Origin of the sequence: Escherichia sp. WS1451, assembly GCF_046487365.1 — a bacterium.
In the GTDB taxonomy this organism is placed as follows: Bacteria; Pseudomonadota; Gammaproteobacteria; order Enterobacterales; family Enterobacteriaceae; genus Escherichia; species Escherichia coli.
In genome coordinates, this window is record NZ_JBJQJP010000005.1 from 1 (window position 1) to 115,343 (window position 115,343).

Annotated in this window: 108 protein-coding genes, 4 tRNA genes and 1 pseudogene (1 of these 113 running past the window's edge); 46 read left to right on the forward strand and 67 right to left on the reverse strand. The window is 51.9% G+C overall.

From position 1 onward, the window contains the following. Window positions 1-25: 25 nt before the first annotated feature. From ACJHX7_RS08425 to mltB, 10 genes are all read right to left on the reverse strand, one after another. A tRNA-Arg gene (locus ACJHX7_RS08425) sits at window positions 26-102 on the reverse strand. A 62-nt stretch (window positions 103-164) separates the two neighbouring features. Then, window positions 165-241: transfer RNA gene (locus ACJHX7_RS08430), tRNA-Arg, on the reverse strand. Window positions 242-305: 64 nt separating this feature from the next. After that, window positions 306-382 (reverse strand) — tRNA-Arg (locus ACJHX7_RS08435). A gap of 3 nt (window positions 383-385) precedes the next feature. Further along, window positions 386-478 (reverse strand) — tRNA-Ser (locus ACJHX7_RS08440). A gap of 315 nt (window positions 479-793) precedes the next feature. After that, on the reverse strand, window positions 794-979 hold the full coding sequence (gene csrA, locus ACJHX7_RS08445) for a carbon storage regulator CsrA (RefSeq protein WP_000906486.1): 186 nt from the start codon (window positions 977-979) through the stop codon (window positions 794-796). A gap of 234 nt (window positions 980-1,213) precedes the next feature. After that, window positions 1,214-3,844 carry an alanine--tRNA ligase gene (alaS, locus tag ACJHX7_RS08450; protein ID WP_000047171.1) on the reverse strand — a complete coding sequence of 877 codons (2,631 nt, stop codon included), beginning with the start codon at window positions 3,842-3,844 and terminating at the stop codon, window positions 1,214-1,216. Between the two features lie 128 nt (window positions 3,845-3,972). Then, the gene (gene recX, locus ACJHX7_RS08455) at window positions 3,973-4,473 is read right to left on the reverse strand and encodes a recombination regulator RecX (protein WP_000140506.1); all 501 of its coding nucleotides are present in this window, start codon (window positions 4,471-4,473) and stop codon (window positions 3,973-3,975) included. A 68-nt stretch (window positions 4,474-4,541) separates the two neighbouring features. Next, complete coding sequence (gene recA, locus ACJHX7_RS08460; protein ID WP_000963143.1) at window positions 4,542-5,603, reverse strand: recombinase RecA; 1,062 nt, start codon at window positions 5,601-5,603, stop codon at window positions 4,542-4,544. 79 nt (window positions 5,604-5,682) lie between these two features. Then, window positions 5,683-6,180 (reverse strand): nicotinamide-nucleotide amidase, encoded by a 498-nt coding sequence (gene pncC, locus ACJHX7_RS08465; RefSeq protein ID WP_000132231.1) that lies wholly within the window; start codon window positions 6,178-6,180, stop codon window positions 5,683-5,685. 144 nt (window positions 6,181-6,324) lie between these two features. Continuing rightward, window positions 6,325-7,410, reverse strand: coding sequence for a lytic murein transglycosylase B (gene mltB / locus ACJHX7_RS08470; RefSeq protein WP_024181831.1), 1,086 nt, complete (start codon window positions 7,408-7,410; stop codon window positions 6,325-6,327). 255 nt (window positions 7,411-7,665) lie between these two features. Here mltB and srlA point away from each other — a divergent pair, with 255 nt between their 5' ends. The 7 genes from srlA to gutQ all read left to right on the forward strand — a co-directional run bounded on the left by srlA (window position 7,666) and on the right by gutQ (window position 12,612). Then, on the forward strand, window positions 7,666-8,229 hold the full coding sequence (gene srlA, locus ACJHX7_RS08475; protein ID WP_089583008.1) for a PTS glucitol/sorbitol transporter subunit IIC: 564 nt from the start codon (window positions 7,666-7,668) through the stop codon (window positions 8,227-8,229). Continuing rightward, the gene (srlE, locus tag ACJHX7_RS08480) at window positions 8,226-9,185 is read left to right on the forward strand and encodes a PTS glucitol/sorbitol transporter subunit IIB (RefSeq protein WP_000196926.1); all 960 of its coding nucleotides are present in this window, start codon (window positions 8,226-8,228) and stop codon (window positions 9,183-9,185) included. The genes srlA and srlE overlap by 4 nt, the downstream gene beginning before the upstream one ends. A gap of 10 nt (window positions 9,186-9,195) precedes the next feature. Then, the gene (srlB, locus tag ACJHX7_RS08485) at window positions 9,196-9,567 is read left to right on the forward strand and encodes a PTS glucitol/sorbitol transporter subunit IIA (protein WP_000216198.1); all 372 of its coding nucleotides are present in this window, start codon (window positions 9,196-9,198) and stop codon (window positions 9,565-9,567) included. Between the two features lie 3 nt (window positions 9,568-9,570). Next, entirely contained in the window at window positions 9,571-10,350 is a 780-nt protein-coding gene (gene srlD / locus ACJHX7_RS08490; protein WP_001077342.1) for a sorbitol-6-phosphate dehydrogenase, read from the forward strand. A 104-nt stretch (window positions 10,351-10,454) separates the two neighbouring features. After that, on the forward strand, window positions 10,455-10,814 hold the full coding sequence (gene gutM / locus ACJHX7_RS08495; RefSeq protein WP_000252908.1) for a transcriptional regulator GutM: 360 nt from the start codon (window positions 10,455-10,457) through the stop codon (window positions 10,812-10,814). Window positions 10,815-10,880: 66 nt separating this feature from the next. After that, window positions 10,881-11,654, forward strand: a complete 774-nt coding sequence (gene srlR, locus ACJHX7_RS08500) for a glucitol operon DNA-binding transcriptional repressor SrlR (RefSeq protein WP_000804550.1) — start codon at window positions 10,881-10,883, stop codon at window positions 11,652-11,654. Next, the gene (gene gutQ / locus ACJHX7_RS08505) at window positions 11,647-12,612 is read left to right on the forward strand and encodes an arabinose-5-phosphate isomerase GutQ (RefSeq protein ID WP_001287401.1); all 966 of its coding nucleotides are present in this window, start codon (window positions 11,647-11,649) and stop codon (window positions 12,610-12,612) included. Before srlR ends, gutQ begins: the two co-directional genes overlap by 8 nt. On the opposite strand, the gene norR is transcribed toward gutQ, so the two are convergent. Continuing rightward, window positions 12,609-14,123: a nitric oxide reductase transcriptional regulator NorR gene (gene norR / locus ACJHX7_RS08510; RefSeq protein ID WP_000010726.1), complete on the reverse strand. Its 1,515-nt coding sequence runs from the start codon at window positions 14,121-14,123 to the stop codon at window positions 12,609-12,611. The two genes, gutQ and norR, sit on opposite strands and share 4 nt — an antisense overlap. Window positions 14,124-14,309: 186 nt before the next feature. Between norR and norV the strand changes: the two genes are divergently transcribed. Beyond that, a complete protein-coding gene (norV, locus tag ACJHX7_RS08515) occupies window positions 14,310-15,749 on the forward strand; it encodes an anaerobic nitric oxide reductase flavorubredoxin (protein WP_000029622.1) in 1,440 nt (479 codons plus the stop codon). Next, entirely contained in the window at window positions 15,746-16,879 is a 1,134-nt protein-coding gene (gene norW, locus ACJHX7_RS08520) for an NADH:flavorubredoxin reductase NorW (RefSeq protein ID WP_024235812.1), read from the forward strand. Before norV ends, norW begins: the two co-directional genes overlap by 4 nt. A gap of 78 nt (window positions 16,880-16,957) precedes the next feature. On the opposite strand, the gene hypF is transcribed toward norW, so the two are convergent. The 3 genes from hypF to ascG all read right to left on the reverse strand — a co-directional run bounded on the left by hypF (window position 16,958) and on the right by ascG (window position 21,037). After that, complete coding sequence (gene hypF, locus ACJHX7_RS08525) at window positions 16,958-19,198, reverse strand: carbamoyltransferase HypF (protein ID WP_094030054.1); 2,241 nt, start codon at window positions 19,196-19,198, stop codon at window positions 16,958-16,960. A 152-nt stretch (window positions 19,199-19,350) separates the two neighbouring features. Further along, window positions 19,351-19,878 carry an electron transport protein HydN gene (gene hydN / locus ACJHX7_RS08530; RefSeq protein ID WP_063091466.1) on the reverse strand — a complete coding sequence of 176 codons (528 nt, stop codon included), beginning with the start codon at window positions 19,876-19,878 and terminating at the stop codon, window positions 19,351-19,353. 148 nt (window positions 19,879-20,026) lie between these two features. Next, on the reverse strand, window positions 20,027-21,037 hold the full coding sequence (gene ascG / locus ACJHX7_RS08535; protein ID WP_094030071.1) for a DNA-binding transcriptional regulator AscG: 1,011 nt from the start codon (window positions 21,035-21,037) through the stop codon (window positions 20,027-20,029). 258 nt (window positions 21,038-21,295) lie between these two features. On the opposite strand from ascG, the gene ascF reads away from it, so the two are divergent. Together ascF and ascB are read left to right on the forward strand one after the other, a co-directional pair. Beyond that, a complete protein-coding gene (gene ascF, locus ACJHX7_RS08540) occupies window positions 21,296-22,753 on the forward strand; it encodes a PTS cellobiose/arbutin/salicin transporter subunit IIBC (protein ID WP_001107868.1) in 1,458 nt (485 codons plus the stop codon). An 8-nt stretch (window positions 22,754-22,761) separates the two neighbouring features. Next, complete coding sequence (gene ascB / locus ACJHX7_RS08545) at window positions 22,762-24,186, forward strand: 6-phospho-beta-glucosidase AscB (RefSeq protein ID WP_094030072.1); 1,425 nt, start codon at window positions 22,762-22,764, stop codon at window positions 24,184-24,186. Between the two features lie 68 nt (window positions 24,187-24,254). Here ascB and ACJHX7_RS08550 read toward each other — a convergent pair whose 3' ends face one another. From ACJHX7_RS08550 to hycA, 10 genes are all read right to left on the reverse strand, one after another. Then, window positions 24,255-25,010, reverse strand: coding sequence for a hypothetical protein (locus ACJHX7_RS08550; protein WP_001330736.1), 756 nt, complete (start codon window positions 25,008-25,010; stop codon window positions 24,255-24,257). A 42-nt stretch (window positions 25,011-25,052) separates the two neighbouring features. Continuing rightward, complete coding sequence (gene hycI / locus ACJHX7_RS08555; RefSeq protein ID WP_000132960.1) at window positions 25,053-25,520, reverse strand: hydrogenase maturation peptidase HycI; 468 nt, start codon at window positions 25,518-25,520, stop codon at window positions 25,053-25,055. Continuing rightward, complete coding sequence (gene hycH / locus ACJHX7_RS08560) at window positions 25,513-25,923, reverse strand: formate hydrogenlyase assembly protein HycH (RefSeq protein WP_001291914.1); 411 nt, start codon at window positions 25,921-25,923, stop codon at window positions 25,513-25,515. The genes hycI and hycH overlap by 8 nt, the downstream gene beginning before the upstream one ends. Then, complete coding sequence (hycG, locus tag ACJHX7_RS08565; protein WP_000067399.1) at window positions 25,920-26,687, reverse strand: formate hydrogenlyase subunit HycG; 768 nt, start codon at window positions 26,685-26,687, stop codon at window positions 25,920-25,922. Before hycG ends, hycH begins: the two co-directional genes overlap by 4 nt. Continuing rightward, on the reverse strand, window positions 26,687-27,229 hold the full coding sequence (gene hycF, locus ACJHX7_RS08570) for a formate hydrogenlyase subunit HycF (RefSeq protein ID WP_000493785.1): 543 nt from the start codon (window positions 27,227-27,229) through the stop codon (window positions 26,687-26,689). Before hycF ends, hycG begins: the two co-directional genes overlap by 1 nt. 9 nt (window positions 27,230-27,238) lie before the next feature. Then, window positions 27,239-28,948, reverse strand: coding sequence for a formate hydrogenlyase subunit HycE (gene hycE, locus ACJHX7_RS08575; protein WP_001288122.1), 1,710 nt, complete (start codon window positions 28,946-28,948; stop codon window positions 27,239-27,241). A 17-nt stretch (window positions 28,949-28,965) separates the two neighbouring features. Next, window positions 28,966-29,889, reverse strand: a complete 924-nt coding sequence (gene hycD, locus ACJHX7_RS08580) for a formate hydrogenlyase subunit HycD (RefSeq protein ID WP_000115226.1) — start codon at window positions 29,887-29,889, stop codon at window positions 28,966-28,968. 2 nt (window positions 29,890-29,891) lie between these two features. After that, window positions 29,892-31,718: a formate hydrogenlyase subunit 3 gene (gene hycC / locus ACJHX7_RS08585; protein ID WP_001274388.1), complete on the reverse strand. Its 1,827-nt coding sequence runs from the start codon at window positions 31,716-31,718 to the stop codon at window positions 29,892-29,894. Further along, window positions 31,715-32,326: a formate hydrogenlyase subunit HycB gene (gene hycB / locus ACJHX7_RS08590; protein WP_001079186.1), complete on the reverse strand. Its 612-nt coding sequence runs from the start codon at window positions 32,324-32,326 to the stop codon at window positions 31,715-31,717. The genes hycC and hycB overlap by 4 nt, the downstream gene beginning before the upstream one ends. Before the next feature lie 124 nt (window positions 32,327-32,450). Next, window positions 32,451-32,912 carry a formate hydrogenlyase regulator HycA gene (gene hycA, locus ACJHX7_RS08595; RefSeq protein WP_000158056.1) on the reverse strand — a complete coding sequence of 154 codons (462 nt, stop codon included), beginning with the start codon at window positions 32,910-32,912 and terminating at the stop codon, window positions 32,451-32,453. 211 nt (window positions 32,913-33,123) lie between these two features. Here hycA and hypA point away from each other — a divergent pair, with 211 nt between their 5' ends. From hypA to ACJHX7_RS08630, 7 genes are all read left to right on the forward strand, one after another. Continuing rightward, on the forward strand, window positions 33,124-33,474 hold the full coding sequence (gene hypA, locus ACJHX7_RS08600) for a hydrogenase maturation nickel metallochaperone HypA (protein WP_001299100.1): 351 nt from the start codon (window positions 33,124-33,126) through the stop codon (window positions 33,472-33,474). Between the two features lie 3 nt (window positions 33,475-33,477). Beyond that, on the forward strand, window positions 33,478-34,350 hold the full coding sequence (gene hypB, locus ACJHX7_RS08605; protein WP_000337665.1) for a hydrogenase nickel incorporation protein HypB: 873 nt from the start codon (window positions 33,478-33,480) through the stop codon (window positions 34,348-34,350). Further along, window positions 34,341-34,613 (forward strand): hydrogenase 3 maturation protein HypC, encoded by a 273-nt coding sequence (gene hypC, locus ACJHX7_RS08610; protein ID WP_000334881.1) that lies wholly within the window; start codon window positions 34,341-34,343, stop codon window positions 34,611-34,613. The genes hypB and hypC overlap by 10 nt, the downstream gene beginning before the upstream one ends. Beyond that, window positions 34,613-35,734, forward strand: coding sequence for a hydrogenase formation protein HypD (hypD, locus tag ACJHX7_RS08615; protein ID WP_094030055.1), 1,122 nt, complete (start codon window positions 34,613-34,615; stop codon window positions 35,732-35,734). The genes hypC and hypD overlap by 1 nt, the downstream gene beginning before the upstream one ends. Then, window positions 35,731-36,741 carry a hydrogenase maturation carbamoyl dehydratase HypE gene (gene hypE / locus ACJHX7_RS08620; protein WP_001059912.1) on the forward strand — a complete coding sequence of 337 codons (1,011 nt, stop codon included), beginning with the start codon at window positions 35,731-35,733 and terminating at the stop codon, window positions 36,739-36,741. Before hypD ends, hypE begins: the two co-directional genes overlap by 4 nt. A gap of 73 nt (window positions 36,742-36,814) precedes the next feature. Continuing rightward, a complete protein-coding gene (flhA, locus tag ACJHX7_RS08625) occupies window positions 36,815-38,893 on the forward strand; it encodes a formate hydrogenlyase transcriptional activator FlhA (protein ID WP_001361307.1) in 2,079 nt (692 codons plus the stop codon). Window positions 38,894-38,937: 44 nt separating this feature from the next. Next, window positions 38,938-39,366: a molybdopterin-binding protein gene (locus ACJHX7_RS08630; protein WP_000301062.1), complete on the forward strand. Its 429-nt coding sequence runs from the start codon at window positions 38,938-38,940 to the stop codon at window positions 39,364-39,366. A 38-nt stretch (window positions 39,367-39,404) separates the two neighbouring features. Here ACJHX7_RS08630 and ACJHX7_RS08635 read toward each other — a convergent pair whose 3' ends face one another. Continuing rightward, entirely contained in the window at window positions 39,405-39,749 is a 345-nt protein-coding gene (locus tag ACJHX7_RS08635; protein WP_094030056.1) for a nitrous oxide-stimulated promoter family protein, read from the reverse strand. Window positions 39,750-39,825: 76 nt separating this feature from the next. Then, entirely contained in the window at window positions 39,826-39,960 is a 135-nt protein-coding gene (locus ACJHX7_RS08640; RefSeq protein ID WP_000611937.1) for a hypothetical protein, read from the reverse strand. Between the two features lie 75 nt (window positions 39,961-40,035). Here ACJHX7_RS08640 and mutS point away from each other — a divergent pair, with 75 nt between their 5' ends. Both mutS and pphB read left to right on the forward strand, forming a co-directional pair. Continuing rightward, window positions 40,036-42,597, forward strand: a complete 2,562-nt coding sequence (gene mutS, locus ACJHX7_RS08645; RefSeq protein WP_094030057.1) for a DNA mismatch repair protein MutS — start codon at window positions 40,036-40,038, stop codon at window positions 42,595-42,597. Between the two features lie 105 nt (window positions 42,598-42,702). Next, complete coding sequence (gene pphB / locus ACJHX7_RS08650; RefSeq protein WP_094030058.1) at window positions 42,703-43,359, forward strand: protein-serine/threonine phosphatase; 657 nt, start codon at window positions 42,703-42,705, stop codon at window positions 43,357-43,359. A gap of 41 nt (window positions 43,360-43,400) precedes the next feature. Here pphB and ACJHX7_RS08655 read toward each other — a convergent pair whose 3' ends face one another. Genes ACJHX7_RS08655 through ACJHX7_RS08665 form a run of 3 tightly spaced genes read right to left on the reverse strand, consistent with a single transcriptional unit; the run spans window position 43,401 to window position 45,668 of the window. Further along, the gene (locus ACJHX7_RS08655) at window positions 43,401-43,637 is read right to left on the reverse strand and encodes a non-oxidative hydroxyarylic acid decarboxylases subunit D (RefSeq protein WP_000562981.1); all 237 of its coding nucleotides are present in this window, start codon (window positions 43,635-43,637) and stop codon (window positions 43,401-43,403) included. A 10-nt stretch (window positions 43,638-43,647) separates the two neighbouring features. Next, a complete protein-coding gene (locus ACJHX7_RS08660; RefSeq protein ID WP_094030059.1) occupies window positions 43,648-45,075 on the reverse strand; it encodes a non-oxidative hydroxyarylic acid decarboxylases subunit C in 1,428 nt (475 codons plus the stop codon). Next, complete coding sequence (locus ACJHX7_RS08665; protein WP_000767731.1) at window positions 45,075-45,668, reverse strand: non-oxidative hydroxyarylic acid decarboxylases subunit B; 594 nt, start codon at window positions 45,666-45,668, stop codon at window positions 45,075-45,077. The genes ACJHX7_RS08660 and ACJHX7_RS08665 overlap by 1 nt, the downstream gene beginning before the upstream one ends. 146 nt (window positions 45,669-45,814) lie before the next feature. Here ACJHX7_RS08665 and ACJHX7_RS08670 point away from each other — a divergent pair, with 146 nt between their 5' ends. Then, window positions 45,815-46,222, forward strand: coding sequence for a MarR family winged helix-turn-helix transcriptional regulator (locus ACJHX7_RS08670; RefSeq protein ID WP_001208067.1), 408 nt, complete (start codon window positions 45,815-45,817; stop codon window positions 46,220-46,222). A gap of 120 nt (window positions 46,223-46,342) precedes the next feature. Here ACJHX7_RS08670 and rpoS read toward each other — a convergent pair whose 3' ends face one another. From rpoS to cysD, 12 genes are all read right to left on the reverse strand, one after another. Further along, window positions 46,343-47,335 carry an RNA polymerase sigma factor RpoS gene (gene rpoS / locus ACJHX7_RS08675; RefSeq protein WP_000081550.1) on the reverse strand — a complete coding sequence of 331 codons (993 nt, stop codon included), beginning with the start codon at window positions 47,333-47,335 and terminating at the stop codon, window positions 46,343-46,345. Between the two features lie 62 nt (window positions 47,336-47,397). Beyond that, the gene (gene nlpD / locus ACJHX7_RS08680) at window positions 47,398-48,492 is read right to left on the reverse strand and encodes a murein hydrolase activator NlpD (protein ID WP_306174120.1); all 1,095 of its coding nucleotides are present in this window, start codon (window positions 48,490-48,492) and stop codon (window positions 47,398-47,400) included. Window positions 48,493-48,676: 184 nt separating this feature from the next. Next, the gene (pcm, locus tag ACJHX7_RS08685; RefSeq protein ID WP_000254708.1) at window positions 48,677-49,303 is read right to left on the reverse strand and encodes a protein-L-isoaspartate O-methyltransferase; all 627 of its coding nucleotides are present in this window, start codon (window positions 49,301-49,303) and stop codon (window positions 48,677-48,679) included. Next, a complete protein-coding gene (surE, locus tag ACJHX7_RS08690; RefSeq protein ID WP_001295182.1) occupies window positions 49,297-50,058 on the reverse strand; it encodes a 5'/3'-nucleotidase SurE in 762 nt (253 codons plus the stop codon). The genes pcm and surE overlap by 7 nt, the downstream gene beginning before the upstream one ends. After that, window positions 50,039-51,088, reverse strand: a complete 1,050-nt coding sequence (truD, locus tag ACJHX7_RS08695; protein WP_000568924.1) for a tRNA pseudouridine(13) synthase TruD — start codon at window positions 51,086-51,088, stop codon at window positions 50,039-50,041. Before truD ends, surE begins: the two co-directional genes overlap by 20 nt. Beyond that, the gene (ispF, locus tag ACJHX7_RS08700; protein WP_001219237.1) at window positions 51,085-51,564 is read right to left on the reverse strand and encodes a 2-C-methyl-D-erythritol 2,4-cyclodiphosphate synthase; all 480 of its coding nucleotides are present in this window, start codon (window positions 51,562-51,564) and stop codon (window positions 51,085-51,087) included. The genes truD and ispF overlap by 4 nt, the downstream gene beginning before the upstream one ends. Beyond that, the gene (ispD, locus tag ACJHX7_RS08705) at window positions 51,564-52,274 is read right to left on the reverse strand and encodes a 2-C-methyl-D-erythritol 4-phosphate cytidylyltransferase (RefSeq protein ID WP_000246153.1); all 711 of its coding nucleotides are present in this window, start codon (window positions 52,272-52,274) and stop codon (window positions 51,564-51,566) included. The genes ispF and ispD overlap by 1 nt, the downstream gene beginning before the upstream one ends. 18 nt (window positions 52,275-52,292) lie before the next feature. Then, entirely contained in the window at window positions 52,293-52,604 is a 312-nt protein-coding gene (gene ftsB / locus ACJHX7_RS08710; RefSeq protein WP_000517476.1) for a cell division protein FtsB, read from the reverse strand. A gap of 193 nt (window positions 52,605-52,797) precedes the next feature. Further along, a complete protein-coding gene (locus ACJHX7_RS08715) occupies window positions 52,798-53,121 on the reverse strand; it encodes a DUF3561 family protein (protein ID WP_001246104.1) in 324 nt (107 codons plus the stop codon). A 49-nt stretch (window positions 53,122-53,170) separates the two neighbouring features. Beyond that, window positions 53,171-53,776 (reverse strand): adenylyl-sulfate kinase, encoded by a 606-nt coding sequence (gene cysC, locus ACJHX7_RS08720; RefSeq protein ID WP_001173653.1) that lies wholly within the window; start codon window positions 53,774-53,776, stop codon window positions 53,171-53,173. Continuing rightward, the gene (cysN, locus tag ACJHX7_RS08725) at window positions 53,776-55,203 is read right to left on the reverse strand and encodes a sulfate adenylyltransferase subunit CysN (protein WP_022646032.1); all 1,428 of its coding nucleotides are present in this window, start codon (window positions 55,201-55,203) and stop codon (window positions 53,776-53,778) included. Before cysN ends, cysC begins: the two co-directional genes overlap by 1 nt. Window position 55,204: 1 nt before the next feature. Beyond that, window positions 55,205-56,113 (reverse strand): sulfate adenylyltransferase subunit CysD, encoded by a 909-nt coding sequence (gene cysD, locus ACJHX7_RS08730; protein ID WP_000372108.1) that lies wholly within the window; start codon window positions 56,111-56,113, stop codon window positions 55,205-55,207. Window positions 56,114-56,364: 251 nt separating this feature from the next. Here cysD and iap point away from each other — a divergent pair, with 251 nt between their 5' ends. Then, window positions 56,365-57,402 carry an alkaline phosphatase isozyme conversion aminopeptidase gene (gene iap, locus ACJHX7_RS08735; protein WP_094030061.1) on the forward strand — a complete coding sequence of 346 codons (1,038 nt, stop codon included), beginning with the start codon at window positions 56,365-56,367 and terminating at the stop codon, window positions 57,400-57,402. 125 nt (window positions 57,403-57,527) lie between these two features. On the opposite strand, the gene ACJHX7_RS08740 is transcribed toward iap, so the two are convergent. The 4 genes from ACJHX7_RS08740 to cysJ form a co-directional block, all read right to left on the reverse strand. After that, the gene (locus ACJHX7_RS08740) at window positions 57,528-57,680 is read right to left on the reverse strand and encodes a Hok/Gef family protein (protein WP_000956458.1); all 153 of its coding nucleotides are present in this window, start codon (window positions 57,678-57,680) and stop codon (window positions 57,528-57,530) included. A gap of 264 nt (window positions 57,681-57,944) precedes the next feature. Further along, window positions 57,945-58,679 (reverse strand): phosphoadenosine phosphosulfate reductase, encoded by a 735-nt coding sequence (cysH, locus tag ACJHX7_RS08745; protein WP_022646040.1) that lies wholly within the window; start codon window positions 58,677-58,679, stop codon window positions 57,945-57,947. A 73-nt stretch (window positions 58,680-58,752) separates the two neighbouring features. Continuing rightward, window positions 58,753-60,465: an assimilatory sulfite reductase (NADPH) hemoprotein subunit gene (cysI, locus tag ACJHX7_RS08750; RefSeq protein WP_001290706.1), complete on the reverse strand. Its 1,713-nt coding sequence runs from the start codon at window positions 60,463-60,465 to the stop codon at window positions 58,753-58,755. Next, window positions 60,465-62,264, reverse strand: a complete 1,800-nt coding sequence (gene cysJ, locus ACJHX7_RS08755) for an NADPH-dependent assimilatory sulfite reductase flavoprotein subunit (protein ID WP_094030062.1) — start codon at window positions 62,262-62,264, stop codon at window positions 60,465-60,467. Before cysJ ends, cysI begins: the two co-directional genes overlap by 1 nt. Before the next feature lie 318 nt (window positions 62,265-62,582). On the opposite strand from cysJ, the gene queD reads away from it, so the two are divergent. From queD to ACJHX7_RS08775, 4 genes are all read left to right on the forward strand, one after another. Then, window positions 62,583-62,945 (forward strand): 6-carboxytetrahydropterin synthase QueD, encoded by a 363-nt coding sequence (queD, locus tag ACJHX7_RS08760; protein WP_000108294.1) that lies wholly within the window; start codon window positions 62,583-62,585, stop codon window positions 62,943-62,945. Window positions 62,946-63,022: 77 nt separating this feature from the next. Continuing rightward, a complete protein-coding gene (locus ACJHX7_RS08765) occupies window positions 63,023-64,294 on the forward strand; it encodes an FAD-dependent oxidoreductase (RefSeq protein ID WP_001361312.1) in 1,272 nt (423 codons plus the stop codon). After that, complete coding sequence (locus ACJHX7_RS08770; RefSeq protein ID WP_000109536.1) at window positions 64,285-64,545, forward strand: ferredoxin family protein; 261 nt, start codon at window positions 64,285-64,287, stop codon at window positions 64,543-64,545. Before ACJHX7_RS08765 ends, ACJHX7_RS08770 begins: the two co-directional genes overlap by 10 nt. 16 nt (window positions 64,546-64,561) lie before the next feature. Then, complete coding sequence (locus tag ACJHX7_RS08775; RefSeq protein WP_094030063.1) at window positions 64,562-65,137, forward strand: glycerol-3-phosphate responsive antiterminator; 576 nt, start codon at window positions 64,562-64,564, stop codon at window positions 65,135-65,137. Between the two features lie 125 nt (window positions 65,138-65,262). On the opposite strand, the gene ACJHX7_RS08780 is transcribed toward ACJHX7_RS08775, so the two are convergent. From ACJHX7_RS08780 to ACJHX7_RS08800, 5 genes are all read right to left on the reverse strand, one after another. Continuing rightward, window positions 65,263-66,123, reverse strand: a complete 861-nt coding sequence (locus ACJHX7_RS08780) for an electron transfer flavoprotein subunit alpha/FixB family protein (protein ID WP_094030064.1) — start codon at window positions 66,121-66,123, stop codon at window positions 65,263-65,265. Then, complete coding sequence (locus ACJHX7_RS08785) at window positions 66,120-66,899, reverse strand: electron transfer flavoprotein subunit beta/FixA family protein (RefSeq protein ID WP_094030065.1); 780 nt, start codon at window positions 66,897-66,899, stop codon at window positions 66,120-66,122. The genes ACJHX7_RS08780 and ACJHX7_RS08785 overlap by 4 nt, the downstream gene beginning before the upstream one ends. Beyond that, window positions 66,877-68,286 (reverse strand): MFS transporter, encoded by a 1,410-nt coding sequence (locus ACJHX7_RS08790; protein WP_172837108.1) that lies wholly within the window; start codon window positions 68,284-68,286, stop codon window positions 66,877-66,879. Before ACJHX7_RS08790 ends, ACJHX7_RS08785 begins: the two co-directional genes overlap by 23 nt. Before the next feature lie 21 nt (window positions 68,287-68,307). Then, window positions 68,308-69,762, reverse strand: a complete 1,455-nt coding sequence (locus ACJHX7_RS08795) for an FAD-binding oxidoreductase (protein ID WP_000059295.1) — start codon at window positions 69,760-69,762, stop codon at window positions 68,308-68,310. A gap of 69 nt (window positions 69,763-69,831) precedes the next feature. Next, a complete protein-coding gene (locus tag ACJHX7_RS08800) occupies window positions 69,832-70,617 on the reverse strand; it encodes an SDR family oxidoreductase (protein ID WP_000021342.1) in 786 nt (261 codons plus the stop codon). A 318-nt stretch (window positions 70,618-70,935) separates the two neighbouring features. On the opposite strand from ACJHX7_RS08800, the gene ACJHX7_RS08805 reads away from it, so the two are divergent. The 7 genes from ACJHX7_RS08805 to ACJHX7_RS08835 all read left to right on the forward strand — a co-directional run bounded on the left by ACJHX7_RS08805 (window position 70,936) and on the right by ACJHX7_RS08835 (window position 80,361). Continuing rightward, the gene (locus ACJHX7_RS08805; protein ID WP_094030068.1) at window positions 70,936-72,213 is read left to right on the forward strand and encodes an MFS transporter; all 1,278 of its coding nucleotides are present in this window, start codon (window positions 70,936-70,938) and stop codon (window positions 72,211-72,213) included. A 26-nt stretch (window positions 72,214-72,239) separates the two neighbouring features. After that, complete coding sequence (locus ACJHX7_RS08810; protein WP_022646046.1) at window positions 72,240-73,718, forward strand: FGGY-family carbohydrate kinase; 1,479 nt, start codon at window positions 72,240-72,242, stop codon at window positions 73,716-73,718. A gap of 164 nt (window positions 73,719-73,882) precedes the next feature. After that, on the forward strand, window positions 73,883-74,803 hold the full coding sequence (locus ACJHX7_RS08815; RefSeq protein WP_094030069.1) for an aminoimidazole riboside kinase: 921 nt from the start codon (window positions 73,883-73,885) through the stop codon (window positions 74,801-74,803). 167 nt (window positions 74,804-74,970) lie between these two features. After that, complete coding sequence (locus ACJHX7_RS08820) at window positions 74,971-76,488, forward strand: carbohydrate porin (RefSeq protein ID WP_000277208.1); 1,518 nt, start codon at window positions 74,971-74,973, stop codon at window positions 76,486-76,488. A gap of 60 nt (window positions 76,489-76,548) precedes the next feature. Then, window positions 76,549-77,919: a sucrose-specific PTS transporter subunit IIBC gene (locus tag ACJHX7_RS08825; RefSeq protein WP_000344915.1), complete on the forward strand. Its 1,371-nt coding sequence runs from the start codon at window positions 76,549-76,551 to the stop codon at window positions 77,917-77,919. Then, window positions 77,919-79,328, forward strand: coding sequence for a sucrose-6-phosphate hydrolase (locus ACJHX7_RS08830; RefSeq protein WP_032245922.1), 1,410 nt, complete (start codon window positions 77,919-77,921; stop codon window positions 79,326-79,328). The genes ACJHX7_RS08825 and ACJHX7_RS08830 overlap by 1 nt, the downstream gene beginning before the upstream one ends. A 25-nt stretch (window positions 79,329-79,353) precedes the next feature. Continuing rightward, window positions 79,354-80,361: a LacI family DNA-binding transcriptional regulator gene (locus ACJHX7_RS08835; RefSeq protein ID WP_001232705.1), complete on the forward strand. Its 1,008-nt coding sequence runs from the start codon at window positions 79,354-79,356 to the stop codon at window positions 80,359-80,361. A gap of 84 nt (window positions 80,362-80,445) precedes the next feature. On the opposite strand, the gene queE is transcribed toward ACJHX7_RS08835, so the two are convergent. Then, complete coding sequence (gene queE, locus ACJHX7_RS08840; protein ID WP_001199974.1) at window positions 80,446-81,117, reverse strand: 7-carboxy-7-deazaguanine synthase QueE; 672 nt, start codon at window positions 81,115-81,117, stop codon at window positions 80,446-80,448. Between the two features lie 138 nt (window positions 81,118-81,255). Here queE and ACJHX7_RS08845 point away from each other — a divergent pair. Next, window positions 81,256-81,397 (forward strand): annotated as a pseudogene (locus tag ACJHX7_RS08845) (hypothetical protein). Between the two features lie 13 nt (window positions 81,398-81,410). Beyond that, window positions 81,411-82,283, forward strand: a complete 873-nt coding sequence (locus tag ACJHX7_RS08850; protein WP_022646048.1) for a TPM domain-containing protein — start codon at window positions 81,411-81,413, stop codon at window positions 82,281-82,283. 59 nt (window positions 82,284-82,342) lie between these two features. Here the strand turns inward: ACJHX7_RS08850 and eno are convergent, their stop codons facing one another. The 7 genes from eno to rlmD form a co-directional block, all read right to left on the reverse strand. Continuing rightward, window positions 82,343-83,641 (reverse strand): phosphopyruvate hydratase, encoded by a 1,299-nt coding sequence (eno, locus tag ACJHX7_RS08855; protein ID WP_000036723.1) that lies wholly within the window; start codon window positions 83,639-83,641, stop codon window positions 82,343-82,345. Window positions 83,642-83,727: 86 nt separating this feature from the next. Continuing rightward, window positions 83,728-85,365: a glutamine hydrolyzing CTP synthase gene (gene pyrG, locus ACJHX7_RS08860; RefSeq protein ID WP_000210878.1), complete on the reverse strand. Its 1,638-nt coding sequence runs from the start codon at window positions 85,363-85,365 to the stop codon at window positions 83,728-83,730. A 227-nt stretch (window positions 85,366-85,592) separates the two neighbouring features. Continuing rightward, entirely contained in the window at window positions 85,593-86,384 is a 792-nt protein-coding gene (mazG, locus tag ACJHX7_RS08865) for a nucleoside triphosphate pyrophosphohydrolase (RefSeq protein ID WP_001071648.1), read from the reverse strand. A 71-nt stretch (window positions 86,385-86,455) separates the two neighbouring features. After that, on the reverse strand, window positions 86,456-86,791 hold the full coding sequence (mazF, locus tag ACJHX7_RS08870; RefSeq protein ID WP_000254750.1) for an endoribonuclease MazF: 336 nt from the start codon (window positions 86,789-86,791) through the stop codon (window positions 86,456-86,458). Then, entirely contained in the window at window positions 86,791-87,039 is a 249-nt protein-coding gene (mazE, locus tag ACJHX7_RS08875; protein ID WP_000581937.1) for a type II toxin-antitoxin system antitoxin MazE, read from the reverse strand. The genes mazF and mazE overlap by 1 nt, the downstream gene beginning before the upstream one ends. 77 nt (window positions 87,040-87,116) lie before the next feature. Further along, window positions 87,117-89,351: a GTP diphosphokinase gene (gene relA, locus ACJHX7_RS08880; protein ID WP_000226815.1), complete on the reverse strand. Its 2,235-nt coding sequence runs from the start codon at window positions 89,349-89,351 to the stop codon at window positions 87,117-87,119. A 47-nt stretch (window positions 89,352-89,398) separates the two neighbouring features. Continuing rightward, window positions 89,399-90,700 carry a 23S rRNA (uracil(1939)-C(5))-methyltransferase RlmD gene (rlmD, locus tag ACJHX7_RS08885; RefSeq protein WP_410231554.1) on the reverse strand — a complete coding sequence of 434 codons (1,302 nt, stop codon included), beginning with the start codon at window positions 90,698-90,700 and terminating at the stop codon, window positions 89,399-89,401. 56 nt (window positions 90,701-90,756) lie between these two features. Here rlmD and barA point away from each other — a divergent pair, with 56 nt between their 5' ends. Then, complete coding sequence (gene barA, locus ACJHX7_RS08890; RefSeq protein WP_000186450.1) at window positions 90,757-93,513, forward strand: two-component sensor histidine kinase BarA; 2,757 nt, start codon at window positions 90,757-90,759, stop codon at window positions 93,511-93,513. A 230-nt stretch (window positions 93,514-93,743) separates the two neighbouring features. Here barA and gudD read toward each other — a convergent pair whose 3' ends face one another. The 7 genes from gudD to syd all read right to left on the reverse strand — a co-directional run bounded on the left by gudD (window position 93,744) and on the right by syd (window position 100,979). Continuing rightward, entirely contained in the window at window positions 93,744-95,084 is a 1,341-nt protein-coding gene (gene gudD / locus ACJHX7_RS08895) for a glucarate dehydratase (RefSeq protein ID WP_089583025.1), read from the reverse strand. Between the two features lie 20 nt (window positions 95,085-95,104). Then, window positions 95,105-96,445, reverse strand: a complete 1,341-nt coding sequence (locus ACJHX7_RS08900) for an enolase C-terminal domain-like protein (protein WP_094030477.1) — start codon at window positions 96,443-96,445, stop codon at window positions 95,105-95,107. A 1-nt stretch (window position 96,446) separates the two neighbouring features. Then, entirely contained in the window at window positions 96,447-97,799 is a 1,353-nt protein-coding gene (gene gudP / locus ACJHX7_RS08905) for a galactarate/glucarate/glycerate transporter GudP (RefSeq protein WP_000097082.1), read from the reverse strand. Window positions 97,800-98,233: 434 nt separating this feature from the next. Beyond that, a complete protein-coding gene (locus ACJHX7_RS08910; protein ID WP_000807747.1) occupies window positions 98,234-98,683 on the reverse strand; it encodes a flavodoxin in 450 nt (149 codons plus the stop codon). A gap of 17 nt (window positions 98,684-98,700) precedes the next feature. Continuing rightward, the gene (truC, locus tag ACJHX7_RS08915) at window positions 98,701-99,483 is read right to left on the reverse strand and encodes a tRNA pseudouridine(65) synthase TruC (protein ID WP_000889991.1); all 783 of its coding nucleotides are present in this window, start codon (window positions 99,481-99,483) and stop codon (window positions 98,701-98,703) included. Further along, window positions 99,483-99,812, reverse strand: coding sequence for a YqcC family protein (locus ACJHX7_RS08920; protein WP_000206975.1), 330 nt, complete (start codon window positions 99,810-99,812; stop codon window positions 99,483-99,485). The genes truC and ACJHX7_RS08920 overlap by 1 nt, the downstream gene beginning before the upstream one ends. Before the next feature lie 621 nt (window positions 99,813-100,433). Further along, entirely contained in the window at window positions 100,434-100,979 is a 546-nt protein-coding gene (gene syd / locus ACJHX7_RS08925; RefSeq protein WP_000342431.1) for a SecY-interacting protein, read from the reverse strand. 67 nt (window positions 100,980-101,046) lie between these two features. Between syd and queF the strand changes: the two genes are divergently transcribed. The 5 genes from queF to xni all read left to right on the forward strand — a co-directional run bounded on the left by queF (window position 101,047) and on the right by xni (window position 107,507). Continuing rightward, window positions 101,047-101,895 carry an NADPH-dependent 7-cyano-7-deazaguanine reductase QueF gene (gene queF, locus ACJHX7_RS08930; protein WP_000100429.1) on the forward strand — a complete coding sequence of 283 codons (849 nt, stop codon included), beginning with the start codon at window positions 101,047-101,049 and terminating at the stop codon, window positions 101,893-101,895. Between the two features lie 111 nt (window positions 101,896-102,006). Continuing rightward, a complete protein-coding gene (gene ppnN / locus ACJHX7_RS08935) occupies window positions 102,007-103,371 on the forward strand; it encodes a nucleotide 5'-monophosphate nucleosidase PpnN (RefSeq protein WP_000627995.1) in 1,365 nt (454 codons plus the stop codon). A gap of 555 nt (window positions 103,372-103,926) precedes the next feature. After that, window positions 103,927-105,216, forward strand: a complete 1,290-nt coding sequence (gene sdaC, locus ACJHX7_RS08940; protein ID WP_000450473.1) for an HAAAP family serine/threonine permease SdaC — start codon at window positions 103,927-103,929, stop codon at window positions 105,214-105,216. A 57-nt stretch (window positions 105,217-105,273) separates the two neighbouring features. Further along, window positions 105,274-106,641, forward strand: coding sequence for an L-serine ammonia-lyase II (gene sdaB / locus ACJHX7_RS08945; protein WP_000626369.1), 1,368 nt, complete (start codon window positions 105,274-105,276; stop codon window positions 106,639-106,641). 110 nt (window positions 106,642-106,751) lie between these two features. After that, window positions 106,752-107,507, forward strand: coding sequence for a flap endonuclease Xni (xni, locus tag ACJHX7_RS08950; protein ID WP_012311754.1), 756 nt, complete (start codon window positions 106,752-106,754; stop codon window positions 107,505-107,507). Between the two features lie 104 nt (window positions 107,508-107,611). Here the strand turns inward: xni and fucO are convergent, their stop codons facing one another. Next, complete coding sequence (gene fucO / locus ACJHX7_RS08955) at window positions 107,612-108,760, reverse strand: lactaldehyde reductase (protein WP_000013588.1); 1,149 nt, start codon at window positions 108,758-108,760, stop codon at window positions 107,612-107,614. Window positions 108,761-108,787: 27 nt separating this feature from the next. Then, complete coding sequence (gene fucA, locus ACJHX7_RS08960; RefSeq protein WP_000440772.1) at window positions 108,788-109,435, reverse strand: L-fuculose-phosphate aldolase; 648 nt, start codon at window positions 109,433-109,435, stop codon at window positions 108,788-108,790. A gap of 546 nt (window positions 109,436-109,981) precedes the next feature. On the opposite strand from fucA, the gene fucP reads away from it, so the two are divergent. The 5 genes from fucP to fucR all read left to right on the forward strand — a co-directional run. After that, on the forward strand, window positions 109,982-111,298 hold the full coding sequence (gene fucP, locus ACJHX7_RS08965) for an L-fucose:H+ symporter permease (protein ID WP_000528587.1): 1,317 nt from the start codon (window positions 109,982-109,984) through the stop codon (window positions 111,296-111,298). 32 nt (window positions 111,299-111,330) lie between these two features. Continuing rightward, on the forward strand, window positions 111,331-113,106 hold the full coding sequence (fucI, locus tag ACJHX7_RS08970) for an L-fucose isomerase (RefSeq protein WP_000724153.1): 1,776 nt from the start codon (window positions 111,331-111,333) through the stop codon (window positions 113,104-113,106). A gap of 108 nt (window positions 113,107-113,214) precedes the next feature. Further along, entirely contained in the window at window positions 113,215-114,633 is a 1,419-nt protein-coding gene (fucK, locus tag ACJHX7_RS08975; protein ID WP_088170276.1) for an L-fuculokinase, read from the forward strand. Window position 114,634: 1 nt separating this feature from the next. Continuing rightward, on the forward strand, window positions 114,635-115,057 hold the full coding sequence (gene fucU, locus ACJHX7_RS08980) for an L-fucose mutarotase (protein ID WP_000920840.1): 423 nt from the start codon (window positions 114,635-114,637) through the stop codon (window positions 115,055-115,057). Between the two features lie 57 nt (window positions 115,058-115,114). Continuing rightward, window positions 115,115-115,343 carry the 5' portion of an L-fucose operon activator gene (fucR, locus tag ACJHX7_RS08985; RefSeq protein WP_001308912.1) on the forward strand. 503 nt of this gene lie beyond the right edge of the window, so only the first 229 of its 732 coding nucleotides appear in the window; the start codon lies at window positions 115,115-115,117; its stop codon lies off the right edge, out of view.

Consider the following 115,343-nt stretch of genomic DNA (forward strand, 5'->3'; position numbering starts at 1 on the left):
TACTAAAGCCATATCAAGTAAGAGATGGTGCATCCGGGAGGATTCGAACCTCCGACCGCTCGGTTCGTAGCCGAGTACTCTATCCAGCTGAGCTACGGATGCATCGGGAAATTTATTTTACTGCTGATATTGATACCGCTACTAAAGCCATATCAAGTAAGAGATGGTGCATCCGGGAGGATTCGAACCTCCGACCGCTCGGTTCGTAGCCGAGTACTCTATCCAGCTGAGCTACGGATGCATCGGGAAACTTACTTTACTGCAGATTTTTTGATACCGCCACTAAAGCCGTATCAAGTAAGAGATGGTGCATCCGGGAGGATTCGAACCTCCGACCGCTCGGTTCGTAGCCGAGTACTCTATCCAGCTGAGCTACGGATGCAAATGGCGGTGAGGCGGGGATTCGAACCCCGGATGCAGCTTTTGACCGCATACTCCCTTAGCAGGGGAGCGCCTTCAGCCTCTCGGCCACCTCACCACACGCCTCTTACGAGTGCTTCGAAGAACTTGTTTATCGCTCATCGTCGCTGCGTGGCGCACATATTACTTTCTGAGACTTATAAGTCAAACAATTTTTCCCACACTTTTATCGTTTGCACACTTCACGCTCAATTAGTCTGTAAAAACGTCAAAAAGAGTGTTTTATCAACAGAAAAACGGAGGTCTGACAGATAGCAGTAATGCAAAAAAATGGAGACTTAAGTTGAATGAACGGGAATAAAGCGAAAAGACAATGGAGTGAAAGAGAAATTTTGAGGGTGCGTCTCACCGATAAAGATGAGACGCGGAAAGATTAGTAACTGGACTGCTGGGATTTTTCAGCCTGGATACGCTGGTAGATCTCTTCACGGTGAACAGAAACTTCCTTCGGGGCATTTACGCCAATACGTACCTGGTTGCCCTTTACCCCTAAAACTGTCACGGTGACCTCATCCCCAATCATGAGGGTCTCACCAACTCGACGAGTCAGAATCAGCATTCTTTGCTCCTTGAAAGATTAAAAGAGTCGGGTCTCTCTGTATCCCGGCATTATCCATCATATAACGCCAAAAAGTAAGCAATGACAAACACATTACATCTAAGCAGTCATGGCATTACATTCTGTTAAACCTAAGTTTAGCCGATATACACAACTTCAACCTGACTTTATCGTTGTCGATAGCGTTAATGCGAATGCCGTGAAGCGAGTCCACGGCATTGCCTGACGCTTATATTATTGCAATTTCGCGCTGACCCAGCCTTTCACACTGGCTAACGCTGCAGGTAAGGCCGCAGCATCCGTACCACCGGCTTGCGCCATGTCAGGACGTCCACCACCCTTGCCGCCCACCTGCTGAGCGACCATACCAATCAGTTCCCCTGCTTTCACACGATCTGTGACGTCCTTAGATACGCCTGCAATCAGAGAAACCTTACCTTCGACTACCGTTGCCAGCACGATAATTGTCGACCCCAGCTGATTTTTTAAATCGTCAACCATGGTACGCAACATTTTCGGCTCAACACCGCTAAGCTCGCTAACCAACAGCTTAACACCATTAACATCAATTGCCTTACTGGAAAGATTTGCGCTCTCCTGTGCGGCAGCTTGTTCTTTAAGCTGTTGTAACTCTTTTTCCAGCTGACGCGTACGTTCCAGTACTGAACGCACTTTATCAGCCAGATTATTGCTATCGCCTTTCAGCAGATGCGCGACTTCGCTTAAGCGATCACTGTCTGCATGAACGGTGGCGATAGCGCCCTCTCCGGTTACCGCTTCGATACGACGAACGCCTGCAGCAGTACCCGATTCAGAGATGATGCGGAACAGACCAATATCACCAGTGCGGCTGGCGTGAGTACCGCCACACAGCTCGGTGGAGAAATCGCCCATGCTCAGCACGCGTACGCGCTCATCATACTTCTCGCCGAACAGCGCCATCGCACCTTTCGCTTTCGCCGCTTCGAGATCCATGATGTTGGTTTCAATCGGCAAGTTACGGCGAATCTGTGCGTTCACCAGGTCTTCGACCGCACGAATCTCTTCTGGTTTCATCGCTTCGTTGTGTGAGAAGTCGAAGCGCAGCACTTTGTCGTTAACCAGTGAACCTTTCTGCGATACATGAGTACCCAGAACCTGGCGCAGCGCCGCGTGCATCAGGTGCGTTGCGGAGTGATTCAGACGAATACGGGCGCGACGAGCTTCATCAACATCAGCCTGCACCGCGTCGCCCACTTTCAGAGAACCCGCAGCAAGTTTACCGATGTGACCAATCGCCTGGCCGTATTTCTGCGTATCTTCCACCGCAAAGGAGAAGTTAGCGCCTTTCAGTTCGCCTTTATCACCAACCTGACCGCCGGATTCCGCATAGAATGGCGTTTGATCCAGCACGACCACAGCTTCCTGGCCTGCATTGATGGCATCAACCGCTTTACCATCAACAAACAGCGCGGTCACTTTGCCGTTCAGTTCCAGATGGTCATAGCCTTTAAATTCAGATGCACTGTCAACACGGATCATTGCGTTGTAATCGGCACCAAAGCCGCTGGCTTCGCGCGCACGACGACGCTGCTCTTCCATTGCTGCTTCAAATCCAGCTTCGTCAACTTTGATGTTGCGCTCACGACAAACATCAGCCGTCAGGTCAACCGGGAAGCCATAGGTGTCGTACAGACGGAAAGCCGTTTCACCATCCAGCGTATCACCAGAAAGTTTTGCCAGCTCTTCGTCCAGCAGCGCCAGACCGCGCTCCAGAGTACGGGCAAACTGCTCTTCTTCAGTCTTCAGCACCTGCTCAACCTGCGCCTGCTGGCGTTTCAGGTCTTCACCCGCAGAGCCCATAACGTCGATCAGCGGACCAACCAGTTTGTAGAAGAAGGTTTCTTTCGCGCCGAGCATATTACCGTGACGCACTGCGCGACGAATGATACGACGCAGTACATAACCACGGTTTTCATTGGACGGCATTACGCCATCCGCGATCAGGAACGCACAAGAACGAATGTGGTCTGCGATTACGCGCAGCGATTTATTGCTCAGATCGGTCGCGCCAGTGACTTTCGCTACCGCCTGGATCAACGTGCGGAACAGGTCGATGTCATAGTTAGAGTTAACGTGTTGCAGCACCGCAGCAATACGCTCCAGACCCATACCGGTATCTACAGACGGCTTCGGCAGCGGTTCCATCGTGCCATCGGCCTGGCGGTTGAACTGCATGAAGACGATGTTCCAGATCTCAATGTAGCGGTCGCCGTCTTCTTCCGGACTTCCCGGAGGGCCACCCCAAATGTGGTCGCCGTGATCGTAGAAGATTTCGGTGCACGGGCCGCACGGACCAGTGTCACCCATCTGCCAGAAGTTGTCAGATGCGTATGGCGCACCTTTGTTATCGCCGATGCGAATAATACGTTCGCGCGGGATCCCTACTTCTTTTTCCCAGATTTCGTAGGCTTCGTCGTCGCTTTCATAGACGGTAACCCACAGACGCTCTTTCGGCAGGGCAAACCATTTTTCACTGGTCAGCAGTTCCCATGCAAACTGAATGGCATCGTGTTTGAAATAGTCGCCGAAGCTGAAGTTGCCCAGCATTTCGAAGAAGGTATGGTGACGCGCGGTGTAACCGACGTTTTCCAGGTCGTTGTGTTTACCACCCGCACGCACGCAGCGTTGGGAAGTGGTAGCGCGGGAATAATTACGCTTGTCGAGCCCAAGGAACACATCCTTGAACTGGTTCATCCCGGCGTTGGTAAACAACAAAGTTGGGTCGTTATGGGGTACCAGGGAGCTGCTGGCAACTACCTGATGTCCCTTACTATGGAAAAAGTCGAGAAACGCCTGACGGATCTCAGCGGTGCTCTTGCTCATAATTATCCTGAAATCAAGCTAACGAAATATCGCTACCAGCCGTTGCGTGTCGTTAACCGCCCGGCTGGTAACTGAAAAGTGGGAATAAGATAAGTTTTCTTGACTGGGAAGTAAAATCCCGTATGCGTTCAGTCGGCAAAATTTCGCCAAATATCCTGGATATCTTCCATCAGATAGCCACGATAAAGCAGAAAACGCTGGATCTTAACTTTTTCTGAAAAGACAGTTGGCAAAGGTTCGCCATATTTTCGCGTCGCCTGATCGCGCGCCAGTGCGCACCAGTCGATGTCACATTCACGCATCGCTTTTTCTGTCGCTTCGCGGGAAATACCTTTCTGATTCAGTTCCTGACGAATACGCGCAGGTCCATAACCTTTGCGGCTACGGCTGGCGATAAAGCGCGCAACAAATCGGCTGTCATCAAGATAGCCATGTTCATGGCACCAGGCAATAACGCGCTCGTAATCTTCTGCCGTGGCATCAATCTCTTCCGGGCCATTTTTGCCCATAATCGGTGCCGCGAGTTTACGTCGCAGTTCTTGCTCACTGTGATCGCGCACCGCCAGAATGCGTACCGCACGATCCAACAGGCGAGCATATGCCGGGCGACGGGATGTTGATTCTGTCATGGCATATCCTTACAACTTAAAAAAGCAAAAGGGCCGCAGATGCGACCCTTGTGTATCAAACAAGACGATTAAAAATCTTCGTTAGTTTCTGCTACGCCTTCGCTGTCATCTACAGAGAAATCCGGCGTTGAGTTCGGGTTGCTCAGCAGCAACTCACGTACTTTCTTCTCGATCTCTTTCGCGGTTTCCGGGTTATCTTTCAGCCAGGCAGTCGCATTCGCTTTACCCTGACCGATCTTCTCACCTTTGTAGCTGTACCACGCGCCTGCTTTCTCGATCAGCTTCTCTTTCACGCCCAGGTCAACCAGCTCGCCGTAGAAGTTGATACCTTCGCCGTAGAGGATCTGGAATTCAGCCTGTTTAAACGGCGCAGCGATTTTGTTCTTCACCACTTTCACGCGGGTTTCGCTACCCACCACGTTTTCGCCCTCTTTCACCGCGCCGATACGACGGATGTCGAGACGAACAGAGGCGTAGAATTTCAGCGCGTTACCACCGGTAGTGGTTTCCGGGTTACCGAACATCACACCAATTTTCATACGGATCTGGTTGATGAAGATCAGCAGCGTGTTGGACTGCTTCAGGTTACCCGCCAGCTTACGCATCGCCTGGCTCATCATACGTGCCGCAAGGCCCATGTGAGAGTCGCCGATTTCGCCTTCGATTTCCGCTTTCGGCGTCAGTGCCGCCACGGAGTCAACGACGATAACGTCTACTGCGCCAGAACGCGCCAGGGCGTCACAGATTTCCAGTGCCTGCTCGCCGGTGTCCGGCTGGGAGCACAGCAGGTTGTCGATATCGACGCCCAGTTTACGTGCGTAGATTGGGTCCAGCGCGTGTTCAGCATCGATAAACGCACAAGTTTTACCTTCGCGCTGGGCTGCGGCGATCACCTGCAACGTCAGCGTGGTTTTACCGGAAGATTCCGGTCCGTAGATTTCGACGATACGGCCCATCGGCAGACCACCTGCCCCAAGCGCGATATCCAGTGAAAGCGAACCGGTAGAGATGGTTTCCACATCCATGGAACGGTCTTCACCCAGGCGCATGATGGAGCCTTTACCAAATTGTTTCTCAATCTGGCCCAGTGCTGCCGCCAACGCTTTCTGTTTGTTTTCGTCGATAGCCATTTTTACTCCTGTCATGCCGGGTAATACCGGATAGTCAATATGTTCTGTTGAAGCAATTATACTGTATGCTCATACAGTATCAAGTGTTTTGTAGAAATTGTTGCCACAAGGTCTGCAATGCATACGCAGTAGCCTGACGACGCACCGCATCACGGTCACCGCTGAAGCATTCCCGGCGGGTAATACCTTCGCCGCGGGCGGTGGCAAAAGCAAACCAGACGGTGCCGACAGGCTTCTCTTCACTGCCGCCATCCGGCCCGGCGATACCACTAATAGACACGGCATAATCAGCACGAGCCGCTTTCAGTGCGCCTATCGCCATTTCCACCACGACAGGCTCGCTCACCGCGCCATGCTGCGCCAGCGTCTCTTCACGTACGCCGATCATTTGCGCTTTGGCTTCGTTACTGTAGGTGACAAATCCGCGTTCAAACCAGGCGGAGCTACCGGCAATATCGGTAATCACTTTCGCTACCCAACCACCGGTACAAGACTCAGCAGTTGTTACGGTTGCGCCACGGGCTTTCAGCGCCTGCCCAACCTGTTCGCTTAACTGCATCAGTTCACTGTCAGTCATCACAACCTCTGTCAGTCAAAAATTTATGCCGGACAAGATAGCACTTTCGTCAGGAAGATGGTGTTGGCGTTGCAATTTTACGAGGAGGATTCAGAAAAAAGCTGATTAGCCAGAGGGAAGCTCACGCCCCCCTCTTGCAAATAGTTACTGCACGCGCGCCAGCGCCACGGCTTGTCCTAACTGCCAGACCGCCATTGCGTAATGGGTGCTGTGGTTATAACGGGTAATGGTGTAGAAGTTCGGCAGACCGTACCAGTACTGGTAACCTGTTCCAACATCCAGACGCAGCAGGCTGGCTTGTTGATGGTTGCCCAGCGGCTGCTGTGGCGTTAAACCTGCCGCGGCAAGTTGTGAAATGCTGTACCTGGTTTTGAAGCCATTTGGCAAGCCTGGAGCCTGACCGTTTGCCATCACCGCAACCTGATCACCTTTCACCCAGCCGTGCGCTTTGAAATAGTTCGCCACACTACCAATGGCATCAACCGGATCCCACAGGTTGATATGCCCGTCGCCGCTGAAATCTACCGCATATTGTTTGTAAGACGACGGCATAAACTGTCCGTAGCCCATCGCCCCGGCAAAGGAACCTTTCAGATTGAGCGGATCGTCCTGCTCGTCGCGCGCCATCAGCAGGAAGGTTTCCAGCTCGCCAGAGAAATACTCCGCGCGGCGTGGGTAGTTAAATGACAGCGTTGCCAGCGCATCGAGGATGCGAGTTTTCCCCATCACGCGTCCCCAGCGGGTTTCAACGCCGATAATCCCGACGATAATTTCTGGCGGTACGCCATACACTTGCCATGCGCGATTCAGCGCATCTTCATACTGATTCCAGAAAACCACGCCGTTTTGCACGTTGTCCGGCGTAATAAATTTTTTGCGATAACGCAGCCATGCGCCGTTCGGACCTGATGGCGGCTTCACCGATGTGGTTGGTGCCTGGTTATCCATCAGCCGCAGTACCGAATCCAGACGTTTCGCCTGGGAGAGAATTTCCTGCAACTGCTGACGATTGAAACCGTGTTTGTTCACCATTTTGTCGATGAACTGCTGGGCATTCGGGTTATTGGCGAAGTCACCGCCCATCTGCATCACATTGTGCTGCGGCTCAAGCAGGAAGCCGCCAGACGGCGTTCCGGTGGTCGTTTCAGTCTCAGTAGGTTTTGGCTTGCTGCTACAGGCGGCAAGCAACACAAAAAGGGGAAGCAATGTTACATAACGACGCTTGAACATGAGGGGTCCATTTAACAGATTCAACCAGGGGCAAGTATGGTAAAGCATCCCGCCCCGCACAAGGAAGCGGTAGTCACTGCCCGATACGGACTTTACATAACTCAACTCATTCTCCTCGCTATCCTTTTATTTAAACTTTCAAATTAAAATATTTATCTTTCATTTTGCGATCAAAATAACACTTTTAAATCTTTCAATCTGATTAGATTAGGTTGCCGTTTGGTAATAAAACAATAAATCCAGAAGGAGAGAACAATGATAGAAACCATTACTCATGGTGCAGAGTGGTTTATCGGGCTGTTCCAAAAGGGCGGAGAGGTGTTTACCGGGATGGTGACCGGCATTCTTCCGCTGTTGATTAGTCTGCTGGTTATCATGAACGCACTGATTAATTTTATCGGTCAGAATCGTATTGAACGTTTTGCTCAACGTTGCGCCGGTAACCCTGTTTCCCGTTATCTGCTGTTACCGTGCATTGGCACGTTTGTCTTTTGCAATCCGATGACCTTAAGCCTGGGTCGCTTTATGCCGGAAAAGTACAAACCCAGCTATTACGCGGCCGCCTCTTATAGCTGCCACTCAATGAATGGCCTCTTCCCCCATATCAACCCAGGCGAACTGTTTGTTTATCTTGGCATTGCCAGCGGTCTGACAACGCTGAACCTGCCACTTGGCCCACTGGCGGTGAGTTATCTGCTGGTTGGTCTGGTCACCAACTTCTTCCGCGGCTGGGTGACCGATCTGACCACCGCTATTTTTGAGAAAAAGATGGGCATTCAACTTGAACAAAAAGTTCATCTGGCAGGAGCAACATCATGACGCGTATTCGGATCGAAAAAGGAACGGGTGGCTGGGGCGGCCCGCTTGAGCTGGAAGCCAAACCGGGAAAAAAAATCGTCTATATCACCGCCGGTACCCGGCCTGCGATTGTTGACAAACTGGCACAGCTTACTGGCTGGCAGGCTATTGACGGATTTAAAGAAGGTGAACCCGCGGAGGCGGAAATTGGTGTCGCGGTAATCGACTGTGGCGGCACATTACGCTGCGGCATCTATCCGAAACGACGTATTCCCACCATTAATATCCACTCGACGGGCAAGTCCGGTCCACTGGCGCAGTACATTGTGGAAGATATTTATGTCTCTGGCGTAAAAGAAGAAAACATCACTGTAGTGGGTGATGCGACACCACAACCCTCTTCCGTGGGCCGTGACTATGACACCAGCAAGAAAATCACCGAACAAAGCGATGGTTTACTGGCGAAGGTGGGAATGGGTATGGGTTCTGCCGTTGCCGTGCTGTTCCAGTCTGGCCGTGACACCATCGACACTGTATTAAAAACCATTCTGCCGTTTATGGCGTTCGTCTCGGCGCTTATCGGCATCATTATGGCTTCCGGTCTTGGCGACTGGATTGCCCACGGTCTTGCTCCGCTGGCGAGCCATCCACTGGGGCTGGTCATGCTGGCGCTCATCTGCTCCTTCCCGCTGCTTTCACCTTTCCTCGGCCCAGGCGCAGTTATCGCGCAGGTTATCGGCGTATTGATTGGTGTGCAGATTGGCCTTGGCAATATTCCGCCACATCTGGCTTTACCAGCGTTGTTTGCCATCAACGCGCAGGCGGCCTGCGACTTCATCCCGGTCGGTTTGTCGCTGGCGGAAGCTCGTCAGGACACGGTTCGCGTCGGTGTCCCTTCTGTTCTGGTGAGCCGCTTTTTAACCGGCGCGCCAACTGTACTGATCGCCTGGTTTGTCTCCGGTTTTATCTATCAATAGAGGCTGAAACATGACCGTTATTTATCAGACCACCATCACCCGTATTGGCGCGAGCGCCACTGACGCCCTCAGCGACCAGATGCTCATCACCTTTCGTGAAGGCGCGCCTGCGGATCTCGAAGAGTATTGCTTCATTCATTGCCACGGCGAGTTGAAAGGTGCACTCCATCCCGGTTTGCAATTTTCTCTCGGGCAGCATCACTATCCGGTGACCGCCGTTGGCAGCGTGGCGGAAGACAACCTTCGCGAACTGGGTCATGTCACCCTGCGCTTCGATGGTTTAAGCGAAGCGGAATTTCCGGGCACTGTCCATGTGGCAGGCCCTGTACCCGACGATATCGCGCCGGGATCGGTTTTGAAGTTTGAATCTGTTAAGGAGTAAAAAATGAATCAGGTTGCCGTTGTCATCGGTGGTGGGCAAACATTAGGCGCGTTCCTGTGCCACGGTCTGGCTGCCGAGGGGTATCGCGTCGCGGTTGTCGATATTCAGAGCGACAAAGCCGCAAATGTGGCACAAGAAATTAACGCCGAATATGGTGAAGGTATGGCGTACGGTTTTGGTGCTGACGCCACTAGCGAGCAAAGCGTTCTGGCGCTCTCTCGTGGGGTAGATGAAATCTTTGGTCGCGTGGATTTGCTGGTCTACAGCGCCGGAATAGCAAAAGCAGCCTTTATCAGCGACTTCCAGCTCGGCGATTTTGACCGTTCGCTACAGGTGAATCTGGTGGGTTATTTCCTGTGTGCGCGTGAATTTTCGCGTTTGATGATCCGCGACGGGATTCAGGGGCGCATTATTCAGATCAACTCAAAATCCGGCAAAGTGGGCAGCAAACACAACTCTGGTTATAGCGCCGCGAAATTTGGCGGCGTAGGGCTGACTCAATCACTGGCGCTGGATCTGGCGGAATACGGCATTACGGTGCATTCGCTGATGCTCGGTAACCTGCTGAAATCGCCTATGTTCCAGTCGCTATTGCCACAATACGCGACCAAGCTGGGTATCAAACCGGACCAAGTCGAGCAGTATTACATCGATAAAGTACCGCTCAAACGCGGCTGCGATTATCAGGATGTGCTGAATATGCTGCTGTTCTACGCCAGTCCTAAGGCGTCGTACTGCACCGGACAGTCGATCAATGTCACCGGTGGTCAGGTGATGTTCTGATCAACAGCGGAGATCCGTTAAGGATCTCCGTGAGACTATAGAATGCCTGATGCGCTACGCTCATCAGGCATACAGGACTTCCGCCACTACATTAAGGAAAAGTTATGGTATCCGCACTCATCACTGTCGCCGTTATCGCCTGGTGTGCGCAACTGGCCTTAGGCGGCTGGCAAATTTCTCGTTTTAACCGTGCCTTCGACACACTATGCCAGCAAGGGCGGGTTGGCGTGGGCCGTTCCAGCGGGCGCTTTAAACCGCGGGTCGTGGTCGCCATCGCGCTGGACGATCAGCAGCGCATCGTCGACACCTTGTTTATGAAAGGACTGACCGTCTTCGCCCGACCGCAAAAAATTCCCGCAATTACCGGTATGCATGCGGGTGATTTACAGCCCGATGTGATCTTTCCCCATGATCCACTATCACAGAATGCTCTATCATTGGCGCTTAAACTGAAACGTGGATAATTTCGTTGTGAATGTTACTTGCTTGCGAAGTTATCATTTTGAAACCTAAATCAGGTAATCACGCCCATGAAACCTCGTCAGCGTCAGGCCGCCATTCTGGAGTATCTGCAAAAGCAGGGTAAATGCTCGGTTGAAGAATTGGCGCAATACTTTGACACCACAGGAACAACCATTCGCAAAGATCTGGTCATTCTGGAACATGCCGGAACCGTCATTCGTACTTATGGCGGAGTGGTGTTGAATAAAGAGGAATCCGATCCGCCTATCGATCATAAAACACTCATCAACACCCACAAGAAAGAGCTGATTGCAGAAGCTGCCGTTAGTTTTATCCATGATGGCGATTCGATCATTCTTGATGCTGGCAGTACCGTTTTGCAGATGGTTCCCCTGCTCTCGCGCTTTAATAACATCACAGTGATGACCAACAGCCTGCATATCGTCAATGCGCTATCCGAACTGGATAACGAACAAACTATCCTGATGCCAGGCGGAACATTTCGTAAAAAATCGGCCTCATTTCACGGGCAACTGGCAGAGAATGCCTTCGAGCATTTCACCTTCGATAAATTGTTTATGGGCACCGACGGCATCGATCTCAATGCGGGCGTAACCACCTTCAACGAGGTCTATACCGTCAGTAAGGCGATGTGTAATGCCGCGCGCGAAGTGATTTTGATGGCTGACTCATCGAAGTTTGGTCGTAAAAGCCCCAACGTGGTTTGTAGTCTTGAAAGCGTCGATAAGCTGATTACCGACGCAGGTATCGATCCAGCGTTTCGTCAGGCGCTGGAAGAAAAAGGGATCGACGTGATCATAACCGGAGAGAGCAATGAGTGAAGCACTACTGAACGCGGGACGTCAGACGTTAATGCTGGAGTTGCAGGAAGCAAGCCATTTACCGGAACGTCTGGGCGATGATTTTGTTCGCGCCGCCAATATCATCCTGCACTGCGAAGGCAAAGTGGTGGTTTCGGGAATTGGCAAATCGGGCCACATTGGTAAGAAAATCGCCGCAACGCTTGCCAGCACTGGCACACCGGCTTTTTTTGTCCATCCGGCAGAAGCACTGCACGGCGATCTGGGGATGATTGAAAGCCGCGATGTGATGCTGTTTATCTCTTACTCCGGTGGCGCGAAGGAACTGGATCTCATTATTCCGCGTCTGGAAGACAAATCTATCGCGCTGCTGGCAATGACCGGAAAACCGACGTCACCGCTGGGCCTGGCGGCGAAAGCGGTGCTGGATATCTCCGTAGAACGCGAAGCCTGCCCGATGCATCTTGCGCCGACCTCCAGCACCGTGAATACCCTGATGATGGGCGACGCGTTGGCGATGGCAGTCATGCAGGCGCGTGGTTTTAATGAAGAAGATTTTGCCCGCTCCCACCCAGCCGGGGCACTGGGCGCTCGCTTGCTGAATAAAGTGCATCATCTGATGCGCCGTGATGACGCTATTCCGCAGGTAGCGTTAACCGCCAGCGTGATGGATGCGATGCTGGAACTCAGCCGCACTGGTCTGGGGCTGGTGGCGGTATGTGACGCTCAACAACAGGTACAAGGCGTCTTTACCGACGGCGATTTACGTCGCTGGCTGGTTGGCGGCGGCGCACTCACCACGCCAGTCAATGAAGCGATGACGGTCGGCGGCACCACGTTGCAATCGCAAAGCCGTGCCATCGACGCCAAAGAAATCCTGATGAAACGCAAAATCACCGCCGCACCGGTAGTGGATGAAAACGGCAAACTCACCGGCGCAATTAACCTGCAGGATTTCTATCAGGCCGGGATTATTTAATCCTTCAGCCCCAGACGTTTCGCCAGCCGATGCAGGTTGGCGACGTCGGTTTCCAGCATCCGCGCACAGGCGGCCCAGTTGTGATGATTTTGCGCCAGTGCCTGACGAATGGTTTCACGCTGGAACGCTTCTGTCGCTTCACGCAGGTTTTGCTTAACAACGGGCACCGCCGCCACTTCTGGCGGCGGCAACGTCACCTCAGGAAAAGCAAAATGTTGCGCCTCAAGAATCACTTCATCGCCGCTGCGGGTTGCTCTCGCCAGCACTACCGCCCGATGAATAGCATGTTCCAGTTCACGAACGTTCCCCGGAAAATTGTAGTGTTGCAGTAAATTTCGCGCTCCGGCACTTAATACCACTCGGGAGAGCCCCAGCCGCAAACGACACTGCTCGCAGAAATACCCCGCCAGCAGAATGACATCATCGCCCCGCTCACGCAGCGGCGGCACTGAAAGTGGAAACACGCTCAGGCGGTGGAATAAGTCAGCGCGAAATCGCCCTGCCAGTACCTCTTCGCGTAAGTCACGGTTAGTCGCCGCCAGCACGCGCACATCGACCCGCAAACTGCGGTCATCGCCAACGCGTTGAATATCGCCATACTGCAACACCCTCAGCAGCTTGGCCTGCAATGCCAACGACAACTCGCCGATCTCATCGAGAAACAGCGTGCCGTTATCCGCCATTTCAAACTTCCCGCTGCGGTTACTGATAGCACCAGTAAACGCCCCTTTCACATGCCCGAACAACTCACTTTCCGCCACACTTTCCGGCAGTGCGGCACAGTTGAGATAGACCAGCGGATTCACCGCCCGTGGCGAGGCTTCATGAATCGCTTTCGCCACCAGCTCCTTACCGGTTCCCGTCTCACCGCTAATTAAAACGTTGAGATCGGATGCCGCCACAATCTCAATCTCTTTTTTCAATTGCGTCATGCCTGGGGACAAACCAATCATCTGCGTCTGTTTCACCGCTTCAAACGGCGCGGCATCGCCTGGCAGCATATTCTGGCTTTCCAGTTGTTCAATCAGTAACGCATTGCTTAACGCTCCCGCCGCCAGTGCGGCAATCAGCCGTAACTCTTCGTCGCTGAAAACATCGAACTGATCGGGCTGCATCCCGTCGAGCGTCAATGCGCCAATCAGGTTTTGCCCGGCAAACAACGGCAAACCAACGCAGGCGTGAACCTTCAGACTCTCCTGCCCTGGAATCAAACCGTCATAAGGATCGGGCAATTCGCTGTCTGCGGGAAAGCGTACCACGTCCCCGGCGCGGGCAATCGCTTCCAGCCGTGGATGCCCTTCCAGCGCAAAGCGTCTACCGAGTACATCCTTCGCCAGCCCGTCGATGGCAAGCGGAATAAACTGCCGCGAGTCGTAACGTAGCAACGCAGAGGCATCACACTCCAGCACCTGACGCAGCGTGGTGATCAGGCGCTGAAAACGATCCTGATGACCAATCCCACGCTGCAATTCGATGGCGATATTCGCCAGCACATCAACGGAAAAACTCATCTTTGCCTCACTGTCAATTTGACTATAGATATTGTCATATCGACCATTTTATTGATAGTCATTTTGACTACTCATTAATGAGCACAATTTTATTTATAGAGTAAAAACAATCAGATAAAAAACTGGCACGCAATCTGCAATTAGCAAGACATCTTTTTAGAACACGCTGAATAAATTGAGGTTGCTATGTCTATTGTGGTGAAAAATAACATTCATTGGGTTGGTCAACGTGACTGGGAAGTACGTGATTTTCACGGTACAGAATATAAAACGCTGCGCGGCAGCAGCTACAACAGCTACCTCATCCGCGAAGAAAAAAACGTGCTGATCGACACCGTTGACCATAAATTCAGCCGCGAATTTGTGCAGAACCTGCGTAATGAAATCGATCTGGCGGATATCGATTACATCGTAATTAACCATGCTGAAGAGGACCACGCCGGGGCGCTGACCGAACTGATGGCACAAATTCCCGATACGCCGATCTACTGTACTGCCAACGCTATCGACTCGATAAATGGTCATCACCATCATCCGGAGTGGAATTTTAATGTGGTGAAAACAGGCGACACGCTGGATATCGGCAACGGCAAACAGCTCATTTTTGTCGAAACGCCAATGCTGCACTGGCCGGACAGTATGATGACTTACCTGACAGGCGACGCGGTGCTGTTCAGTAACGATGCTTTCGGTCAGCACTACTGCGACGAGCATCTGTTCAACGATGAAGTGGATCAGACGGAGCTTTTCGAGCAGTGCCAGCGTTACTACGCCAATATCCTGACGCCGTTCAGCCGCCTGGTAACGCCGAAAATTACCGAGATCCTGGGCTTTAACTTGCCAGTCGATATGATAGCGACCTCTCACGGCGTGGTATGGCGCGATAACCCGACGCAAATTGTCGAGCTGTACCTGAAATGGGCGGCGGATTATCAGGAAGACAGAATCACCATTTTCTACGACACCATGTCGAATAACACCCGCATGATGGCTGACGCTATCGCCCAGGGGATTGCGGAAACCGACCCACGCGTGGCGGTGAAAATTTTCAACGTTGCCCGAAGCGATAAAAACGAAATCCTGACCAATGTCTTCCGCTCAAAAGGCGTCCTGGTCGGCACTTCGACGATGAATAATGTGATGATGCCGAAAATCGCCGGGCTGGTGGAGGAGATGACCGGATTACGCTTCCGTAACAAACGCGCCAGTGCTTTCGGCTCTCACGGCTGGAGCGGCGGTGCGGTGGATCGTCTTTCCACGCGCCTGCAGGATGCGGGTTTCGAAATGTCGCTTAGCCTGAAAGCCAAATGGCGACCGGACCAGGACGCTCTGGAGTTATGCCGTGAACACGGTCGCGAAATCGCCCGTCAGTGGGCGCTCGCGCCGCTGCCGCAGAGCACGGTGAATACGGTAGTTAAAGAAGAAACCTCTGCCACCACGACGGCTGACCTCGGCCCACGGATGCAATGCAGCGTCTGCCAGTGGATTTACGATCCGGCAAAAGGTGAGCCAATGCAGGACGTTGCGCCAGGAACGCCGTGGAGTGAAGTCCCGGATAACTTCCTGTGCCCGGAATGCTCTCTCGGCAAAGACGTCTTTGACGAACTGGCATCGGAGGCAAAATGAGCAACAGCATTGTGATCATTGGTTCGGGCTTCGCCGCCCGCCAACTGGTGAAAAATATTCGCAAACAGGACGCCAGTATTCCATTAACTCTGATTGCCGCCGACAGCATGGATGAGTACAACAAACCTGACCTCAGCCATGTTATCAGTCAGGGGCAACGTGCCGACGACCTTACCCGCCAGACGGCAGGTGAATTTGCCGAGCAGTTTAATCTGCGCCTGTTTCCGCACACCTGGGTAACGGATATCGATGCCGAAGCCCATGTGGTGAAAAGTCAGAATAATCAGTGGCAATACGACAAGTTAGTGCTGGCAACCGGTGCCAGCGCCTTTGTCCCGCCAGTGCCCGGGCGTGAGTTAATGCTGACGTTAAATAGTCAGCAAGAGTATCGCGCCTGTGAAACGCAACTGCGGGATGCCCGACGCGTGTTGATTGTTGGCGGTGGCTTGATTGGTAGCGAGCTGGCGATGGATTTTTGTCGGGCAGGCAAAGCGGTCACGCTGATCGACAACGCTGCCAGTATTCTGGCGTCGTTAATGCCACCGGAAGTAAGCAGCCGCTTGCAGCATCGGTTGACGGAGATGAGCGTTCATCTGCTGTTAAAATCTCAGTTGCAGGGACTGGAAAAAACAGATTCTGGCATTCTGGTAACGCTGGACCGCCAGCGCTGCATCGAAGTGGATGCGGTAATTGCCGCCACCGGACTGCGCCCGGAAACCGCCCTGGCACGACGCGCCGGGCTGACGATTAATCGTGGCGTTTGCGTCGATAGTTATCTGCAAACCAGTAATGCCGATATTTATGCGCTGGGCGATTGCGCGGAAATTAACGGTCAGGTATTGCCGTTCCTCCAGCCGATTCAACTTAGCGCGATGGTGCTGGCAAAAAATCTTCTCGGCAATAACACGCCGCTGAAACTACCGGCGATGCTGGTAAAAATCAAAACGCCGGAATTACCGCTTCATCTGGCAGGCGAAACCCAGCGTCGGGATTTGCGCTGGCAGATTTGTACCGAACATCAGGGAATGGTGGCACGCGGCGTTGACGATACAGACCAGCTTCGCGCCTTTGTGGTCAGTGAGGATCGGATGAAAGAGGCGTTTGGATTGTTGAAAACGTTGCCGATGTAGGCATGGTTTTCTCCCTCGCCCAAAGGGCGAGGGGACTGTCCGCGCTACTTTTAACGCTTAGTTACGCCACATCCGCCACTATGCAGCATGCAGGATGCGCGCCGCAGCAATAACCCCCTGCCCCAGAGACAAGCCGCCATCACCCGCCGGTAAACTCTGCGGAAAGAGTAATGTGAAATCAGCGAGATAATGCGCCAGGCGTGTACGCAGCAATCGGTTATGAATAACCCCACCGCTAAATACCAGCGTAGTGATACCGCGCATCGTGGCCTGCTCACGCATCAACGCGGCAAAACCCTGCGCCAGCGCATCATGAAACGCCCACGCGCGTTGATTAACCGGTGCCTGCCAGTTCAGCCACTGCTGCCAGAAAGTGGCGAGATCCAGTTGATTGTCCACCAGCGGCATCGTCACCGGATGCGTCACTCCGTCGCATGAAGCTGCGAGCGCCTCCAGAGCACAAGCCGCTTCACCTTCATAACTTAACGTGGCTGGCGCACAGCCCAGTGCCGCCGCCACAGCATCAAACAAACGCCCACACGATGACGCCAGCGGCGCGTTAATTCCACGCTCAATGGCCCGCGCCAGCACGCTCCAGTTTTGCTGTTGCACACTTGCCGTTTCAGGGTAATTCTGCCACTCCGGCACAAAGCGCAGGCACTGCGCCAGCAGGTTACGCCACGGCTGCTTTGCAGCCAAATCGCCCCCAGCAAGCGCCACCGCTGGCAAGCCGCCCAGGTGCTGGCATTCGCGATAGTTCACCCGCAGACACTCGCCGCCCCACAAAGCGCCGTTCTCCCCCATACCGATACCGTCGAGCGTCAAAGCAATGACATCACCGCCCTCCAGTGGCCAGTGATGTTCTGCCAGACACGCCGCCGCGTGGGCATGATGATGCAGCACCGTTTGCGTCGGCAGATTCATTTCGCGCGCCCACTGGCTGGAGACATAGCCCGGATGTGCGTCATGCACAACGTATTGCGGGGTAAAATCGTAGATGTTTTGCATCAGGCGTAACGCTTCGCGCCACTGCATCTGGATGCCATCGTCACTTAAATCGCCCAGATGCTGACTCAACACCGCTTGTTCACCGCGCACCAGGCAGAAGGTATTTTTCAGATCCGCGCCGAGACACAGCACAGGCGGAACATTTTTAAAGCCCGGAGGCAAAGCCAGCGCATCCGGCACATACCCCCGCGAACGGCGCAGCATTTCGCCGCTTTCGCGCACCACCGAATCATCCATCCGCTGCACGATGTCGCGGTTATGTATCAAGAATCCGTCGGCAATGCCCTGCAAATCCGCCAGCGCCTGTTCGTTGCTGATAGCTGGTGGTTTACCGCTCAGGTTGCCGGAGGTCATCACCAGCGGGCATTGCAGTTCCTGTAACAGCAAATGCTGGAGCGGGTTCGCAGGCAACATCACCCCAACTTCGTTAAGGCCAGGGGCGATATCATCACAAAGCTCAGGTATGTATTTTTTATCCACCAGCACAATCGGCGCGGCGGGCGTGGTAAGCAACTGGCGCGCAGCGTCTGGTAAACCGTCAGCCACTGGCAACATGACCGCCAGCGGTTTCGCCGGGCGATGTTTACGTGCCCGTAGTGTCGCCACCGCGTTACTGTTACGCGCATCGCAGGCGAGATGAAATCCGCCAATCCCTTTGATGGCGACAATGTTGCCCATTTTTAACTGTGCGATAGCCGCCTGTAATGCCGCCTCTTGTTCTGCATGTTCACCATGACTTACCCATTCAAGATGTGGGCCACACTCCGGGCAGGCCACCGGCTGGGCGTGGAAGCGACGATCGAGCGGGTCGCGGTACTCTTTGTCACAAGCCGGACACAGCGGAAACGCCGCCATCACGGTAAACGGGCGGTCGTAAGGCATCGCGCGAATAATGGTGAAACGCGGGCCGCAGTGGGTACAGTTGATAAACGGATAACGATAACGCCGCTCGCCCGGGGTATTCATTTCGGCAAGGCAAGCAGGGCAAGTGGCGGCATCCGGGACAATTTGCGTATTCATGGTGCCGCCTGTGCTCTGGCAGATAGTGAACTCAGTGGGCAGTTGTGACCAGATAAACGGCTCACGCTCGACGCTATCAATACGCGCCAGCGGCGGGCAGTGCTGATGCAATTGAACAAGAAACGTTTCCGGGGCTTCCAGCAGCCGGACTTCTACGCCATCGCCGTCATTACAGACATCGCCGTGAAGATTTAATTGCTGTGCCAACTGCCAGACAAACGGACGAAAACCGACGCCCTGCACTTTGCCACGAATACGCAGTTGGACACCGCAAGATGTGTTTTTTGCCATTGAGTTATTCCCGCCATCATGAATTGCGTAACCCGCCCTGCCGGACACGACAGCGTCGTATCCGGCAATCACAGGTCGGCGATACCGCCCGCTCCGTATTCTACGAATATTTCCTGGAATTCCTTTGATGCCAGAACAGTTCAGTAAGATTTTTAGAACATCAGCGCTGTGCGGCGGCGTTTTTCTGCGCTCAGTAGTTCAAGTTTATTACGATCGACACAAATCAGCGCATGGGTCGGGCAAGCAGCCATACAGGCCGGGCCGTCTTCACGATGGTTACAGAGGTCGCATTTATTAGCTTCGGCTTTGTCAGCGCGTACGTTAAGCCCTGCGCCGCTGTTGCGAATCACCGGACGCACTACCACTTCCATCGCGCCATACGGGCAAGCCACAACGCAGGTTTTGCAACCAATGCAACGTTCCTGCATCACATGAACAAACCCTTTATCACGGCTGATAGCACCATTCGGGCAGACGTTAGCGCACGGTGCATCTTCACACTGACGGCAGACTGTTGCCGTAGAAATGTTCACACCTTTAATGACATGGATTCGCGGTAAAAAAGTTTCCGGGGTCAGCGATGCACAGTCCTGATTCTCCTGATGAGAAACCACGCACGCCACTTCACAGGTACGGCAACCAATACATTTACTCGCGTCAGCAATGATGAAACGGTTCATCAAATTCTCCAGCAATGACAGTTAATGCGCCGATACATTCACAAATCATGCCAGTTTTTAATTTACTGTTATTTAAAGAAATTAAATTCTGTAATGCAGGAAAAACGATGTCATCGACACTAGTGACGATGACATGTGATGACAATGTTTATCGCGAAAGATCAATGAGGGAGTCGCGGCGGATCAGTTTTCCGCTGAAGGTTTTCGGCGGTGTGTAAGCACCACCATCGAGCATAAATATCAGCCGCCCAATTATTTCCTGAATCATCTCAGTCACCGGAATTTTTACGCTGGAGAGCGCCGGAACGGTGTAGGGGGCAATAGCGATATCATCGAATCCGACAACTGACACCTGCTCTGGCACCGCTACGCCGCGCTCGTGCAACGCTTTCATCGCACCTATCGCCATATCGTCGTTACTGGCAACTAACGCGCTAAATTTAGCCCCACGTTCGAGCAACGTTTCTACCCCTTCGGTCCCGCTGGCGGGCGTCCATTTACCGTTAGCGATAAGTTTTTCATTGAGCGCAATACCATGCTGCGACAGCGCGTCTTTATACCCGGCAAGACGTTCAACGCTGGTGGGGGAATCCATCGAGCCGGTAAGGAAAGCAATCTCCTGATGCCCGGCGTTTATCAACTCTGCCACGGCGTTAAAGCTGGTCTGTTTATGATCGCACCAGACGCTATGGCTGCTATTTTTGCGCAGGCGGCGATTAAGCACCATTATCGGCTGACTGTGCGCGTCAATGATGTCATCAATTTCATCCACGCTTAAAAAGCGCGGATAAATCATGATCGCGTCGCAGCGCAGATCCAGCAGATACTGAATCGCCTGGCGCTCTTCTTCGGCGCTGTGTTTACCATCTGCCAATAGCAACTGCCGCCCTTTCTCTTCCGCCATTCGCGCGGCATGAAACAGTAATTCACTAAAATAAATGCCGTGGTAAAGCGTGTTAGTCACTACCAGCCCCAGCGTCTGGGTACTTTTCGCCGACAGATTGCGGGCCAGCAAATTTGGGCGGTAACCGCTCTCTTCTACCGCCTGAAACACGCGATCTTTAGTCTCCTGGCTGACGTAGCCATTACCTGAAAGCACGCGGGAAACGGTCGCTTTTGAAACCCCGGCGCGCTTCGCCACTTCCAGCATCGTCGTCATCATTTTCATCCCTTTATACGCAATCAACGCAGTGTACTGCACCGTTTGCCGATTGTCCTTGCGCAATCGGCGGGAAAAATATTCAGGTGACCGGTTTCACAAATATAAAAAATGAACAATTAACTCTCTTGCTTATTTAGTGACAACTATTCATGATTTTGTGAAACCGGTTTCCTAATTCCGTTTCAGCATCGGCATTTTCCGTCACGTCGACTGATAACAACTACATCTACCCTACTGATAACAGGATAAAATCCGATGGCCAAAAATTATGCGGCGCTGGCACGCTCGGTAATAGCGGCACTGGGCGGCGTTGATAACATCTCGGCAGTCACGCACTGTATGACGCGTTTGCGCTTTGTTATCAAAGATGACCAGCTTATCGACAGTCCGACGTTGAAAACCATCCCCGGCGTGCTCGGCGTGGTACGTAGTGACAACCAGTGTCAGGTGATTATCGGCAATACCGTTTCACAAGCCTTTCAGGAAGTCGTCAGCCTGCTGCCGGGAGATATGCAGCCCGCACAGCCCGTGGGTAAACCCAAACTCACGCTGCGTCGCATTGGTGCGGGGATCCTCGATGCGCTGATCGGCACCATGTCACCGCTGATCCCGGCGATTATCGGCGGATCGATGGTCAAACTGCTGGCGATGATCCTCGAGATGAGCGGCGTGCTGACAAAAGGATCGCCGACCTTAACCATTCTGAATGTGATTGGTGACGGTGCTTTCTTCTTCCTGCCGCTGATGGTCGCGGCTTCTGCCGCCATCAAATTTAAAACCAATATGTCGCTGGCGATTGCCATCGCGGGTGTGCTGGTACATCCGAGCTTTATTGAACTGATGGCGAAAGCGGCCCAGGGTGAACATGTTGAATTTGCCCTGATTCCGGTCACCGCGGTGAAATACACCTACACGGTGATCCCGGCGCTGGTGATGACCTGGTGCCTGTCATATATCGAACGCTGGGTGGACAGCATTACCCCGGCGGTGACGAAAAACTTCCTCAAACCAATGCTGATTGTGTTGATTGCCGCACCGCTGGCAATCCTGCTGATTGGCCCGATTGGTATCTGGATCGGTAGCGCCATTTCGGCGCTGGTTTACACCATTCATGGTTATCTGGGCTGGCTTTCAGTCGCCATTATGGGTGCGCTGTGGCCTCTGCTGGTAATGACCGGGATGCACCGCGTCTTTACGCCAACCATCATTCAGACCATTGCCGAAACCGGCAAAGAAGGGATGGTCATGCCGTCAGAGATCGGCGCTAACCTGTCGCTGGGCGGTTCATCACTGGCGGTGGCGTGGAAAACGAAAAACCCGGAACTGCGCCAGACGGCGCTCGCAGCGGCGGCATCAGCCATTATGGCGGGGATTTCCGAACCGGCGTTATATGGCGTGGCGATCCGCCTGAAACGTCCGCTTATCGCCAGTCTTATCAGCGGTTTTATTTGCGGCGCGGTTGCCGGTATGGCGGGGCTTGCCAGCCACTCAATGGCAGCGCCGGGGCTATTTACCAGCGTGCAGTTCTTCGATCCGGCGAATCCAATGAGCATCGTCTGGGTGTTCGCCGTCATGGCGCTGGCGGTCGTGCTGTCGTTCATCCTCACACTGTTGCTCGGCTTTGAGGATATTCCTGTTGAGGAAGCGACTGCCGAGGCGCGAAAGCATCAGAGCGCACAACCGACCGTCGCCAAAGAAGTAAGTCTTAATTGAGGATGAAAATGTCAGTATTTCCGCAAGGTTTTTTATGGGGCGGCGCGCTTGCCGCCAACCAGTCTGAAGGTGCGTACCGTGAAGGTGGCAAAGGGCTGACCACCGTCGATATGATCCCACACGGCGAGCATCGAATGGCGGTGAAACTGGGACTGGAAAAACGTTTTCAGTTGCGCGATGACGAGTTTTATCCCAGCCATGAGGCGACGGATTTTTATCATCGTTATAAAGAAGATATCGCCCTGATGGCAGAGATGGGATTCAAAGTGTTCCGTACCTCAATTGCCTGGAGCCGCCTCTTCCCGCAGGGCGATGAACTGACGCCCAACCAGCAGGGCATTGCTTTTTACCGTTCTGTCTTTGAAGAGTGTAAAAAGTACGGTATCGAACCGCTGGTCACGTTGTGCCACTTCGATGTGCCGATGCATCTGGTCACCGAATATGGCTCCTGGCGTAACCGCAAGCTGGTGGAGTTTTTCAGCCGCTACGCCCGGACTTGCTTTGTAGCATTTGATGGTCTGGTGAAATACTGGCTTACCTTCAATGAAATCAACATTATGTTGCATAGCCCGTTCTCCGGCGCGGGTCTGGTGTTTGAAGAAGGGGAAAATCAGGATCAGGTGAAATATCAGGCCGCGCATCACCAGCTGGTTGCCAGTGCGCTAGCCACCAAAATAGCCCATGAGGTTAACCCGCAAAATCAGGTGGGCTGTATGCTGGCGGGCGGTAACTTCTACCCTTACAGTTGCAAGCCGGAAGATGTCTGGGCGGCGCTGGAGAAAGATCGGGAAAACCTGTTTTTTATCGATGTGCAGGCGCGCGGCGCGTATCCGGCTTACTCTTCCCGCGTATTCCGCGAAAAAGGGGTAACCATCAACAAAGCACCGGGCGATGATGAAATCCTGAAAAACACCGTCGATTTTGTCTCCTTCAGCTATTACGCCTCGCGCTGCGCCTCGGCGGAGATGAACGCCAACAACAGCAGTGCGGCGAACGTGGTGAAATCGCTGCGTAACCCATATCTACAGGTAAGCGACTGGGGCTGGGGTATTGATCCACTCGGTCTGCGTATCACCATGAATATGATGTACGACCGTTATCAGAAGCCGCTGTTTCTGGTGGAAAACGGCCTGGGCGCAAAAGATGAATTTGCTGCCAATGGTGAGATTAACGATGACTATCGCATCAGCTATTTACGCGAACATATCCGCGCAATGGGCGAAGCGATTGCAGATGGCATTCCGCTGATGGGCTACACCACCTGGGGCTGTATTGATTTGGTTTCCGCCTCAACGGGTGAAATGAGCAAACGCTACGGTTTTGTCTATGTAGACCGTGACGATGCAGGCAACGGCACGCTGGCGCGCACGCGTAAGACATCGTTCTGGTGGTATAAAAAAGTGATTGCCAGTAATGGTGAGGATTTAGAGTAAGCAACTACCGTCGCACGAACCAGGAAGGCCCGATAAGCGTAGCGCATCGGGCAATCTGGCGTTTGGCATCAGAGCTGGTTCACCCCATCAAGAACATCCCCCTTTATCAAGCAACTCTGCGTCAGTGCCAGATCTTCCGTTTGCGGGTCGCGCCCGGCGATGGGTTTGAGGACGAGTTTACGGTTGGGGGTATAAGTAAAACGCGTGAGCGCGGGATAGCTTAACTTGCCAAACCAGCCGTGAACACGCTGCCATTTGGCGTCTTTTACCTGATACAGACTGGTTATCCAGTAACCGGAATCAAACTGCATATCCAGCAATTGCGTGTGACCATTCCTTTGTAAATCCAGCAAATCATCAATGCCAGTTTCACTTGCGCTATAAAAACCATCGGACTGAAAAACACACGGGCGACCTTGCTGATTAAAGGTCATCAGAATCAAAAACGCGTTAGGTGCCAGACCATTTCCTGAAATACCCCGCCAGATAACCAGATCCTGAATGCCGTTACGATCAAGATCGGCACGGTAAAGTTGCGCATTACCCGCCATATTTTGCAGCCCCCCCACAGGCACAGACCAGGATTTACCGGCGCGATCTTTACCGTTCAATTGCCATTCACTATCATCATTTGGCATCTTTTCAAGCGTCACGCCAGCAACGCCCACTTTTCTAAAATGCCAGGTTTGCTCGGCATCATAAGGCATGTTTAAGAGAGGTTTCAGCGCCCGCTTTTGCGCGTATTCGCTGTCACTCATTGGCAGATATTCGGTAAAGCTGGTGGCCTGTGCAGGCAGCACTAAGCTCAATAAAAAAGCGCACATCCCTGTTTTGATGTTCAATTCCCTGAATTCCCTAATGAAGAATTATTCTTCCACCGCTAACTGCGCGAAGCCGCCATTCCCTTCCCAGCCTTCCAGCCGTTGATAAACGGTTTCTACCGCGTCTTTAATCGGCTGGGTCATCGGGTAGTAAAAGCCGACGATATCCGGCTGGATGCCGAGGAAAATCACTTCGCCAATGTCTTCTTTCAACTGGTCGATAAGGTAGTTCAGCGGCATGTTATGGGTAGTCATCATAAACATCTCGGCGATGTCATCCGGGTCGATGATGCGGATCTCGCCGGGGTTTAGCCCCATATCCGTGGCGTCGACAATCAGCAGTCGTGTCGGGCGCAGTTCACGGATGGCGACGATATCGTTTTCCGGTGCGCTACCGCCGTCAATCACCACCCAGTTACCTTTCGGCGCGGCGGCGCACTTTTCCGCCAGCAGCGGGCCTGCGCCATCATCGCCCATCATGCTATTGCCAACACAGAGTAAAACGTCAGTCACGCAATCTCCTCACCATCAAATAGATGGCATTTTCCTGATAAATATCATGCAGCATACTTAACAGCATGGTACTCCATTCTTTCTGCTGCGAAGTTTGCGCTGCCCGGGCTTTATCGAATGCGTTAGCCAGCATCGGCACATGGTTAATGTCGATGACGATCTCACCGTACTTCGGCACGCCTTCCATTTTACGGCGGGCTTCGCTGCCCGCCTCCAGAGTGGCAATCCATGCCAGATAGTCATCCCACGGGCAGGTGAGCGCCGCTTCCAGGCAATCGATAACCCCAAGGTGGTGACCAATCGCCAGGCTGTAATAGACCACCTGCTGCGCCTCGGCGGGCGTGGCATCGTTCTCATCAATAAATTTACGGCTCAGTTGACTGAACACCACCTTTTCACTCATCGGATACGCGCCTCTTCAACAACATGATTCAGATGGCTGACAATCTCGTTCAGACGCGGATCGTTTTCCGCTTCCAGCCAGCGTGCAACCTGTTCTTCGCCCTGCCCTAATTGCGTCAGGAAATCATCGGCAATCTGGCGACCGTAACGATAACCCGCCAGGCGGCGTGCTTCGCGATCCACTTTCACACGCAGCGGCTGCACCATATCGCCATGAAGGATTTCCGCCGGTTGTTCATCCTGCTCACCCGGGCCACGGGCGTGAATTTTCTGCTCCAGCAGGCCGAGCGCCATTGCAAAGCCGTATAGCGTAGCGGCTGGCGTTGGCGGGCAGCCAGGGATGTAGACATCTACCGGGACGATTTTATCCGTACCGCCCCACACGCAGTAGAGATCGTGGAAGATCCCGCCGCTGTTACCGCAGGCACCGTAGGAGATACAGATTTTCGGGTCCGGCGCGGACTGCCACGCACGCAGCGCAGGGGATCGCATTGCACGGGTGACCGCGCCGGTAAACAGTAAAATATCCGCATGACGCGGTGAAGGAACGACTTTAATGCCGAAGCGTTCTGCATCAAACAGCGGCGAAAGCGTGGCGAAAATTTCGATTTCGCAGCCGTTGCAGCCGCCGCAGTCCACGCGATAAACGTAGGCAGAACGTTTGATTTTTTTCAGTAACGACGCCTTCATGCTGGCGATGGATTCATCCACCGTCATCGGGACCGGAATGCCGTTAGCGTCACGGGGGCCTAATAAATTGCTCATCAGATGGCCTCTTTCATATGGCGAGTCAGTTCAATACGGTCGGACGGCACCAGGCATTTCTGGCGCTTACATTCCGGGCAAGTCTCAAAGCTTTCGCGGTGGTTTTCCGCGCGGCTGTCGCCGTTGTGCTTAAGCAGCGCAATGGCGTAGTCGATCTCTTTCTGGACGGCGAAAGGACGATTGCAGACGCGACAGTTGCACAGCGCGAAGCGGGACTGTTGCAGGAAGTCTTCTTTCTTCCACACCGCCAGTTCGTACTCTTGCGACAGTTTGATCGCCGCCGTCGGGCAAACTTCTTCGCAGCGTCCACAGAAGATGCAGCGCCCGAGATTAAACTCCCAGGCAAGCTCTCCTGTGGCGAGGTCGGTTTCAACCGTTAAGGCGTTTGACGGGCAGGCATTGACGCAGGCCGCGCAGCCGATGCACTGCTGCGGGTTCTGCTCTGGCTTACCACGGAAGTTTTTATCAACCGCAATCGGCTCCAGCGGATAAGACGAGGTCGCCGTGCCGGTTTTGATAACTTTTTTGATAAAGGTAAACATGGCGATTCCTTATTTCAGCGGCGAGTTTTTACGCTCAATGCTGTAGCGCTCGAGTTCTTTGTACGGCACCACTTTGCTCTTTTTCTTACGCACATCGACCACGGTCATGCGGTCGGTACAGGAGTAGCAAGGGTCCAGGCTACCGATAATCAGCGGCGCATCGGAAACGGTGTTGCCGCGCAGCATGTAGCGCAGGGTCGGCCAGTTCGCGTAGGTCGCCGCACGGCAGCGCCAGCGGTACAGCTTCTGGTTGTCGCCGGTCATGCTCCAGTGGATATCGTCGCCGCGCGGCGCTTCGGCAAAGCCCAGCGCGAAACGGTGCGGAATGTAGGTAAAGCCTTCCACCATCAGCGGGCCGCCCGGCAAGTTATCCAGACCGTAATCGATCATATTCAGCGCGGTATAGACTTCGTTGATACGCACTTTCAGACGGGAAATAACGTCGCAGCCCTGCTCGCTGTGGACTTCCATTGGCAGCAGGCCATAACCAACAAACGGGTGATCGGCACGGGTATCACGGGCGTGACCGCTGGCACGAACCATCGGGCCAACGTTACTGAAGTCGCGAGCGATTTCCGGGTCCAGACGACCAATGCCGACGGTGCGTTGTTCCATGTTCGGTGTGCTCAGCAGCACATCCACCAGCTCCTGCACTTCACGACGCATCTGTTGTGCCAGTTGGCGGGTCTGGATCATGTCGTCTTTCAGCAGATCGCGACGAATCCCGCCGATCAGGTTCAGGCCGTAGGTTTTACGTGCACCGGTAAGGATCTCTGCCATTTTCATGGAGGTTTCACGCACGCGGAAGAACTGCATAAAGCCGGAGTCGAAGCCGGTAAAGTGACAGGCCAGGCCGAGATTGAGCAGATGCGAGTGCAGGCGTTCTACCTCCAGCAGAATGGCGCGGATCATCTGCGCGCGTTCTGGCACCTGAATACCCATCGCGTTTTCCACCGACGTGGTATAGGCGGTGCTGTGAGCAAAGCCGCAGATCCCGCACACACGGTCAGAGAGGAAGGTCACTTCGTTGTAACCCATACGGGTTTCCGCCAGTTTTTCCATGCCGCGATGGACGTAGAACAGGCGGTAGTCGGCGTCGATAATGTTTTCACCATCGACAAACAGACGGAAGTGACCCGGTTCGTCAGAAGTGACGTGCAGGGGACCAATCGGCACGACGTTGTTTTTCTTGTCGCCCAGTTCGTTGATGAACTCGTAGGTTTCAGCATCGGTAGTCGGTGCCGGACGCTGACGATAATCCATGCTGTCTTTACGCAGAGGATAAAGTTCATCCGGCCAGTCATCCGGCAGCACCAGACGGCGTTCATCCGGCAGACCAACCGGAATCAAACCGTACATATCGCGCACTTCACGCTCGCCCCACACCGCCGCCGGAACGCGCGGCGTCACGGAAGGATACTCCGGTTTGTTGGCGTCAACTTCGACGCGCACGGTTATCCAGCATTTGGTGCCCTTCTCCATCGACAGCACGTAGTAAACGGCGTAATGACCATTCAGTTTGCGTTCGTCGTTACCAAACAGCACCGACAGCCAGCCACCCTGCTTGTAATAGAGAAACTCCACCACTTCCGGCAGGTAGTTTACCTTCACGGTGACGGTCAGCTGATCTTTGGTCTGCCAGGCGTGGTCCAGCACGACGCCCGGAAATGCCTCATTCAGCGCGGCGAGATAATGTTGACCTAATTTTTCTTCAGACATGCTCAAACTCTCTTTAATCACGCCGCCAGCAAGGAGACGAACGCTAAAAATGCAAAGCCAAACCCGGCCCAGGTAATGCGCGGAGTAATATCAAGACGCAGACGGGCCATGCTGTTTTCGAACAGCGCGATAACCAGGACGCCAACCACCAGTTTGACGATGGCAATCACCAGCGCCAGCAGCAGCCCACCGACGGTGAAGGTTTCCATTTGTCCCCACGGAATAAACACCCCGACGAACATCTGCAACACCACCAGCTGTTTCAGGCTGATGCCCCATTTCATGACGCCAAAACCGCTGCCGCTGTACTCAGAGAGCGGACCTTCCTGCAACTCCTGCTCGGCTTCCGCCAGGTCGAACGGCAGTTTGCCCATTTCGATAAAAGTGGCGAACGCACAGGCACAAAGCGCCAGCACCAGCGGGATGCTCTGGCTCAGTGGCCAGTGATAAACGGTGTCGGTGATGTTGCTGATGTTGGTGGAACCGGCAACCTGTGCGGCGACCCACAGACCAAGCAGCAGCATCGGTTCAACCAACACGCCAAGCATCGCTTCACGGCTCGCGCCGATAGCGGTAAACGGGCTACCGGTATCCAGACCAGAAATGGCAAAGAAGAAACGCGCGATGGCGAAGAGATACAGTAAGGTGATCAAATCGCCCAGTTGCGGCAGCGGAGAACCGACGGTCACCACCGGCAGCGCAGTGGCGATAGTCAGCATGACGCCCACCATCACATACGGCGTCAAGCGGAACACCCAGCCGGAGGCATCCGGGCCAACGCTCTGGCGGCCCAGCAGTTTGATAATGTCACGATACTCCTGCAACACACCCGGCCCACGACGGTTATGCAGACGGGCGCGCGCTACGCGGGTAATACCGGAGAGCAGCGGCGCAACGGCAAATAGCACCAGCGCCTGAATTAACGGATATAAAACACTCATTCTCAGGCTCCTCGTGAAACAATAATCACCACCAGCACCGCCAGTTCAACCAGCGCCATCCGGCGGAACAGCAACGCACTCCCCTCGCACTGCCAGCCCGGCACCAGCGACACCGGATTCAGCCATTTGCGTAGTTTCAGCACCGGCGCAAACGCCTGTTTCACCGGCATGGCAAAACCGTGAGCGGTAATCACCATTGATTTTTCATGATCGTAGCCGCACACCCAGGCCGCGCCGCGGGAACGCGACGGCAAACGATCGCCTTTGCAAATCGCCATAATGATGAATGGCAGCAGCGGGCAGGCAATCAGCAGCAACGTGATCATGGGTTGAGAAACGGTGGTGTTAGCAGGCTCCAGCGGCAGAGGTACAGCAGCAGAGAGCATCGGCAGCAGCCACGGCGCAGCAACACCGCCAATTACGCAGCAAATCGCCAGTGCCACTACGCTTACGCTCATCAGGAGCGGCGCACAGGTGGCGTTTTCGGCTTCTTTGGTACGCGGCGCGCCGAGGAAAGTAACGCCATAGACTTTCGCCATACACATCACCGCCAGCGCACCGGTAATTGCCAGCCCCACGGCGAGCAGCGGCCCGAGAAGACGGGCAACAAACGCGCCACTATTGCTCAGTTTGAAGAAGGATTGATAGATAACCCATTCCCCGGCAAAACCGTTCAGCGGCGGCAGCGCAGCCATTGCCATCAGCCCGACTAACATGGCGATGGAGATAACCGGCATTTTCTTGCCAATACCACCGAGTTTTTCGATATCGCGATGACCGGTACGGAACCAGACGCTCCCCGCCCCGAGGAAAAGCACGCTTTTGAACAGGCTATGGTTAAGCAGATGGTACAGACCACCAACCAGACCAAGGGCAATCAGCGCCGGTTGTTCGAGCGCGATACCCGTTACGCCAGCGCCCAGCCCCAGCAGGATAATGCCGATATTTTCCAGGGTGTGGTAAGCCAGCAGGCGCTGGATGTTATGCTCCATCAGCGCATACAGACCACCGACGAACGCGGTGATCATACCGAGCACCAGCAGCGCGATCCCCCACCACAGCGGTGCGTTACCGCCCAGCAGTGACAGGGTTAAAATGCCCAGCAGGCCAATTTTCATGACTACCGTAGAAAACAACGCGGCAGCTGGCGCAGAGGCGTTAGCATGTGCCTGCGGCACCCAGCCGTGCAGCGGAATAATCCCTGCCAGCAGACCAAAGCCAATCACACCGAGCAGCCAGATATCGGAACCGAGCGGCAGCTGTTGCATACGCATATCCAGCAGGCGCAGATCCAGCGTGCCGTAACGCTGCCACAGCAGCCAGCAAGCAATCGCCAGCAGCAGAGTGCCAAGACGCCCCAGCGCAAACCACAGTTTGCCCTCTTTGCTGTTGCTGGTGAGGAACACCGCACACAGGGCCATGATTTCGGCCATTACCACGAACATGCCGAGGTTGCTGGCGATGACGGCACAGACGGCGGCAGCCATCAACATATTGATCTGCAAGCCGTTGCACTTCACCTGCGCGTGGCGATGCCAGTCAATGTTGTAGAGGCTGACAAACAGACCGCACAGACCGAGCGTAATCAGCCAAATCGCGTTAAGCGGAGAGATTTGCACATCGTAGCTTACCAGCGACAGCGCACCGCTCACGCCAACCGCGCCAGTCAGCACAGTAAAGCCCGCGGCTGCCGTATACAGGCTACCCACCGCGCCGCCAATTCCGGCTATCCAGCCGCTTAGCGCCTTTTGAAAAGAAAAGAGAAATGCCAGAACAGCGGCGGCGACAAACCACGCCACGCCGCTATTGATCAGGGAAATTGCGCTCATTTAGCCTCTCCACTTTGAGCCTGCTGAAACAAGGTGAGATCGCCAAAGTCCGTGTTAAAGGTCAGCTCACGCTTACGTTTGCTGACGCGGGCGATATCGGTGTTATCCACCAGATGCAGGGCTTTAGTCGGGCACATCCGCACGCAGGCCGGACCTTGTTCATCAAAGCTACAAAGGTCACATTTGACGGCGATCGCGCGAATACCTGGCACCCAGTCAAGCAATGTGCTGACACGCGCCGGAGCAGGCGGTGCCGGTGGCGCTTTCGGGGTATTGGCGTTTGCCGGAATATCCAGCGGACGGCTGCCGGAAAATTCAATTGCGCCAAACGGGCAGGCGATGCCGCACAGTTTGCAGCTTACGCACAGACTTTCATTCAACTGCACGGCCCCATCAACGCGGGTGATGGCGTTAACCGGGCAAACCACCGCACAGGGCGCATCTTCACAGTGGTGACAGAGCTGCGGCGCAGATTCTTTTTCATTGAGCATCACTCGCAGGCGCGGCATTGATTGCAGGCCGTGCTGGCGATGCGTCTCTGAACAGGCAGCCTCACAAGTGTGGCAGCCGATACAGAGCGTGGAGTCAGCAATTACAAAACGATTCACCAGGCATTCCTCAGGTGATTGTCATTTTTGACGAAAACATGCCGATGAAATGTCATTTTCGACACTCATCGACACGCCCATCCCCAAACAGGCGTAACGCCTGCAAAACGGGCAAAGCCTCAGCTCATGCTGCCGGGCTTTGTCCCTTTACCAGTTGGCTTAAATTCACCGGCACATTGTTTTCAATGGCGGTATATAAGCTGTCGTAAACGCCAGCGATTTTTTCGAGATAGTGTTCCAGAACCTGTTCGCGATCGCGGATGTTGACCTTGCCATCAATCATGCCGTCAATGCTCAGTTGCGCCTGCGCAATCCGCTGTTTGTCTTCGCCATCTTTTGTTTCGACGTAATACTCGATGGTGTGGCTGTTAAAGCCATCCGCCAGGGTGACGTAAATGCGAAAATGTTCAAAAAGGACGAAACAGAGTTCTTTGTCCGGCGCGCAGCTCATGGCGTGATGCAGGCGCGCTTTCGATAACGTGATCCCCTGAACCAGCGAATTGCAGTAGATGTGCCACTGGTCCTGTAGGCGACGATGCCGCTGTGCGATGTAATCGGCTTTCTCGCTTATTTCCCAAATAGTCATTGTCAGGTTACCCGTTTAACAGAGATGCCAGCTTTAAGCATTTTCTGTGCCAACTTTTAATCCATTGTTATTAAAGCGATTTCTAAGCTAAAGATGAATTTCGTCGCCGTGTCGACGTGTCATTTCGACATCATCGACATTATTCACCGCAGGGATAATCAACACTGGCACAATTATTGCTTGTAGCTGGCAATAGTTAATGGGAGGCGATATGCACGAAATAACCCTCTGCCAACGGGCACTGGAATTGATCGAACAGCAGGCCGCAAAACACGGCGCAAAACGCGTAACTGGGGTCTGGCTCAAAATTGGCGCATTTTCTTGTGTCGAAACCAGCTCTCTTGCCTTTTGTTTTGATCTGGTTTGCCGCGGCAGCGTGGCGGAAGGTTGTAAACTGCACCTCGAAGAACAAGAGGCCGAATGCTGGTGTGAAACATGCCAACAGTATGTGACGCTACTGACCCAGCGCGTCCGCCGCTGTCCACAGTGTCATGGTGACATGCTACAGATTGTGGCAGACGACGGTTTACAGATTCGGCGGATAGAAATAGACCAGGAGTGAGCGATGTGTACAACATGCGGTTGCGGTGAAGGCAACCTCTATATTGAGGGTGATGAACATAACCCTCATTCCGCGTTTCGTAGCGCGCCATTTGCCCCGGCGGCACGCCCGAAGATGAAAATCACCGGCATTAAAGCGCCTGAATTTACCCCCAGCCAGACTGAAGAAGGCGACCTGCATTACGGTCATGGCGAAGCGGGCACTCACGCGCCGGGCATGAGCCAGCGTCGGATGCTGGAAGTCGAAATTGACGTGCTGGACAAAAACAACCGTCTGGCTGAACGCAACCGCGCGCGCTTTGCTGCCCGCAAGCAACTGGTGCTCAACCTGGTTTCCAGCCCTGGTTCCGGTAAAACCACCCTGCTGACGGAAACCTTAATGCGCCTGAAAGACAGCGTTCCGTGCGCGGTTATTGAAGGCGATCAGCAAACCGTGAACGATGCCGCACGCATTCGTGCTACCGGCACACCAGCGATTCAGGTGAATACCGGTAAAGGCTGCCATCTCGACGCTCAGATGATTGCCGACGCCGCACCGCGCCTGCCACTGGACGATAACGGTATTCTGTTTATCGAAAACGTTGGCAACCTGGTATGCCCGGCCAGCTTCGATCTCGGTGAAAAACACAAAGTGGCGGTGCTTTCCGTTACCGAAGGTGAAGACAAACCGCTGAAATATCCGCACATGTTTGCCGCCGCCTCGCTGATGCTGCTCAACAAAGTTGACTTGCTGCCGTATCTCAATTTCGACGTTGAGAAGTGCATCGCCTGCGCCCGTGAAGTCAATCCAGAAATTGAAATCATCCTTATTTCCGCCACCAGCGGCGAAGGGATGGACCAGTGGCTGAACTGGCTGGAGACACAGCGATGTGCATAGGCGTTCCCGGCCAGATCCGCACCATTGACGGCAACCAGGCGAAAGTCGACGTCTGCGGCATTCAGCGCGATGTCGATTTAACGTTAGTCGGCAGCTGCGATGAAAACGGTCAGCCACGCGTAGGCCAGTGGGTACTGGTTCACGTTGGCTTTGCCATGAGCGTAATTAATGAAGCCGAAGCGCGCGACACTCTCGACGCCTTACAAAACATGTTTGACGTTGAGCCGGATGTCGGTGCGCTGTTGTATGGCGAGGAAAAATAATGCGTTTTGTTGATGAATATCGCGCGCCGGAACAGGTGATGCAGTTAATTGCGCATCTGCGCGAACGTGCTTCACATCTCTCTTACACCGCCGAACGCCCTCTGCGGATTATGGAAGTGTGTGGCGGTCATACCCACGCCATTTTTAAATTCGGCCTCGACCAGTTGCTGCCGGAAAACGTTGAGTTTATCCACGGTCCCGGTTGCCCGGTGTGTGTACTGCCGATGGGTAGAATCGACACCTGCGTGGAGATTGCCAGCCATCCGGAAGTCATCTTCTGTACCTTTGGCGACGCCATGCGCGTACCAGGGAAACAGGGTTCGCTGTTACAGGCAAAGGCACGCGGTGCCGATGTGCGCATCGTTTACTCGCCGATGGATGCGTTGAAACTGGCGCAGGAGAATCCAACCCGCAAAGTGGTGTTCTTCGGCTTAGGTTTTGAAACCACCATGCCGACCACCGCCATCACTCTGCAACAGGCAAAAGCCCGCGATGTGCAGAATTTTTACTTCTTCTGCCAGCACATTACGCTTATCCCGACGCTGCGCAGTTTGCTGGAACAGCCAGATAACGGTATCGACGCGTTCCTCGCGCCGGGCCACGTCAGTATGGTTATCGGCACTGATGCCTATAATTTTATCGCCAGCGATTTTCATCGTCCGCTGGTGGTCGCTGGTTTCGAACCCCTTGATCTACTGCAAGGCGTGGTCATGCTGGTGGAGCAGAAAATAGCGGCCCACAGCAAGGTAGAGAATCAGTATCGTCGGGTGGTGCCGGATGCCGGTAACCTGCTGGCGCAACAGGCGATTGCCGATGTGTTCTGTGTCAACGGCGACAGCGAATGGCGCGGCTTAGGCGTGATTGAATCTTCTGGTGTACACCTGACGCCGGATTATCAACGATTCGATGCCGAAGCGCATTTCCGCCCGGCACCGCAGCAGGTCTGCGATGACCCGCGCGCACGTTGTGGCGAAGTATTAACGGGCAAATGTAAGCCGCATCAATGCCCGCTGTTTGGTAACACCTGTAATCCTCAAACCGCGTTTGGTGCGCTGATGGTTTCCTCCGAAGGAGCGTGCGCCGCGTGGTATCAGTATCGTCAGCAGGAGAGTGAAGCGTGAATAATATCCAACTCGCCCACGGTAGCGGCGGCCAGGCGATGCAGCAATTAATCAACAGCCTGTTTATGGAAGCCTTTGCCAACCCGTGGCTGGCAGAGCAGGAAGATCAGGCACGTCTTGATCTGGCGCAGCTGGTAGCGGAAGGCGACCGTCTGGCGTTCTCCACCGACAGTTACGTTATTGACCCGCTGTTCTTCCCTGGCGGTAATATCGGCAAGCTGGCGATTTGTGGCACCGCGAATGACGTTGCGGTCAGTGGCGCTATTCCGCGTTATCTCTCCTGTGGCTTTATCCTTGAAGAAGGATTACCGATGGAGACGCTGAAAGCCGTTGTGACCAGCATGGCAGAAACCGCCCGCGCGGCAGGCATTGCCATCGTTACTGGCGATACTAAAGTGGTACAGCGCGGCGCGGCAGATAAACTGTTTATCAACACCGCTGGCATGGGCGCAATTCCGGCGAATATTCACTGGGGCGCACAGACGCTAACCGCAGGCGATGTATTGCTGGTTAGCGGTACACTCGGCGACCACGGGGCGACTATCCTTAACCTGCGTGAGCAGCTGGGGCTGGATGGCGAACTGGTCAGCGACTGCGCGGTGCTGACGCCGCTTATTCAGACGCTGCGTGACATTCCCGGCGTGAAAGCGCTGCGTGATGCCACCCGTGGTGGTGTAAACGCGGTGGTACATGAGTTCGCGGCAGCCTGCGGTTGTGGTATTGAAATTTCAGAAGCGGCACTGCCGGTTAAACCTGCTGTGCGCGGCGTTTGCGAACTGCTGGGACTGGACGCCCTTAACTTTGCCAACGAAGGCAAACTGGTGATCGCCGTTGAACGCAACGCGGCAGAGCAAGTGCTGGCAGCGTTACATTCCCATCCACTGGGAAAAGACGCGGCGCTGATTGGTGAAGTGGTGGAACGTAAAGGTGTTCGTCTTGCCGGTCTATATGGCGTGAAACGAACCCTCGATTTACCACACGCCGAACCGTTACCGCGTATATGCTAATAAAATTCTAAATCTCCTATAGTTAGTCAATGACCTTTTGCACCGCTTTGCGGTGCTTTCCTGGAAGAACAAAATGTCATATACACCGATGAGTGATCTCGGACAACAAGGGTTGTTCGACATCACTCGGACACTATTGCAGCAGCCCGATCTGGCCTCGCTGTGTGAGGCTCTTTCGCAACTGGTAAAGCGTTCTGCGCTCGCCGACAACGCGGCTATTGTGTTGTGGCAAGCGCAGACTCAACGTGCGTCTTATTACGCGTCGCGTGAAAAAGACACCCCCATTAAATATGAAGACGAAACTGTTCTGGCACACGGTCCGGTACGCAGCATTTTGTCGCGCCCTGATACGCTGCATTGCAGTTACGAAGAATTTTGTGAAACCTGGCCGCAGCTGGCCGCAGGTGGACTATACCCCAAATTTGGTCACTATTGCCTGATGCCACTGGCGGCGGAAGGGCATATTTTTGGTGGCTGTGAATTTATTCGTTATGACGATCGCCCGTGGAGTGAAAAAGAGTTCAATCGCCTGCAAACTTTTACGCAGATCGTTTCTGTCGTCACCGAACAAATCCAGAGCCGCGTCGTTAACAATGTCGACTATGAGTTGTTATGCCGGGAACGCGATAACTTCCGCATCCTGGTCGCCATCACCAACGCGGTGCTTTCCCGCCTGGATATGGACGAACTGGTCAGCGAAGTCGCCAAAGAAATCCATTACTATTTCGACATTGACGATATCAGCATTGTCTTACGCAGCCACCGTAAAAACAAACTCAACATCTACTCCACTCACTATCTTGATAAACAGCATCCCGCCCACGAACAGAGCGAAGTCGATGAAGCCGGAACCCTCACCGAACGCGTCTTCAAAAGTAAAGAGATGCTGTTGATTAATCTCCACGAGCGGGACGATTTAGCCCCCTATGAACGCATGTTGTTCGACACCTGGGGCAACCAGATTCAAACCTTGTGCCTGTTACCGCTGATGTCTGGCGACACCATGCTGGGCGTGCTGAAACTGGCGCAATGCGAAGAGAAAGTATTTACCACTACCAATCTGAGCTTACTGCGCCAGATTGCCGAACGTGTGGCAATCGCTGTCGATAACGCCCTCGCCTATCAGGAAATTCATCGTCTGAAAGAACGGCTGGTTGATGAAAACCTCGCCCTGACCGAGCAGCTCAACAATGTTGATAGTGAATTTGGCGAGATTATTGGCCGCAGCGAAGCCATGTACAGCGTACTTAAACAAGTTGAAATGGTGGCGCAAAGTGACAGTACCGTTCTGATCCTCGGTGAAACTGGTACAGGTAAAGAGCTGATTGCCCGCGCGATCCATAATCTCAGTGGGCGTAATAATCGCCGCATGGTCAAAATGAACTGCGCGGCGATGCCTGCCGGATTGCTGGAAAGCGATCTATTTGGTCATGAGCGTGGGGCTTTTACCGGTGCCAGCGCTCAGCGCATTGGTCGTTTTGAACTGGCGGATAAAAGCTCACTATTCCTCGATGAAGTGGGCGATATGCCGCTGGAGTTACAGCCGAAGTTGCTGCGTGTATTACAGGAACAGGAGTTTGAACGTCTTGGCAGCAACAAAATCATTCAGACGGACGTACGTTTAATTGCCGCGACTAACCGCGATCTGAAAAAAATGGTCGCCGACCGAGAGTTCCGTAGCGATCTCTATTACCGCCTGAACGTATTCCCGATCCACCTGCCGCCACTACGCGAGCGTCCGGAAGATATTCCGCTGCTGGCGAAAGCCTTTACCTTCAAAATTGCCCGTCGTCTGGGGCGCAATATCGACAGCATTCCTGCCGAGACGCTGCGCATCCTGAGCAACATGGAATGGCCGGGCAACGTGCGTGAGCTGGAAAACGTCATTGAGCGCGCGGTATTGCTAACACGCGGCAACGTGCTGCAGCTGTCATTGCCAGATATTGCTTTACCAGAACCTGAAACGCCGCCTGCCGCAACGGTTGTCGCCCAGGAGGGCGAAGATGAATATCAGTTGATTGTTCGCGTGCTGAAAGAAACCAACGGCGTGGTTGCCGGGCCTAAAGGCGCTGCGCAACGTCTGGGGCTGAAACGCACGACTCTGCTGTCACGAATGAAGCGACTGGGAATTGATAAATCGGCATTGATTTAACAGATGTGGTTATACTCGATCAACATTCAATGAAAGGAGGCAGTATGGCAGTTTCAGCAAGAAATCAATTAACCGGAACAGTTAGCGCAGTAGCAATGGGCGCGGTGAATGACGAAGTAGAACTGACGCTGGCAGGTGGTGCAAAGCTGGTGGCAATTGTGACTCACAGCAGCCAGCAAGCGCTGGGTCTGGCGAAAGGGAAAGAAGCGATTGCCCTGATTAAAGCCCCGTGGGTAACGCTGGCAACGGAAGACTGTGGACTGAAATTCTCTGCTCGCAACCAGTTTGCTGGCAGCGTGTCGACAATCACCGAAGGCGCAGTGAACGCCACTGTCCATATCAAAACGGATGCGGGTTTTGAAATTGTGGCAGTGGTAACAAATGAAAGTCAGGATGAAATGAAACTCACCACTGGCTCGCGCGTTATTGCATTGATCAAAGCATCAGCCATCCTGATTGCCACCAAAGCGTAAACGCCTTATTTGCCGGAGAGTATGGCTCTCCGGCAGATTTATTTCTTTGGACGATATTTTTCTGGCAACTCCGGCACCGGACGCTTGTCATCGATGAGATGACGCACGGTTAAGATCGGATGACGCCACAGCATTCTCGGCCCGGCCCAACGCATAATCTGTTTCATCTCTTCACGCTTTGCAGGCTGGTAACAGTGTACCGGACACTGCTTACAGGCAGGTTTCTCTTCACCGAACACACATTTTTCCAGCCGCTTTTGCGCGTAAGCAAACAGCGCGTCGTAATGCTCCGGCTCTGCTGACGCCTGCGGGCATTTCGCTTGATAAAGATCGATCATTTTTTTAATCGTCAGTTTTTCACGAGAGATACGCTTGCCGGACATGCTGCCTCCATACTCTTAAGGTGTATTTATATTACAACTTAATTTGAAAGGGGACTATGGCTCTGAAGGAGGAGGTTTATTCAACCGACGCAATTTTGCGTACTTGCTTCATAAGCATCACGCAAAAGCTGCAAAACAGCATCTTTCCCGGAATCACCATCAAGAACTCGCCGTTCGCTTCTTCCCCTGAAATGATTAACTCCGGTATCATGTGCGCCTTATGTGATTACAACGAAAATAAAAACCATCACACCCCATTTAATATCAGGGAACCGGACATAACCCCATGAGTGCAATAGAAAATTTCGATGCCCATACGCCAATGATGCAACAGTATCTCAAGCTGAAAGCCCAGCATCCCGAGATCCTGCTGTTCTATCGGATGGGTGACTTTTACGAACTGTTTTATGACGACGCGAAACGCGCCTCGCAGCTGCTGGATATTTCACTGACCAAACGCGGTGCTTCCGCGGGAGAGCCGATCCCGATGGCGGGGATCCCCTACCATGCGGTGGAAAACTATCTCGCCAAACTGGTGAATCAGGGCGAGTCCGTTGCCATCTGCGAACAAATTGGCGATCCGGCGACCAGCAAAGGTCCGGTTGAGCGCAAAGTTGTGCGTATCGTTACGCCGGGCACCATCAGCGATGAAGCGCTGTTGCAGGAGCGTCAGGATAACCTGCTGGCAGCTATCTGGCAGGACAGCAAAGGGTTCGGCTACGCGACGCTGGATATCAGTTCCGGGCGTTTTCGCCTGAGCGAACCGGCTGACCGCGAAACGATGGCGGCAGAGCTGCAACGCACTAATCCGGCAGAGCTGTTGTATGCAGAAGATTTCGCCGAGATGTCGCTGATTGAAGGTCGTCGCGGACTGCGCCGTCGCCCGCTGTGGGAGTTTGAAATCGACACCGCGCGCCAGCAGTTGAATCTGCAATTTGGCACTCGCGATCTGGTCGGTTTTGGCGTCGAGAACGCGCCGCGCGGACTTTGTGCTGCCGGTTGTCTGTTGCAGTATGCGAAAGATACCCAACGCACGACCCTGCCGCATATTCGTTCTATCACCATGGAACGTGAGCAGGACAGCATCATTATGGATGCCGCGACGCGTCGTAACCTGGAAATTACTCAGAACCTGGCCGGCGGTGCGGAAAATACGCTGGCTTCAGTGCTCGACTGCACTGTAACGCCGATGGGTAGTCGTATGCTGAAACGCTGGCTGCATATGCCAGTGCGCGATACCCGCGTGTTGCTTGAGCGCCAGCAAACTATTGGCGCATTGCAGGATTTCACCGCCGAGCTACAGCCGGTACTGCGTCAGGTCGGCGACCTGGAACGTATTCTGGCGCGTCTGGCGTTGCGTACCGCTCGCCCACGCGATCTGGCCCGTATGCGTCACGCTTTCCAGCAACTGCCGGAGTTGCGTGCGCAGTTAGAAAATGTCGATAGTGCACCGGTACAAGCGCTGCGTGAGAAGATGGGCGAGTTTGCCGAACTGCGCGATCTGCTGGAGCGGGCCATTATCGACACACCGCCGGTACTGGTGCGCGACGGTGGTGTTATCGCGCCGGGCTATAACGAAGAGCTGGATGAGTGGCGGGCGCTGGCTGACGGCGCGACCGATTATCTGGAGCGTCTGGAGGTCCGCGAGCGTGAACGTACCGGCCTGGACACGCTGAAAGTTGGCTTTAATGCAGTGCACGGCTACTACATTCAGATCAGCCGTGGGCAAAGCCATCTGGCACCCATCAACTATATGCGTCGCCAGACGCTGAAAAACGCCGAACGCTACATTATTCCAGAGCTAAAAGAGTATGAAGACAAAGTACTCACCTCGAAAGGTAAAGCACTGGCACTGGAAAAACAGCTTTATGAAGAGTTGTTCGACCTGCTGTTGCCGCATCTGGAAGCGTTGCAACAGAGCGCGAGCGCACTGGCAGAACTCGACGTACTGGTGAACCTGGCGGAACGGGCCTATACCCTGAACTACACCTGCCCGACCTTCATTGATAAACCGGGTATTCGCATTACCGAAGGTCGCCATCCGGTAGTTGAACAGGTACTGAATGAGCCGTTTATCGCTAACCCGCTGAACCTGTCGCCGCAGCGTCGCATGTTGATCATCACCGGTCCGAACATGGGCGGTAAAAGTACCTATATGCGCCAGACCGCGTTGATTGCGCTGATGGCGTATATCGGCAGCTACGTACCGGCGCAAAAAGTCGAGATTGGGCCGATCGACCGTATCTTCACGCGCGTAGGAGCAGCGGACGATCTGGCATCCGGGCGTTCAACCTTTATGGTGGAAATGACCGAAACCGCCAATATTTTACATAACGCCACCGAGTACAGTCTGGTGCTGATGGATGAGATTGGGCGCGGAACTTCCACTTACGATGGTCTGTCGCTGGCGTGGGCATGCGCGGAAAATCTGGCAAATAAGATCAAAGCGTTGACGCTGTTTGCTACCCACTATTTCGAGCTGACCCAACTGCCGGAGAAAATGGAAGGCGTCGCCAACGTGCATCTCGATGCGCTGGAGCACGGCGACACCATTGCCTTTATGCACAGCGTGCAGGATGGCGCGGCGAGCAAAAGCTACGGCCTGGCGGTTGCTGCTCTGGCGGGCGTGCCAAAAGAGGTTATTAAGCGCGCACGGCAAAAACTGCGTGAGCTGGAAAGCATTTCGCCGAACGCCGCTGCTACGCAAGTGGATGGTACACAAATGTCTTTGCTGTCCCTACCGGAAGAAACTTCGCCTGCGGTCGAGGCACTGGAAAACCTCGACCCGGATTCATTGACTCCGCGTCAGGCGCTGGAGTGGATTTATCGCTTGAAGAGTCTGGTGTAATAACAATTCCCGATAGTCTTTTGCTATCGGGAATATTAACGACAACTGACGAATCAAATAAAAATACCCTGTATAATAGGAAATCTTATTTTACAGGGTAAAACCATGCCATCTACACGCTATCAAAAAATTAATGCCCATCACTATCGCCATATATGGGCCGTTGGTGATATTCATGGTGACTATCAATTATTACAATCCCGCTTACATCAACTCTCTTTTTGCCCTGAAACCGACTTACTTATTTCTGTCGGCGATAATATTGATCGTGGGCCGGAGAGTCTTAACGTGCTGCGCCTGCTAAACCAGCCCTGGTTTACATCGGCTAAAGGCAACCACGAAGCGATGGCGCTTGAGGCATTCGAAACTGGCGATGGAAATATGTGGCTTGCCAGCGGTGGTGACTGGTTTTTCGATTTAAATGATTCAGAGCAACAAGCGGCAATAGATCTGTTGCTGAAATTTCATCACCTTCCACATATTATTGAAATCACTAACGACAACATAAAATATGTCATCGCACATGCAGATTATCCGGGGAAGGAGTATCAGTTTGGCAAAGAAATAGCGGAGAGCGAATTACTCTGGCCTGTTGATCGTGTGCAGAAATCACTTAATAGCGAATTACAAAAAATAAACGGTGCCGACTTCTTTATATTTGGTCATATGATGTTTGATAACATCCAGACATTTGCCAATCAGGTTTATATTGATACCGGCTCGCCGGAAAGCAGACGGTTATCGTTTTATAAAATTAAATAACGTGGCCGGGTAAAGCAAAGCCTCTACCCGGCACTTTTTTATTAACACTTACCTTCCGCCAGCAGCGGCGGGATGCTCGGCACCATCGGCGCGTCATCAATATCTTTCTGCGTCATGCGGAACGCTTCGGGATAATGTTCGCGGCTGGTGCGGCGCAGCGGTTCGGTATCGCGCCAGGTATAGAGGCAATGCTGGCACTGGTAGACCGTCCAGACATCTTTTACCGGCGATTTCGCCATCACTTCAATCTGTTCATCAGCACAACGTGGACAAATCATCTTGTTCTCCTTATTGACGTGCGGCCAGCATGGCGGTCAGTTTTTCAGCCCAGGCTTTGGTTTCCGGTAAATCCACCACCGGCTGACTGTAGTGACCACGGTTGTCCGGGGCGACAGGCGTGGTGGCGTCGATAATCAGCTTGTCGGTGATCCCCGCCGGACTTGAGCCAGGGTCGAGTTCCAGCACGGACATATTCGGCAACTGCACCAAATCCCCTGCCGGGTTCACTTTCGAAGAGAGCGCCCACATCACCTGCGGCAGGTTGAACGGATCAACGTCTTCATCGACCATAATCACCATCTTCACGTAGCCCAGACCGTGTGGCGTGGTCATCGCACGCAGGCCCACCGCGCGGGCAAAGCCACCGTAGCGTTTTTTGGTGGAGATAATCGCCAGCAGGCCGTGGGTGTACATGGCGTTCACCGCCTGCACTTCCGGGAACTCGGCTTTCAGTTGCTGATACAGCGGCACGCAGGTGGCTGGCCCCATCAGATAGTCGATTTCCGTCCACGGCATCCCGAGATAGAGCGATTCAAAAATGGGTTTGCTGCGATAAGAGACGTTATCGATGCGCACCACGGTCATGTTGCGCCCGCCGGAGTAGTGCCCGGTAAACTCACCGAACGGCCCTTCGATTTCACGTTTACGGCTTTCGATGACACCTTCGAGGATCACTTCTGAACCCCACGGCACATCAAAACCAGTCAGCGGGGCGGTGGCGATCGGGTACGGGCTTTCACGCAGCGCGCCTGCCATTTCGTACTCGGACTGATCATATTTCAGCGGCGTGGCCCCCATCAGCGTGATGATCGGATCGTTACCGAGGGTGATCGCAATCGGCAGATCTTCACCGCGCTCTTCCGCTTTATGCAGATGCAGGGCGATATCGTGCATCGGCACCGGTTGCAGGCCGAGCTTACGTTTGCCCTTCACTTCCATGCGGTAGATACCGACGTTCTGCTTGCCGAAGTTATCCGGATCAAGCGGATCGCGGGAAACCACGCACGCTTTGTCGAGATAGAAACCGCCATCGCCATCGTTTAAACGAAACAGCGGCAGGATATCAAACAGGTTGATCTCGTCTCCATCGACGGTGTTCTGCGCCCAGGCTGGATTGGCTCGGCGTTCCGGGGCAATCGGGAAGTTGTCCCAGCGGCGGATAAACTCATCGATCTGTTTTTTAACCGGGGTATTTGGCGGCAGGCCGAGGGAAATCGCGTGGTTCTGCCAGGAACCGATGGTGTTCATCGCCACGCGGGCATCGGTAAAGCCGCGAATATTATCAAACCACAGCGCTGGCGCGCCGTCGCCGATACGCCCGGTGGCGTTGGCTGCGGCTGCCAGATCCGGTTCTGCGTTCACCTCTTCGCTGATTTTCAGCAATTGCCCATGGTCGTCGAGCGCCTGTAAAAAGCTGCGTAAATCATCAAATGCCATTATTCATTCTCCTGAGAAAAATTCCGGGTCTGCGACAATCCTTGCCAGCGCCTGGCGTGAGGATGTTCGAGGCCAAATTGATCCAGCACGCGGGCTACCACGTGCTGGACAATGTCATCTACCGTTTCGGGATGGTTATAAAAGGCAGGCATCGGCGGCACCATCGCCACGCCCATGCGCGAAAGTGCGAGCATATTTTCGAGATGGATGGTGCTAAGCGGCATTTCACGCGGCACCAGCACCAGTTTGCGGCCTTCTTTGAGCACGACGTCCGCCGCGCGCCCTACCAGGCCATCGGCGTAACCGGCACGGATACCGGCGAGCGTTTTCATACTGCACGGAATAACGATCATGCCGTCGGTACGAAAGGAACCTGAGGAGATGGTCGCCGCCTGATCCGCCGAGTTATGGCTGAAGTCTGCGAGGGCAGCAACATCGCGAGCGCTGTAAGGCGTTTCCAGTTCAATGGTGGTTTTCGCCCACGTCGACATCACCAGATGAGTCTCGACATTCGGCATCTCCCGCAGCGCTTGCAGTAATGCCACACCAAGAGGCGCACCGGTAGCCCCTGTCATCCCGACGATCAGTTTCATTGCTTACTCTCTTAATTGTTCGTATACGAACGTTATTATTAACATACTCCTTCATTTCCACAGCGGCAAGGATTGAAAAGTAACAACATCTTCTTCGTCACTGAAAAACCGCTATGATAGCGACAGAGAATTAGCCCGGAGTTTACATGGCGTTACGAAATAAAGCGTTCCATCAGTTACGACAGCTTTTTCAGCAGCATACGGCCCGCTGGCAGCACGAGTTACCTGACCTGACCAAACCACAGTACGCGGTGATGCGCGCCATTGCTGATAAGCCTGGTATCGAACAGGTGGCACTGATAGAAGCAGCAGTCAGCACCAAAGCAACGCTGGCAGAAATGTTGGCAAGAATGGAAAATCGTGGCTTAGTCAGACGTGAACATGACGCCGCTGATAAGCGGCGACGCTTTGTCTGGCTGACTGCCGAAGGAGAAAAGGTACTTGCTGCGGCGATACCGATTGGCGACAGTGTGGATGAGGAATTTTTGGGGCGTTTGAGTGGAGAAGAGCAGGAGCTGTTTATGCAGCTGGTGCGCAAGATGATGAGCAAATAGGATGTTGATTGCCGGATGGGACGCTGACGTGTCTTATCCAGGCGACGAAACACACCAACTCCCCATACAAAAGAAAAAGGCCAGCCTCATAAGAGACTGGCCTTTATGACAGATGCTTACTTACTCGCGGAACAGCGCTTCGATATTCAGCCCCTGCGTTTGCAGGATTTCGCGCAAACGGCGCAGGCCTTCAACCTGAATCTGGCGAACACGTTCACGGGTGAGGCCAATTTCACGACCTACATCTTCCAGTGTTGCCGCTTCGTACCCCAGCAAACCGAATCGACGTGCCAGCACTTCACGCTGTTTGGCGTTCAGCTCGAACAGCCATTTGACGATGCTCTGCTTCATATCGTCATCTTGCGTGGTATCTTCCGGACCGTTCTCTTTTTCATCGGCCAGGATGTCCAGCAACGCTTTTTCGGAATCACCACCCAGCGGGGTGTCTACCGAGGTAATGCGCTCGTTAAGACGAAGCATACGGCTGACGTCATCAACTGGCTTATCCAGTTGCTCTGCGATCTCTTCCGCACTTGGTTCGTGGTCCAGCTTATGGGACAACTCACGTGCGGTTCGCAGGTAAACGTTCAGCTCCTTTACGATGTGAATCGGCAAACGAATAGTACGGGTTTGGTTCATAATCGCCCGTTCGATCGTCTGGCGAATCCACCAGGTTGCGTATGTTGAGAAGCGGAAACCACGTTCCGGGTCAAACTTCTCTACCGCGCGGATCAGCCCCAGGTTGCCCTCTTCGATAAGATCCAGCAACGCCAGACCACGATTGCCATAACGGCGGGCAATTTTTACCACCAGACGCAAGTTACTCTCGATCATCCGGCGGCGAGAGGCAACATCTCCACGCAGTGCGCGACGCGCAAAATAAACTTCTTCTTCGGCCGTTAACAGTGGTGAATAACCAATCTCACCAAGGTAAAGCTGAGTCGCGTCCAGCACACGCTGTGTGGCTCCCTGCGATAACAGTTCCTCTTCGGCCAAATCGTTATCACTGGGTTCCTCTTCTACTAAGGCCTTTTCGTCAAAAACCTCAACTCCGTTCTCATCAAATTCCGCATCTTCATTTAAATCATGAACTTTCAGCGTATTCTGACTCATAAGGTGGCTCCTACCCGTGATCCCTTGACGGAACATTCAAGCAAAAGCCTGGTTCCGCCGATTTATCGCTGCGGCAAATAACGCAGCGGGTTTACGGATTTCCCCTTGTAACGAATTTCAAAATGCAAGCGTGTTGAACTGGTTCCGGTGCTACCCATGGTTGCTATTTTTTGCCCCGCCTTCACTTCTTGTTGTTCCCGGACCAGCATTGTGTCGTTATGGGCGTAGGCACTCAGGTAATCATCATTATGTTTGATGATAATCAGATTACCGTAGCCGCGCAGCGCGTTACCGGCATAAACAACGCGGCCATCTGCAGTCGCGATAATTGCCTGTCCTTTGCTGCCTGCGATATCAATCCCCTTGTTGCCCCCCTCAGAAGCGCCAAAGGTTTCGATCACTTTGCCCTCAGTCGGCCAGCGCCAGGTGGAGATAGGCGTACTGGTTGATGTACTGCTGACAGTCGGCTCGGTTGTGCTTGCTGTTGGTACCGTTACAGGCGCTGTGACCGTGGTCGCAGTTGGCTTGTTGTTCGGCAACATTTTGTTAGCACTCTGTTCACCCGAAGACTCAGAATACGTAATTGTCGGTTGCGAAGCAACAGCAACGGTGGAATTTTGTGCAGGCTTGATCACAACTCCTTGCTCTGCTGCGTCGGCCTGGGTAATGGCATTTCCGCCAGTGATTGGCGTACCGGAAGCATTCCCCACCTGTAAGGTCTGACCGACGTTCAGCGCGTATGGTGCCTGAATATTGTTGCGCTGAGCAAGGTCACGGAAATCGTTGCCAGTAATCCAGGCGATATAGAAAAGTGTGTCGCCTTTTTTCACTGTATAGGTACTGCCGCTATAACTGCCTTTCGGAATGTTCCCATACTGACGGTTATAGACGATGCGTCCGTTTTCCATCTGTACCGGCTGCTGAGCTACTGGCTGCACCGGCTGGATTTGCGGTTGTTGAGTGGCCTGAATTTGTGGCTGCTGTACCGGCTGAATTTGCGGTTGCTGAGCTGTAGACGTCGTCCCCATTTTCGGCGGCGGCGTAATCAACATACCAGAATTGGTATTTGCAGGCGCATTGCCATTAACGGAGCTGACCGGGGCCGGTGGATTTGAAGTGTCAGAACAGCCTGCCAGCCATAGCGAAACCAGTGACAAAGCCGCAATGCGGCGAACGGTGAATTTTGGGCTTCCCGCGCTCATTTATCCCCCAGGAAAAATTGGTTAATAACCAGTGACATAATTACCGTGCAAGGCACCATACTGAACACTGGAAAAGATGTTCACGATACGCTGACCTGCGGCAAAATAACCAGGAAAAATCCAGGTATTTCCTCACGTTTTAAGCCAGCTCACCCTTCACTAAAGGGACAAAGCGCACGGCCTCCACGGTATCGATAATAAATTCGCCTCCCCGACGACGCACCCGTTTCAAATACTGGTGCTCCTCCCCTACGGGTAAGACGAGAATCCCGCCTTCGTCCAGCTGCGTCATTAGCGCAGTTGGAATTTCCGGCGGTGCCGCCGTAACAATGATAGCGTCAAACGGCGCACGTGCCTGCCAACCTTGCCATCCATCGCCATGACGGGTTGAAACATTATGTAAATCAAGATTTTTCAGGCGGCGACGCGCCTGCCACTGCAAGCCTTTAATCCGTTCGACCGAGCAAACATGCTGGACAAGATGCGCCAGGATTGCCGTTTGATATCCCGAACCGGTGCCAATTTCCAGCACCCGCGACTGCGGCGTCAGCTCGAGTAATTCGGTCATTCGCGCCACCATATACGGCTGCGAAATTGTCTGCCCCTGACCTATCGGCAAGGCGATATTGTCCCAGGCTTTTTGTTCAAACGCTTCATCAACGAATTTTTCACGCGGCACGGCGGCAAGTGCATTCAGCACCTGCTCATCCTGAATACCTTGCGCACGTAATTGATCCAGAAGTGCTTGTACGCGTCTGCTTACCATTGCGTGCCAACTCCCACGCTGTTTAACCAGTCTGAAACCACATCTTGCGCGCTATGCGCAGTTAAATCCACATGCAGCGGCGTGATAGAGACATAGCCCTCATCTACCGCAGCAAAATCGGTCCCCGGACCGGCATCACATTTACCGCCCGGCGGGCCAATCCAGTACAGCGTATTGCCGCGCGGATCTTGCTGCGGGATCACCTGATCTGCCGGATGTCGTGTACCGCAGCGCGTCACGCGAATACCTTTGATTTGATCCAAGGGTAAATCCGGAACGTTAATGTTAAGAATACGTCCGGTGCGCAGCGGCTCTTTACACAGTGCGCGCAAAATTGAACAGGTTACCGCCGCGGCAGTGTCGTAATGTTTATGCCCGTCAAGCGAGACGGCAAGCGCCGGAAAACCTAAATGACGGCCTTCCATCGCGGCGGCTACCGTACCGGAATAAATAACATCATCCCCCAGATTCGGCCCGGCGTTAATTCCGGACACAACAATGTCCGGGCGCGGACGCATCAGAGCATTCACGCCAAGATAGACGCAATCGGTCGGGGTTCCCATTTGCACAGCAATATCACCATTTTCAAAGGTAAACGTGCGCAGGGAGGATTCCAGTGTCAGAGAATTTGAAGCGCCGCTGCGGTTACGATCGGGGGCGACCACCTGAACGTCAGCAAACTCACGCAAGGCTTTCGCCAGCGTTTGTATACCGGGTGCATGTACCCCGTCATCATTACTCAGCAATATGCGCATAATCACCTGTTGTGTTGATAAGTTCCCTGACAACGCTGGTTGCAAAACTACCCGCCGGAAGCCAGAAACGGATTTCTACGGTGACGTCATCCCACCAGTTCCAGCTTAATTGTTGCGGATACAGCAGCATCGCTCTGCGCGCGGCTTCAACTTTTTCGCGCACCAGTAAGGCTTGTAATTCAGTTTCTGCGGCGACAGCTGCTTGTTCGAATGCCAGCGCTTCACGCTGAGTTCCCCATTCGCCACTGCCCGGCAATGCGGCGGTTATCATTAGCTCTTTATCGTTGACGCGACGCTGTAATTCCGCCAGTTCTTCGGTGGTTGCGACAAACCAGCTACCACGTCCGGCTAATTGTAGCGCATCGCCGTCAACAACTTGATTAACGTCTGCTTTTTTGAGGCGCTCAGCAACAATCTGATTAAACAACGCACTGCGGGCTGCCGACAACCAAAAACTCCGTTTATTGCGATCGCGCACCGGAGTATTGGTTTGCGCCCAGCGCAGCGCGCCCTGCAAGTTGCTACCGCCAATCCCAAAACGTTGGGCACCGAAGTAGTTCGGTACACCTTTTACGCAAATATCGATCAGACGTTGTTCAACGTCATCGCGATTGCTCACTTCGCGTAGTACCAGGGTAAAGGCGTTACCTTTCAGCGCCCCTAAACGCAGCTTGCGCTTGTGCCGCGCATACTCCAGCACCTGGCAGCCTTCCAGTTGAAAGGCGCTCAGATCGGGCATCTCTTTGCCCGGCACGCGAGCGCATAACCACTGTTCCGTAACAGCATGTTTATCTTTTTGCCCAGCGAAGCTGACTTCACGGGCATGAATTTTCAGGAATTTCGCCAGTGCATCCGCCACAAAACGGGTATTGCAGCCGTTTTTGAGGATTCTAACCAGAATATGCTCACCTTCACCATCAGGCTCAAAGCCCAAATCTTCCACCACCACAAAGTCTTCCGGATTCGCTTTCAGCAGCCCGGTGCCTTGCGGTTTGCCGTGGAGGTAAGTGAGATTATCGAACTCAATCATTTCGTTGCCTTAATGAGTAGCGCCACCGCTTCACAGGCAATCCCTTCCCCACGTCCGGTAAATCCCAGTTTTTCCGTAGTAGTGGCTTTCACGTTAACATCATCCATATGGCAGCCGAGATCTTCGGCAATAAACACGCGCATTTGTGGAATGTGCGGCAACATCTTCGGTGCCTGAGCGATGATAGTGACATCGACGTTGCCGAGGGCATAACCTTTCGCCTGAATACGACGCCAGGCTTCGCGCAACAGCTCGCGGCTGTCGGCACCTTTAAATGCCGGATCGGTATCCGGGAACAGTTTGCCGATATCCCCCAGCGCCGCCGCGCCAAGCAATGCATCGGTCAACGCATGGAGCGCCACGTCGCCATCAGAATGCGCCAGCAGCCCTTTTTCGTAAGGAATGCGCACGCCACCAATGATAATTGGGCCTTCACCGCCAAAGGCGTGTACGTCAAAACCGTGTCCAATTCGCATTATGTATTCTCCTGATGGATGGTTCGGGTGAGGTAAAATTCGGCCAGCGCCAAATCCTCCGGGCGCGTGACTTTAATGTTATCCGCGCGGCCTTCGACCAACTGCGGATGAAATCCGCAATATTCCAGCGCCGAGGCTTCGTCAGTAATAGTCGCGCCTTCATTTAGAGCGCGCGTCAGACAGTCATGTAACAGCTCACGAGGGAAAAATTGCGGCGTCAGCGCGTGCCATAAGCCGTTGCGATCAACGGTATGAGCAATGGCATTTTTGCCCGGTTCGGCACGTTTCATCGTATCGCGCACTGGTGCGGCGAGGATCCCTCCCGTGCGGCTGGTTTCGCTCAACGCCAACAATCGCGCGAGGTCATCCTGATGCAGACAAGGACGAGCGGCATCATGCACCAATACCCACTGCGCGTCGCCAGCGGCTTTCAAACCTGCCAGCACGGAATCGGCACGCTCATCACCGCCATCTACAACGGTGATTTGCGGATGATTCGCCAGAGGAAGTTTTGCAAAACGGCTATCGCCAGGACTTATGGCAATGACGACACGTGTCACCCGGGGATGCGCCAGCAGCGCATGCACCGAGTGTTCAAGAATGGTTTGATTACCGATTGAGAGATATTGCTTAGGACATTCCGTTTGCATTCGACGGCCAAATCCGGCCGCCGGAACCACGGCGCAAACATCCAAATGAGTGGTTGCCATGTTAATTCCTGGGCTGATTTATCGATTGTTTTGCCCCGCAGACTGTGCGCGCTTCGACGCGTCAGGCACCAGACGATAAAAAGTTTCGCCCGGCCTGGTCATGCTGAGTTCATTACGCGCACGCTCTTCGAGCGCCTCCTGGCCGCCATTGAGATCGTCAATTTCGGCAAAAAGTTGATCGTTTCGCGCTTTAAGTTTAGCGTTTGTAGCTTGCTGTGCCGCCACATCATCATTGACGCGGGTATAGTCATGTATACCGTTCTTACCGAACCACAGCGAATACTGTAGCCAGACCAGAATAGCCAGCAACAGCAGCGTTAGTTTACCCATCCTGCCCCCTGAAAAACGGCATCATCATCCCATGCATCCGAAGACGACTCTACATCCTCTGTTGGGGATACCGCGACAACGCGGGCAAATGTACCACATTTGTCCATTGTTACGTATACCCAGGGCGTGCAGAACATAATCTCATTATTAGTTACGGTTTGAATTATGAACAGAGGAGACAAGAAAGTACAAATTAGCCCAGTAGCCACATAAACAGTGCGCCAAACATAATGCCTACTGTCACCAGGGTGAAAACAATACTGTAGCGTAGCTTTCCGTCCATCAATGAATGCAGCGCAATCCCCACCACTACCGCGACAGGCATCAGTGCCAGAAAGAAAGGCCAGGTGTAGATAAAGAAGAACAGCGTGTTAGAGCCATAAATCAACATCGGCATCGCCAGCGCAAATAACCATGAGATAAAACCGACCACGGCACCAGGCAGTGACCATGTGGTTTCTTCATCCTCAGTAAGGCTGTCGTTATTTGTTAGTGTAATGTTATGGCTATTACGCATATTTGATCCTGTTACTTTGACGAACCGGGCATGGAAACCCGGTGGTGTCTCAGGATCTGATAATATCGTTCTGTCTCAACAGATCTAATAATTGCTGTACCAAATTTGTTACTAATTGTTCACCATTGAGATGAATTTCTGCCGATTCAGGCGCTTCGTAAACGGAATCTATTCCCGTAAAGTTGCGCAGTTCACCGGCACGCGCTTTCTTATATAAGCCTTTTGGATCGCGGGCTTCGCAAATCGCCAGCGGTGTATCGACAAACACTTCGATAAAGCGCCCTTCTCCTACGCGTTCGCGAACCATCTGGCGTTCGGCGCGGTGTGGCGAGATAAATGCGGTCAGCACCACCAGTCCGGCTTCAACCATCAAATTCGCCACTTCACCGACGCGACGGATATTCTCTTTACGGTCGGCATCGCTAAAACCGAGATCGCTGCATAATCCGTGGCGAACGTTGTCGCCATCCAGCAGATACGTACTGACGCCAAGTTTATGTAACGCCTCCTCCAGCGCCCCCGCGACGGTTGATTTACCGGAACCAGAGAGGCCGGTAAACCACAGCACAACACCACGATGACCGTGGTGCTGTTCGCGTTGTTGCGGAGTTACTGGGTGGCTATGCCAGACGACGTTTTCGTCATGCAGAGCCATTATTTATCTCCCAGTAAATCGCGCGCACCCCAATGCGGGAAATGGCGGCGAACCAGAGCATTCAATTCCAGTTCGAATACACTGAATTGAGATGGCGCAGCAGTTGCCTGGCTAACTGGCTCGTGCACCATACCGGCACCTACGGTCACATTGCTCAGGCGATCGATTAAAATCAGCCCACCGGTCACCGGATTTTGCTGATAACGATCTAACACCAGTGGCTCGTCAAAAGTGAGATCCACCAGGCCGATGCCGTTCAGCGGCAGGTTTTCAACTTCGCGTTGGGTAAGGTTATTAATATCAACCTGATAACGAATGCCATCAACACGAGCACGCGTCTTCTTACCGGCAATTTTGATGTCATAACTCTGGCCCGGGGAAAGCGGCTGTTCCGCCATCCATACCACATCCACCGACGCGCTCTGCACAGCCGGTAACGCTTCGTCTGCCGCCAGCAGCAGATCGCCACGGCTAATGTCGATCTCATCCGTTAGCACCAGGGTGATCGCTTCTCCGGCAAAGGCTTCTTCGCGATCGCCATCAAAAGTCACGATTCGCGCGACGTTTGACTCCACACCAGAGGGCAGCACTTTGACACGTTGCCCGACTTCCACGCGACCGGATGCCAGCGTTCCGGCGTAACCACGAAAATCGAGATTCGGGCGGTTAACGTACTGCACCGGGAAGCGCATAGGCTGTGCATCCACCACTCGCTGGATCTCCACGGTTTCCAGCACTTCTAGCAGTGTCGGACCGCTGTACCACGGCATACTTTCACTTTGCGAAGCCACGTTGTCGCCTTCCAGTGCGGAGAGCGGCACAAAGCGGATATCCAGATTACCCGGCAGCTGCCCGGCAAAAGTCAGATAATCTTCACGAATACGGGTGAACGTCTCTTCACTGTAATCCACCAGATCCATTTTGTTGATCGCCACGACCAGATGTTTGATCCCCAACAGTGTGGAGATAAAACTGTGACGACGGGTTTGATCGAGCACGCCTTTACGGGCATCGATCAGTAAGATCGCCAGTTCACATGTCGATGCGCCAGTCGCCATATTGCGGGTGTACTGCTCGTGCCCTGGGGTGTCGGCGATAATAAATTTACGCTTCTCGGTAGAGAAATAGCGGTAGGCCACATCAATAGTAATGCCCTGTTCACGCTCGGCTTGCAGACCATCCACCAGAAGCGCCAGATCCAGCTTTTCGCCCTGGGTGCCGTGACGCTTACTGTCGTTATGCAGCGATGAGAGCTGATCTTCGTAGATTTGGCGGGTATCGTGCAGCAGGCGACCAATCAGGGTACTTTTGCCGTCATCGACGCTACCACAGGTCAGAAAACGCAGCAGGCTTTTATGTTGTTGCGCAATCATCCAGGCTTCGACGCCGCCTTCATTGGCGATTTGTTGTGCAAGTGCGGTGTTCATCTTAAAAATACCCCTGACGTTTTTTCAGCTCCATAGACCCCGCCTGGTCGCGGTCAATCACGCGGCCCTGACGTTCACTGGTGGTGGAAACCAGCATCTCTTCGATGATCTCCGGCAGTGTTTGTGCATTTGACTCCACCGCACCGGTCAGCGGCCAGCAGCCCAGCGTACGGAAACGCACCATCCGTTTTTTAATCACTTCGCCCGGTTGCAGGTCGATACGGTTGTCATCAATCATCATCAACATACCGTCGCGTTCCAGAACCGGACGTTCCGCAGCGAGATACAGCGGCACAATGTCGATATTTTCCAGCCAGATGTATTGCCAGATATCCTGCTCGGTCCAGTTAGAGAGCGGGAAGACGCGGATGCTTTCGCCTTTGTTAATTTGCCCGTTGTAGTTGTGCCACAGCTCCGGGCGCTGATTTTTCGGATCCCAGCGATGGAAGCGGTCACGGAAAGAGTAGATTCGCTCTTTAGCGCGGGATTTCTCTTCGTCACGACGTGCGCCACCGAAGGCGGCATCAAAACCGTATTTGTTCAGCGCCTGTTTCAGGCCTTCAGTTTTCATAATATCGGTATGTTTCGCGCTGCCGTGTACGAATGGATTAATCCCCATCGCCACGCCTTCCGGGTTTTTATGCACCAGCAGCTCGCAGCCGTAGGCTTTCGCCGTACGATCGCGGAACTCATACATCTCGCGGAATTTCCAGCCGGTATCGACATGCAGCAACGGGAAAGGCAGCGTACCTGGATAAAACGCCTTGCGCGCCAGATGCAGCATGACGCTGGAATCTTTACCGATAGAGTAGAGCATCACCGGATTTGAGAATTCTGCAGCCACCTCGCGAATAATGTGGATGCTTTCCGCCTCCAGTTGCCGCAGGTGAGTAAGTCGTATTTGATCCATAACCGTTCCTTTGCAATACCGCTATTTTCTTGCCATCAGATGTTTCGACTATAGGGAGCGTAAGAGAACGAATGAAATTACCAATTAGAATGAGTAGTTCCTTAACGGAATAACGATTTGGCAAAGCTAATATCAAAAAGTGCTTAAGGCACCGGATTTCGGGCGTTTAGGAAGATTTGAAATTGTTTTAGCGCAGCGGCAGTTTCATACTATGGCGGTAAAAAAATTTGCATGGTATTTAAGGACTCACTATGTTTTCCGCATTGCGCCACCGTACCGCTGCCCTGGCGCTCGGCGTATGCTTTATCCTCCCTGTCCAGGCTGCCACTGTAAGACCTGGAGATATTGCCAATACTCAGGCACGACATATTGCTACTTTCTTTCCGGGACGCATGACCGGAACTCCAGCAGAAATGTTATCTGCCGATTATATTCGCCAACAGTTTCAGCAAATGGGTTATCGCAGTGATATTCGGACATTTAATAGTCGGTATATTTATACCGCCCGCGATAATCGCAAGAGCTGGCATAACGTGACGGGAAGTACGGTGATTGCCGCTCATGAAGGCAAAGCGCCGCAGCAGATCATCATTATGGCGCATCTGGATACTTACGCCCCGCTGAGCGATGCTGACGCAGATGCCAATCTCGGCGGACTGACGTTACAAGGAATGGATGATAACGCCGCAGGTTTAGGTGTCATGCTGGAATTGGCAGAACGCCTGAAAAATACGCCTACCGAGTATGGTATTCGATTTGTGGCGACCAGTGGTGAAGAGGAAGGGAAATTAGGTGCTGAGAATTTACTCAAGCGGATGAGTGACACCGAAAAGAAAAATACGCTGCTGGTGATTAATCTCGATAACTTAATTGTTGGCGATAAATTGTATTTCAACAGTGGTGTAAAAACCCCTGAAGCAGTAAGGAAATTAACGCGCGACAGGGCACTGGCAATTGCGCGTAGTCATGGAATTGCCGCCACCACAAATCCAGGTTTGAATAAAAACTATCCGAAAGGCACTGGGTGTTGTAATGACGCAGAAATATTCGACAAAGCGGGCATTGCTGTACTTTCGGTGGAAGCGACAAACTGGAATCTTGGGAATAAGGATGGTTATCAGCAACGCGCAAAAACAGCCGCATTCCCTGCAGGAAATAGCTGGCATGACGTAAGACTGGATAATCAACAGCATATTGATAAGGCACTTCCAGGAAGAATAGAACGTCGCTGCCGTGATGTTATGCGGATAATGCTACCGTTGGTGAAGGAGCTGGCGAAGGCATCTTAATGGGTTTGAAATGATTACTCCCTTGCCTGCAGGAAATCAATGCCACCAGAAACAGAGTATAAAAAAGGGGTGCAGGAGGCCAAACAATCACAATTCAGTACGCGGGGTTTTACCCCGCGTGGTGGCTACTTCTTCGATTCGTAAGCGAGAACTGCCTTAAACTCCATACCACGTTCTCTGATACTCAACTCACACAACGAGTCGCCTACCATCAACGTGAATCCCAGTACTGTACAACACAGTACGATGATTGCCACAAGGGCATATTTTGTCAGCATGTCTTGCCTCCCTGCAAAGAAGAGACTAACATCCGAATTGCTTAGGTTCGAACGCTGGCCTCAGGTTGATAGAAATATCGCCTGGGGCTTTTGTCCATCTGGAACCTCGCGAATGCTTAACGCCAGACAGCCTCAAGCACCCAACGCCATTCTATGCCTGTTGATTCTTCCTGCGGCGTTCACGTTTAAAATCAGGAATCCTGCTCGCAAAATAAAAACGCCCCCATCTTTTCAGACAGAGGCGTTTAATTTAAGCAGCAATATTTACCCTTCGTGTAATCCACATTCCCTTTTCAAGCCAAAGAAACGCGTTTCTTCTTCCGCCATGCCGGGTTCCCATTTACGGGTTGTATGGGTATCACCGACCGATAAATATCCTTCGTCCCATAATGGGTGATATTTCAGGCCATGTTTTTGCAGGTACTGATATATCGTTCGGTTATTCCAGTCGATAATCGGCAGCACTTTAAATACGCCACGCTGAATTGCCAGCACCGGTAAATTGGCGCGGCTGCCGGATTGTTCACGGCGCAGGCCAGCAAACCACGTTTGCGCGTTTAGTTCTTTCAGCGCCCGGTTCATCGGTTCGACTTTGTTGATGTCATTGTACTTTTCAATGCCTTCAACGCCCTGCTCCCATAGTTTTCCGTAACGTGCTTCCTGCCAGGCGGCGCTTTCGGTAGCGCGGTACACTTTCAGGTTGAGTTTGAGTTTGTCCGTTAACTCGTCAATAAAGCGGTAGGTTTCCGGGAACAGGTAGCCGGTATCGGTGAGGATCACCGGAATATCCGGGTGAATCTGATTCACCAGATGCAGGCTCACCGCCGCCTGAATGCCAAAGCTGGAAGAAAGTACATATTCACCGGGCAGATTATCCAGCGCCCAGGCAACGCGGCCTTCAGCGTCCAGTTTTTCCAGTTCGGCGTTAGTTTCCGCCAGCGCCAGAATGCGATCTACCTTCGGCAGTTCGTTCAGGGCGTTTAGATCGAGTTTGGACATAGATTCCTCACTGTTTGCCTTGCCTGATGCGACGCTCACGCGTCTTATCAGGCCTACAAGACCGGGCTGATGGTTAATCCCACAAATCGCGCGCCGGATCGAGCACCGGGCGAATGATGCCCGCACGCACCGTAAAGTCGCCGAAGCCTTCACCCGCTTCGCGCTCTTTCGCCCAGCGCCCTATCAGTTCATCAAGCGACGCCAGGATTTCCGGTTCGGTGATGTTTTCTTTATACATCCGTGGGATACGTGTCCCAATGCGGTTGCCGCCAAGATGCAGGTTGTAACGACCCGGCGCTTTACCCACCAGGCCCACTTCCGCCAGCATCGCGCGACCACAACCGTTCGGGCAGCCTGTTACACGCATCACGATATGCTCATCGCTGACACCATGTTTCGCCATTAAATTATCGATGTTGTCGATAAAAGACGGCAGGAAACGCTCGGCTTCGGCCATCGCCAGCGGGCAAGTCGGGAATGACACGCAGGCCATTGAGTTTTCACGCTGCGGCGTGACGGCATTCATTAACCCGCTCTCTTTGGCGATCTTCTCGATCTTCGCTTTCTCGCTTTCCGGCACACCGGCGATGATCAGATTCTGGTTCGCCGTAATGCGGAAATCACCTTTGTGGATCTTCGCGATCTCCAATAAGCCAGTTTTCAGCGGACGGCCAGGGTAATCCAGGATACGACCATTTTCGATAAATAGCGTCAGGTGCCAGTTATCATCAATGCCCTTAACCCAACCAATACGATCGCCGCGTCCGGTGAACTCATACGGACGGATCGGTTCAAATTTGATCCCCGCGCGACGCTCCACTTCCGCTTTAAACGTCTCAACCCCCACGCGCTCCAGCGTGTATTTGGTTTTGGCATTTTTACGATCGGTTCGGTTACCCCAGTCACGCTGAGTTGTCACGACGGCTTCCGCCACCGCTAGCGTATGCTCCAGCGGCAGATAGCCAAACTCACTCGCCGTGCGGGCGTAGGTTTTCTTGTTGCCATGTTCGATGGAAAGCCCACCGCCCACCAGCAGGTTAAAGCCCACCAGCTTGCCGTTTTCGGCGATCGCCACGAAGTTCATGTCGTTGGCGTGCAGATCGATATCGTTCTGCGGCGGGATCACTACCGTGGTTTTGAACTTACGCGGCAGGTAGGTCTGACCAAGGATCGGTTCTTCATCGGTGGTGGCGACTTTTTCCTGATCGAGCCAGATCTCCGCATACGCGCGGGTACGCGGCAGCAGATGTTCAGATATTTTCTTAGCCCATTCATAGGCTTCCGCGTGCAGCTGCGACTCGTAAGGGTTCGAGGTGCAGAGTACGTTACGGTTCATGTCGTTAGCAGTCGCCAGCGCATCAAGACCCACCGAGTGCAGCATCTGGTGCACCGGTTTGACGTTCTTTTTCAGAATGCCGTGGAACTGAAACGTCTGGCGGTTGGTCAGGCGAATGCTGCCATAGATGGTGTTTTCACCGGCAAATTTATCGATCGCCTGCCACTGTTTGGTGGTAATCACCCCACCCGGCAGACGACAGCGCAACAGCATCGCGTGGCGCGGCTCCAGCTTCTGTTCAGCACGTTCGGCGCGGATGTCGCGGTCATCCTGCTGATACATGCCGTGGAAGCGGATCAGCAGGAAGTTGTCGCCCTTAAAGCCGCCGGTCAGGCCGTCGTTTAAATCTTCCGCAATGGTGCCGCGCAGGTAGTTGCTTTCAAGCTTCATGCGCTCGGCGTCTGTCAGTTTTCCTTCGACCACTAAAGGCCCTGGATGTTTTTCGCTCATTAGTAGACATCTCGCTGATAACGGCGCTCTACGCGCAGCTCACTTAAAAATTCATCCGCCGCTTCGGTGTCCATGCCACCAAATTCGGCAATCACTTCCAGAAGTGCCTGCTCAACGTCTTTCGCCATGCGATTAGCGTCGCCGCAGACATAAATGTGGGCACCGTCATTGATCCAGCGCCACAGCTCTGCGCCCTGTTCGCGCAGTTTGTCTTGTACGTAAATTTTTTCTTTTTGATCGCGCGACCAGGCAAGATCGATACGCGTCAGCACGCCCTCTTTGACGTAGCGCTGCCATTCCACCTGGTAGAGGAAATCTTCCGTAAAGTGCGGGTTGCCAAAGAACAACCAGTTTTTACCCGGCGCTTCGTCAGCGGCGCGCTGCTGCATAAAGGCGCGGAACGGCGCGATGCCGGTGCCTGGGCCAATCATAATCACCGGGGTTTCTGGGTTGGCTGGCAGGCGGAAGTTGTCGTTATGTTCGATAAATACGCGGACTTCGCCCTCTTCTTCCACGCGGTCCGCGAGGAAGCTGGAGGCACCACCGGCACGGGCGCGGCCTTCCACGTCGTAACGCACCACGCCAACGGTGACGTGTACTTCGTTCTCGACTTCCGCCTGCGAGGAGGCGATGGAATACAGGCGCGGGGTCAGCGGGCGCAGCAGATTAATCAGCGCTTCGGCATCCAGTTGCGCCGGAGAGAAACGCACCATGTCGACAATCGGCGTGGTCGCGGCGTAATGCTGTAACTTCGCTTTATCGCCCACCAGCGGCAGCAGCGTTTCGCTGCGGGTAAGCGTGGCATAGTTCTCAACAATGTTGGCGGTGTTGACGGTCAGTTCGAAGTGCCACTGTAGCGCTTCGTTCAGAGGCAACGTTTTGCCCTCGACGGTGACAGGTTCATCGCCTTTCAGCCACAGCAGTTCGACAAGTTCTTTCACCAGTGCCGGATCGTTCTGATACCAGACACCCAGCGCGTCACCCGGCTGGTAACGCAGGCCCGAGTCACCTAAGTCAATTTCAATGTGACGAACGTCTTTTTCAGAGTTACGCCCGGTAATTTTCTGATTAACAGAGAGGCTCGCCACCAGCGGCGCGTCTTTGCTATACGGGCTGGTGTGGATTTCATTTACCGTGCCAGTAGCGACGGATTGCGAAGGTGCCGCGACAGGCGCACGCGATTTAAGCGCATCAACCACGCGGGCGCGCCACTCGCTGGCAGCAGCCTGGTATTCAACGTCGGCATCGACACGGTCGAGCAGGCGTTCACCGCCCAGTTCCGCCAGCTTACTGTCAAAATCTTTCCCGGACTGGCAGAAAAATTCATAAGAACTATCGCCGAGGCTAAACACGGCAAAAGAGGTATTTTCCAGCTTCGGCGCTTTTTTGGAGAACAGGAACTTATGCAGCGCGACGGCTTCTTCCGGCGGTTCCCCTTCTCCTTGCGTTGACGTCACCACGATAAGCAGTTTTTCGCTGGCGATTTGTTTGAATTTATAGTCGCCCGCGTTCACCAGCTTAACGTTCAGTTTTGCTGCCAATAAATCATCGCGTAATGCTTCAGCAACCCGGCGCGCATTGCCGGTTTGCGAGGCGGAGATAATAGTTATACCCGGCATTTCTGCGGCGGGCGCTGGCGTCGCTGCAAGCGCAGCAGGCTGCTGGTTGAGCACGCCCCAGAAATAGCCAGAAACCCAGGCAAGCTGGGTGGGAGTTAAATCGGTCGTGGCCGCCTGAAGGCGTGCCAGTTGCTCCGGGTTCAACGGAAGCAACGCGGAAGGTGGGACCTGTGTCGTCATGCGTCGTTATGTTCCAGTAAGCAAAGCTGTTTCTGCGCCCTGTCAGCGCCCATAAAACAGAAGAGAAGGTAAGGTTAACGGGGTGAACGGTGTGGATTAAAGACGGGATAGCGATAACTAATAACCAAATCGACTAACCTGTTTTAGCAATAGTCTTTAACAACAAAACAGATTAACCAACCCAGTGAAAAACAAATGAATTTAGCCAATCATTAAGATAAATCAGCGATTTTGCGCAACAAAGTCGTTTTAGATAATGCGAAAAAACAGCCTTTCCGGTACTCTACGGCGGTTTTATCGTCCTGTAGAGAAATTATGATGTCCACCACGTTATTTAAAGATTTCACCTTCGAAGCCGCTCACCGCTTACCACACGTCCCGGAAGGGCATAAATGTGGTCGCCTGCACGGGCATTCCTTTATGGTGCGACTGGAAATTACCGGGGAAGTCGATCCGCATACGGGCTGGATTATCGATTTCGCTGAACTGAAAGCGGCGTTTAAGCCAACCTACGAGCGCCTCGATCACCATTATCTCAATGATATTCCAGGCCTGGAAAACCCAACCAGCGAAGTTTTAGCAAAATGGATTTGGGATCAGGTTAAACCCGTTGTGCCGCTGTTAAGTGCGGTGATGGTAAAAGAAACCTGCACCGCAGGTTGTATCTATCGCGGCGAATGATAAGAGTGTGTCGGCGGTCAATTTCCCTTAAGTAACGCTATGTTAGGGTGTTGTGTTCTGGATATCTGGGGCATGACATGGAAGACGACTGCGACATTATTATTATTGGTGCCGGTATTGCAGGCACCGCTTGCGCGTTACGCTGCGCGCGAGCGGGTTTATCCGTTTTGTTACTGGAACGCGCTGAAATCCCCGGCAGCAAAAATCTTTCCGGCGGGCGTTTATATACCCAGGCGCTCGCGGAACTCCTCCCACAATTTCATCTGACCGCGCCTCTTGAACGACGCATCACTCACGAAAGCCTTTCCCTGTTAACGCCGGATGGCGCAACGACGTTTTCCAGCTTACAGCCCGGCGGTGAATCCTGGAGTGTATTACGTGCACGGTTCGATCCGTGGCTGGTTGCCGAAGCCGAAAAAGAAGGTGTCGAATGCATCCCTGGTGCGACGGTGGATGCGCTGTATGAAGAAAACGGCAGGGTGTGTGGTGTCATTTGTGGTGACGATATTCTCCGCGCCCGTTATGTGGTGCTGGCAGAAGGTGCCAACAGCGTCCTGGCTGAGCGTCACGGGTTAGTGACTCGTCCTGCTGGCGAAGCGATGGCGTTGGGGATCAAAGAAGTGCTGTCGCTGGAAACATCCGCTATTGAAGAACGTTTTCATCTGGAGAATAACGAAGGCGCAGCGTTGCTGTTCAGCGGCGGGATCTGTGATGACTTACCCGGCGGCGCATTTCTTTATACTAATCAACAAACGCTCTCGTTAGGGATTGTTTGCCCGCTCTCTTCACTTACGCAAAGTCGTGTTCCGGCAAGCGAGCTGCTGGCTCGCTTTAAAACGCATCCGGCAGTGCGCCCGCTTATCAAAAACACGGAATCACTGGAGTATGGTGCGCATCTGGTGCCAGAAGGTGGCTTGCACAGTATGCCGGTGCAATACGCCGGTAACGGCTGGCTGCTGCTGGGCGATGCGTTGCGCAGTTGCGTCAATACCGGAATTTCCGTGCGCGGCATGGATATGGCGCTAACTGGCGCGCAGGCGGCGGCACAAACGCTGATAAGCGCCTGCCAGCACCGCGAGCCGCAAAATCTGTTTGCGCTTTATCATCACAACGTAGAGCGCAGCCTGCTGTGGGATGTTCTACAGCGTTATCAGCATGTTCCGGCGCTTTTGCAACGCCCTGGCTGGTATCGGGCGTGGCCTGCGTTAATGCAGGATATTTCCCGTGATTTATGGGATCAGGGTGATAAACCTGTTCCGCCGCTGCGCCAGTTATTCTGGCGTCATTTACGTCGTCACGGCCTGTGGCATCTGGCGGGCGATGTTATCAGGAGTCTGCGATGTCTGTAGCCCGTAATCTCTGGCGCGTTGCCGATGCGCCGCACATTGTTCCAGCTGACTCCGTTGAGCGCCAGACGGTACAACGGTTGATTAACGCTTGTCCGGCTGGTCTTTTTTCGCTCACACCGGAGGGTGACTTACGCGTTGATTATCGCGGCTGCCTGGAGTGTGGCACCTGCCGTTTGCTGTGCGACGAATCAACACTACAACAGTGGCGCTATCCGCCTTCCGGATTCGGCATCACCTACCGTTTTGGATAAATAATAAGGATAATTTATGCCCCTCTTACACCTGCTCCGCCAGAATCCGGTGATTGCTGCCGTTAAAGATAATACCAGCCTGCAACTGGCAATCGACTCTGAATGCCAGTTTATTTCCGTGTTGTACGGCAATATCTGCACCATCAGTCATATCGTCAAAAAGATTAAAAGTGCCGGGAAATATGCCTTTATTCATGTCGATTTGCTGGAAGGCGCATCGAACAAAGAAGTGGTGATTCAGTTTCTGAAACTGGTGACCGAGGCGGACGGCATTATCAGCACGAAAGCATCGATGCTGAAAGCAGCAAGAGCGGAAGGTTTTTTCTGTATTCATCGCCTGTTTATTGTTGATTCGATTTCGTTTCACAACATTGATAAGCAAGTTGCGCAATCGAATCCGGATTGTATTGAGATCCTGCCTGGCTGTATGCCCAAAGTGCTGGGCTGGGTGACGGAGAAAATCCGCCAACCGCTGATTGCTGGCGGGCTGGTGTGCGATGAAGAAGATGCGCGTAATGCGATTAACGCGGGTGTCGTGGCGCTTTCCACCACGAATACCGGGGTCTGGACATTAGCGAAAAAATTGCTTTGACGGGATATTCGTAACGAATTGAATTTGTGTGATTTGTAGGCTGCACGCCACATCGGACATTCAGCGCCTGATGCGACGCTTGACGCGTCTTATCAGGCCTACAAGTCCCCAGCCCAGAACCGTCGTTATTGGCAATCTGCGTGAATGTTTGTCACCAGTGCCTCCAGCACCACTTTCCAGTCATCAACCACGCCAACATCTGCCTGTGAAAATACCGCTGCGCTGGCGTCATGATTAATCGCCACCACAAACTTGCTATTGCATACGCCCGCCATTAACGCTGCTGCGCCAGAAGCGCCAACAACAATACACACCTCAGGTGCCAGCAGATGTCCGGAAATACCAATCACTTTTTCAGCATCAACGCCACCGTTCATCACTCGCGCCCGACTGTAGCCCACTTCGGCTCCCAGCTTTTCTGCCAGCATAGCGATTTCCTGGTTATCTGCCTCTCCGCCCTGCCCCACCACCAGCACCCGTCTGGCTTCAGCTAATGGGTCGCGGGTAACATTTTTCAGGTTTTCTAGGCTAACCAGCCAGTCGGGAAGCGCGCCGGGGACAATGTTCAGTTGCTGCATCCCAGAGGGCAACGTGGCGTTTTTATCTGCTCCCGCCTGACGCGCCAGCGAAAGGCATAGCGGGCGTTTGTCTGTTTGCAGCGTCGCCGTCAACGCATTTCCCCAGTGGGATTTGCGCACGCTTACGGTTGGAATATCTAACGAAGTCACCTGGCAGATGCTTGCACCATGTAAACGCCAGGCCAGCCGGGTCGACAGTTCATCGCCAAACGTTCCCGGCGGAAAGAGAACAACGTCCGCAGGCGTTCGCTGCCACTGTTCCACCAACGCATCCAGCACCTGTTCCGCCACTACGGGCTGAGGTTCAATCTGCCAGTGCGCCAGGGTACAACCGCTGAAATCCTGCGCCGCCAGCCAGCTCGCTATTGCGGCATTCTCCTGATTTATTGTCACAATTGCGATATTCATGGCTGCATCCTTTGGCGTAAATAGTTCTGCCATAGCTTTTGCGCTTTTTCTGCTACCGTTTGCCCATCAATCAGCGTCGCTCCGCGTCGTTGCTCTGCTCTTGCCAGATGCAGACACTGCATCGCTGGCAATTCGACAGCAACAGTTTTACGGATAATTGCTGCTTTCCCCGCAGCCATTCGCTGACGCATTCCCGGTACTGGCAAGGCCACTTCACCACACTGACGCACGGCAATCACCGCAGGCAAGCGAACCCGGTAACAGCGCAGCCCGTTTTCAGTACGCTGTTCAAGGGTGATAAACGGCGCGTCGAGAGTAAAACGCTCCACCTGGGTGAAGCAGGGCCAGCCCAGCATTTCCGCCAGCAAAAATGGCGTTTGCCCATTCTGCCCTTCGCTGCTTTGGCAGCCGGTAATGATCAGATCCAGCGGATTCTGACGCTGCCATTCGGCAATATGGCGAGCGACAAATTCCGGCGCAAAGCGCAGATCTGCCACCGTCTCCAGCAATACAGCGTCCTCAAACCCAAGAGCCATGAGATAGCGCAGCCAGTGCAACGCCCGTTCATCCCCCATGCTCAACGCGGTTAAAGACATCGGCGTACCGTTTTTTCTCTGCGCCAACAGCAGCGCGGCGGCAGCCTGTTCATCAGCACCGAGTAAACTTCGCAGTAGCGAAACATCCGGTCCGCTATTACCCTGAGCCGCCGCCTGCCACTCTTTTTCCGCCAGCATTCCGGCATCCGGTTCGGCTTTAAACGCTAACAGAATGTTCATTCGCACCTCCTACATTTCCCGCCGCCACCAGCGGGAGTGCTTTGGTTTCTGGTGCCCATAGCCAGGTCACGACAAAACCAACCAACAACACTGCCGCCAGGAGCAATAAGGTGACTTGCATTCCCCACTGCGCCAGCACCCACGGCAGCAGGCCCGTACTTACTGCCGCGCCCAACCGACTCATGGCGGTGGCAAAACCGACGCCCAGCGAGCGAATGTCAGTAGGAAAACTCTCCGCAGGCAAAATGCCCACCAGATTACTGACTGCTGAAATGGTGGTGCTGAAGAGAACAAAAAGCAGCAGCGTTAATGAACTGCCGGAAGGCAAACAGGCCATTACTACCAGCGTTGCCACCAGCAGCAAAAAACTTCCCAGCAAAAACTTGCGATGTGCCAGCAGGTGCGTCAGAACTAATCCCAGCAGCGCGCCCACAATTAACAACGCATTAAGCATCAGGCTAGCTGTCAGCGCATCTTCCAGACCAATAGTTTGGGCGATAGTTGGCAGCCAGGTATAAATCACAAACCATGGGATTACGAGGCAGACAAAGAAGACGCTGTTAAACGCTGTGCGCCGCCAGTAGCGCGAAGAGAACAAGGTTTTGATGTGTTTATGGGTCGCCGTTGCCACTTCATCGCCCAGTAAAACATGGGGACCAAAGTAGCGATGCACGATAGCGTGAGCTTCAGCAAAACGCCCCTGGCGCAGTAGCCAGCGTGGCGATTCCGGCGTGCCCCAACGTAGCAGCGTAATCAGCAAGGCTGGTAACGCCGCTGATGCCAGCAGCCAGCGCCAGGCCTCCGGGCTTTCGGAAATAAAGTGATGTCCGGCAATACTTGCCAGCACATAGCCTACGGTCCACACCACACTGAATGCGCCCAGCAAAATACCGCGATGGCGGCGCGGGGAAAATTCAGCCAGCAAGGTGTGACCGACTGAGTAATCGCCTCCCAGACCAATGCCGATCAAAATGCGCAATCCAATAAGATGCTCTGGCGTGGTGGCAAAAAATTGCAAGAACGAAGCGAGCGTAATCAGCATAAAACTGAAGGTGAAGATTTTTTGCCGCCCGATATGGTCGGAGATCCACCCCAAAACCAGGCTGCCAAGAAACAAACCAAGGAGCGCCGAGCCGCCGATCATTCCCGCCATTAACGGCGTCAGTTGCATGGCGGGCGTAAGCTGAATAATGGCGTAACCAATGACGCCGAGAACATAACCGTCGGTCAGGTGCGCGCCGAAAGTGAGCGCAGCAATTCGACAGTGAAAACGGTTAAGCGGTAAATCATCCATTCGCACCGGTGAAGTGTTCATCTTTACCCCTTCATTGTCCGGTAATAAGAACGGCTTCTCGCCTGAGAAGCCGAAAAGGCAACGCCCCGTCATCGCGGAACGCTGCCTGACACATTATTTTTCAATCGGATAGATAGTACCCGTATTCATAATGCCGTTAGGATCGAACTGCTTTTTCAGCCCTTCCAGCAACGCCCACGCGCTGCCGTGTTCCAGTTTGCTCCAGTGAACGCGATGTTTACCGATACCGTGGTGGTGCACCATCGAACCGCCGAGACGAATGGTTTCTTCGCAGATGATTTTGTTGAGCGGATTGTGGTACTTGTCGATTTCCTCTTCCGGCTTACAGTCAACGACGTTGTAGTCGTAGACGAAGTACATGTTGGTGCCGTTCTGATAGCTATGAGAGGAGTGACCGCCCAGCATGGTGATGTCGTCGGCGTGCGGGAACTCGGTACGAATACGGTTAATAACGCTTTCGTAGATTTCGTGAATGCAGCTCCAGCAGCCGGACACTTCGGTGGTAAAGCCCATGTTGCCGGTTTTGAGGATCTGCACACGTTCAGCGGCCACTTTATCCGGCCCCCAGTTCAGGTGATTAAACCAGGTTTCGATCAGCTTGCTGTCCACGCGCTGGCATTGCGGGTAGCGCGCCACGATTTCAGCAATCCCTTCACCCGTCGCCTTCGCAATGCGAGGGTTACCTTCAGCCATAAAGATAAGCACGCATTTACCATCGGCAAAATGGGTGAAGTGTTGGGTGCCATCTTCAGCGTCATATAAACGAGCGATCGACGGACGATACCCTTCCACCATGATTTCACGCAGGATGTTGAAGCCGGTTTTCATATCTTCCAGGATATAGCCGTAGAAGAGGTTGTTTTCCGGGGTGAATTTAAAGATTTTCACTGTTACTTCAGTGATATAGCACAGTGCACCTTCGTTGCCGATGATGATGTGACGAATGTCCGGGCCAGCCGCGCGGCGTGGCACGTTTTTAATACGTGTGACGGTACCATCTGCCAGTACCGCTTCCAGACCAACGACCATATCTTCGATTGCGCCGTAGAGTGTGGAGAACTGCCCGATACTGCGGGTTGCTACCAGGCCGCCCATCTGCGCCAGCGGTTTTGATTGCGGTGAATGCCCCGTGGTGTAACCTTTTTCACGCAACGCGTTTTCCAGCACCTCCAGCGGAACGCCACATTGCGCCGTGGCCTGCATATTCTCAATATCAATATTAATGATTTGATTCATGGCAGAGCCGTCGAGCACCACCGAGTTTTCCACAACGGTTTCCAGCCCGCCTTCAGTGGCGGAAGCACCGGTACGCGGCACACCGTTAATTTTGTGCGCATTCATAAAATTCAGCACACGGGATACTTGTTCTGTGGAACCGAGTTTTACGACCGCTGCCGGAATCGGCAAAGTATAAATGCCATGAATATCCGGAAATTTGCGAAAACGGTCAATACTGTTTTTCTTTAATACTGTTTCATCGGTAATTACGCGATCTGCACCAACAATTTCCTTTAGCTGGTCGACAATCGCTGCGCGAGATAAAGACATAGTAATTCCTTCCTGATAATAAAAATGGAATAATCATTAATAAGAGAAAACAGAAACCACCGTTATGGATTAGCGCACTAAATAACCGCCATCGACCACTAATAAATGCCCGTTAACATAATTTGAAGCCGGACTTGCGAGGAAGACGGCTGCGCCCATTAAATCCTGTGTATCGCCCCAACGGTTTGCCGGAATATGATCAAGAACGCGCTGATTAGTTTCAGGATTACTGCGTGTCGCCAGCGTAATATCTGTTGCATAATAACCTGGAGCAATACCATTTACCTGAATATTATATTGACCTAGTTCATCACAATAAGCTTTGGTGAATCCAGCAAGAGCATGTTTAGTTGCAGAATATGCAGGTGACCATTGTCCACCTAAGTAAGAGAACAATGAACAGATATTAATAATTTTACCGCTTTTCTGCGGGATCATAATTTTTGCCGCTTCGTAGCTTAACTCGAATGCGGCGGTCAGGTTCACATCAATCATCGGGTCCCAGTCGGCACGACCGAAGTCCAGCACCTTATTCAGCTTACAAATACCGGCATTGTTAACCAGAATATCTACGGTACCGAAGCGCTCACAGCAGGCAGCGATAATCTTCTGCGGCGCGCCTTCTGCGGTGATATCCACCTGCATAAAATCAACTTCGACACCCTGTTTTTCAATCATTTCCTTTGTTTCGCCGTTATCTTTGACGAAGCTAGGGATAAAGACATTTGCGCCAGCTTTGGCCAACGCCATGGCAAATGCCTGGCCTAAACCGCTATTCCCACCAGTAACAATTGCTGTTTTACCTTTCAGGGAGAAAAAATCCATTGAGAACGCATTGAGAGATTCGATTGACATAGTTAGCTCCAATTTCCGTAAGGCAAAAAAAAAGAAAGGTAACTTCCCCCGCGAGAGGGAAGTTACCTTTCTCATTATCTCTGGTAACTGGATATAATTTTTAGCATAAGGGCATAAGCGCTAATGTGATCGTAATCACAGTGTGATATTCGTATTATCAAATAATTTTAAAAAGCAGAAGCGTGACTACTCTCACACAACACCACTGCTTTCCATGTTATTTCTTATTGCAATTACTAGAGACCTGAGAAAAGTAATCCACCTGAAAGGGCGGCTTACTTTTCTCTTTTTTTTGTCTATTACAAATGGGAATACGATATGCAACACAACTCATATCGCCGTTGGATAACCCTCGCGATAATTAGTTTTAGCGGCGGCGTTAGTTTCGACCTGGCTTATTTACGTTATATTTATCAAATTCCCATGGCAAAATTTATGGGATTCAGCAATACCGAGATAGGTTTAATAATGAGTACCTTTGGTATTGCAGCTATTATTCTTTATGCGCCCAGTGGCGTTATTGCCGATAAATTCTCACATCGCAAAATGATTACTTCCGCGATGATCATTACCGGATTACTGGGTCTGTTAATGGCAACTTATCCACCGCTGTGGGTAATGCTCTGTATTCAGGTCGCCTTTGCGATAACGACGATTTTAATGCTGTGGTCGGTGTCGATTAAAGCCGCATCGTTGCTGGGCGATCATAGCGAGCAAGGGAAAATTATGGGCTGGATGGAAGGGCTGCGCGGCGTCGGTGTAATGTCGCTGGCGGTGTTTACCATGTGGGTCTTTTCTCGCTTTGCACCGGATGACAGCGCCAGCCTGAAAACGGTCATTATCATCTACAGTGTGGTCTACATTTTATTGGGGATTCTGTGCTGGTTTTTTGTTAGCGATAACAACAACCTGCGCAATACCAATAACGAAGAAAAACAGTCATTCCAGCTTAGCGACATCCTGGCCGTTTTGCGCATCAGCACCACCTGGTATTGCAGCATGGTGATTTTTGGTGTCTTCACCATCTACGCCATTCTGAGTTACTCCACCAACTATCTCACCGAAATGTACGGCATGTCGCTGGTGGCGGCGAGCTACATGGGGATTGTGATCAACAAAATATTCCGCGCGCTGTGTGGTCCACTTGGCGGCATTATCACCACCTACAGTAAAGTGAAATCCCCTACCCGCGTGATCCAAATCCTTTCCGTACTCGGCTTGCTGGCGTTAACTGCCCTGCTCGTCACGAACTCTAACCCGCAATCGGTCGCGATGGGGATTGGCCTGATTTTACTGCTGGGATTCACCTGTTACGCCTCACGCGGGCTGTACTGGGCCTGCCCTGGCGAAGCGAGAACACCGTCTTACATTATGGGCACCACGGTAGGTATTTGTTCGGTGATTGGATTCCTGCCGGATGTCTTCGTTTACCCGATTATCGGCTACTGGCAAGACACCCTGCCCGCTGCAGAAGCCTACCGCAACATGTGGCTAATGGGCATGGCGGCGCTTGGCATGGTGATCATCTTTACCTTTTTGCTGTTCCAAAAAATTCGTACTGCTGATAGCGCCCCCGCAATGGCTAGCAGCAAGTAAGCCAGGAAAATTACAGGAGAAAAATCATGTCGAAAAAATACATCATAGGGATTGATGGCGGAAGTCAGAGCACAAAAGTGGTGATGTACGATCTGGAAGGTAATGTGGTTTGCGAAGGCAAAGGCTTATTGCAGCCGATGCACACGCCAGATGCCGATACCGCAGAACATCCTGACGACGATTTATGGGCATCATTATGTTTTGCCGGTCACGATTTGATGAGTCAGTTTGCCGGAAATAAAGAAGATATTGTCGGTATTGGTCTGGGATCCATCCGTTGCTGCCGTGCGTTATTGAAAGCCGATGGCACGCCAGCTGCGCCGTTGATTAGCTGGCAGGATGCACGCGTTACACGCCCTTACGAACATACGAATCCTGACGTGGCATATGTCACCTCTTTTTCAGGTTATCTGACGCATCGCTTAACCGGCGAGTTTAAAGACAATATCGCCAACTATTTTGGTCAGTGGCCGGTGGATTATAAGACCTGGGCATGGAGTGAAGATGCCGCAGTCATGGAGAAGTTTAATATCCCCCGTCATATGCTGTTTGATGTGCAAATGCCGGGCACTGTTCTTGGGCATATCACTCCTCAAGCCGCGCTGGCGACACATTTCCCAGCTGGGCTGCCGGTTGTTTGTACCACCAGTGATAAACCGGTAGAAGCTCTGGGAGCCGGATTACTGGATGATGAAACGGCGGTGATTTCTCTTGGCACCTACATCGCGCTGATGATGAACGGTAAAGCACTGCCGAAAGATCCGGTGGCGTACTGGCCGATTATGTCTTCTATTCCGCAAACATTGCTGTATGAAGGTTACGGTATTCGCAAAGGCATGTGGACGGTGAGCTGGCTGCGCGACATGTTAGGCGAGTCGTTAATTCAGGATGCCAAAGCACAGGATCTTTCACCGGAAGATTTGCTCAACAAAAAAGCGTCTTGTGTGCCGCCTGGCTGTAATGGTCTGATGACGGTGCTGGACTGGCTGACCAATCCGTGGGAACCATACAAACGCGGGATTATGATCGGCTTTGATTCCAGCATGGATTACGCATGGATATATCGTTCGATACTGGAAAGCGTGGCGCTGACGCTGAAGAACAATTACGACAATATGTGTAATGAAATGAATCACTTTGCAAAGCATGTGATCATTACTGGCGGCGGTTCGAACAGCGATCTGTTTATGCAGATTTTTGCCGACGTGTTCAACCTTCCGGCACGCCGTAACGCCATTAATGGTTGTGCAAGTCTGGGGGCAGCGATCAATACGGCGGTAGGTCTGGGGCTATACCCGGATTACGCAACGGCTGTCGACAAAATGGTTCGCGTGAAAGATATCTTTATGCCTGTTGAGAGCAACGCCAAACGCTACGACGCGATGAATAAAGGCATTTTCAAAGACCTAACCAAACACACTGATGTGATCCTGAAAAAATCGTATGAAGTGATGCATGGGGAATTGGGGAATGAAGATTCGATCCAGAGCTGGTCGAATGCGTAAGTGAGATAAACAGTGCCGGGTAGATGATTAATCCCGGCATATTCACGTTTCCACCACAAAATACCGGGTAACCACTGCTGAATATTGTTCTCTCCTGAGCAGCGTTTATGCTTTAATTGCTAAACCGATTTAATTAGTTTAGCAATTAGTATATTGGAGCCTTTATGAGCGCAAGAGTATGGGTACTCGGTGATGCGGTTGTTGATTTATTACCTGAAAGCCAGGGGAGACTACTACAGTGTCCTGGCGGGGCGCCTGCTAATGTTGCAGTCGGTATCGCAAGGCTGGGGGGGAAAAGTGCCTTTATTGGCAAAGTTGGCGATGATCCTTTCGGTCGCTTTATGTATCAGACACTGAGTACAGAAAATGTTGATACACGTTATATATCTCTTGATCCTCAACATCGCACCTCAATTGTGGCTGTAGGACTTGATGAGCAAGGAGAAAGAAACTTTACCTTTATGGTACGCCCAAGTGCCGATCTTTTTTTACAACCTGGTGACCTTCCTGCATTTGGGCCGGGTGAATGGCTCCATCTTTGTTCCATTGCGCTCAGTGCAGAACCTTCCCGAAGTACCGCATTTCTGGCTATGGAGAAAATACGTCAGGCTGGCGGAAACATCAGTTTTGATCCCAATATCCGCAGCGATCTCTGGCAGAGTGAAGCGCTATTAAGGAAATACCTTGATCGCGCACTTTCGCTGGCGAATATCGCTAAATTGTCCGAAGAAGAGTTGCTATTCATCAGTGGCGAAAGCCAGGTTCAGCAAGGCGCATATTCATTAGTACAACGTTATTCGTTGACTTTATTGCTTATTACACAAGGAAAAAATGGCGTACTTGTGTATTTTGAGGGGCAGTTTATCCACTATCCCGCCAAACCTGTTTCTGTCGTCGATACGACCGGGGCAGGAGATGCTTTTGTCGCTGGATTACTTGCAGGTCTGGCTGATTCTGGAATACCAACAAATACCAGACAGCTTGAACGAATCATTGCACAAGCTCAGATTTGTGGTGCTCTGGCGACCACGGCTAAAGGCGCGATGACCGCCTTACCCCGACAACACGATCTCCCTTCACAATAGTGATCCTGCTATTGTATCTGTAACCCGATTTGTCGTGCCTGTCACATTTACTAAATCGGTTTAGCGAAAATAATTGCTCTGGCTAAAAAGTCAGCTTTATTATCAACACCTAAACCGGTTTAGCATTTTAGCAATTTTTATAATTCTCTGATGGGACGCGACAAATTATGTATAAAAAAACAACTTTGGCAGTGTTAATTGCTTTGCTGACCGGTGCTACAACGGTACATGCGCAAACGGATATTAGCAGTATCGAATCTCGACTGGCGGCGTTGGAACAACGTTTAAAAAATGCGGAATCCCGCGCCCAGGCGGCAGAAGCAAGGGCCAAAACAGCTGAATTACAGGTTCAGAAACTGGCTGAAACACAACAACAAAATCAGCTAACAACTCAAGAAGTAGCACAGAGAACAGTTCAGCTCGAACAGAAATCCGCAGAAAACAGTGGTTTTGAGTTTCATGGCTATGCCCGTTCCGGGTTACTGATGAATGATGCCGCTTCCAGTAGCAAAAGTGGGCCGTATCTGACTCCCGCAGGTGAAACTGGTGGAGCTGTTGGCCGTCTGGGAAATGAAGCCGATACCTATGTCGAGTTAAATGTAGAACATAAACAAACACTGGATAACGGTGCGACCACACGCTTTAAAGCAATGTTGGCTGACGGACAAAGAGATTACAACGACTGGACTGGCGGCTCCAGTAACCTGAATATCCGACAGGCCTTTGCCGAACTGGGCGCATTACCAAGTTTTACCGGAGCATTCAAAGACAGTACTGTCTGGGCTGGTAAACGCTTTGATCGCGACAATTTTGATATTCACTGGTTAGACTCCGATGTCGTATTTTTAGCGGGAACGGGCGGCGGTATCTATGACGTAAAATGGAACGATACATTCCGCAGTAACTTTTCTCTCTACGGACGTAATTTCGGCGATCTTGATGATATCGACAATAACGTTCAGAACTACATCCTCACCATGAATCATTATGCAGGCCCCTTCCAGTTGATGGTTAGCGGATTACGGGCAAAAGATAATGATGATCGAAAAGATGCCAATGGTGATCTCATTCAAACTGATGCTGCAAATACTGGCGTACATGCGTTAGTTGGTCTGCACAATGACACTTTCTATGGCCTGCGTGAAGGGACGGCAAAAACAGCACTGCTATATGGCCATGGCCTGGGTGCGGAAGTCAAAGGGATTGGCTCCGATGGCGCTCTGCTGTCTGAGGCGAATACCTGGCGCTTCGCATCTTACGGCACAACACCTCTGGGAAGCGGTTGGTATGTTGCGCCAGCAATTCTCGCGCAAAGCAGTAAAGATCGTTACGTCAAAGGCGATAGCTACGAATGGGTGACCTTCAATACACGTCTGATCAAAGAGGTAACACAGAATTTTGCTCTGGCCTTTGAGGGTAGCTATCAATATATGGATCTGAAGCCAAAGGGGTATCAAAACCACAACGCCGTAAACGGCAGCTTCTATAAACTCACCTTTGCTCCAACTCTAAAAGCTAACGATATCAATAATTTCTTTAGCCGTCCGGAGCTTCGCCTGTTTGCCACCTGGATGGACTGGAGCAGCAAACTTGATGATTTTGCCAGCAATGACGCTTTCGGCAGCAGTGGTTTCAATACTGGCGGAGAGTGGAATTTTGGTGTCCAAATGGAAACCTGGTTTTAATACCAGACAGCCTCACGGATGTGAGGCTTTTACTGAAATAACAATGAATTAGAGGGTTATATGGATTTCGATAAAATCGCCCAATCGTTGCTTCCTTTATTAGGTGGTAAGGAGAACATCACCAGTGCAGCACATTGCGCCACTCGCCTACGGCTGGTACTGGTTGACGACACACTTGCCGATCAACATGCCATTGGCCAGATTGATGGAGTGAAAGGTTGTTTTCGTAATTCAGGGCAAATGCAAATCATCTTTGGCACCGGCGTGGTTAATAAAGTCTATGCTGCCTTTATTCAGGTTGCAGGTATTAGCGAATCCAGTAAAGCAGATACCGCTCGACTCGCCGCTCAAAAACTCAATCCTTTTCAGCGAATAGCACGGCTACTTTCTAATATTTTTGTCCCCATCATTCCAGCCATTGTTGCTTCTGGTTTATTAATGGGGCTTCTGGGAATGGTGAAAACATATGGCTGGGTGAATGCCGATAATGCGATTTATATCCTGCTGGATATGTGCAGTTCAGCCGCATTTATTATTCTCCCCATCCTTATTGGCTTTACTGCTGCTCGTGAATTTGGTGGAAATCCTTATCTTGGCGCGACATTAGGAGGGATTCTGACTCACCCGGCACTCACAAATGCCTGGGGCGTTGCTGCGGGATTTCAGACAATGAACTTCTTCGGTTTTGAAATCGCCATGATTGGCTATCAGGGAACGGTTTTCCCCGTACTTCTGGCAGTATGGTTTATGAGCATAGTGGAAAAACAGTTACGCAGGTTTATCCCTGATGCTCTGGATCTCATTCTGACGCCATTTCTGACTGTCGTCATTTCTGGCTTTATCGCTCTTTTGATTATTGGTCCGGCAGGACGAGCGTTAGGTGACGGTATCTCTTTCGTTCTCAGCACGCTGATTGCACACGCAGGCTGGTTAGCAGGGTTGTTATTCGGCGGACTATATTCAGCGATTGTTATTACGGGTATTCATCATAGCTTCCACGCAATTGAAGCAGGACTTTTAGGTAACCCTGCAATCGGTGTTAATTTCCTGCTGCCTATTTGGGCAATGGCAAACGTTGCGCAAGGCGGTGCATGTCTGGCGGTATGGTTTAAAACCAAAGATACAAAAATTAAAGCAATCACCCTACCCTCGGCCTTTTCCGCAATGTTAGGGATTACTGAAGCCGCTATTTTTGGTATCAACCTTCGTTTTGTTAAACCTTTTATTGCGGCCTTAATTGGTGGCGCTGCCGGCGGTGCCTGGGTTGTCTCTGTTCACGTTTATATGACTGCCGTTGGTCTGACCGCAATACCCGGCATGGCAATCGTTCAGCCAACATCGTTGGTTAATTATATTATTGGAATGGTGATTGCTTTCGCTGTCGCTTTTAGCCTCTCTTTATTACTCAAATACAAAACGGACGAGGAGTAATGTCGATGCCTTCACAAATGCCCGCGATTTTACAGGCAGTGATGAAAGGTCAGTCCAAAGTACTGGCAGATGCCCACTATCCTTGTTGGCATCTCGCTCCCGTCACTGGACTAATGAACGATCCAAATGGCTTTTGCTGGTCTGGAGGCCGCTATCATCTGTTTTATCAGTGGAATCCACTGGCTTGTGATCATAAGTACAAATGTTGGGGGCACTGGAGTTCGACGGATTTATTGCACTGGCAGCATGAACCATTAGCGCTAATGCCCGATAAAGAGTACGACCGTAATGGTTGTTACTCAGGAAGCGCGGTTAATAATCAGGGCGTTCTCACACTTTGCTATACCGGTAATGTTAAGTTTGATGATGGCAGCAGAACGGCATGGCAATGCCTGGCCACCGAAAATAACCAGGGCGGGTTTGATAAACTAGGCCCTGTCATACCGTTACCTGATGGTTACACCGGACATGTTCGTGATCCAAAAGTCTGGAAGCACAACAGCCAATGGTACATGGTGCTTGGCGCGCAAGATAAAGAGAAACGGGGGAAAGTGCTGCTGTATTCCTCTGTCGATCTCTATACCTGGTCTTTTCATGGAGAAATTGCTGGTAACGGTCTGAATGAAATAGATAACGCAGGATACATGTGGGAATGTCCTGATTTTTTCGCCCTTGATGGTGAATACATTCTCCTCTGTTGCCCCCAGGGAATGGTGCGCGAACATGAGCGCTATCTGAATACTTATCCCTGCGCCTGGCTACATGGACAGTTTGATTACGAGACAGGCAAATTTACGCATGGCGCTTTCTCAGAGCTGGATGCGGGATTTGAATTCTATGCACCACAGACGATGGAAGCCCCGGACGGGCGACGATTGCTGGTCGGCTGGATGGGGGTTCCTGATGGCGAAGAGATGTTGCAACCAACCAGAAAGCATCATTGGCAGCATCAAATGACCTGTTTTCGCGAACTCTCATTCCAGAAGGGAAAATTGTTTCAGATGCCAATCAGGGAACTCGCGCAACTGCGTGAAGCTGAACACTTCTGGCAAGGAAAAGCAGATCATGCGCCGCATGTCGAAATTGAACGCCTGGAAATGGACATCATTCCGTCGGGTGAGCTGTATCTGAATTTTGGCAATGCGCTGGCACTGCATCTTAATGACGATGGTATTCAACTACAGAGGAGAAGCCTTGCAGGGCAAGAGAAACTAACTCGTTACTGGCGAGGAAGCGTAACGTCACTGAAGATTCTCTGTGACAGTTCCAGCGTAGAGATATTCATCAATAATGGTGAAGGTGTAATGAGTAATCGTTATTTTCCCCATCATCCAGCTTCGCTGATATTACAGGGTGAGTCTGACGTCACGTTACGCTACTGGTCGCTACGCGCCTGCATGGTAGAATGAGGGTTTTGAATTACGGATCCTCGTCGTGAGAAAAACCAAACGCGTTACTATTAAAGACATTGCTGAACTGGCGGGAGTGTCGAAAGCAACCGCCAGTCTGGTTCTCAATGGTCGTGGCAAAGAGTTACGTGTTGCGCAGGAAACGCGTGAGCGTGTGCTGAGTATTGCCCAACAGCAGCATTATCAGCCCAGCATTCATGCCCGCTCATTACGGGACAACCGCAGTCATACCATTGGTCTCGTCGTTCCTGAAATCACTAACTACGGATTTGCAGTATTTTCCCATGAACTGGAAACATTGTGTCGGGAAGCGGGCGTCCAACTCCTCATATCCTGTACTGATGAAAATCCTTCACAGGAAACAATGGTGGTGAACAATATGATTGCCCGCCAGGTTGATGGGTTAATCGTCGCATCCAGTATGCTGCATGATAATGACTATCAAAAACTTAGCGAGCAATTACCTGTTGTGTTGTTCGATCGCCACATGAACGGCAGCACATTGCCATTGGTCATTACTGACTCTGTTTCTCCCACCACCGCTCTGGTGGCAGATATTGCACGGAGTCACCCGGATGAATTCTATTTTCTGGGGGGACAACCCCGTTTGTCACCGACTCGCGATCGACTGGAAGGATTTACACAAGGCTTGCAGCAAGCCGGAGTAACGCTACAACCTGAATGGATTATTCACGGTAATTATCATCCGAGCTCAGGCTATGAAATGTTTGCCGCGCTATGCGCTCGTTTAGGACGTCCCCCTAAAGCCTTATTCACTGCCGCTTGTGGATTACTGGAAGGCGTTCTGCGCTATATGAGCCAATATAATTTACTCGACAGTAAAATCCACCTGGCGAGTTTTGATGATCATTACTTGTATGATTCACTTTCGGTAAGAATCGACACAATACAACAGGATAATCGCCAACTTGCTTTTCACTGCTTTGAGCTTATTTCGCAACTGATTGAAGGTGAAACGCCATCCCCATTACAGCGTTATCTTCCAGCCAGTCTACAAAAACGCTACCGATAATCCCGTCACTATCTTGCATCGCCCCTGTAAAACGGGGCGATTATTTTCATCCTGAACGTTAAATATTAATGATGAATAATCAAATCAGGCAATATTCAAATATTTATGTGTCTGCATCGACAAACGCCAGTTGCGCGCTATGCAGGTATCGATACATAAACGCGTAGCATCTTCCTTCTGGCTAATTGGCTGAAGTGCAATGACTCGCGGTTTATCATCGGTCAGCGTCGCAAGCAATTCATCCAGTGCTTCGATATCACGTACGCGTCCCACTGGATGCTTGATTTCGTTGGCTCGCTCCAGTGCCTGTGACAACACTTCATAGCCGCCGCGCATATTCAGCTTTGGCGATACGGTAACCCAGGTATTCGGCGTGCAGCGTACTTCATGAGTACCGCTGGTTTCGATCTGGCAGCTAAATCCGTTCTTTTCGAGCAGGTCAGTCAGTGGCAGCAAATCATGAATGCAAGGCTCACCACCCGTAATCACCACATGCCGCGCGGTGTATCCCTGACGACCAATGACAGCCAGCAAATCTTCACTGCTCGCAGCCCCCCACTTATCACTCTCTTTGGTCTTCGCCAGAATGCTGAAAAGAGAGACTTCCCGATCCTCAAGCTTTTCCCATGTGTGTTTGGTGTCGCACCAGGCACAGCCGACCGGGCATCCCTGTAAACGAATAAAAATAGCGGGGACGCCGGTAAAGTAACCCTCACCTTGCAGGGTCTGGAACATCTCGTTAATCGGGTACTGCATAGCATTCTCTGTGAAGTGGATAATTGTTAATTATTGCAGATCCTGCCACAACAATCATGTCTTATTAACATTCTGTTACAGGCAGGTTTAAAGAAAAATGAGAAACAGATCGTTAATAATAAAAGGGAGTAACGTATTATGTCAGAAATAAATAAAGTAAAGGGATTTAATCATGTCAAAAACATTCACCAAAATTATACTTATTTTTTCTGTGTTCGTTTTTAATTATAACGAATCTCAAATTACCGATGCCGCCGTCAATTTATTTATCCAGCTTTAATGGGACATTTATAATGCGCTATTTCATACTAATATTCACATTCGTGTGTTCCTTTGTTGCAGCCCAACCAACTATTGTCCCACAATTACAGCAACAAGTTACGGATCTTACGAGTAGCTTAAACTCACAAGAAAAGAAAGAACTGACGCGGAAGTTAGAATCTATTTTCAATAATACCCAAGTACAAATTGCTGTATTAATTATTCCCACAACCAAAGACGAGACAATTGAACAATATGCTACAAGGGTTTTTAACAATTGGCGTTTAGGAGATGCCAAACGCAATGATGGGATACTGATCATTGTTGCCTGGTCGGATCGCACTGTCCGCATCCAGGTAGGTTATGGGCTGGAAGAAAAGGTAACCGATGCTCTGGCTGGAGATATCATCCGTAGCAACATGATACCCGCATTTAAACAACAAAAATTAGCTAAGGGATTAGAGTTAGCTATAATCGCTTTGAATAACCAACTCACTTCACAACACCAATATTCGGCTAATCCTTCAGAAAGTGAATCAGCGTCTTCCAGCGATTATTACTACTTTGCTATTTTTTGGGTATTTGCAGTGATGTTCTTCCCTTTCTGGTTTTTTCATCAAGGCAGTAATTTTTGTCGCGCATGTAAAAGCAGTGTCTGTATTTCAGCAATCTATCTTTTAGATTTATTCCTGTTCTCCGATAAAACTTTTTCCATTGCTGTATTTTTCTTCTTTTTTACTTTCACCACCATTATGGTCTTTACCTGTTTATGTGTACTTCAGAAAAAAGCATCTGGTAGAAGTTATCATTCAGACAACAGCGGTTCCGGTGGCGGCTCAAGTGGCGGCGGATTTAGCGGCGGGGGCGGTTCTTCTGGCGGTGGCGGCGCGTCCGGTCGCTGGTAACTCAACCATAAAAAATGCCAGCCCGAAGGCTGGCATTTTTAAATCAGATAAAGTCAGACTTATGCCTGGCCTTTGATCTCTTTACGACCGTTGTACGGTGCTTTTTCGCCCAGAGCTTCTTCGATACGAATCAGCTGGTTGTATTTAGCAACACGGTCAGAACGGCTCATAGAACCCGTTTTGATCTGGCCTGCAGCAGTACCAACAGCCAGGTCAGCGATGGTAGCGTCTTCAGTTTCGCCAGAACGGTGAGAGATAACTGCAGTGTAGCCAGCGTCTTTCGCCATCTTGATTGCAGCCAGAGTTTCGGTCAGAGAACCGATCTGGTTGAATTTGATCAGGATGGAGTTAGCAATACCTTTTTCGATACCTTCTTTCAGGATCTTGGTGTTGGTTACGAACAGGTCGTCACCAACCAGCTGGATTTTGTCGCCCAGAACTTTGGTCTGGTATGCGAAACCGTCCCAGTCAGATTCGTCAAGACCGTCTTCGATAGATACGATCGGATACTGTTTGGTCAGTTCTTCCAGGAAGTGAGTGAATTCTTCAGAGGTGAAAGCTTTGTTGCCTTCGCCAGCCAGAACGTATTTACCGTCTTTGTAGAATTCAGAAGCTGCGCAGTCCATCGCCAGAGTGATGTCTTTGCCCAGTTCATAACCAGCAGCTTTAACAGCTTCAGCGATAACAGCCAGAGCTTCAGCGTTGGAACCCAGGTTCGGCGCATAGCCACCTTCGTCACCAACAGCAGTGTTCATGCCTTTCGCTTTCAGAACTTTTGCCAGGTGATGGAAAACTTCAGAACCCATGCGGATGGCTTCTTTCACAGTTTTCGCGCCAACCGGCTGAATCATGAATTCCTGGATATCAACGTTGTTGTCAGCGTGCTCACCACCGTTGATGATGTTCATCATCGGAACCGGCATGGAGTATTTGCCCGGAGTACCGTTCAGTTCAGCGATGTGCTCGTACAGCGGCATGCCTTTAGCGGCAGCAGCAGCTTTGGCGTTAGCCAGAGATACAGCCAGGATTGCGTTCGCGCCGAATTTGGATTTGTTTTCGGTGCCGTCCAGGTCGATCATGATCTTGTCAATGCCAGCCTGATCTTTGGCATCTTTGCCAATCAGTGCCTGAGCGATCGGGCCGTTTACCGCAGCAACAGCTTTGGTTACGCCTTTACCCAGGAAACGGGATTTGTCGCCATCGCGCAGTTCCAGAGCTTCACGGGAACCAGTAGAAGCACCTGACGGAGCAGCTGCCATACCGACGAAACCACCCTCCAGATGTACTTCGGCTTCAACAGTCGGGTTACCACGGGAGTCGATGATTTCACGACCGATGATTTTTACGATTTTGGACATTAGGTTTTCCTCAAGTCACTAGTTAAACTGAAACTCCAGACAAACAACGCGTACCCAGGGTACGCGTTGCCGTTCTAACTTTTTTCTTACTTCGCCTGACGCTTCTGGAACTCGCTGGCGGCTTTCACAAAGCCTGCAAACAGCGGGTGACCATCACGTGGAGTAGAAGTAAACTCCGGATGGAACTGGCAAGCCACGAACCACGGGTGATTCGGAACTTCGATGATCTCGACCAACTGATCATCCCCGGAACGGCCCGCAACGCGCAGACCTGCATCTTCAATCTGTTTCAACAGCATGTTGTTGACTTCGTAACGGTGACGATGACGCTCAACAATTGTCGGCGCATTGTACAGCTGGCGAACCAGGCTATCGTCAACCAACTGGCACTGCTGTGCGCCGAGACGCATGGTACCGCCGAGATCGCTCTTCTCGCTACGAACTTCAACGTTGCCGTTTTCATCGCGCCACTCGGTAATCAGCGCCACAACCGGGTACTTACAGTCTGGCACAAATTCCGTAGAGTTGGCGTTCTCCATGTTGGCAACATGGCGAGCGTAATCAATTAACGCCACCTGCATACCCAGGCAAATGCCCAGATAAGGAATATTGTTCTCACGCGCAAAACGCGCGGTCGTAATCATGCCTTCTACGCCACGATAGCCGAAACCGCCAGGTACGAGGATTGCGTCCAGACCTTTAAGGATTTCAACGCCGCGCGTTTCAACATCTTGTGAATCGATCAGTTTGATGTTGACGCTGACACGATTCTTCAGCCCACCGTGTTTCAGTGCTTCGATCACGGATTTGTATGCATCCGGCAGCTCAATGTATTTGCCGACCATGCCAATGGTGACTTCACTTACCGGATTCGCTTCTTCGAAGATAACCTGTTCCCATTCGGACAGATTCGCTTCCGGGCAGTTTAAGCTGAATCGTTTACAAATATAATCGTCCAGCCCCTGAGATTTCAACAGGCCCGGAATTTTATAGATGGAATCGACGTCTTTCAGAGAAATAACCGCTTTTTCCGGAACATTACAGAACAATGCAATCTTCGCACGTTCGTTCGCCGGAACGGCGCGATCTGAACGACAAATCAGGATATCAGGCTGGATACCGATTGAAAGCAGCTCTTTTACAGAGTGCTGAGTCGGTTTGGTTTTGACTTCACCAGACGCTGCCATGTACGGCACCAGCGTCAGGTGCATAAACAGGGTGTGCTCACGGCCAATTTCAACAGCCATCTGGCGAATCGCTTCAAGGAACGGCAGGGATTCGATATCACCTACAGTACCGCCGATTTCTACCAGTACCACGTCATGACCTTCGCCGCCTTCCAGCACGCGCTCTTTGATAGCGTTAGTGATGTGCGGAATAACCTGTACGGTTGCGCCGAGGTAGTCGCCACGGCGTTCTTTACGCAGAACGTCAGAGTAGATACGACCCGTGGTGAAGTTGTTGCGGCGGCTCATTTTGGTACGAATGAAACGCTCGTAGTGCCCCAGGTCCAGGTCGGTTTCAGCGCCGTCTTCAGTAACGAACACTTCCCCGTGTTGGATTGGGCTCATAGTACCTGGATCGACGTTGATGTACGGATCCAGTTTCATGATGGTCACATTGAGGCCACGGGCTTCAAGAATGGCTGCGAGGGAGGCTGCGGCAATGCCTTTACCCAGAGAGGATACGACCCCGCCGGTCACAAAAATATAGTTCGTTGTCATGCTGAACCTGAGAAGTTAGGTTGAAAAGACGATGGAATAACCAGGACGGGAAAGCAGTATACCCGAACATGACCTGTGCCACAAACTTTCATTATCCCTCCTCTTCGCCAGCGCACTATTGAAATCAGGAGTGAGAAAATAGCCCCTTTGGGGTAAATGTTTTTGACGCAAATCAAGCGCTTGTCATTTAAAAAATGACACAAATGGCGCTTGACCGCGTAATTCCCTTAGAGATCAATTTCCTGCCGTTTTACCTGTTGCCAGACTTCTTCCATTGTTTCGAGGTCAACACCTGTCATTTCCAGTCCACGCGCGGCAACAATACGCTCCACTTCGCGAAAACGACGCTCGAATTTTTCGTTCGCTTTTTGCAATGCGATTTCCGCTTTTGTCCCTAAATGACGAGCCAGATTGACCGTGGCAAACAGCAGGTCACCCATTTCCTCCTCCAGTTTAGCCTGGTCGACAACAGCCTGCCGCGCCTCGTACATCACCTCGTCGATCTCTTCGTAGACTTTATCGACTACCGGACCAAGCGTCGTCCAGTCGAAGCCAACGTTGGCGCAACGTTTCTGGATTTTTTGCGCACGCATTAAAGCCGGTAAACTACGAGGAATATCGTCCAGCGCCGAATGCTGCGCTTTCTGCGCGCGCTCTTCGGTTTTGATTTGCTCCCAACGGGCAAGCACTTCACTACTGTTTTCGGCAGAACTGTCAGCAAAAACATGCGGATGGCGACGTTCTAATTTATCGCTGATCGCGGCGCAAATATCATTAAAGTCAAAGCGCCCTTCTTCCTGGGCCATTTGTGCGTAAAACACCACCTGGAACAGCAGATCGCCCAGTTCACCGCGCAGATCGTCAAAATCTTCACGGGCGATGGCGTCCAGCACCTCGTAGGTTTCTTCAAGGGTGTAAGGCGCAATGGTGGCAAATGTCTGCTCTTTATCCCACGGGCAGCCGTTTTCCGGATCGCGCAGGCGCTGCATAATAGTGAGCAAACGGTCGATTTGATTCATTGAATTGTCCTGAAAATTGCGGGTCCGTCAGGTGGAGACCTGTGACCAGAATAGAAGTGAGTTAGTAACACCTACCCAATCAGCACGTTAATTTTGGCTTTAATGAGTTGTAATTCCTCTGGGGCAACTGTTCCTTTCTTCGTTGCTCCTCTTGCCCGCCAGGCGATACTTTTTACCTGATCAGCTAACGCTACGCCATCACGTTCCTGACCGGATAGAACAACTTCGAACGGATATCCTTTTGATTGCGTTGTACAAGGAACACACAGACACATACCTGTTTTGTTGTTGTACATGAACGGACTCAGGACAACAGCCGGACGATGTCCGGCTTGCTCGCTACCTTTTGTCGGGTCAAAATCAACCCAAATCAGATCGCCCGTATCGGGTACGTATCGGCTTACCATTACCAGACTTCCTTATCTTTCGGCTCCCCCCAGTCGATATTCTCGTGGAGGTTTTCCGGCGTGATGTCGTTGACCAGTTCAGCAAGCGTAAATACGGGCTCTTTACGCACTGGCTCAATAATTAATTTTCCATCCACCAGGTCAATCTTCACTTCATCATCAATATTCAGATTGAGCGCCTGCATTAACGTAGCCGGGATCCGCACTGCAGGAGAATTTCCCCAACGCTTTACGCTACTGTGGATCATAACCCTTTCCTCAAACCGCTATCATATGTAGATACAGTATATATCAATCTACATTGTAGATACGAACAAGTTTCGGCCTAACTCCCGTGCAACCGACGCGCGTCGATAACATCCGGCACCTGGTTGAGTTTACCCAGCACGCGCCCCAACACCTGCAGGTTATAAATCTCAATAGTCATGTCGATGGTTGCCAGTTGCTGTTTGGTGTCGCTACGGCTGGCAACGCCAAGTACGTTCACCTTCTCGTTGGCGAGAATGGTCGTGATATCACGTAACAACCCACTACGATCATTAGCCACCACGCGGACCACCAGCGAATATCCGGCGGAGTAGCTCTCGCCCCATACCGCGTCAACAATGCGTTCTGGCGCATGGGAGCGCAGTTCCGCCAGTTGTTCGCAATCGGCGCGGTGTACTGAAATACCGCGCCCCTGGGTAATGAAGCCGACAATCTCATCTCCAGGAATCGGCTGGCAGCAGCGCGCGATGTGGTGCATCAGGTTACCGACCCCTTCTACCACCACACGACCGTTATCTTTACTGCGGTTTTGCGGCGTGTAGCTTTTTTGCTGAAGCTGTTTCAGCGCGGCGGCATCCTGCTCTTCGGCACTCGGCTTATTAAATTGCGATTGCAGGAAGTTCACCATCTGATTGAGACGGATATCCCCGCCACCAATTGCCGCCAGCAACTCGTCGACATCATTGAAGTTGTAACGCGGCAGCAGATGTTTTTCTGCTTCTTTCAGGCTGATCCCCAGATGTTCCAGCTCGTCGTCAAGGATTTGCCGCCCAGCCAGAATGTTTTTGTCACGGTCCTGTTTACGGAACCAGGCGTGAATTTTCGAACGCCCACGGCTGGTTGTGACGTAACCGAGGTTTGGGTTTAACCAGTCACGGCTGGGGTTCGGCTGTTTCTGGGTGATAATTTCAATCTGGTCGCCCATCTGCAGCTGGTAGGTGAACGGCACAATGCGCCCGCCAATTTTTGCCCCGATGCAGCGGTGCCCGACATCACTGTGGATGTGGTAAGCGAAGTCCAGCGGCGTTGATCCCGCAGGCAAATCAACGACGTCACCTTTCGGCGTAAAGACGTACACCCGGTCGTCAAAGACCTGGCTGCGTACTTCGTCGAGCATTTCGCCGGAATCAGCCATCTCTTCCTGCCACGCAATCAGTTTACGCAGCCAGGCAATTCGGTCTTCATGTCCCGAACGTGCGCCGCCAGCTGCCGCGCCCTCTTTATATTTCCAGTGCGCAGCAACACCCAACTCTGCATCTTCATGCATCTGTTTAGTGCGGATTTGGATCTCAACGGTTTTGCCACCCGGCCCCAGAACCACGGTATGAATAGACTGATAACCGTTTGGTTTCGGGTTAGCGACGTAATCGTCGAACTCATCCGGCAGGTGACGATAGTGAGTGTGCACTATCCCCAACGCGGCGTAGCAGTCCTGTAAACGTTCGGCAACGATACGTACTGCACGCACATCAAACAGCTCATCGAAGGCGAGGTTCTTTTTCTGCATCTTGCGCCAGATACTGTAGATGTGTTTCGGACGACCATACACTTCAGCTTTAACGCCTTCAGCTTTCATCTCAGCGCGCAAATGACCGACAAACTCTTCGATATAGTGTTCGCGGTCGAGACGGCGTTCATGCAGCAGTTTTGCGATGCGTTTGTATTCGGTCGGGTGGAGATAACGGAAGCAGTAATCTTCCAGCTCCCATTTCAGTTGTCCAATCCCAAGACGGTTCGCCAACGGCGCGTAGATATTGGTGCACTCTTTTGCCGCCAGTACGCGTTCATCTTCCGGCGCGTCTTTTACTTCGCGCAGATGAGCAATACGCTCTGCCAGTTTGATGACCACGCAGCGAAAATCATCGACCATCGCCAATAACATCCGGCGAACGTTATCGACCTGTTCGGAGGAAACAGAATCGGTATGCGTCGCTTTCAGCTGGCGGATCGCCGCCATATCACGCACGCCGTGAATAAGGTTAACGACCGACTTACCGACGCTCTCACGCAGCACATCTTCGCTGACTACGTTGGCATCGGCCAGAGGGAACAGCAGCGCCGCCCGCAGCGTGTCAATGTCCATACTTAATGTCGAGAGGATCTCCACCATCTCAACACCACGCCACAATAACAGACTGGCATCCGGATGCCCCTGCGTCTGTTGCAGACAATACGCCCAGGTTTCGGCTAAGCACTCACACGACTTCTGGCTGGTAATACCCAGACTTGCGATCCATTTTTCCGGATCAAATTCACCAGCCTTATTGATATGTGCACTTCTTACCGCAACCATCGTCCTCTCCTTTAGGGACCAGACCTGCCGAAATCGGCAAATCGTAACTATTTAACGCGCGAGAAAAGTACCATCGATTCCAGATGTCCCGTGTGTGGGAACATATCCAGCATCGCCAGTCGCGCAATGGTATATCCTGCTTTTAATAACGCTTCGCTATCCCGAGCCAGCGTTGCAGGGTTACAGGATACATAAACTATACGAATAGGTTCCAGTTTTATAATTTGCTGCATAACACCTGCGGCACCTGCTCGCGCCGGGTCCAGCAACACTTTATCGAAGCCGTTTTTCGCCCACGGCTGCTTTGTGACATCTTCTTCAAGATTTTCGTGATAAAACGTCACATTGTGTAAGCCATTAAGACGCGCATTCTGCTGGCCTTTTTCCACCAGCGCCGGAACACCTTCTACACCCACCACACTGGCAGCTTGTGTCGCCAATGGCAGTGTAAAGTTGCCCATACCGCAGAACAGATCCAGTACGCGATCTTCAGGTTGTACATCCAGCCATTCCAACGCACGCGCTACCATTTTTTGGTTCACACCCGCATTGACCTGAATAAAATCGCGCGGGCTAAAAGTTAAGCGCAACCCGTTTGAGTCATACCAGGGCATCTCACCAGAGACGGTTTCGAGTATCTCACTATCGGGGGCGAGATACAGATCCAGGCCTTCAGAACGCGAAAAGCGTTCCAGTTTTTCGCGATCTGCCGAACTTAGCGGTGCGGTATGGCGCAAAATCATCAGCGTGCCGCTGGTTGCCTGTACCAGTTCAACATGACCAAGATGGCGCATAACTTGTAAGCTGCCCAGGCATGCCCTGACTTTGGGCAGTAATGCTTCAAGTTGGGGCACTAAAATGGGGCATTGTTTAACGTCGACAATGTCACTGGAGCCCGCTTTGCGAAACCCCATCTGAAGTTGCTGTGTTTTCGGTAAGTAGTTCAAACTTAAACGCGCGCGACGGCGATAGCCCCAGGGAACATCGGCGATCACTTCAGAGACCTCGTGTTTCATTAATCGGGCGAGTGCCGCACTTTTGCTTCGCTGCTGTAAATCCTCGCTGGCGTGTTGTTGCTGACAGCCGCCGCATACGCCAAAATGAGGGCAGCGTGGCGTTTCGCGTTCCGGGCTATCGCTTAACCGGCGCACGACTTTAGCGCGGGCGTATTGTTTTTTATCTTCAGTAACAGTAACTTCCGCGTTTTCCTGTGGCAATAATCCAGGAATAAATAACGCTTTGCCGTTATGTCGCGCCACGCCCTGACCAAAAGAGTCGAGGTCATTGACTGAAACGGTTATGATCTGACGCGTCGTCGTGCGTCGTTTTGCAGAGTAGAATTGCGCCATTGGCGAGACTTTCTCAATTTAACAGTGTGACCTTAATTGTCCCATAACGGAACTCCATGACCAACTACAGCCTGCGCGCACGCATGATGATTCTGATCCTGGCACCGACCGTCCTTATTGGTTTATTGCTGAGTATCTTTTTCGTCGTGCATCGCTATAACGACTTGCAGCGTCAACTGGAAGATGCCGGTGCCAGCATTATTGAGCCGCTTGCAGTTTCTACTGAATATGGCATGAGCCTGCAAAATCGCGAATCTATCGGTCAGTTAATAAGCGTACTGCATCGTCGCCATTCTGATATTGTTCGCGCGATTTCGGTTTATGATGAAAATAACCGACTCTTTGTCACCTCCAATTTTCATCTTGATCCCTCATCAATGCAGCTCGGCAGCAACGTGCCATTTCCTCGCCAGCTCACTGTCACTCGTGACGGCGATATAATGATCCTCCGCACGCCGATTATTTCTGAAAGTTACTCCCCCGACGAATCGCCCAGTAGCGATGCCAAAAATAGTCAAAATATGCTGGGATATATTGCGCTGGAGCTGGATCTTAAATCGGTTCGCTTGCAGCAATATAAAGAGATCTTTATTTCCAGCGTGATGATGCTGTTTTGTATCGGTATTGCGCTTATTTTTGGCTGGCGCTTAATGCGCGATGTTACCGGCCCGATTCGCAACATGGTGAATACCGTCGACCGCATCCGTCGCGGGCAACTCGACAGCCGGGTGGAAGGATTTATGCTCGGCGAGCTGGATATGCTGAAAAACGGTATCAACTCGATGGCAATGTCGCTGGCGGCTTATCACGAAGAGATGCAACACAATATCGACCAGGCGACGTCCGATCTGCGTGAGACGCTGGAGCAGATGGAGATTCAGAACGTTGAGTTGGATCTGGCGAAAAAGCGCGCCCAGGAAGCGGCGCGTATTAAATCCGAGTTTCTGGCAAATATGTCACACGAGCTGCGTACACCACTGAATGGTGTTATTGGCTTTACCCGCCTGACGCTGAAAACAGAATTAACACCAACGCAGCGCGATCACCTGAATACGATTGAACGTTCGGCAAATAATTTGCTGGCAATTATTAATGATGTTCTCGACTTCTCGAAACTGGAAGCAGGTAAGCTGATTCTGGAAAGTATTCCATTCCCACTACGCAGCACGCTGGATGAAGTCGTTACCCTGCTGGCACATTCTTCTCACGATAAAGGGCTGGAACTGACGCTCAATATTAAAAGCGACGTGCCTGATAACGTTATCGGCGACCCACTACGATTACAGCAAATCATCACTAACCTGGTGGGGAATGCAATTAAATTCACCGAGAATGGCAACATTGATATTCTGGTAGAAAAACGTGCGCTGAGTAATACCAAAGTGCAAATTGAAGTGCAGATTCGGGATACCGGCATTGGTATTCCTGAACGCGATCAATCGCGCTTATTCCAGGCCTTCAGACAGGCTGATGCCAGTATTTCCCGCCGTCATGGTGGCACCGGGCTGGGGCTGGTGATTACACAAAAACTGGTTAATGAAATGGGCGGTGATATTTCGTTCCATAGCCAGCCGAATCGTGGTTCAACTTTCTGGTTCCACATTAATCTCGATCTGAACCCGAACATTATTATCGAAGGGCCATCCACCCAGTGCCTCGCCGGTAAGCGCCTGGCCTATGTCGAACCAAACTCCGCAGCAGCGCAATGCACGCTGGATATTTTAAGTGAAACGCCGCTGGAAGTGGTTTATAGCCCAACGTTCTCCGCGCTGCCTCCCGCGCATTACGACATGATGTTGTTAGGCATCGCGGTGACCTTCCGCGAGCCGCTAACAATGCAACATGAGCGATTAGCGAAAGCAGTATCGATGACCGATTTTCTGATGCTGGCACTTCCTTGCCATGCACAAGTCAATGCTGAAAAACTTAAGCAAGATGGTATCGGCGCGTGTCTGCTGAAACCATTAACACCTACGCGCCTGTTACCTGCCCTGACGGAATTTTGTCATCACAAACAAAACACGCTTTTGCCTGTAACCGATGAAAGTAAGCTGGCAATGACAGTCATGGCGGTTGATGACAACCCCGCTAACCTGAAACTTATCGGCGCATTGCTGGAAGATATGGTGCAACATGTGGAACTTTGCGATAGCGGGCATCAGGCGGTTGAACGGGCGAAACAGATGCCGTTCGATTTGATCTTAATGGATATTCAAATGCCGGACATGGATGGCATTCGGGCCTGCGAACTCATCCACCAACTCCCGCATCAGCAACAAACGCCGGTTATCGCGGTAACGGCGCATGCAATGGCCGGGCAAAAAGAGAAGCTGCTTGGCGCAGGGATGAGCGATTATCTGGCGAAACCGATTGAAGAAGAGCGATTGCATAATTTGTTGTTGCGCTACAAGCCTGGCAGCGGTATTTCCTCTCGCGTCGTGACGCCCGAAGTCAACGAAATTGTGGTGAACCCGAATGCGACCCTCGACTGGCAACTGGCACTACGCCAGGCAGCAGGAAAAACCGATTTAGCGCGCGATATGCTGCAAATGTTACTCGATTTCCTACCTGAAGTTCGCAACAAAGTTGAGGAACAGCTGGTTGGAGAAAACCCGGAAGGCCTGGTTGATTTGATTCATAAACTGCATGGCAGTTGCGGCTATAGCGGTGTGCCGCGTATGAAGAATCTCTGCCAACTGATCGAACAACAGCTACGTAGCGGTACTAAAGAAGAAGATTTGGAGCCGGAGCTGCTGGAACTGTTAGACGAGATGGATAATGTAGCGCGCGAAGCCAGCAAAATTCTCGGGTAACGGACGTCTTGTCGAGTAGCAATCGGCTTTTTATGAAGCAGGTTTCAGACTGGTGACAAAGTGCCTGTGTTTATGCCGGATGCGGCGTTAACGCCTTATCCTGCCCACAAAACCAATTAAATTCAATGAATTAAAAAGTATGTTGGCCTGATACGTAGCGCAACAGGCAATTTTGCTTTTGGCATCAGTCTCAAACCGGCTCCTGACAGAGCCGGTTTTTGTTTTCAGTCTTAACGCACCATGCACGGGCGCTTGTTATCAAACGTCCAGCCAGGAATCAGGTACTGCATTCCCATCGCATCGTCACGCGCGCCAAGCCCGTGTTTCTGATACAGCTCGTGGGCTTTCATCACCTGATCCATATCGATTTCTACGCCCAATCCTGGTTTTTGCGGCACCTGTACCAGCCCGCCTTTGATCTCAAACGGTTCTTTGGTCAGACGCTGATTGCCTTCCTGCCAGATCCAGTGCGTATCAATAGCAGTAATTTTACCCGGTGCAGCAGCGGCTACATGGGTAAACATCGCCAGGGAAATATCGAAGTGGTTGTTAGAGTGTGAACCCCAGGTCAGGCCAAATTCATGGCACATTTGCGCCACACGTACCGAACCTTGCATCGTCCAGAAATGCGGATCCGCCAGCGGGATATCAACGGATTGCAGGGAGAGCGTATGGCCCATCTGCCGCCAGTCGGTGGCGATCATATTGGTTGCGGTCGGCAGGCCTGTCGCGCGACGGAACTCTGCCATCACTTCACGCCCGGAGAAACCTTGCTCCGCACCACACGGATCTTCTGCATAAGCCAGCGAACCTTTCAGGTATTTACCAATTTTAATCGCTTCGTTCAGCGACCAGGCACCGTTAGGATCGAGGGTAATACGCGCCTGTGGGAAGCGTTGCGCCAGTGCCACAATAGATTCTGCTTCTTCTTCCCCGGCCAGTACACCGCCCTTCAGTTTGAAATCGTTGAAGCCATATTTTTCATATGCCGCTTCCGCCAGGCGCACCACCGCATCCGGCGTCATCGCTTCTTCGTGACGCAGGCGATACCAGTCACATTGATCATCCGGCTGGCTTTGATACGGCAGCGGTGTGGCTTTGCGATTACCGACGAAGAACAGATAACCGAGCATTTCGACTTCGCTACGCTGTTGACCATCGCCCAGCAGCGATGCCACGTTAACCCCCAGATGCTGCCCCAGCAGATCCAGCATTGCCGCTTCTATCCCGGTAACCACATGAATAGTGGTCCGCAGGTCAAATGTCTGCAAACCGCGCCCGCCGGCATCACGATCGGCAAATGTATTACGCACCAGCGTCAGAACGTTTTTGTATTCACCCAGCGTTTTACCCACCACCAGCGGAATCGCATCTTCCAGCGTTTTACGGATTTTCTCGCCGCCGGGAATTTCCCCTACCCCAGTGTGACCAGAATTATCTTTGATAATCACAATATTACGCGTGAAGAACGGTGCGTGTGCACCACTCAGATTCATCAGCATACTGTCATGGCCCGCCACCGGGATGACCTGCATTTCAGTAACAACAGGCGTCGAAAATTGAGAACTCATCTTTATGTCCTTTTTCAAAATCAATGACGGCCGAAAACGGGACGTTTACGGTCAAAGGTCCAGCCGGGGATCAGGTACTGCATCGGGCCCGCGTCGTTACGCGCACCGCCAGGCAGACGTTTATAGGCCTCATGCGCCTTTTGTAGCTGCTCCCAGTCCAGTTCCACGCCCAGACCGGGCGCATCAGGAACGGCAATTTTTCCATTTTTAATCTCCAGCGGATTTTTGGTCAGGCGACAATCGCCCTCCTGCCAAATCCAGTGGGTATCGATAGCGGTAGGATTACCCGGTGCCGCCGCGCCCACATGGGTAAACATCGCCAGAGAGATATCAAAGTGGTTATTGGAATGGCAGCCCCAGGTCAGCCCCCAGTCGTCGCAAAGCTGCGCTACGCGGACTGCACCGGAAAGCGTCCAGAAGTGCGGGTCGGCAAGTGGAATATCTACCGCATTGAGCATCACCGCATGGCCCATTTCGCGCCAGTTGGTGGCGATCATATTAGTCGCGACGGGCAAGCCGGTCGCCCGCCGAAATTCCGCCATCACTTCACGTCCGGAGAAACCCTGTTCTGCGCCACACGGATCTTCGGCATAGGTGAGAACATCATTCAGCCCTTTGCACAGAGAAATGGCTTCATCAAGCAGCCATGCTCCGTTGGGATCAACGGTAATCCGCGCATCCGGGAAGCGTTTCTTCAATGCACGAACAGTGTCGATTTCTTGCTCGCCAGGTAACACTCCGCCCTTAAGTTTGAAATCTTTAAAGCCATAGCGATCCTGTGAAGCTTCCGCCAGACGCACAACGGCTTCGCTGTTCATCGCTTTCTGATGCCGCAATTGATACCACTCATGGTTGCCCGGAGTATTTTCCAGATAAGGAAGATCGGTTTTGGTCCGATCACCGATATAAAACAGATAACCGAGGACGGTAATAGCATCGCGTTGCTTGCCTGGCCCTAACAGTTCGCAGACCGGAACATTCAGCGCCTGACCTAGCAGGTCAAGCAAGGCGGCTTCCAGCGCCGCCACGGCATTAACGCGCAATTCAAAAGTCCAGGCACCTTTGCCGAAGGTATCAAAATCGGCTGCCTGATTACCTTTATGCACCTGCTGAACCACTTTATTCAGGCGCGCAACTTCCTGGCCCAGCACCATCGGAATAGCCTCGACCAGTGTCTGATAAATCACCTCTCCGCCCGGCGCTTCACCAATGCCGGTATGCCCGGCGTTATCGGTGAGTACCACAATATTGCGGGTGAAATATGCGTTATGTGCACCACCAATATTAAGCAACATGCTGTCATGTCCGGCGACCGGAATGACTTTCATATCAGTAATAACAGGACTGGATTGTGTCGTCATCTTATTGCCCCGCGACAGGTTTCAGCTCGATACGCTTGATATCGCCCACCAGCACCAGGTAGCTCAGTACCGCGATTAAGGCATGAACACCAACATAAATCAGCGCCCCATTAAAGGAGCCAGTCGTGCCAACGATATAACCAATTGCGATTGGCGTGACGATGCCAGAAATGTTACCAAACATGTTGAACAGGCCACCGGAAAGACCGCTGATCTCTTTTGGCGCAGTATCAGCCATTACAGCCCAACCCAGCGCCCCGATCCCCTTACCGAAGAAGGCCAGCGCCATAAAGCCGATGATCATCCACTCAACGTTGACGTAGTTGCAGAACACCATCACCATCGACAGCAACATGCCCATTACGATCGGTGTTTTACGCGCAATGTTCAGCGATCCCGTGCGGCGCATCAGCCAGTCGGAAATAATCCCACCCAGCACACCGCCGATAAAACCGCAAACCGCCGGAACGGAAGCCACAAAGCCCGCTTTCAGAATCGACATCCCGCGCGCCTGCACCAGATAAACCGGGAACCAGGTAATGAAAAAGTAAGTCAGGGCGTTGATACAGTACTGACCGATATAAACGCCGATCATCATCCGTGACCCGAGCAGCTGTTTGATCTGCCCCCACTTCACGCTGAACGGCACTTTAACTTTAGTGTTTTGCTGATCCATATTGATCAGCGCGCCACCCGCGGCGATATACTCCAGCTCTTTCTGATTTACGCCCGGATGTTGATTTGGCTCGTGGATGACTTTCAACCAGATAAAGCTGATGACAATGCCCAGACCGCCCATAAAGAAAAAGACGTGTGACCAGCCCACTTCATGCGTCAGCCAGCCCATAATCGGCGCGAAGATCACCGTTGCGAAGTATTGAGCGGAGTTAAAAATCGACACCGCCGTTCCCCTTTCCTGCGCCGGAAACCAGGCCGCAACAATGCGACTGTTGCCGGGGAAAGAGGGCGCTTCAGCAAGCCCGACCAGGAAGCGCAGCGTAAACAGGGCAACGATAATGCCGAATCCACTAAAGATATCGACGAAGCCTTGCAGCAAGGTAAACATCGACCAGATAAAGATCGACCAGAAGTAGACGCGTTTTGAACCAAAACGATCCAGCAACCAACCACCAGGGATCTGCCCGATAACATAAGCCCATGAGAAAGCAGAGAACACATAGCCCATTCCCACAGGATCAAGGCCGATATCTTTGGCCATTTCCGAACCGGCGATAGAGAGCGTAGCGCGGTCGCCGTAGTTGAAGGATGTGACGATAAACAACATCACCACTATCCAGTAACGAGCATTCGTGCGTTTTTCCACACTGCTCGCAGCCTGACTTAAAGAACTCATTGTTGCACTCCTGAAAATTCGCGTTAGCCACGCTCACTCTGGACTGCGACATCGCCAGGAAATCAGAGGTGACGTAGGGTGTTTTTTGCCGTTTTTATAGGTCGTTCGCCGAATGCGGCGCGTGTTTATATCTGGCAATAGCAGTATAAAAAGCGCGCCATAGCGGCTCACCGTGCAACAACACAACATTAATGCGTTCAATGAGGCCCGATTTTGGCATTAGCCCTGGACGGTGGAATCCACTTCACGGAAATGAAAACAAAAACAAGAAAGGAAGGGTTAAAACGAAGAAATAAAGAAGAGTATGAAATGGATCGCTTGACTCCAGGCAAACGCCAGTAAAAATCCGCGCTATGAAGCAGTTTTTACTGGCATTTGCCTGAAAAGATTCGATTCAGCACCGCTAAAACGGCATTTACCGCTCGCTGAACGTATCAGGACAACAGCGTGCCCCAATGTTCAACCCACGGATTTGATTCCGTTTCCGGTTCCGGGTTCTCACTGGCGTCAATCAACAGCATTTCTCCCACCCGCTGAGCGCTCTGTTCCTGCAACAAGGCATCGAACTGTTTGCCGCCATTGCAGAAATTCACATAACTACTGTCGCCGAGCGCAATCACGCCATAACGCAGATTCGGCTGGAAGCCCAGGGTATCTTTAATTCCCTGAAAGAGCGGCACAATGCAATCAGGAAGGTCGCCCTGCCCGGTCGTGGACGTAACCACCAGAACATACTTATCCTGATAGGGCAGCCAGTCGCTTAATTCAGGATCTTCAAATACCGTTGCTTTGTGGCCCTGCGCGGTCAGAATTGCTTCCGCTTCTTCCGCCACTAACAGCGAATTTCCGTACATAGTGCCGACAAAAATACCAATTTCCGCCATACCGTTTTCTCCCTGGATTAGGAACTTATCTCTCCATCCTGACCCGATGGCGCACTGAACTCAACCCTTTCATTTTCAGGAAGCAGACCCCGCCAGCCAAATTGTGATAACGCCTGCATCCAGGTGTCGTCCAGGCCCGCGTGAATAGTCAGTGGCTCGCCAGTAAAAGGATGCGTCAATGACAACTGACTGGCATGCAGCATTAACCGCTGAAGGCCAAAATGTTCAGCACCGCTGCGATTCTGGCGTAAATCACCATGTTTGCTGTCGCCAATAATCGGGTGACGCAAATGGGCAAGATGGCGACGGAGCTGGTGCTTACGTCCGGTTTTCGGCTCCAGTTCCACCAGGCCGTAGCGCGTGGTCGGGTAACGTCCGGTCGCTACCGGCATTTCTACGGTCGCCAGACCGCGATAATGCGTCACTGCTGGCTGCGGGCCTTTATCTTCGCGGGCAAATTTATCAGCGATTTTGTCCAGTTCTTCCACCAGTGGATAATCCAGCAGCGCTTCTTCCATCAACCAGCCGCGCACAATCGCATGATAACGTTTCTGGATTTGGTGCTGTTCAAACTGTTGTGCCAGCAGCCGTCCGGCCTCGCTGGATAATCCCATCAACAACACACCAGAAGTGGGTCGGTCCAGACGATGAGCAGTAAACACATGCTGGCCTATCTGGTCACGCACGGTTTGCATGACCACTACTTTCTCGTCGCGATCCAGCCAGCTGCGGTGAACCAGCCAGCCGGAGGGTTTATTTACCGCAACCAGCCATTCATCCTGATAGAGTATTTCCAGCATTAGCTCGCATCATCCGCAAAAAGAGCATCCAGTTTTTCCAGCTCAGCCAGAATAAGCGCGCGTTGCGGGTGGTCCGTCGCCAGCGCCATTTCATAATAGGGAGCAACGGCAAAAGCGCCCGGTAACGGCTGGTTGTTTTCTAACAAATCGTGCATTCGCGGGATCAGCACCCACTGCAACCACTCCAGTGGTTCCATGGTGTCCATAAAGAACGGTTGGGTACTATTAAATTGATGCGGCTGGGGTTCATCGTTTCGCCAGTGCTGATGTTCACGCAGTAACGCTTCAAGCGCCTGCAACTGGAAACGAACGCGGTCATGAGTGGTCATAAAGCAACCTCAATAAGAAAAACTGCCGCGAAGGATAGCAGGAATAAAAAAAGGGAGCACTGTATTCACAGTGCTCCCGGTTCGTTTCGCAGCATTCCAGCTACTTTTGTTGCTCCCTGCTCATCCTTGACAACTTTTCCTCTGGCCTTGCGGCCAATCGTTCATCCTGAACTATTGCTTCCTGCTCACACCACCCCGATGTGATACTTCATCCTGAAGTGTCCCTGGCCTTCCTGACCCACCGAATCATCCTGACCGGTTCTCATTCTCCATCCTGGAGGTGTCCTTTAACGCGTCCTGCGTCATCCTCTTCGCTTCATCCAGAAGCCTTTCCCTGAAACACCATCCTGGTGTGTCCTTCAGAAGTGTCATCATCCTGATGTTCACTTCGTTGTCTGACTCCCTGTCGACGAAGATAGAATCGTCTTTTTCGCGAAGTCTTACAAGGCGCTTACAGACAATGCCTTAAGGAAAATTTCATATGAAAGTTAAGAATTGACAAGCAATATATTGATTTTAAATGAAAATAACGATTCTTATCTTTTTAAGTATTCGCTTATTTCCTGGCGATCTCCTACAGAGTCTGTAAGAGATCTCTCACAACAAGATGGGGTATTTGGATTACAGAAGAGGCTTAAGTTGATTAAGGAATTCCGCAAGATTTGAGGCTAAATGCGTCCGTTTGCGTGTTCCCAGCGTCTCTTTGCACACTTCACCGGAGAGATTACACACCGAGATGACCTCTAACTCTTCTTCCAGCGTCGCGATAAATAGCGTGGGCGGCAGTTTTAGCCTTTTCTGAGTCACCAGATGACCAATCAGATTTTCCTGCACCCGACGGAAGTCGTCTTCACTCCAGGTTTGCAGCAATGTCAGTTTGATATCGCCAAACTGCGCGTGCATATCCCCGGCAAACTGAGTCGTATAAAAGGTATGAATTGTGGGTTGTATCACAATATCAAAAGCGCGTTCAACCGCGTTTACATTTTGTTCCCCGGTAAACGGCTGGGGTTGCCAGTATACGGCGTCTTCGGTGGTTGAAATAATGCACGGTGAAGGAACGCCGTACAGTTCCTCACTCAACGGCCAGCTTTTATGCTCTTCATGCCACGCATCGCAGTAGCGTGCAGTAAAATCTTTCAGGGCTTGTGCGGTCAAATCGTCCACTAATTTCTCTCTTCACTTAAACCAGATACACTTGTTGTTTAGTTTATCTGGTTTATGACGGTGAAACATGTCTTCTTATGCAAACCATCAGGCACTTGCGGGCCTGACTCTTGGAAAATCAACCGATTACCGGGATACCTATGACGCCAGCCTACTGCAAGGCGTTCCGCGTAGTCTGAATCGCGATCCGCTGGGTCTGAAAGCGGATAACCTGCCTTTTCACGGTACGGATATCTGGACGCTATATGAACTTTCCTGGCTGAATGCGAAAGGTTTGCCGCAGGTCGCCGTCGGTCACGTTGAACTTGATTACACCAGCGTAAATCTGATTGAGTCGAAGAGTTTTAAGCTCTATCTCAACAGTTTTAACCAGACGCGTTTTAATAACTGGGATGAGGTGCGCCAGACGCTGGAGCGCGACTTAAGCACTTGCGCCCAGGGTAAGGTTAGCGTGGCGTTATATCGTCTTGATGAACTGGAAGGCCAACCGATAGGTCATTTCAATGGCACTTGCATTGATGACCAGGATATCACTATCGATAACTATGAATTCACTACTGACTATCTGGAGAATGCCACCAGTGGCGAAAAAGTAGTAGAAGAGACGCTCGTCAGCCACCTGCTGAAATCAAACTGCCTGATCACCCATCAACCAGATTGGGGATCGATCCAAATTCAGTATCGTGGACGCCAAATTGACAGAGAAAAACTGCTGCGTTACCTGGTTTCTTTCCGTCATCACAACGAGTTCCACGAACAGTGCGTGGAACGCATCTTTAATGACCTGTTACGCTTCTGCCAGCCAGAAAAATTGAGCGTTTACGCACGTTATACCCGTCGTGGCGGTCTGGACATTAACCCGTGGCGCAGTAATAACGATTTTGTCCCATCGACCACAAGACTGGTTCGGCAATAAATTTTTTCTCAATTTTGCGTGCTGGATTCACGCAGAAGGTTGTGAAAGGTCATCAGGCAGGGCTATTGTAATCAAAGGGAATGACGATATTCGTCCCATAAGGAGTTTTTCTTGATTACACATATTAGCCCGCTTGGCTCCATGGATATGTTGTCGCAGCTGGAAGTGGATATGCTTAAACGCACCGCCAGCAGCGACCTCTATCAACTGTTTCGCAACTGTTCACTTGCCGTACTGAACTCCGGTAGTTTGACCGATAACAGCAAAGAATTGCTGTCTCGTTTTGAAAATTTCGATATTAACGTCCTGCGCCGTGAACGCGGCGTAAAGCTGGAACTGATTAATCCCCCGGAAGAGGCTTTTGTCGATGGGCGAATTATTCGCGCTTTGCAGGCCAACTTGTTCGCGGTTCTGCGCGACATTCTCTTCGTTTACGGGCAAATCCATAACACCGTTCGTTTTCCCAACCTGAATCTCGACAACTCCGTCCACATCACTAACCTGGTCTTTTCCATCTTGCGTAACGCTCGCGCGCTGCATGTTGGTGAAGCGCCAAATATGGTGGTCTGCTGGGGCGGGCACTCAATTAACGAAAACGAGTATTTGTATGCCCGTCGCGTCGGGAATCAGCTGGGCCTGCGTGAGCTGAATATCTGCACCGGCTGTGGTCCGGGAGCGATGGAAGCGCCGATGAAAGGTGCTGCGGTCGGACACGCACAGCAGCGTTACAAAGACAGTCGTTTTATTGGTATGACAGAGCCGTCGATTATCGCCGCTGAACCGCCTAACCCGCTGGTCAACGAATTGATCATCATGCCGGATATCGAAAAACGTCTGGAAGCGTTTGTCCGTATCGCTCACGGTATCATTATCTTCCCTGGCGGTGTGGGTACGGCAGAAGAGTTGCTGTATTTGCTGGGAATTTTAATGAACCCGGCCAACAAAGATCAGGTTTTACCATTGATCCTCACCGGCCCGAAAGAGAGCGCCGACTACTTCCGCGTACTGGACGAGTTTGTCGTGCATACGCTGGGTGAAAACGCGCGCCGCCATTACCGCATCATCATTGATGACGCCGCTGAAGTCGCTCGTCAGATGAAAAAATCGATGCCGCTGGTGAAAGAAAATCGCCGCGACACAGGCGATGCCTACAGCTTTAACTGGTCAATGCGCATTGCGCCAGATTTGCAAATGCCGTTTGAGCCGTCTCACGAGAATATGGCTAATCTGAAGCTTTACCCGGATCAACCCGTTGAAGTGCTGGCTGCCGACCTGCGCCGTGCGTTCTCCGGTATTGTGGCGGGTAACGTAAAAGAAGTCGGTATTCGCGCCATTGAAGAGTTTGGTCCTTATAAAATCAACGGCGATAAAGAGATTATGCGTCGTATGGATGACCTGCTACAGGGTTTTGTTGCCCAGCATCGTATGAAGTTGCCAGGCTCAGCCTACATCCCTTGCTACGAAATCTGCACGTAATCTCCCTCCCCCGGTGACGTTTGTTGCCGGGTTTTCTCGTTTTTGGTCACATACCCATCAATTTATTTCATTTGTTATATGAATGTTTCTTACCACCCTCACGCGATAAATATCATTATAGTTAATATGTCATACAATTTATGTTGTAACGCAAACGTTTCCCTATTTTCATAAACCACATTTTATCGCTATGAAAAAGAAATTATCGCCATGATTAACTAAAAGTATTGATTTTTTCAGTTCAACCTACATATATTGCGCGCCCCGGAAGAAGTCAGATGTCGTTTAATGGGCAAATATTGCCCTTAAATTCTCTTTTACTTTTGATTTACAGAGTAAAGCGTTGGGATAATCTATCTTCCAAGTAGATTATTGTATTTGGGATCAAGATCACTGATAGATACATAACTTGTGTGTATCTTTCCGCCCTCAAATTATTACGGCGGTAAATGATTAAGCCATCGCCGATAGACAGATTTCATTTTTACGGTCAGGCACCTTCCCGGGCTGAACTGGCTAAAAGCTGAATTATTTGCATTCCTCCAGGAGAAATAGATGGAAACGACTCAAACCAGCACGATTGCGTCGAAAGACTCTCGTAGTGCCTGGCGCAAGACAGACACCATGTGGATGCTGGGCCTTTACGGCACGGCAATCGGCGCGGGCGTGCTGTTCCTGCCAATCAACGCCGGTGTTGGCGGTATGATCCCGCTGATCATCATGGCTATCCTTGCGTTCCCGATGACATTTTTTGCTCACCGCGGCCTGACTCGCTTCGTACTGTCTGGTAAAAACCCAGGCGAAGACATCACCGAGGTTGTAGAAGAACACTTTGGTATTGGCGCAGGTAAACTGATTACCCTGCTCTACTTCTTCGCTATCTACCCGATCCTGCTGGTTTATAGCGTGGCAATCACCAATACAGTTGAAAGCTTCATGTCTCACCAGCTGGGTATGACACCACCGCCGCGTGCGATTCTGTCGCTGATCCTGATCGTGGGTATGATGACCATCGTTCGCTTCGGTGAGCAGATGATCGTTAAAGCGATGAGCATTCTGGTATTCCCGTTTGTTGGCGTACTGATGCTGCTGGCTCTGTACCTGATCCCGCAGTGGAACGGCGCAGCACTGGAAACACTGTCTCTGGACACTGCATCTGCAACCGGAAACGGTCTGTGGATGACCCTGTGGCTGGCAATTCCGGTAATGGTGTTCTCGTTCAACCACTCTCCGATCATCTCTTCTTTCGCCGTTGCGAAGCGTGAAGAGTACGGCGATATGGCAGAACAGAAATGCTCTAAGATCCTGGCATTCGCACACATCATGATGGTGCTGACCGTAATGTTCTTCGTCTTCAGCTGCGTACTGAGCCTGACTCCGGCAGACCTGGCTGCGGCTAAAGAGCAGAACATCTCGATTCTGTCTTACCTGGCTAACCACTTTAACGCGCCGATCATCGCGTGGATGGCTCCGATTATCGCGATTATCGCTATCACCAAATCCTTCCTCGGCCACTACCTGGGCGCACGTGAAGGCTTCAACGGTATGGTGATTAAATCTCTGCGTGGTAAAGGTAAGTCTATCGAAATCAACAAGCTGAACCGTATCACTGCGCTGTTCATGCTGGTAACGACCTGGATTGTTGCCACCCTGAACCCGAGCATCCTGGGTATGATTGAAACCCTGGGCGGCCCAATCATCGCGATGATCCTGTTCCTGATGCCGATGTACGCAATTCAGAAAGTACCGGCAATGCGTAAGTACAGCGGTCACATCAGCAACGTATTCGTTGTCGTGATGGGTCTGATTGCAATCTCCGCAATCTTCTACTCTCTGTTCAGCTAAGTCCTTTCGCGCCGCTTTCGGGCGGCGCTTCCTCCGTTTTAACGCGATGTATTTCCTATGATTAGCGTATTCGATATTTTCAAAATCGGCATTGGCCCTTCCAGTTCTCATACCGTTGGACCAATGAAAGCGGGTAAACAATTTACCGACGATCTGATTGCCCGTGACCTGCTTAAAGACGTGACCCGCGTGGTGGTTGACGTGTACGGCTCGCTCTCTCTGACCGGTAAAGGCCACCACACTGATATCGCCATAATTATGGGTCTGGCGGGTAACCTGCCGGATACCGTGGATATCGATTCCATCCCTGGTTTTATTCAGGATGTGAATACTCATGGTCGCCTGATGCTGGCAAACGGTCAGCATGAAGTGGAGTTCCCGGTTGATCAGTGCATGAACTTCCATGCCGACAACCTTTCTCTGCATGAAAACGGTATGCGCATTACCGCGCTGGCGGGCGATAAAGTCGTTTACAGCCAGACTTATTACTCTATCGGCGGTGGCTTTATTGTTGATGAAGAACATTTTGGTCAGCAGGATAGCGCACCGGTTGAAGTTCCTTATCCGTACAGTTCAGCAGCCGATCTGCAAAAACATTGTCAGGAAACCGGGCTGTCACTCTCTGGCCTGATGATGAAAAACGAGCTGGCGCTGCACAGCAAAGAAGAGCTGGAACAGCACCTGGCGAACGTCTGGGAAGTCATGCGTGGCGGTATTGAGCGCGGTATTTCTACCGAAGGCGTGTTACCTGGCAAACTGCGCGTTCCACGCCGTGCTGCGGCACTACGCCGGATGCTGGTCAGCCAGGATAAAACCACCACTGACCCGATGGCGGTTGTTGACTGGATCAACATGTTTGCACTGGCAGTGAACGAAGAGAACGCTGCTGGCGGTCGCGTGGTGACTGCGCCGACTAACGGTGCGTGCGGGATTATCCCAGCTGTGCTGGCGTACTACGATAAGTTTATCCGCGAAGTGAACGCTAACTCACTGGCTCGTTACCTGCTGGTAGCCAGCGCCATTGGTTCTCTTTATAAGATGAACGCGTCGATTTCTGGTGCCGAAGTGGGTTGCCAGGGTGAAGTTGGCGTGGCGTGCTCAATGGCGGCGGCTGGTCTGGCAGAACTGTTAGGCGCAAGCCCGGCGCAGGTGTGCATCGCGGCGGAAATCGCCATGGAGCACAACCTCGGTCTGACGTGTGACCCGGTTGCTGGACAGGTCCAGGTGCCATGCATCGAGCGTAACGCCATTGCGGCAGTGAAAGCGGTAAATGCTGCACGTATGGCGCTGCGCCGTACCAGCGAGCCGCGCGTCTGCCTCGATAAAGTTATCGAGACCATGTACGAAACAGGTAAAGATATGAACGCCAAGTACCGCGAAACCTCTCGCGGTGGCCTGGCAATGAAGATCGTTGCCTGCGATTAATCTCTCCCGGAGGCCTCGTTTTGCGAGGCCTCTTCCCGTTTTCTCATCCAGCCATAGCCTGTTCTGGCATCGAATGTTACCCTTATCGCCTGATCTTTAAGGGGGTTATCGTGGCTGTTCATTTGCTTATTGTCGATGCACTGAATCTTATTCGTCGCATTCATGCCGTTCAGGGTTCGCCCTGTGTCGAAACCTGCCAGCACGCGCTCGATCAGCTCATTATGCACAGCCAGCCAACCCACGCGGTCGCCGTTTTTGATGATGAAAACCGCAGTAGCGGCTGGCGTCATCAGCGTTTACCAGATTACAAAGCGGGTCGACCACCAATGCCGGAAGAGTTGCACAACGAGATACCTGCATTACGCGCCGCCTTTGAGCAACGCGGCGTCCCGTGCTGGTCCGCCAGCGGCAACGAAGCCGATGACTTAGCCGCCACGCTGGCGGTCAAAGTGACACAGGCCGGGCATCAGGCAACGATTGTTTCGACAGATAAAGGCTACTGTCAGTTACTTTCACCGACATTACGTATTCGTGATTACTTCCAGAAACGTTGGCTGGATGCGCCATTTATCGATAAAGAATTTGGCGTTCAACCGCAGCAGTTGCCCGATTACTGGGGGCTTGCGGGGATCAGCAGTTCAAAGGTACCGGGTGTTGCGGGGATCGGACCAAAAAGCGCCACACAGCTACTGGTCGAGTTTCAGAGTCTGGAAGGGATATATGAGAATCTGGATGCGGTTGCCGAAAAGTGGCGCAAAAAATTAGAAACCCATAAAGAGATGGCGTTTCTGTGCCGCGATATTGCCCGCTTACAAACCGATTTGCATATCGACGGCAATTTACAGCAATTGCGGTTGGTACGGTAACGGCGTGCCGGATGCAAACGATTATCAACACATTGAATTTAATGCACTTATATGCCGGATAAGACACGGCTAGCGTCGCATCCGGCATTATCACATCAGCGCATTTACCAGGCGGTATGGTAAAGCTCTACAATATCCTCAAGCGTTGCTTCACGCGGGTTGCCACCGGTACAAACATCATCCAGTGCCGCCTGCGCCAGTGCCGGAATGTCTTCCTTGCGTACACCAACATCACGTAAATGTGGCGGAATACCGACATCACGGTTGAGAGCAAACACCGCTTCAACAGCGGCATTACGCGCCTCTTCCAGGCTCATACCTTCCACTTTCACGCCCATAACGCGCGCGATATCGCGGTACTTCTCACCGGTAAAGTCAGCGTTATAGCGCATGACATGCGGTAACAGGATGGCGTTCGCAACACCGTGTGGCGTGTTGTAAAACGCGCCCAGTGGATGCGCCATACCATGCACCAACCCTAACCCAACATTCGAGAAGCCCATACCCGCAACATACTGCCCGAGCGCCATTTCTTCTCCGGCATCCTTATCACCAGCAACCGATCCTCGCAGCGCCCCAGCAATGATTTCAATCGCTTTAATGTGCAGTGCATCGGTTAGCGCCCACGCGCCACGGGTAATATACCCCTCAATAGCATGAGTGAGCGCATCGACACCCGTCGCAGCTTTCAGCGCTGGAGGCATACCATCCATCATGTCAGCGTCAATAAACGCCACCTGCGGGATATCATGCGGATCAACGCAAACAAACTTGCGCCGTTTTTCTTCGTCAGTGATCACGTAGTTAATGGTCACTTCTGCCGCAGTGCCTGCTGTGGTGGGGATTGCCAGAATCGGTACACTAGGTTTATTGGTCGGGGAAAGTCCTTCCAGGCTACGCACATCGGCAAACTCCGGGTTGTTGCTGATAATGCCAATCGCTTTACACGTATCCTGTGGAGAACCGCCACCAATAGCGATCAGGTAATCCGCGCCGCTATTCTGGAATACACCGAGCCCTTCTTTGACGACAGTAATTGTTGGGTTGGGCACTACGCCGTCGTAAATCGCCCATGCCAGCCCTGCAGCATCCATCTTATCGGTCACTTTTGCCACCACGCCGCATTGCACCAGCGTTTTATCGGTGACGATCAGCGCCTTCTGATAACCACGGCGTTTCACCTCATCGGTTAAAGCCCCAACAGCACCCCGACCAAACCATGCCGTTTCGTTCAGAATCATTCTGTTAGCCATCATCCTTCTCCTTGTTGCTTTACGAAATTACTCTTCAATCCGTAACCCGTAGGTTTTGAATTTCTCCAGCACTACGGCAATCTCTTCATCGCTCAGCACTGGCACCGGGTCCGTAATCGCCAGGGTCGTCAGGTAAAGTTGTGCCAGCACTTCAACTTCATGCGCCAGCCATAACGCTTTCTCCAGATTCGCCTCACAAGCGATAAGCCCATGATGTTGTAACAAAGTTGCCTTACGATTTTTGAGAGCCAGCGCAACATGTTCAGAAAGTTCGCGTGTTCCAAAGGTCGCATAAGGCGCGCAAGGAATAGAATTACCGCCAGCCGCCGCAATCATGTAGTGAATAGCGGGGATCGGTCGGTTAAGAATGGAAACTGCCGTACAATGAACGGCATGATTGTGAACAACCGCGTTGGCATCCGGTCTGCTTTGATAGGCCGCCATATGGAAACGCCACTCGCTTGAGGGGAGTTTTCCTTCCTCATGTTTGCCGTTGCCATCAATAAAGACAATATGCGACTCCGTCAGTTTTTCATATGGAATACCTGTAGGCGTAATCAGCATCCCATCCTGATAACGTACACTGACGTTACCCGCTGTCCCCTGGTTCAGCCCCAGGCGAGTCATTTCCAGGCAAGTGTCAATAATCTGACGAGCAAGTTTATTTCGTTCCATTAGCTACCTCTCTCTGATTCAAAACAGGGCAATAATGTTGTTCCTTTCACACTATTGAATTAGCCGTTTAATTACTCACCATATTCTTCCTGATTAACCAGAAAGAAATTCACAAGCTTATATTTTGTGACCTGGTTCAACTAATCACAGTAAATAACTGCAATTTCTCTTTTTATAACCCCATTAAAAATGACCGCTCTTAAAAATATTTATCAAAACGGTCATTTTTCTACTCTTCCCTGCCAGGAATGCCCGTTTTCGGCACAAACAATTAATACGGTCATCTGGTTTGTGTTTTTTATGATTTATTTTCTGAAACGGGCATGAAATTTCGATTATTAAAGTGATGGTAGTCACATAAAGTCACCTTCCGGCTAATAAGTGTGACCGCCGTCATATTACAGAGCGTTTTTTATTTGAAAATGAATCCATGAGTTCATTTCAGACAGGCAAATATTCACTGATATGAAGCCCGAACTCGCTGGTTTTGCACTTTTGAAAACATAACCGATTACGTGCTTAAGCTTCTGAACCTAAGAGGATGCTATGGGAAACACATCAATACAAACGCAGAGTTACCGTGCGGTAGATAAAGATGCAGGGCAAAGCAGAAGTTACATTATTCCATTTGCACTGCTGTGCTCACTGTTTTTTCTTTGGGCGGTAGCCAATAACCTTAACGACATTTTATTGCCTCAATTCCAGCAGGCTTTTACGCTGACAAATTTCCAGGCTGGCCTGATCCAATCAGCCTTTTACTTTGGTTATTTCATTATCCCAATCCCTGCCGGGATATTGATGAAAAAACTCAGTTATAAAGCAGGGATTATTACCGGATTGTTTTTATATGCCTTCGGCGCTGCATTATTCTGGCCCGCCGCAGAAATAATGAACTACACCTTGTTTTTAGTTGGCCTATTTATTATTGCAGCCGGATTAGGTTGTCTGGAAACTGCCGCAAACCCTTTTGTTACGGTATTAGGGCCGGAAAGCAGTGGTCACTTCCGCTTAAATCTTGCGCAAACATTTAACTCATTTGGCGCAATTATCGCGGTTGTCTTTGGGCAAAGTCTTATTTTGTCTAACGTGCCACATCAATCGCAAGACGTTCTCGATAAAATGTCTCCAGAGCAATTGAGTGCGTATAAACACAGCCTGGTATTATCGGTACAGACACCTTATATGATCATCGTGGCTATCGTGTTACTGGTCGCCCTGCTGATCATGCTGACGAAATTCCCGGCATTGCAGAGTGATAATCACAGTGACGCCAAACAAGGATCGTTCTCCGCATCGCTTTCTCGCCTGGCGCGTATTCGCCACTGGCGCTGGGCAGTATTAGCGCAATTCTGCTACGTTGGCGCACAAACGGCCTGCTGGAGCTATTTAATTCGCTACGCTGTAGAAGAAATTCCAGGTATGACAGCAGGCTTTGCCGCTAACTATTTAACCGGAACCATGGTGTGCTTCTTTATTGGTCGTTTCACCGGTACCTGGCTCATCAGTCGCTTCGCACCACACAAAGTCCTGGCAGCCTACGCATTAATTGCTATGGCACTGTGCCTGATCTCAGCCTTCGCTGGCGGTCATGTGGGCTTAATAGCCCTGACTTTATGCAGCGCCTTTATGTCGATTCAGTACCCAACAATCTTCTCGCTGGGCATTAAAAATCTCGGCCAGGACACCAAATACGGTTCGTCCTTCATCGTTATGACCATTATTGGCGGCGGTATTGTCACTCCGGTCATGGGTTTTGTCAGTGACGCGGCGGGCAACATCCCCACTGCTGAACTGATCCCCGCACTCTGCTTCGCGGTCATCTTTATCTTTGCCCGTTTCCGTTCTCAAACGGCAACTAACTGAACATATTTTCCGAATAAAGTGAGGAATCTGTAATGAAAAAAATCAGCTTACCGAAAATTGGTATCCGCCCGGTTATTGACGGTCGTCGCATGGGTGTTCGTGAGTCGCTTGAAGAACAAACAATGAATATGGCGAAAGCTACGGCCGCACTGCTGACCGAGAAACTGCGCCATGCCTGCGGAGCTGCCGTCGAGTGTGTCATTTCCGATACCTGTATCGCGGGTATGGCTGAAGCCGCTGCTTGCGAAGAAAAATTCAGCAGTCAGAATGTAGGCCTCACCATTACGGTAACGCCTTGCTGGTGCTATGGCAGTGAAACCATCGACATGGATCCAACCCGCCCGAAAGCCATTTGGGGCTTTAACGGCACTGAACGCCCCGGCGCTGTTTACCTGGCAGCGGCTCTGGCAGCTCACAGCCAGAAAGGCATCCCGGCATTCTCCATTTACGGTCATGACGTTCAGGATGCCGATGACACATCGATTCCTGCTGATGTTGAAGAAAAACTGCTGCGCTTTGCCCGCGCCGGTTTGGCCGTCGCCAGCATGAAAGGTAAAAGCTATCTGTCGCTGGGCGGCGTTTCGATGGGTATCGCCGGTTCTATTGTTGATCACAACTTCTTTGAATCCTGGCTGGGAATGAAAGTCCAGGCGGTGGATATGACCGAACTGCGTCGCCGTATCGATCAGAAGATTTACGACGAAGCCGAACTGGAAATGGCGCTGGCCTGGGCTGATAAAAACTTCCGCTATGGCGAAGATGAAAATAACAAACAGTATCAACGCAATGCCGAGCAAAGCCGCGCAGTTCTGCGCGAAAGTTTACTGATGGCAATGTGTATCCGCGACATGATGCAAGGCAACAGCAAACTGGCCGATATTGGTCGCGTGGAAGAATCACTTGGCTACAACGCCATCGCTGCGGGCTTCCAGGGACAACGCCACTGGACCGATCAATATCCCAATGGTGACACCGCCGAAGCGATCCTCAACAGTTCATTTGACTGGAATGGCGTGCGCGAACCCTTTGTCGTGGCGACAGAAAACGACAGTCTTAACGGCGTGGCAATGCTAATGGGTCACCAACTCACCGGCACCGCTCAGGTATTTGCCGATGTGCGTACCTACTGGTCACCAGAAGCAATTGAGCGTGTAACGGGGCATAAACTCGATGGACTGGCAGAACACGGCATCATCCATTTGATCAACTCCGGTTCTGCTGCGCTGGACGGTTCCTGTAAACAACGCGACAGCGAAGGTAACCCGACGATGAAGCCGCACTGGGAAATCTCTCAGCAAGAGGCTGACGCTTGCCTCGCCGCTACCGAATGGTGCCCGGCGATCCACGAATACTTCCGTGGCGGCGGTTACTCTTCCCGCTTCCTTACCGAAGGCGGCGTCCCGTTCACAATGACTCGTGTCAACATCATCAAAGGCCTGGGACCGGTACTGCAAATCGCGGAAGGCTGGAGCGTGGAATTGCCGAAGGATGTGCATGACATCCTCAACAAACGCACCAACTCAACCTGGCCAACCACCTGGTTTGCACCGCGCCTCACCGGTAAAGGGCCGTTTACGGATGTGTACTCGGTAATGGCGAACTGGGGCGCTAACCACGGAGTTCTGACCATCGGCCACGTTGGCGCAGACTTTATCACTCTTGCCTCCATGCTGCGTATCCCGGTATGTATGCACAACGTTGAAGAGACCAAAGTGTATCGTCCTTCTGCCTGGGCCGCGCACGGCATGGATATTGAAGGCCAGGATTACCGCGCTTGCCAGAACTACGGCCCGTTGTACAAGCGTTAATACATTACTCCCTGATGTGATGCCCGGTCGCTCCGGCTACCGGGCCTGAACAAGCAAGAGTGGTTAGCCGGATAAGCAATGTTATCCGGCTATATTGCAGGAGCGATTATGAAACAAGAAGTTATCCTGGTACTCGACTGTGGCGCGACCAATGTCAGGGCCATCGCGGTTAATCGGCAGGGAAAAATTGTTGCCCGCGCCTCAACGCCTAATGCCAGCGATATCGCGATGGAAAACAACACCTGGCACCAGTGGTCTTTAGACGCCATTTTGCAACGCTTTGCTGATTGCTGTCGGCAAATCAATAGTGAACTGACTGATTGCCACATCCGCGGTATCGCCGTCACCACCTTTGGTGTGGATGGCGCTCTGGTAGATAAGCAAGGCAATCTGCTCTATCCGATCATTAGCTGGAAATGTCCGCGAACAGCAGCGGTAATGGACAATATTGAACGGTTGATCTCCGCACAGCAGTTACAGGCTATTTCTGGAGTCGGAGCCTTTAGTTTCAATACGTTATATAAGTTGGTGTGGTTGAAAGAAAATCATCCACAACTGCTGGAACGCGCGCACGCCTGGCTCTTTATTTCGTCGCTGATTAACCACCGTTTAACCGGCGAATTCACTACTGATATCACGATGGCCGGAACCAGCCAGATGCTGGATATCCAGCAACGCGTTTTCAGTCCGCAAATTTTACACGCCACCGGTATTCCACGCCGACTCTTCCCTCGTCTGGTGGAAGCGGGTGAACAGATTGGTACGCTACAGAACAGCGCCGCAGCAATGCTCGGCTTACCCGTTGGCATACCGGTGATTTCCGCAGGTCACGATACCCAGTTCGCCCTTTTTGGCGCTGGTGCCGAACAAAATGAACCCGTGCTCTCTTCCGGTACATGGGAAATTTTAATGGTCCGCAGCGCCCAGGTTGATACTTCGCTGTTAAGTCAGTACGCCGGTTCTACCTGCGAACTGGATAGCCAGGCAGGGTTGTATAACCCAGGTATGCAATGGCTGGCATCCGGCGTGCTGGAATGGGTGAGAAAACTGTTCTGGACGGCTGAAACTCCCTGGCAAATGTTGATTGAAGAAGCTCGTCTGATCGCACCTGGCGCGGATGGTGTGAAAATGCAGTGTGATTTATTGTCGTGTCAGAACGCTGGCTGGCAAGGAGTGACGCTTAATACCACGCGGGGGCATTTCTATCGCGCGGCGCTGGAAGGGTTAACTGCGCAATTACAGCGCAATCTACAGATGCTGGAAAAAATCGGGCACTTTAAAGCCTCTGAATTATTGTTAGTCGGCGGAGGAAGTCGCAACACATTGTGGAATCAGATTAAAGCCAATATGCTTGATATTCCGGTAAAAGTTCTCGACGACGCCGAAACGACCGTCGCAGGAGCTGCGCTGTTCGGTTGGTATGGCGTAGGGGAATTTAACAGCCCGGAAGAAGCCCGCGCGCAGATTCATTATCAGTACCGTTATTTCTACCCGCAAACTGAACCTGAATTTATAGAGGAGGTGTGAAATGCTGAAAACAATTTCGCCGTTAATTTCTCCCGAACTATTGAAAGTGCTGGCAGAGATGGGGCATGGAGATGAAATTATTTTTTCCGATGCTCACTTTCCCGCCCATTCGATGGGACCGCAGGTGATCCGCGCTGATGGCCTGTTGGTGAGCGACTTGCTCCAGGCGATTATCCCGTTATTTGAGCTGGACAGCTATGCACCACCGCTGGTGATGATGGCGGCGGTAGAAGGTGACACTCTCGATCCTGAAGTAGAACGACGTTATCGTAATGCGCTTTCACTACAAGCCCCCTGTCCTGACATCATCCGCATCAATCGTTTTGCGTTTTATGAACGGGCGCAAAAAGCCTTTGCGATCGTTATCACAGGCGAACGAGCGAAGTACGGGAATATTCTTTTAAAAAAAGGGGTAACACCGTAATCTCATACCGGTACGCCCGCATGACGCGGGCGGTTATCGAATGATGGGGTGAAAAATATGAAAGCGGCACGCCAGCAAGCGATAGTCGACCTGCTGCTGAACCATACCAGCCTGACCACGGAAGCTCTCTCTGAACAGCTAAAGGTCAGTAAAGAAACCATTCGTCGCGATCTCAATGAATTACAGACGCAGGGTAAAATTCTGCGCAATCATGGACGCGCTAAATATATCCACCGTCAAAATCAAGACAGTGGCGATCCCTTTCACATCCGGTTGAAAAGCCATT

Bases quoted from the DNA above. Each gene is read 5' to 3' on its own strand.
- csrA (WP_000906486.1), bottom strand. From the start codon at position 979: ATGCTGATTCTGACTCGTCGAGTTGGTGAGACCCTCATGATTGGGGAT.
- alaS (WP_000047171.1), bottom strand. From the start codon at position 3,844: ATGAGCAAGAGCACCGCTGAGATCCGTCAGGCGTTTCTCGACTTTTTC.
- recX (WP_000140506.1), bottom strand. From the start codon at position 4,473: ATGACAGAATCAACATCCCGTCGCCCGGCATATGCTCGCCTGTTGGAT.
- recA (WP_000963143.1), bottom strand. From the start codon at position 5,603: ATGGCTATCGACGAAAACAAACAGAAAGCGTTGGCGGCAGCACTGGGC.
- pncC (WP_000132231.1), bottom strand. From the start codon at position 6,180: ATGACTGACAGTGAACTGATGCAGTTAAGCGAACAGGTTGGGCAGGCG.
- mltB (WP_024181831.1), bottom strand. From the start codon at position 7,410: ATGTTCAAGCGTCGTTATGTAACATTGCTTCCCCTTTTTGTGTTGCTT.
- srlA (WP_089583008.1), top strand. From the start codon at position 7,666: ATGATAGAAACCATTACTCATGGTGCAGAGTGGTTTATCGGGCTGTTC.
- srlE (WP_000196926.1), top strand. From the start codon at position 8,226: ATGACGCGTATTCGGATCGAAAAAGGAACGGGTGGCTGGGGCGGCCCG.
- srlB (WP_000216198.1), top strand. From the start codon at position 9,196: ATGACCGTTATTTATCAGACCACCATCACCCGTATTGGCGCGAGCGCC.
- srlD (WP_001077342.1), top strand. From the start codon at position 9,571: ATGAATCAGGTTGCCGTTGTCATCGGTGGTGGGCAAACATTAGGCGCG.
- gutM (WP_000252908.1), top strand. From the start codon at position 10,455: ATGGTATCCGCACTCATCACTGTCGCCGTTATCGCCTGGTGTGCGCAA.
- srlR (WP_000804550.1), top strand. From the start codon at position 10,881: ATGAAACCTCGTCAGCGTCAGGCCGCCATTCTGGAGTATCTGCAAAAG.
- gutQ (WP_001287401.1), top strand. From the start codon at position 11,647: ATGAGTGAAGCACTACTGAACGCGGGACGTCAGACGTTAATGCTGGAG.
- norR (WP_000010726.1), bottom strand. From the start codon at position 14,123: ATGAGTTTTTCCGTTGATGTGCTGGCGAATATCGCCATCGAATTGCAG.
- norV (WP_000029622.1), top strand. From the start codon at position 14,310: ATGTCTATTGTGGTGAAAAATAACATTCATTGGGTTGGTCAACGTGAC.
- norW (WP_024235812.1), top strand. From the start codon at position 15,746: ATGAGCAACAGCATTGTGATCATTGGTTCGGGCTTCGCCGCCCGCCAA.
- hypF (WP_094030054.1), bottom strand. From the start codon at position 19,198: ATGGCAAAAAACACATCTTGCGGTGTCCAACTGCGTATTCGTGGCAAA.
- hydN (WP_063091466.1), bottom strand. From the start codon at position 19,878: ATGAACCGTTTCATCATTGCTGACGCGAGTAAATGTATTGGTTGCCGT.
- ascG (WP_094030071.1), bottom strand. From the start codon at position 21,037: ATGACGACGATGCTGGAAGTGGCGAAGCGCGCCGGGGTTTCAAAAGCG.
- ascF (WP_001107868.1), top strand. From the start codon at position 21,296: ATGGCCAAAAATTATGCGGCGCTGGCACGCTCGGTAATAGCGGCACTG.
- ascB (WP_094030072.1), top strand. From the start codon at position 22,762: ATGTCAGTATTTCCGCAAGGTTTTTTATGGGGCGGCGCGCTTGCCGCC.
- ACJHX7_RS08550 (WP_001330736.1), bottom strand. From the start codon at position 25,010: ATGTGCGCTTTTTTATTGAGCTTAGTGCTGCCTGCACAGGCCACCAGC.
- hycH (WP_001291914.1), bottom strand. From the start codon at position 25,923: ATGAGTGAAAAGGTGGTGTTCAGTCAACTGAGCCGTAAATTTATTGAT.
- hycG (WP_000067399.1), bottom strand. From the start codon at position 26,687: ATGAGCAATTTATTAGGCCCCCGTGACGCTAACGGCATTCCGGTCCCG.
- hycF (WP_000493785.1), bottom strand. From the start codon at position 27,229: ATGTTTACCTTTATCAAAAAAGTTATCAAAACCGGCACGGCGACCTCG.
- hycE (WP_001288122.1), bottom strand. From the start codon at position 28,948: ATGTCTGAAGAAAAATTAGGTCAACATTATCTCGCCGCGCTGAATGAG.
- hycD (WP_000115226.1), bottom strand. From the start codon at position 29,889: ATGAGTGTTTTATATCCGTTAATTCAGGCGCTGGTGCTATTTGCCGTT.
- hycC (WP_001274388.1), bottom strand. From the start codon at position 31,718: ATGAGCGCAATTTCCCTGATCAATAGCGGCGTGGCGTGGTTTGTCGCC.
- hycA (WP_000158056.1), bottom strand. From the start codon at position 32,912: ATGACTATTTGGGAAATAAGCGAGAAAGCCGATTACATCGCACAGCGG.
- hypA (WP_001299100.1), top strand. From the start codon at position 33,124: ATGCACGAAATAACCCTCTGCCAACGGGCACTGGAATTGATCGAACAG.
- hypB (WP_000337665.1), top strand. From the start codon at position 33,478: ATGTGTACAACATGCGGTTGCGGTGAAGGCAACCTCTATATTGAGGGT.
- hypC (WP_000334881.1), top strand. From the start codon at position 34,341: ATGTGCATAGGCGTTCCCGGCCAGATCCGCACCATTGACGGCAACCAG.
- hypD (WP_094030055.1), top strand. From the start codon at position 34,613: ATGCGTTTTGTTGATGAATATCGCGCGCCGGAACAGGTGATGCAGTTA.
- flhA (WP_001361307.1), top strand. From the start codon at position 36,815: ATGTCATATACACCGATGAGTGATCTCGGACAACAAGGGTTGTTCGAC.
- ACJHX7_RS08630 (WP_000301062.1), top strand. From the start codon at position 38,938: ATGGCAGTTTCAGCAAGAAATCAATTAACCGGAACAGTTAGCGCAGTA.
- ACJHX7_RS08635 (WP_094030056.1), bottom strand. From the start codon at position 39,749: ATGTCCGGCAAGCGTATCTCTCGTGAAAAACTGACGATTAAAAAAATG.
- ACJHX7_RS08640 (WP_000611937.1), bottom strand. From the start codon at position 39,960: ATGATACCGGAGTTAATCATTTCAGGGGAAGAAGCGAACGGCGAGTTC.
- mutS (WP_094030057.1), top strand. From the start codon at position 40,036: ATGAGTGCAATAGAAAATTTCGATGCCCATACGCCAATGATGCAACAG.
- pphB (WP_094030058.1), top strand. From the start codon at position 42,703: ATGCCATCTACACGCTATCAAAAAATTAATGCCCATCACTATCGCCAT.
- ACJHX7_RS08655 (WP_000562981.1), bottom strand. From the start codon at position 43,637: ATGATTTGTCCACGTTGTGCTGATGAACAGATTGAAGTGATGGCGAAA.
- ACJHX7_RS08660 (WP_094030059.1), bottom strand. From the start codon at position 45,075: ATGGCATTTGATGATTTACGCAGCTTTTTACAGGCGCTCGACGACCAT.
- ACJHX7_RS08665 (WP_000767731.1), bottom strand. From the start codon at position 45,668: ATGAAACTGATCGTCGGGATGACAGGGGCTACCGGTGCGCCTCTTGGT.
- ACJHX7_RS08670 (WP_001208067.1), top strand. From the start codon at position 45,815: ATGGCGTTACGAAATAAAGCGTTCCATCAGTTACGACAGCTTTTTCAG.
- rpoS (WP_000081550.1), bottom strand. From the start codon at position 47,335: ATGAGTCAGAATACGCTGAAAGTTCATGATTTAAATGAAGATGCGGAA.
- pcm (WP_000254708.1), bottom strand. From the start codon at position 49,303: ATGGTAAGCAGACGCGTACAAGCACTTCTGGATCAATTACGTGCGCAA.
- surE (WP_001295182.1), bottom strand. From the start codon at position 50,058: ATGCGCATATTGCTGAGTAATGATGACGGGGTACATGCACCCGGTATA.
- truD (WP_000568924.1), bottom strand. From the start codon at position 51,088: ATGATTGAGTTCGATAATCTCACTTACCTCCACGGCAAACCGCAAGGC.
- ispF (WP_001219237.1), bottom strand. From the start codon at position 51,564: ATGCGAATTGGACACGGTTTTGACGTACACGCCTTTGGCGGTGAAGGC.
- ispD (WP_000246153.1), bottom strand. From the start codon at position 52,274: ATGGCAACCACTCATTTGGATGTTTGCGCCGTGGTTCCGGCGGCCGGA.
- ftsB (WP_000517476.1), bottom strand. From the start codon at position 52,604: ATGGGTAAACTAACGCTGCTGTTGCTGGCTATTCTGGTCTGGCTACAG.
- ACJHX7_RS08715 (WP_001246104.1), bottom strand. From the start codon at position 53,121: ATGCGTAATAGCCATAACATTACACTAACAAATAACGACAGCCTTACT.
- cysC (WP_001173653.1), bottom strand. From the start codon at position 53,776: ATGGCTCTGCATGACGAAAACGTCGTCTGGCATAGCCACCCAGTAACT.
- cysN (WP_022646032.1), bottom strand. From the start codon at position 55,203: ATGAACACCGCACTTGCACAACAAATCGCCAATGAAGGCGGCGTCGAA.
- cysD (WP_000372108.1), bottom strand. From the start codon at position 56,113: ATGGATCAAATACGACTTACTCACCTGCGGCAACTGGAGGCGGAAAGC.
- iap (WP_094030061.1), top strand. From the start codon at position 56,365: ATGTTTTCCGCATTGCGCCACCGTACCGCTGCCCTGGCGCTCGGCGTA.
- ACJHX7_RS08740 (WP_000956458.1), bottom strand. From the start codon at position 57,680: ATGCTGACAAAATATGCCCTTGTGGCAATCATCGTACTGTGTTGTACA.
- cysH (WP_022646040.1), bottom strand. From the start codon at position 58,679: ATGTCCAAACTCGATCTAAACGCCCTGAACGAACTGCCGAAGGTAGAT.
- cysI (WP_001290706.1), bottom strand. From the start codon at position 60,465: ATGAGCGAAAAACATCCAGGGCCTTTAGTGGTCGAAGGAAAACTGACA.
- cysJ (WP_094030062.1), bottom strand. From the start codon at position 62,264: ATGACGACACAGGTCCCACCTTCCGCGTTGCTTCCGTTGAACCCGGAG.
- queD (WP_000108294.1), top strand. From the start codon at position 62,583: ATGTCCACCACGTTATTTAAAGATTTCACCTTCGAAGCCGCTCACCGC.
- ACJHX7_RS08765 (WP_001361312.1), top strand. From the start codon at position 63,023: ATGGAAGACGACTGCGACATTATTATTATTGGTGCCGGTATTGCAGGC.
- ACJHX7_RS08770 (WP_000109536.1), top strand. From the start codon at position 64,285: ATGTCTGTAGCCCGTAATCTCTGGCGCGTTGCCGATGCGCCGCACATT.
- ACJHX7_RS08775 (WP_094030063.1), top strand. From the start codon at position 64,562: ATGCCCCTCTTACACCTGCTCCGCCAGAATCCGGTGATTGCTGCCGTT.
- ACJHX7_RS08780 (WP_094030064.1), bottom strand. From the start codon at position 66,123: ATGAATATCGCAATTGTGACAATAAATCAGGAGAATGCCGCAATAGCG.
- ACJHX7_RS08785 (WP_094030065.1), bottom strand. From the start codon at position 66,899: ATGAACATTCTGTTAGCGTTTAAAGCCGAACCGGATGCCGGAATGCTG.
- ACJHX7_RS08790 (WP_172837108.1), bottom strand. From the start codon at position 68,286: ATGACGGGGCGTTGCCTTTTCGGCTTCTCAGGCGAGAAGCCGTTCTTA.
- ACJHX7_RS08795 (WP_000059295.1), bottom strand. From the start codon at position 69,762: ATGTCTTTATCTCGCGCAGCGATTGTCGACCAGCTAAAGGAAATTGTT.
- ACJHX7_RS08800 (WP_000021342.1), bottom strand. From the start codon at position 70,617: ATGTCAATCGAATCTCTCAATGCGTTCTCAATGGATTTTTTCTCCCTG.
- ACJHX7_RS08805 (WP_094030068.1), top strand. From the start codon at position 70,936: ATGCAACACAACTCATATCGCCGTTGGATAACCCTCGCGATAATTAGT.
- ACJHX7_RS08810 (WP_022646046.1), top strand. From the start codon at position 72,240: ATGTCGAAAAAATACATCATAGGGATTGATGGCGGAAGTCAGAGCACA.
- ACJHX7_RS08815 (WP_094030069.1), top strand. From the start codon at position 73,883: ATGAGCGCAAGAGTATGGGTACTCGGTGATGCGGTTGTTGATTTATTA.
- ACJHX7_RS08820 (WP_000277208.1), top strand. From the start codon at position 74,971: ATGTATAAAAAAACAACTTTGGCAGTGTTAATTGCTTTGCTGACCGGT.
- ACJHX7_RS08825 (WP_000344915.1), top strand. From the start codon at position 76,549: ATGGATTTCGATAAAATCGCCCAATCGTTGCTTCCTTTATTAGGTGGT.
- ACJHX7_RS08830 (WP_032245922.1), top strand. From the start codon at position 77,919: ATGTCGATGCCTTCACAAATGCCCGCGATTTTACAGGCAGTGATGAAA.
- queE (WP_001199974.1), bottom strand. From the start codon at position 81,117: ATGCAGTACCCGATTAACGAGATGTTCCAGACCCTGCAAGGTGAGGGT.
- ACJHX7_RS08850 (WP_022646048.1), top strand. From the start codon at position 81,411: ATGCGCTATTTCATACTAATATTCACATTCGTGTGTTCCTTTGTTGCA.
- eno (WP_000036723.1), bottom strand. From the start codon at position 83,641: ATGTCCAAAATCGTAAAAATCATCGGTCGTGAAATCATCGACTCCCGT.
- pyrG (WP_000210878.1), bottom strand. From the start codon at position 85,365: ATGACAACGAACTATATTTTTGTGACCGGCGGGGTCGTATCCTCTCTG.
- mazG (WP_001071648.1), bottom strand. From the start codon at position 86,384: ATGAATCAAATCGACCGTTTGCTCACTATTATGCAGCGCCTGCGCGAT.
- mazF (WP_000254750.1), bottom strand. From the start codon at position 86,791: ATGGTAAGCCGATACGTACCCGATACGGGCGATCTGATTTGGGTTGAT.
- mazE (WP_000581937.1), bottom strand. From the start codon at position 87,039: ATGATCCACAGTAGCGTAAAGCGTTGGGGAAATTCTCCTGCAGTGCGG.
- relA (WP_000226815.1), bottom strand. From the start codon at position 89,351: ATGGTTGCGGTAAGAAGTGCACATATCAATAAGGCTGGTGAATTTGAT.
- rlmD (WP_410231554.1), bottom strand. From the start codon at position 90,700: ATGGCGCAATTCTACTCTGCAAAACGACGCACGACGACGCGTCAGATC.
- barA (WP_000186450.1), top strand. From the start codon at position 90,757: ATGACCAACTACAGCCTGCGCGCACGCATGATGATTCTGATCCTGGCA.
- gudD (WP_089583025.1), bottom strand. From the start codon at position 95,084: ATGAGTTCTCAATTTTCGACGCCTGTTGTTACTGAAATGCAGGTCATC.
- ACJHX7_RS08900 (WP_094030477.1), bottom strand. From the start codon at position 96,445: ATGACGACACAATCCAGTCCTGTTATTACTGATATGAAAGTCATTCCG.
- gudP (WP_000097082.1), bottom strand. From the start codon at position 97,799: ATGAGTTCTTTAAGTCAGGCTGCGAGCAGTGTGGAAAAACGCACGAAT.
- ACJHX7_RS08910 (WP_000807747.1), bottom strand. From the start codon at position 98,683: ATGGCGGAAATTGGTATTTTTGTCGGCACTATGTACGGAAATTCGCTG.
- truC (WP_000889991.1), bottom strand. From the start codon at position 99,483: ATGCTGGAAATACTCTATCAGGATGAATGGCTGGTTGCGGTAAATAAA.
- ACJHX7_RS08920 (WP_000206975.1), bottom strand. From the start codon at position 99,812: ATGACCACTCATGACCGCGTTCGTTTCCAGTTGCAGGCGCTTGAAGCG.
- queF (WP_000100429.1), top strand. From the start codon at position 101,047: ATGTCTTCTTATGCAAACCATCAGGCACTTGCGGGCCTGACTCTTGGA.
- sdaC (WP_000450473.1), top strand. From the start codon at position 103,927: ATGGAAACGACTCAAACCAGCACGATTGCGTCGAAAGACTCTCGTAGT.
- sdaB (WP_000626369.1), top strand. From the start codon at position 105,274: ATGATTAGCGTATTCGATATTTTCAAAATCGGCATTGGCCCTTCCAGT.
- fucO (WP_000013588.1), bottom strand. From the start codon at position 108,760: ATGGCTAACAGAATGATTCTGAACGAAACGGCATGGTTTGGTCGGGGT.
- fucA (WP_000440772.1), bottom strand. From the start codon at position 109,435: ATGGAACGAAATAAACTTGCTCGTCAGATTATTGACACTTGCCTGGAA.
- fucP (WP_000528587.1), top strand. From the start codon at position 109,982: ATGGGAAACACATCAATACAAACGCAGAGTTACCGTGCGGTAGATAAA.
- fucI (WP_000724153.1), top strand. From the start codon at position 111,331: ATGAAAAAAATCAGCTTACCGAAAATTGGTATCCGCCCGGTTATTGAC.
- fucK (WP_088170276.1), top strand. From the start codon at position 113,215: ATGAAACAAGAAGTTATCCTGGTACTCGACTGTGGCGCGACCAATGTC.
- fucU (WP_000920840.1), top strand. From the start codon at position 114,635: ATGCTGAAAACAATTTCGCCGTTAATTTCTCCCGAACTATTGAAAGTG.